The 113,655-nt window shown below is 69.1% G+C and carries 93 protein-coding genes (2 of these 93 cut by a window edge); 54 read left to right on the forward strand and 39 right to left on the reverse strand.

Annotated elements, in window-relative coordinates:
* The 3 genes from AC07PA_RS05850 to AC07PA_RS05860 form a co-directional block, all read left to right on the forward strand.
* A protein-coding gene (locus tag AC07PA_RS05850) for a cupin domain-containing protein (protein WP_007859215.1) crosses the window boundary here: on the forward strand, positions 1-1,042 show its 3' portion. The gene continues 98 nt to the left of window position 1, outside the view; only the last 1,042 of its 1,140 coding nucleotides appear in the window; the start codon falls outside the window, past its left edge; it ends in the stop codon at positions 1,040-1,042.
* Between the two features lie 2 nt (positions 1,043-1,044).
* A complete protein-coding gene (locus AC07PA_RS05855) occupies positions 1,045-1,572 on the forward strand; it encodes a hypothetical protein (RefSeq protein WP_007859213.1) in 528 nt (175 codons plus the stop codon).
* Positions 1,573-1,787: 215 nt separating this feature from the next.
* Positions 1,788-2,030: a hypothetical protein gene (locus AC07PA_RS05860; RefSeq protein ID WP_081497403.1), complete on the forward strand. Its 243-nt coding sequence runs from the start codon at positions 1,788-1,790 to the stop codon at positions 2,028-2,030.
* A 116-nt stretch (positions 2,031-2,146) separates the two neighbouring features.
* Here AC07PA_RS05860 and AC07PA_RS05865 read toward each other — a convergent pair whose 3' ends face one another.
* From AC07PA_RS05865 to AC07PA_RS05890, 6 genes are all read right to left on the reverse strand, one after another.
* Positions 2,147-2,983 (reverse strand): MBL fold metallo-hydrolase, encoded by an 837-nt coding sequence (locus AC07PA_RS05865; protein WP_007859211.1) that lies wholly within the window; start codon positions 2,981-2,983, stop codon positions 2,147-2,149.
* Positions 2,984-3,063: 80 nt separating this feature from the next.
* On the reverse strand, positions 3,064-4,158 hold the full coding sequence (gene bamC / locus AC07PA_RS05870; protein WP_494609279.1) for an NlpB/DapX family lipoprotein: 1,095 nt from the start codon (positions 4,156-4,158) through the stop codon (positions 3,064-3,066).
* Positions 4,159-4,199: 41 nt separating this feature from the next.
* On the reverse strand, positions 4,200-5,096 hold the full coding sequence (gene dapA, locus AC07PA_RS05875; RefSeq protein ID WP_007859208.1) for a 4-hydroxy-tetrahydrodipicolinate synthase: 897 nt from the start codon (positions 5,094-5,096) through the stop codon (positions 4,200-4,202).
* Positions 5,097-5,128: 32 nt separating this feature from the next.
* A complete protein-coding gene (locus AC07PA_RS05880; RefSeq protein WP_494609280.1) occupies positions 5,129-5,683 on the reverse strand; it encodes a class I SAM-dependent methyltransferase in 555 nt (184 codons plus the stop codon).
* 12 nt (positions 5,684-5,695) lie between these two features.
* Positions 5,696-5,863, reverse strand: coding sequence for a hypothetical protein (locus AC07PA_RS05885; RefSeq protein WP_494609281.1), 168 nt, complete (start codon positions 5,861-5,863; stop codon positions 5,696-5,698).
* Positions 5,864-5,894: 31 nt separating this feature from the next.
* Positions 5,895-7,112: an MFS transporter gene (locus tag AC07PA_RS05890; protein WP_145696951.1), complete on the reverse strand. Its 1,218-nt coding sequence runs from the start codon at positions 7,110-7,112 to the stop codon at positions 5,895-5,897.
* Positions 7,113-7,229: 117 nt separating this feature from the next.
* Between AC07PA_RS05890 and AC07PA_RS05895 the strand changes: the two genes are divergently transcribed.
* From AC07PA_RS05895 to AC07PA_RS05910, 4 genes are all read left to right on the forward strand, one after another.
* Entirely contained in the window at positions 7,230-9,212 is a 1,983-nt protein-coding gene (locus AC07PA_RS05895; protein WP_007859200.1) for a DNA topoisomerase IV subunit B, read from the forward strand.
* Positions 9,190-10,032 (forward strand): lytic transglycosylase domain-containing protein, encoded by an 843-nt coding sequence (locus AC07PA_RS05900; protein ID WP_035205845.1) that lies wholly within the window; start codon positions 9,190-9,192, stop codon positions 10,030-10,032. The genes AC07PA_RS05895 and AC07PA_RS05900 overlap by 23 nt, the downstream gene beginning before the upstream one ends.
* A complete protein-coding gene (parC, locus tag AC07PA_RS05905; RefSeq protein WP_494609282.1) occupies positions 10,029-12,383 on the forward strand; it encodes a DNA topoisomerase IV subunit A in 2,355 nt (784 codons plus the stop codon). Before AC07PA_RS05900 ends, parC begins: the two co-directional genes overlap by 4 nt.
* Positions 12,384-12,614: 231 nt before the next feature.
* Positions 12,615-14,366, forward strand: coding sequence for a methyl-accepting chemotaxis protein (locus tag AC07PA_RS05910; RefSeq protein ID WP_494609283.1), 1,752 nt, complete (start codon positions 12,615-12,617; stop codon positions 14,364-14,366).
* A 49-nt stretch (positions 14,367-14,415) separates the two neighbouring features.
* On the opposite strand, the gene AC07PA_RS05915 is transcribed toward AC07PA_RS05910, so the two are convergent.
* On the reverse strand, positions 14,416-14,874 hold the full coding sequence (locus AC07PA_RS05915; protein WP_007851731.1) for a RidA family protein: 459 nt from the start codon (positions 14,872-14,874) through the stop codon (positions 14,416-14,418).
* 153 nt (positions 14,875-15,027) lie between these two features.
* Between AC07PA_RS05915 and AC07PA_RS05920 the strand changes: the two genes are divergently transcribed.
* From AC07PA_RS05920 to AC07PA_RS05930, 3 genes are all read left to right on the forward strand, one after another.
* Positions 15,028-17,604: a DNA internalization-related competence protein ComEC/Rec2 gene (locus tag AC07PA_RS05920; RefSeq protein WP_494609284.1), complete on the forward strand. Its 2,577-nt coding sequence runs from the start codon at positions 15,028-15,030 to the stop codon at positions 17,602-17,604.
* Between the two features lie 93 nt (positions 17,605-17,697).
* Positions 17,698-19,155, forward strand: coding sequence for a circularly permuted type 2 ATP-grasp protein (locus AC07PA_RS05925; RefSeq protein WP_007854621.1), 1,458 nt, complete (start codon positions 17,698-17,700; stop codon positions 19,153-19,155).
* Positions 19,155-20,114, forward strand: a complete 960-nt coding sequence (locus AC07PA_RS05930) for an alpha-E domain-containing protein (protein WP_007854623.1) — start codon at positions 19,155-19,157, stop codon at positions 20,112-20,114. Before AC07PA_RS05925 ends, AC07PA_RS05930 begins: the two co-directional genes overlap by 1 nt.
* Positions 20,115-20,136: 22 nt before the next feature.
* Here the strand turns inward: AC07PA_RS05930 and AC07PA_RS05935 are convergent, their stop codons facing one another.
* Entirely contained in the window at positions 20,137-21,069 is a 933-nt protein-coding gene (locus tag AC07PA_RS05935) for a LysR family transcriptional regulator (RefSeq protein ID WP_494609285.1), read from the reverse strand.
* A gap of 82 nt (positions 21,070-21,151) precedes the next feature.
* Between AC07PA_RS05935 and AC07PA_RS05940 the strand changes: the two genes are divergently transcribed.
* A complete protein-coding gene (locus AC07PA_RS05940) occupies positions 21,152-22,075 on the forward strand; it encodes a carbon-nitrogen hydrolase family protein (protein ID WP_494609286.1) in 924 nt (307 codons plus the stop codon).
* Here the strand turns inward: AC07PA_RS05940 and AC07PA_RS05945 are convergent.
* Positions 22,072-23,403, reverse strand: coding sequence for an aminotransferase-like domain-containing protein (locus AC07PA_RS05945; RefSeq protein ID WP_494609287.1), 1,332 nt, complete (start codon positions 23,401-23,403; stop codon positions 22,072-22,074). The genes AC07PA_RS05940 and AC07PA_RS05945 overlap by 4 nt on opposite strands.
* Positions 23,404-23,490: 87 nt before the next feature.
* Between AC07PA_RS05945 and AC07PA_RS05950 the strand changes: the two genes are divergently transcribed.
* Complete coding sequence (locus tag AC07PA_RS05950) at positions 23,491-24,108, forward strand: DJ-1/PfpI family protein (RefSeq protein WP_494609288.1); 618 nt, start codon at positions 23,491-23,493, stop codon at positions 24,106-24,108.
* Between the two features lie 10 nt (positions 24,109-24,118).
* Here AC07PA_RS05950 and AC07PA_RS05955 read toward each other — a convergent pair whose 3' ends face one another.
* Positions 24,119-24,421, reverse strand: coding sequence for a VF530 family protein (locus tag AC07PA_RS05955; protein ID WP_007854629.1), 303 nt, complete (start codon positions 24,419-24,421; stop codon positions 24,119-24,121).
* 46 nt (positions 24,422-24,467) lie between these two features.
* The gene (locus AC07PA_RS05960) at positions 24,468-25,385 is read right to left on the reverse strand and encodes a LysR family transcriptional regulator (RefSeq protein WP_494609289.1); all 918 of its coding nucleotides are present in this window, start codon (positions 25,383-25,385) and stop codon (positions 24,468-24,470) included.
* A gap of 166 nt (positions 25,386-25,551) precedes the next feature.
* Between AC07PA_RS05960 and AC07PA_RS05965 the strand changes: the two genes are divergently transcribed.
* The 6 genes from AC07PA_RS05965 (at position 25,552) to AC07PA_RS05990 (ending at position 35,326) form a co-directional block, all read left to right on the forward strand.
* Positions 25,552-26,433 (forward strand): alpha/beta hydrolase, encoded by an 882-nt coding sequence (locus tag AC07PA_RS05965; protein ID WP_007854632.1) that lies wholly within the window; start codon positions 25,552-25,554, stop codon positions 26,431-26,433.
* 440 nt (positions 26,434-26,873) lie between these two features.
* A complete protein-coding gene (locus tag AC07PA_RS05970; RefSeq protein ID WP_007854633.1) occupies positions 26,874-28,118 on the forward strand; it encodes an efflux RND transporter periplasmic adaptor subunit in 1,245 nt (414 codons plus the stop codon).
* A gap of 32 nt (positions 28,119-28,150) precedes the next feature.
* A complete protein-coding gene (locus tag AC07PA_RS05975) occupies positions 28,151-31,384 on the forward strand; it encodes an efflux RND transporter permease subunit (protein WP_494609290.1) in 3,234 nt (1,077 codons plus the stop codon).
* A 19-nt stretch (positions 31,385-31,403) separates the two neighbouring features.
* Positions 31,404-32,888, forward strand: a complete 1,485-nt coding sequence (locus tag AC07PA_RS05980; protein ID WP_007854637.1) for an efflux transporter outer membrane subunit — start codon at positions 31,404-31,406, stop codon at positions 32,886-32,888.
* Positions 32,889-33,043: 155 nt separating this feature from the next.
* Positions 33,044-34,480: an NAD-dependent succinate-semialdehyde dehydrogenase gene (locus tag AC07PA_RS05985; RefSeq protein ID WP_145696963.1), complete on the forward strand. Its 1,437-nt coding sequence runs from the start codon at positions 33,044-33,046 to the stop codon at positions 34,478-34,480.
* A 75-nt stretch (positions 34,481-34,555) separates the two neighbouring features.
* Positions 34,556-35,326, forward strand: coding sequence for a hypothetical protein (locus tag AC07PA_RS05990; RefSeq protein ID WP_494609291.1), 771 nt, complete (start codon positions 34,556-34,558; stop codon positions 35,324-35,326).
* Here the strand turns inward: AC07PA_RS05990 and AC07PA_RS05995 are convergent.
* Both AC07PA_RS05995 and AC07PA_RS06000 read right to left on the reverse strand, forming a co-directional pair.
* A complete protein-coding gene (locus AC07PA_RS05995) occupies positions 35,231-36,022 on the reverse strand; it encodes a LytR/AlgR family response regulator transcription factor (protein ID WP_494609292.1) in 792 nt (263 codons plus the stop codon). The two genes, AC07PA_RS05990 and AC07PA_RS05995, sit on opposite strands and share 96 nt — an antisense overlap.
* Entirely contained in the window at positions 36,022-37,146 is a 1,125-nt protein-coding gene (locus AC07PA_RS06000; protein WP_494609293.1) for a sensor histidine kinase, read from the reverse strand. Before AC07PA_RS06000 ends, AC07PA_RS05995 begins: the two co-directional genes overlap by 1 nt.
* A 154-nt stretch (positions 37,147-37,300) precedes the next feature.
* Here AC07PA_RS06000 and AC07PA_RS06005 point away from each other — a divergent pair, with 154 nt between their 5' ends.
* The 3 genes from AC07PA_RS06005 (at position 37,301) to AC07PA_RS06015 (ending at position 39,332) form a co-directional block, all read left to right on the forward strand.
* Positions 37,301-38,041 carry a LuxR family transcriptional regulator gene (locus tag AC07PA_RS06005; RefSeq protein WP_494609294.1) on the forward strand — a complete coding sequence of 247 codons (741 nt, stop codon included), beginning with the start codon at positions 37,301-37,303 and terminating at the stop codon, positions 38,039-38,041.
* Positions 38,042-38,139: 98 nt separating this feature from the next.
* Positions 38,140-38,661 carry a MarR family winged helix-turn-helix transcriptional regulator gene (locus AC07PA_RS06010; protein ID WP_007854649.1) on the forward strand — a complete coding sequence of 174 codons (522 nt, stop codon included), beginning with the start codon at positions 38,140-38,142 and terminating at the stop codon, positions 38,659-38,661.
* Entirely contained in the window at positions 38,658-39,332 is a 675-nt protein-coding gene (locus AC07PA_RS06015; protein WP_007854659.1) for a GNAT family N-acetyltransferase, read from the forward strand. Before AC07PA_RS06010 ends, AC07PA_RS06015 begins: the two co-directional genes overlap by 4 nt.
* A 28-nt stretch (positions 39,333-39,360) precedes the next feature.
* Here the strand turns inward: AC07PA_RS06015 and AC07PA_RS06020 are convergent, their stop codons facing one another.
* The 14 genes from AC07PA_RS06020 to AC07PA_RS06085 all read right to left on the reverse strand — a co-directional run bounded on the left by AC07PA_RS06020 (position 39,361) and on the right by AC07PA_RS06085 (position 59,795).
* Positions 39,361-41,649 (reverse strand): sensor domain-containing diguanylate cyclase, encoded by a 2,289-nt coding sequence (locus AC07PA_RS06020; RefSeq protein ID WP_494609295.1) that lies wholly within the window; start codon positions 41,647-41,649, stop codon positions 39,361-39,363.
* A 281-nt stretch (positions 41,650-41,930) separates the two neighbouring features.
* Positions 41,931-42,644 carry a TonB-dependent receptor gene (locus tag AC07PA_RS06025; protein ID WP_494609296.1) on the reverse strand — a complete coding sequence of 238 codons (714 nt, stop codon included), beginning with the start codon at positions 42,642-42,644 and terminating at the stop codon, positions 41,931-41,933.
* 62 nt (positions 42,645-42,706) lie between these two features.
* Positions 42,707-44,839: a TonB-dependent receptor gene (locus tag AC07PA_RS06030; RefSeq protein WP_494609298.1), complete on the reverse strand. Its 2,133-nt coding sequence runs from the start codon at positions 44,837-44,839 to the stop codon at positions 42,707-42,709.
* A gap of 181 nt (positions 44,840-45,020) precedes the next feature.
* Positions 45,021-47,231, reverse strand: coding sequence for a TonB-dependent receptor (locus AC07PA_RS06035; protein ID WP_494609299.1), 2,211 nt, complete (start codon positions 47,229-47,231; stop codon positions 45,021-45,023).
* 33 nt (positions 47,232-47,264) lie between these two features.
* Positions 47,265-47,507, reverse strand: a complete 243-nt coding sequence (locus AC07PA_RS06040) for a hypothetical protein (protein WP_494609300.1) — start codon at positions 47,505-47,507, stop codon at positions 47,265-47,267.
* On the reverse strand, positions 47,504-48,688 hold the full coding sequence (locus AC07PA_RS06045; RefSeq protein ID WP_494609301.1) for a PepSY-associated TM helix domain-containing protein: 1,185 nt from the start codon (positions 48,686-48,688) through the stop codon (positions 47,504-47,506). The genes AC07PA_RS06040 and AC07PA_RS06045 overlap by 4 nt, the downstream gene beginning before the upstream one ends.
* Positions 48,689-48,905: 217 nt before the next feature.
* Entirely contained in the window at positions 48,906-51,035 is a 2,130-nt protein-coding gene (locus AC07PA_RS06050; RefSeq protein ID WP_494609302.1) for a TonB-dependent siderophore receptor, read from the reverse strand.
* A gap of 38 nt (positions 51,036-51,073) precedes the next feature.
* Positions 51,074-53,185, reverse strand: coding sequence for a TonB-dependent siderophore receptor (locus AC07PA_RS06055; protein WP_494609303.1), 2,112 nt, complete (start codon positions 53,183-53,185; stop codon positions 51,074-51,076).
* A gap of 46 nt (positions 53,186-53,231) precedes the next feature.
* On the reverse strand, positions 53,232-53,564 hold the full coding sequence (locus tag AC07PA_RS06060; RefSeq protein WP_494609304.1) for a DUF3325 domain-containing protein: 333 nt from the start codon (positions 53,562-53,564) through the stop codon (positions 53,232-53,234).
* Between the two features lie 12 nt (positions 53,565-53,576).
* On the reverse strand, positions 53,577-55,280 hold the full coding sequence (locus AC07PA_RS06065) for a PepSY-associated TM helix domain-containing protein (protein WP_494609305.1): 1,704 nt from the start codon (positions 55,278-55,280) through the stop codon (positions 53,577-53,579).
* Positions 55,277-55,585 (reverse strand): DUF3649 domain-containing protein, encoded by a 309-nt coding sequence (locus AC07PA_RS06070; RefSeq protein WP_494609306.1) that lies wholly within the window; start codon positions 55,583-55,585, stop codon positions 55,277-55,279. Before AC07PA_RS06070 ends, AC07PA_RS06065 begins: the two co-directional genes overlap by 4 nt.
* A 19-nt stretch (positions 55,586-55,604) precedes the next feature.
* Positions 55,605-57,833, reverse strand: a complete 2,229-nt coding sequence (locus AC07PA_RS06075) for a TonB-dependent siderophore receptor (protein ID WP_494609307.1) — start codon at positions 57,831-57,833, stop codon at positions 55,605-55,607.
* 484 nt (positions 57,834-58,317) lie between these two features.
* Positions 58,318-58,794, reverse strand: coding sequence for a bacterioferritin (gene bfr / locus AC07PA_RS06080; protein WP_494609308.1), 477 nt, complete (start codon positions 58,792-58,794; stop codon positions 58,318-58,320).
* Positions 58,795-58,985: 191 nt separating this feature from the next.
* Positions 58,986-59,795, reverse strand: a complete 810-nt coding sequence (locus AC07PA_RS06085) for an FTR1 family protein (protein ID WP_494609309.1) — start codon at positions 59,793-59,795, stop codon at positions 58,986-58,988.
* A gap of 350 nt (positions 59,796-60,145) precedes the next feature.
* On the opposite strand from AC07PA_RS06085, the gene ahpC reads away from it, so the two are divergent.
* Together ahpC and ahpF are read left to right on the forward strand one after the other, a co-directional pair.
* Positions 60,146-60,721 (forward strand): alkyl hydroperoxide reductase subunit C, encoded by a 576-nt coding sequence (gene ahpC / locus AC07PA_RS06090; RefSeq protein WP_007854684.1) that lies wholly within the window; start codon positions 60,146-60,148, stop codon positions 60,719-60,721.
* A gap of 181 nt (positions 60,722-60,902) precedes the next feature.
* Positions 60,903-62,510, forward strand: coding sequence for an alkyl hydroperoxide reductase subunit F (gene ahpF / locus AC07PA_RS06095; protein ID WP_494609310.1), 1,608 nt, complete (start codon positions 60,903-60,905; stop codon positions 62,508-62,510).
* A 53-nt stretch (positions 62,511-62,563) separates the two neighbouring features.
* Here the strand turns inward: ahpF and AC07PA_RS06100 are convergent, their stop codons facing one another.
* Together AC07PA_RS06100 and AC07PA_RS06105 are read right to left on the reverse strand one after the other, a co-directional pair.
* Complete coding sequence (locus tag AC07PA_RS06100; protein ID WP_494609311.1) at positions 62,564-63,964, reverse strand: alpha/beta hydrolase-fold protein; 1,401 nt, start codon at positions 63,962-63,964, stop codon at positions 62,564-62,566.
* A complete protein-coding gene (locus tag AC07PA_RS06105; protein WP_494609312.1) occupies positions 63,951-65,975 on the reverse strand; it encodes a TonB-dependent receptor domain-containing protein in 2,025 nt (674 codons plus the stop codon). The genes AC07PA_RS06100 and AC07PA_RS06105 overlap by 14 nt, the downstream gene beginning before the upstream one ends.
* An 83-nt stretch (positions 65,976-66,058) precedes the next feature.
* On the opposite strand from AC07PA_RS06105, the gene AC07PA_RS06110 reads away from it, so the two are divergent.
* The 14 genes from AC07PA_RS06110 (at position 66,059) to AC07PA_RS06175 (ending at position 81,578) form a co-directional block, all read left to right on the forward strand.
* Complete coding sequence (locus AC07PA_RS06110; RefSeq protein WP_494609313.1) at positions 66,059-67,081, forward strand: helix-turn-helix domain-containing protein; 1,023 nt, start codon at positions 66,059-66,061, stop codon at positions 67,079-67,081.
* A gap of 154 nt (positions 67,082-67,235) precedes the next feature.
* Positions 67,236-69,476: a TonB-dependent hemoglobin/transferrin/lactoferrin family receptor gene (locus AC07PA_RS06115; RefSeq protein ID WP_494609314.1), complete on the forward strand. Its 2,241-nt coding sequence runs from the start codon at positions 67,236-67,238 to the stop codon at positions 69,474-69,476.
* A gap of 40 nt (positions 69,477-69,516) precedes the next feature.
* Positions 69,517-69,864: a hypothetical protein gene (locus AC07PA_RS06120; RefSeq protein ID WP_494609315.1), complete on the forward strand. Its 348-nt coding sequence runs from the start codon at positions 69,517-69,519 to the stop codon at positions 69,862-69,864.
* On the forward strand, positions 69,861-70,991 hold the full coding sequence (locus AC07PA_RS06125) for a hemin-degrading factor (RefSeq protein WP_494609316.1): 1,131 nt from the start codon (positions 69,861-69,863) through the stop codon (positions 70,989-70,991). Before AC07PA_RS06120 ends, AC07PA_RS06125 begins: the two co-directional genes overlap by 4 nt.
* Positions 70,981-71,856, forward strand: coding sequence for a heme/hemin ABC transporter substrate-binding protein (locus AC07PA_RS06130; protein WP_494609317.1), 876 nt, complete (start codon positions 70,981-70,983; stop codon positions 71,854-71,856). The genes AC07PA_RS06125 and AC07PA_RS06130 overlap by 11 nt, the downstream gene beginning before the upstream one ends.
* Complete coding sequence (locus AC07PA_RS06135) at positions 71,853-72,938, forward strand: FecCD family ABC transporter permease (protein ID WP_494609318.1); 1,086 nt, start codon at positions 71,853-71,855, stop codon at positions 72,936-72,938. The genes AC07PA_RS06130 and AC07PA_RS06135 overlap by 4 nt, the downstream gene beginning before the upstream one ends.
* A complete protein-coding gene (locus tag AC07PA_RS06140) occupies positions 72,935-73,747 on the forward strand; it encodes a heme ABC transporter ATP-binding protein (RefSeq protein ID WP_494609319.1) in 813 nt (270 codons plus the stop codon). The genes AC07PA_RS06135 and AC07PA_RS06140 overlap by 4 nt, the downstream gene beginning before the upstream one ends.
* 112 nt (positions 73,748-73,859) lie before the next feature.
* The gene (locus tag AC07PA_RS06145; RefSeq protein WP_494609320.1) at positions 73,860-74,240 is read left to right on the forward strand and encodes a hypothetical protein; all 381 of its coding nucleotides are present in this window, start codon (positions 73,860-73,862) and stop codon (positions 74,238-74,240) included.
* Between the two features lie 182 nt (positions 74,241-74,422).
* Positions 74,423-75,658, forward strand: a complete 1,236-nt coding sequence (locus AC07PA_RS06150; RefSeq protein WP_494609321.1) for a TolC family protein — start codon at positions 74,423-74,425, stop codon at positions 75,656-75,658.
* A 37-nt stretch (positions 75,659-75,695) separates the two neighbouring features.
* A complete protein-coding gene (locus AC07PA_RS06155) occupies positions 75,696-76,238 on the forward strand; it encodes a hypothetical protein (protein ID WP_494609322.1) in 543 nt (180 codons plus the stop codon).
* The gene (locus AC07PA_RS06160) at positions 76,235-77,356 is read left to right on the forward strand and encodes an efflux RND transporter periplasmic adaptor subunit (protein ID WP_494609323.1); all 1,122 of its coding nucleotides are present in this window, start codon (positions 76,235-76,237) and stop codon (positions 77,354-77,356) included. The genes AC07PA_RS06155 and AC07PA_RS06160 overlap by 4 nt, the downstream gene beginning before the upstream one ends.
* Positions 77,357-77,366: 10 nt before the next feature.
* Positions 77,367-80,486, forward strand: a complete 3,120-nt coding sequence (locus AC07PA_RS06165) for an efflux RND transporter permease subunit (protein ID WP_494609325.1) — start codon at positions 77,367-77,369, stop codon at positions 80,484-80,486.
* A 41-nt stretch (positions 80,487-80,527) separates the two neighbouring features.
* Entirely contained in the window at positions 80,528-80,917 is a 390-nt protein-coding gene (locus AC07PA_RS06170; protein ID WP_494609326.1) for a hypothetical protein, read from the forward strand.
* Between the two features lie 100 nt (positions 80,918-81,017).
* Positions 81,018-81,578, forward strand: a complete 561-nt coding sequence (locus AC07PA_RS06175) for a DUF4303 domain-containing protein (protein ID WP_145696996.1) — start codon at positions 81,018-81,020, stop codon at positions 81,576-81,578.
* Positions 81,579-81,586: 8 nt separating this feature from the next.
* On the opposite strand, the gene ppsR is transcribed toward AC07PA_RS06175, so the two are convergent.
* Positions 81,587-82,408 (reverse strand): posphoenolpyruvate synthetase regulatory kinase/phosphorylase PpsR, encoded by an 822-nt coding sequence (gene ppsR / locus AC07PA_RS06180; protein ID WP_007854708.1) that lies wholly within the window; start codon positions 82,406-82,408, stop codon positions 81,587-81,589.
* A gap of 247 nt (positions 82,409-82,655) precedes the next feature.
* On the opposite strand from ppsR, the gene ppsA reads away from it, so the two are divergent.
* From ppsA to AC07PA_RS06200, 4 genes are all read left to right on the forward strand, one after another.
* A complete protein-coding gene (ppsA, locus tag AC07PA_RS06185; RefSeq protein ID WP_494609327.1) occupies positions 82,656-85,049 on the forward strand; it encodes a phosphoenolpyruvate synthase in 2,394 nt (797 codons plus the stop codon).
* Positions 85,050-85,093: 44 nt separating this feature from the next.
* Entirely contained in the window at positions 85,094-85,453 is a 360-nt protein-coding gene (locus AC07PA_RS06190; protein WP_494609328.1) for a DUF4212 domain-containing protein, read from the forward strand.
* Between the two features lie 61 nt (positions 85,454-85,514).
* Positions 85,515-87,599 carry a VC_2705 family sodium/solute symporter gene (locus AC07PA_RS06195; RefSeq protein ID WP_494609329.1) on the forward strand — a complete coding sequence of 695 codons (2,085 nt, stop codon included), beginning with the start codon at positions 85,515-85,517 and terminating at the stop codon, positions 87,597-87,599.
* Positions 87,600-87,783: 184 nt separating this feature from the next.
* On the forward strand, positions 87,784-88,326 hold the full coding sequence (locus AC07PA_RS06200) for a hypothetical protein (protein ID WP_108016337.1): 543 nt from the start codon (positions 87,784-87,786) through the stop codon (positions 88,324-88,326).
* A 72-nt stretch (positions 88,327-88,398) separates the two neighbouring features.
* Here the strand turns inward: AC07PA_RS06200 and AC07PA_RS06205 are convergent, their stop codons facing one another.
* Entirely contained in the window at positions 88,399-88,758 is a 360-nt protein-coding gene (locus tag AC07PA_RS06205) for an FKBP-type peptidyl-prolyl cis-trans isomerase (protein ID WP_007857699.1), read from the reverse strand.
* An 84-nt stretch (positions 88,759-88,842) separates the two neighbouring features.
* Positions 88,843-89,157, reverse strand: a complete 315-nt coding sequence (locus AC07PA_RS06210; RefSeq protein WP_007857697.1) for a winged helix-turn-helix transcriptional regulator — start codon at positions 89,155-89,157, stop codon at positions 88,843-88,845.
* A gap of 242 nt (positions 89,158-89,399) precedes the next feature.
* On the opposite strand from AC07PA_RS06210, the gene AC07PA_RS06215 reads away from it, so the two are divergent.
* Positions 89,400-90,266, forward strand: coding sequence for a class I SAM-dependent methyltransferase (locus AC07PA_RS06215; RefSeq protein ID WP_007857696.1), 867 nt, complete (start codon positions 89,400-89,402; stop codon positions 90,264-90,266).
* Here AC07PA_RS06215 and AC07PA_RS06220 read toward each other — a convergent pair.
* Positions 90,263-91,159, reverse strand: coding sequence for a LysR family transcriptional regulator (locus AC07PA_RS06220; protein ID WP_007857695.1), 897 nt, complete (start codon positions 91,157-91,159; stop codon positions 90,263-90,265). The genes AC07PA_RS06215 and AC07PA_RS06220 overlap by 4 nt on opposite strands.
* A gap of 93 nt (positions 91,160-91,252) precedes the next feature.
* On the opposite strand from AC07PA_RS06220, the gene AC07PA_RS06225 reads away from it, so the two are divergent.
* The 3 genes from AC07PA_RS06225 (at position 91,253) to AC07PA_RS06235 (ending at position 94,537) form a co-directional block, all read left to right on the forward strand.
* Positions 91,253-92,218 carry a hydroxymethylglutaryl-CoA lyase gene (locus tag AC07PA_RS06225; RefSeq protein WP_494609330.1) on the forward strand — a complete coding sequence of 322 codons (966 nt, stop codon included), beginning with the start codon at positions 91,253-91,255 and terminating at the stop codon, positions 92,216-92,218.
* 20 nt (positions 92,219-92,238) lie between these two features.
* Entirely contained in the window at positions 92,239-93,474 is a 1,236-nt protein-coding gene (locus AC07PA_RS06230) for a CaiB/BaiF CoA transferase family protein (protein WP_494609331.1), read from the forward strand.
* Between the two features lie 82 nt (positions 93,475-93,556).
* Positions 93,557-94,537 (forward strand): tripartite tricarboxylate transporter substrate binding protein, encoded by a 981-nt coding sequence (locus AC07PA_RS06235; RefSeq protein ID WP_145697004.1) that lies wholly within the window; start codon positions 93,557-93,559, stop codon positions 94,535-94,537.
* A 28-nt stretch (positions 94,538-94,565) separates the two neighbouring features.
* Here the strand turns inward: AC07PA_RS06235 and AC07PA_RS06240 are convergent, their stop codons facing one another.
* The 3 genes from AC07PA_RS06240 to AC07PA_RS06250 all read right to left on the reverse strand — a co-directional run bounded on the left by AC07PA_RS06240 (position 94,566) and on the right by AC07PA_RS06250 (position 98,683).
* The gene (locus AC07PA_RS06240) at positions 94,566-97,061 is read right to left on the reverse strand and encodes a TonB-dependent siderophore receptor (RefSeq protein WP_494609332.1); all 2,496 of its coding nucleotides are present in this window, start codon (positions 97,059-97,061) and stop codon (positions 94,566-94,568) included.
* 111 nt (positions 97,062-97,172) lie between these two features.
* Entirely contained in the window at positions 97,173-98,186 is a 1,014-nt protein-coding gene (locus AC07PA_RS06245; RefSeq protein ID WP_494609333.1) for a FecR domain-containing protein, read from the reverse strand.
* A complete protein-coding gene (locus tag AC07PA_RS06250) occupies positions 98,183-98,683 on the reverse strand; it encodes a sigma-70 family RNA polymerase sigma factor (protein WP_494609334.1) in 501 nt (166 codons plus the stop codon). Before AC07PA_RS06250 ends, AC07PA_RS06245 begins: the two co-directional genes overlap by 4 nt.
* A 246-nt stretch (positions 98,684-98,929) precedes the next feature.
* Here AC07PA_RS06250 and AC07PA_RS06255 point away from each other — a divergent pair, with 246 nt between their 5' ends.
* The 6 genes from AC07PA_RS06255 to AC07PA_RS06280 all read left to right on the forward strand — a co-directional run bounded on the left by AC07PA_RS06255 (position 98,930) and on the right by AC07PA_RS06280 (position 105,851).
* On the forward strand, positions 98,930-99,562 hold the full coding sequence (locus tag AC07PA_RS06255) for a PepSY-associated TM helix domain-containing protein (protein ID WP_007857687.1): 633 nt from the start codon (positions 98,930-98,932) through the stop codon (positions 99,560-99,562).
* A gap of 17 nt (positions 99,563-99,579) precedes the next feature.
* On the forward strand, positions 99,580-100,110 hold the full coding sequence (locus AC07PA_RS06260) for a DUF2271 domain-containing protein (protein WP_494609335.1): 531 nt from the start codon (positions 99,580-99,582) through the stop codon (positions 100,108-100,110).
* A 31-nt stretch (positions 100,111-100,141) separates the two neighbouring features.
* Entirely contained in the window at positions 100,142-100,942 is an 801-nt protein-coding gene (locus tag AC07PA_RS06265) for a DUF4198 domain-containing protein (RefSeq protein ID WP_494609337.1), read from the forward strand.
* A 27-nt stretch (positions 100,943-100,969) separates the two neighbouring features.
* Positions 100,970-102,058 carry an FAD:protein FMN transferase gene (locus tag AC07PA_RS06270; RefSeq protein WP_494609338.1) on the forward strand — a complete coding sequence of 363 codons (1,089 nt, stop codon included), beginning with the start codon at positions 100,970-100,972 and terminating at the stop codon, positions 102,056-102,058.
* A complete protein-coding gene (locus AC07PA_RS06275; protein WP_494609339.1) occupies positions 102,055-103,449 on the forward strand; it encodes a sulfite reductase subunit alpha in 1,395 nt (464 codons plus the stop codon). Before AC07PA_RS06270 ends, AC07PA_RS06275 begins: the two co-directional genes overlap by 4 nt.
* 233 nt (positions 103,450-103,682) lie before the next feature.
* On the forward strand, positions 103,683-105,851 hold the full coding sequence (locus AC07PA_RS06280) for a TonB-dependent receptor domain-containing protein (protein WP_494609340.1): 2,169 nt from the start codon (positions 103,683-103,685) through the stop codon (positions 105,849-105,851).
* Positions 105,852-106,667: 816 nt separating this feature from the next.
* Here the strand turns inward: AC07PA_RS06280 and AC07PA_RS06285 are convergent.
* The 3 genes from AC07PA_RS06285 to AC07PA_RS06295 are packed head-to-tail and all read right to left on the reverse strand — an operon-like array spanning position 106,668 to position 110,031.
* Positions 106,668-108,455 (reverse strand): bifunctional metallophosphatase/5'-nucleotidase, encoded by a 1,788-nt coding sequence (locus AC07PA_RS06285; protein ID WP_494610139.1) that lies wholly within the window; start codon positions 108,453-108,455, stop codon positions 106,668-106,670.
* Positions 108,452-109,549: a chorismate synthase gene (aroC, locus tag AC07PA_RS06290; RefSeq protein ID WP_494610140.1), complete on the reverse strand. Its 1,098-nt coding sequence runs from the start codon at positions 109,547-109,549 to the stop codon at positions 108,452-108,454. The genes AC07PA_RS06285 and aroC overlap by 4 nt, the downstream gene beginning before the upstream one ends.
* 32 nt (positions 109,550-109,581) lie before the next feature.
* Positions 109,582-110,031 carry a CBS domain-containing protein gene (locus AC07PA_RS06295; protein WP_007858637.1) on the reverse strand — a complete coding sequence of 150 codons (450 nt, stop codon included), beginning with the start codon at positions 110,029-110,031 and terminating at the stop codon, positions 109,582-109,584.
* A 112-nt stretch (positions 110,032-110,143) separates the two neighbouring features.
* Here AC07PA_RS06295 and AC07PA_RS06300 point away from each other — a divergent pair, with 112 nt between their 5' ends.
* From AC07PA_RS06300 to AC07PA_RS06310, 3 genes are all read left to right on the forward strand, one after another.
* Positions 110,144-111,451, forward strand: a complete 1,308-nt coding sequence (locus AC07PA_RS06300; protein ID WP_007858635.1) for an O-acetylhomoserine aminocarboxypropyltransferase — start codon at positions 110,144-110,146, stop codon at positions 111,449-111,451.
* Between the two features lie 32 nt (positions 111,452-111,483).
* The gene (locus AC07PA_RS06305; protein ID WP_494610141.1) at positions 111,484-112,956 is read left to right on the forward strand and encodes a DUF4303 domain-containing protein; all 1,473 of its coding nucleotides are present in this window, start codon (positions 111,484-111,486) and stop codon (positions 112,954-112,956) included.
* A gap of 65 nt (positions 112,957-113,021) precedes the next feature.
* Positions 113,022-113,655, forward strand: partial view of an alpha/beta fold hydrolase gene (locus AC07PA_RS06310; RefSeq protein WP_494610142.1) — the 5' portion only. 179 nt of this gene lie beyond the right edge of the window; only the first 634 of its 813 coding nucleotides appear in the window; it begins with the start codon at positions 113,022-113,024; its stop codon lies off the right edge, out of view.

Below are 113,655 nucleotides of genomic sequence, written 5' to 3' on the forward strand. Positions count from 1 at the left end.
GATACCGGGCTTCGAGGCGCCGGTGCAGCGTGCCGCGCTGTTCGACCTGGCCGGGCAGGAGGGGGTGGAGTCGCGCCTGGTGCAGCAGCTGCGGGGCGCCTGGAAGCTGCGCCAGGGGCCGTTCACGCGCCGCGCGCTGCCCTCGCTCAAGCAGCCCGACTGGACGCTGCTGGTGCAGGGCGTGGACCTGCACGATGGCGGCGTGCACGCGCTGATGCAGCAGTTCCGCTTCGTGCCCGAGGCGCGCCTGGACGACCTCATGATCAGCTACGCCAGTGACGGCGGCGGCGTGGGCCCGCACTTCGACAGCTACGACGTGTTCCTGCTGCAGGCCCAGGGCCGGCGGCGCTGGCGCATCGGCCGCCAGAAGGACCTCGCACTCAAGGAGGGCATCCCCCTCAAGGTGCTGGCCGAGTTCGAGCCCGAAGAGGAGTTCGTGCTCGAGCCGGGCGACATGCTCTACCTGCCGCCGCGCTATGCGCACGATGGCGTGGCCGAGGGCGAGTGTATGACCTACTCCATCGGTTTTCGCGCGCCGGCGCGGGCCGAGCTCGCCAACGAGCTGCTCGTGCGCCTGACCGATGAGGGGGAGGAAGGCGACGTCCCGGTGCTTTACCGCGACCCCCGCCAGGAGGCCGTGGAGCAGCCCGCGGCCATCCCGGCCAGCCTGCAGGACTTTGCGCGCGAGGCGCTGGCGAAGGCCCTGGCCGAGCCTCTGGCGCTGGAGCGCGCGCTGGGCGAGTACCTGACCGAGCCCAAGCCCAATGTCTGGTTCGACCCCGACGAATCCGGCGCCATGATCGAGGGCGTGGTGCTGGACCGCCGCACCCGCATGATGTATGACGCGCAGCATGTGTTCATCAACGGCGAAAGCTACCGTGCCGCCGGCCGCGACGCCACGCTGATGCGGCGCCTGGCCGACCAGCGGCGCCTGTCCGAGCGGGAGCTGGCGCGCGCCAGCGACGATGCGCTGGAACTGATATCGTCCTGGTGCGATGCAGGATGGGCCCATTCCGATACCGAGGAACCGCAGGAGGATTGACCGTGACGCAGGATTCGAGCACCCCACCGTCTGTCGTTTTGCCAAGCGAGCTGCCTTCGGGCCGGTTTGCCAGCCGCGAGACCTTCATTCAACTGGTGCGCGATGCGCTGGCCACGGCGGCGCGCGAGGGCTGGGGAGAAATCGTGGTCAGCGACGCGAATTTCCACGACTGGCCGCTGGGCGAGCGTGCGGTGGCCGAATCGCTGCAGGCCTGGGCGAAGACGGGCCGGCGCTTCACCATGCTGGCCGGCTCCTACGACGACGTGATCCGCCGCCACGCGCGCTTTGTGCGCTGGCGTGGCACCTGGGACCACATCATCACCTGCCGGCGCGCCGGATCGGCCGATCCGCTCGACATTCCCAGTGTGTTATGGTCGCCGCAATGGGTGATGCACCGGCTGGACCCCGAGCGCTGCGTGGGCGTCACGGGCACGGAGCCCGATCGCCGTGTGCTGGTGCGTGAAACGCTCAACGACTGGCTGCACGGAAAAAGTGCACCGGGCTTCCCGGCCTCCACCCTCGGCCTGTAGGACAAGCGCCCGACTTGGTGTTTCCAGGCCTTGCACCATGTGAAGGCATGGTAAACCTTGCATCGGTGTTAGTCAGTATTGACTAAATGCCAATATAATCGGCGGCTGCGCCGAAATGGTGCTACTCAAGTGCACTGTGCCAATGCGCAAGGGCTTTTCAGGAGCCGGGCGCCGTGGCTTTTCAAGATTCTGTCTGTCCAACTAGGAAAAATCCAATGAAGAACTCTCTCGTTCTGGCCGCCCTGATCGCTGCTGCTGCCCTCGCTGCTTGCGGCAAGAAGGAAGAACCCGCTCCTGCACCAGCACCCGCACCCGTGGTTGCCCCTGCTCCAGCCGCTTCCGAGCCAGCTCCAGCACCTGCCGCTTCCGACGCAGCTCCTGCCGCTTCGGACGCAGCCGCTGCTGCGAACGCTGCCGCCACGGCCGCTACCGCTGCTGCCAGCGCTGCTTCGAACTAAGCACGCCTGAACCCTGGCCGCGCCCCGGCGCCGGCCTGTGGTTCGGAAGCCCGCCCTCGACAGAGTGCGGGTTTTTTTTCGCCCGCCCGCAGGGCACTCGGCCAGGCGGACAGTGCTCAGAAGAGCGATGTGGGCAGGGGTGGTGGCGACAGGGGGCCGCTGGGAGCGGGCTGCTCGCCCACCGTCAGCCAGCCCGTCCCGTGGGCCTGGTCGGCCACGGCGATCAGCTCTGGCGCCCATTGCAGCGCGCCCGCCAGTGCCTGGCGGGCCAGCTCGGGCGTGTTGTTGCGTGCGCTCAGGTGGGCCGCCACCACCCATTTGAGGCCATCGTGCCGCACCGCCTGCACGATGGCGGCCGTGGCCTGGTTGGCCAGGTGGCCGTAGGCGCCCCCCACGCGGCGCTTGAGGAAGGCCGGGTAGGCCGAGGCGGCCAGCAGGTCCGGGCAGTGGTTGGCCTCGATGAACAGGGCGTGGCAGCCCGCCACCTGTTGCAGCACATGGGGCGTGGCATGGCCCAGGTCGGTGAGCAGGGCCAGGTCGTGGGCGCCGTCGGTGCAGCGCAGCTGCAGGGGTTCGCGCGCATCGTGCGGCACCGTGAACGGCCGAAACGACAGGGGGCCGAGCTCGATCCCCTGCATGTCCTGCGCCACCTGCAGCAAGCCATCGAAATCCGGCGCACCGATGGCCATGTGCGTGCCCTGGCTCATCCACACCGGGATGCGGTGGCGCAGGGCCAGCAGGTGCGCGCAGCCGATGTGGTCCGAGTGCTCATGGGTGATGAACAGGCCGTCGATCTGCGCGATCTGCAGGCCGGCTGCCGCCAGGCGGGTCTCGAGCTGGCGCGGGCCGATGCCGCAGTCGACCAGCAGGCGGCGCGTGTGCAGGCCGTCGCTGGCCTCCACCACCGTCGCATTGCCGGCGCTGCCGCTGGCGAGGTTCTTCAAACGCAGCATGGTCTCAAATGCATTGCGCCTGGGCCCCACCCCGTGGGGTGGCGTCCAGGCGCAACAAGGGGGTCAGGTCTCGGTGGGGCTTACTTGAGCTCGTCCGCGATCACGCGCACGATGCGCTCGGCGTTGGCCGAGGATTCGGGCGAGCCGCCTTCGTTGAGCACCGACACGGTGGTCGACTCACCCTGGCTGCGCACCACGATGCGGTACTTGAGCGGCGGCACGGCGGCCGGCGAGCGGCTGAACAGCTTGCCGAAGAAGCCGGCATCCTTCTTGTCGGCATTGGGGGCCACGTAGCGCACGAAGTACACACCGTCATTGCGGTTGCGGTCTTCCACGGTGAAGCCGGTGCGGTCCAGCGCCACGCCGACACGGCGCCAGGCGCGGTCGAAGCCTTCGTTGATCTGCACCACGGGCACGTTGTTCAACGTGGTCACGTTCGCCGATTGGGCCACCGGCGCGGCGGCGGCCACGACGGCCTTGGACTGCTCCTGGCTCACGCCCAGCCTGACCATCAGGCGGCGCAGGAATTCGGTCTCCAGCTCGGGGTCGGCCGCGCGGGGCTGCCAGACGGTCTGGTCCTTGGTGGTGTTGCTGTAGACCTCGACCATGCCGCGGTGCGTGATGTAGACCTCGGTGCCGCCGGCGGCATTGCGCTCCAGGCGGGTACGGAAGCGGTCACGCTCGCCGGTGGAATACAGCGAGTCGATCACCTTGCCCAGCGTGGAGCGGATCAGGTCCTGCGGCAGCTTGGCGCGGTTCTCGGCCCAGTCGGTTTCCATGATGCCCAGGTTGGCCTGGTCCAGGTCCAGCGTGAAGCCGTTCTCCAGCCAGAAGTCGCGCACGGGCTCCCACAGCTTGTCGGCGGGGCGGTCGATCACCAGCCAGCGCTTGTTGCCTTCGCGCTGGATGCGCACGTCGCCCAGTTGCGCAGCGGCCGCATTGGCCGTGCCCGAGGGTTGGGCGGCCTGGCTGGCCTGCAGGGCCGCGGCCGACACGGCACCGCCGGGCACGTTGTAGCGGGAGTCGCGCGAGAGCTGCGTGAGGTCCGGAGGCACCTCCAGCGTGGAGCCCTTGGCAGCGCTCTTGTAGTCGATCTTGTCGCCTTCGAGGGCGGAGCAGGCGGACAGTGCCAGGGCAAGGGCCAGCAGGCCCGCTCGGGTAGTAACAGCGTTCACGCGAAATTCCTTGGAGTGTCAGGGTTCGGGCGCAGCCCGGGTTAGATCAGGCTGGCGGAGCGCAGGGCCGCCTCGACCACGGCTTCATTGGCCGGGCTCAGCGGGGTCATGGGCAGGCGCAGTGTGCCACCGCACAGGCCCATGCGGGCCACGGCCCACTTCACGGGAATGGGGTTGGCTTCGACGAAGAGCTGCTTGTGCACGGGCATCAGCTGGAACTGGATTTCCATGGCGCGCTGGACATTGCCCGAGGTAGCGGCCACGCACAGCTCATGCATCAGGCGCGGGGCCACGTTGGCGGTCACGCTCACGTTGCCATGGCCGCCGCACAGCATCAGGGCCACGGCGGTCGGATCGTCACCCGAGTAGATGCCGAAGCCCTTGGGGGCTTCGCGGATCAGCCACTGCGCGCGTTCGATGTTGCCCGTGGCTTCCTTGATGCCGATGATGCCAGGCACCTGGGCCAGGCGCAGCACGGTGTCGTGCTGCATGTCGGCCACGGAGCGGCCGGGCACGTTGTACAGGATGGTGGGCAGGTCGCCCACGGCCTCGGCGATGGCCTTGAAATGCTGGTACTGGCCCTCTTGCGTGGGCTTGTTGTAGTAAGGCACGACCTGCAGCTGCGTGTCGGCGCCGACCTTCTTGGCGAAGCGGGCCAGCTCGATGGCCTCGGCCGTGGAGTTGGCGCCGCAGCCGGCCATGATGGGCACGCGCTTGGCCGCCTGCTCCACCGACACGCGGATGATCTCGCAGTGTTCCTCGACGTTCACCGTGGGGGATTCGCCCGTGGTGCCCACGACGCCGATGCAGTCGGTGCCTTCGGCGATGTGCCAGTCGATCAGTTTGCGCAGCGCTGGATAGTCGACGCTACCGTCCTCATGCAAGGGGGTGACGAGGGCGACGATGCTGCCAGTGAGTGGCACTAAGGAAGATGTCATGTCCGCAGTGGTGAACGGGATAAAAGAGCATTCTAACTAGCCGGACCGGCCAGCAGATGTCTTGAGGGTGCCCCGGCGTGCGCAAGTTCCCGGATGGCCGTGATGCGCTGCACGAAACGCGCAGGTTCTTCGAGGAAGCCGTCCTCGTAGGCCACGGTGCGCAGCCCGCTGCAGGCCGCCAGCAATTCGCCCGGTTGCAGCAGGAATTCGGGCCGCGCTGGGCGGCCCACCGTTTCGTTACCGTGTGCAAAGGTTTCGTAGACCAGTACGCCGCCCGGCGCCAGGCTGGCCAGCAAGGTGGGAAACAGCGGCCGCCAGAGGTAGTTGGTGACCACCACGGCGCCGAACTGTCGCCCGGCAAAGGGCCAGGGGCCGTTTTCGATGTCGGCGCAGACCATTTCGCCGAGCGGGGCTCCTGCGGCCACCGCCTCGGGGGATCGGTCCACCCCCACCACCGCATGGCCCAGGCGGTGCAGCCAGCGCAGGTGGCGGCCGGCGCCGCAGGCCACGTCGAGCACGGTGCTCTGGGGCGCGATCAGGGCCGACCAGCGGCGTACCCAGTCCGAGGGGGTGTCAGATCCGTGCATGCGCGCTATCTATCAGAAGCAGTTCCACACCTGGTCGGCCAGCATCACCATGAATTCGGGCACGGTGTACAGGCCGAACACCGCCAGGCAGGCCAGGACGGCCGCCCCCCAGGCCAGCACCCGCCACACCAGCGGCAGGGCCGGGGGGCGGGCGGGTGGGTGGTCGGGCGCGGGGTGCATGGTCAGGCCTGGAAAAAGGGGTTGCCAGCGATCATGCCGGCACGGGCGCCGCACGCTGGATAGGGCTTTCCTTGACGGGGAGGTTCACCAGCGCGGCGAAGATACCCAGCGCGATGGAGATGTACCAGACGATGTCGTAGCTGCCCGTGGCATCGTACAGGTAGCCGCCCAGCCACACCCCCAGGAAGCTGCCGATCTGGTGGCTGAAGAACACGAAGCCGCCCAGCATGGACAGATGCTGCACGCCGAAGATCTGGGCAATCGTGGCATTCGTCGGCGGGATGGTGGACAGCCACAGCGTGCCCATCACGGCCGAGAAGACATAGACCGAGGCCGGCGACAGTGGCACCACCAGGAAGATGGCGATGGCCACGGCCCGCGCAAAGTAGATGAAGGCCAGGATGAAGCGTTTTTGCAGGCGCTGGCCCAGGGTGCCGGCAATGTAGGTGCCGAACACGTTGAACAGGCCGATCAGCGCCAGCGCATAGCTCGCCACCTGGGGCGACAGGCCATGGTCCTTGAGGTAGCTGGGCATGTGCACGCCGATGAACACCACCTGGAAACCGCAGACGAAGTAGCCGGCCATCAGCAGCGTGAAGCTGGGGTAGCGGAAGGCCTCGAACAGCGCCTGGGCAATGGTCTGGTCGCGCTTGACCGGGGCCGTGCCCTTGAAGCCCGGCTCGCGCAGGCCGAAGGCCAGGGGCACGATGAGCAGCACCGCCAGCGACAGGGTCAGCAGCGCCTGCTGCCAGCCGAAGCTGGCGATCAGCCAGCCCTCCATGGGCACCATGAGGAACTGGCCGAAGGAGCCGGCCGCCGCGGCCACGCCCATGGCCCAGGAGCGCTTTTCGGGCGCGATCTGGCGGCCCAGCACGCCGTAGATCACCGCATAGGTGGTGCCCGCCTGGGCGGCGCCGATCAGCACGCCCGTGGTCAGCGCGAACAGCAGCGGCGTGGGCGACAGGGCCATGCCCGCCAGGCCCGCGGCGTAGAGGGCGGCGCCGGCCAGCAGCACGCGGAAGGCGCCGAAGCGGTCGGCCGCCATGCCGGCAAAGATGCCGATCAGGCCCCAGGAGAGGTTCTGGATGGCGATGGCCAGGGCAAAGGACTGGCGCGTCCAGCCCATTTCCTGGGTGATGGGCAGCAGCCACAGGCCAAAGCCGTGGCGGATGCCCATGGACAGGGTCACGATGGCCGCGCCGCACGCGAGCACCTGGAACATGGACAGTTTCGGAGGATGCATAGACATGCGCAGAATGTAGCCAGATTGGCCGCAATCTGCCCGCACACCACCAAACAGTACAGTTGGGGGTGATGTGGCTGTATTTTTATACAGTCTTTGCTGCGTCGCACTACAATCCGCCGCATGTCTGCCAAACCGTCTCCCGTCTCCGCCAGCGAATATTCCGAAGGCTCGATCCGCGTGCTCAAGGGCCTGGAGCCCGTCAAGCAGCGCCCGGGCATGTACACCCGCACCGACAACCCCCTGCACATCATCCAGGAGGTGCTGGACAACGCCGCCGACGAGGCGCTCGCCGGCCATGGCAAGAAGATCAAGGTCACGCTGCACACCGACGGCTCGGTCAGCATCGAGGACGACGGGCGCGGCATCCCCTTCGGCATGCACCCCGAGGAGAACGCCCCGGTGATCGAGCTGGTGTTCACCCGCCTGCACGCGGGCGGCAAGTTCGACAAGGGCAAGGGCGGTGCCTACAGCTTCTCGGGCGGCCTGCACGGCGTGGGCGTGAGTGTGACCAACGCCCTGGCCACCCGCCTGGAAGTGAGCAGCCACCGCGAGGGCAAGGTCGCCCGGCTGGTGTTCTCGGCCGGCGACGTGGTCGAGCCCCTGGTGACCCGCGCGCTGGAAGCGGGCGAGCGCAAGCAGGGCACGACCGTGCGCGCCTGGCCCGATGCCAAGTATTTCGAGTCGAGCGCGCTGCCCATGGGCGAGCTGACCCACCTGCTGCGCAGCAAGGCCGTGCTCATGCCCGGCGTGTCGGTGACCCTGGTCAACGAGAAGACGCGCGACACCCAGACCTGGCAGTACAAAGGCGGACTGCGCGACTACCTGATGCAGACGCTCAGCGGCGACCCGGTGATCCCGCTCTTCGAGGGCGAAGGCTTTGCCGACCGCAACAACGAGAGTTTTGCCGAGGGCGAGGGCGCCTCGTGGTGCGTGGCCTTCACCGAAGACGGCCAGCCCATGCGCGAGAGCTACGTCAACCTGATCCCCACCAGCGCTGGCGGCACGCACGAAAGCGGTCTGCGCGACGGCCTGTTCAACGCCGTCAAGAGCTTCATCGAGCTGCACAGCCTGCTGCCCAAAGGCGTCAAGCTGCTGCCCGAGGACGTGTTCGCGCGTGCCAGCTACGTGCTCTCGGCCAAGGTGCTGGACCCGCAGTTCCAGGGCCAGATCAAGGAGCGGCTGAACTCGCGCGACGCGGTGCGCCTGGTCTCGGGCTTCGTGCGCCCGGCGCTCGAACTCTGGCTCAACCAGCATGTGGACTACGGCAAGAAGCTGGCCGAGCTGGCCATCAAGGCCGCGCAGACGCGCCAGAAGGCCGGCCAGAAGGTCGAAAAGCGCAAGGGCTCGGGCGTGGCCGTGCTGCCCGGCAAGCTCACCGACTGCGAAAGCAAGGACATTGCCCACAACGAAGTCTTCCTGGTCGAGGGCGACTCGGCCGGCGGCAGTGCCAAGATGGGCCGTGACAAGGAAAGCCAAGCCATCCTGCCGCTGCGCGGCAAGGTGCTCAACACCTGGGAGGTGGAGCGCGACCGCCTGTTCGCCAACAACGAGATCCACGACATCTCGGTGGCCATAGGCGTGGACCCGCACGGCCCCAATGACACGCCCGACCTGTCGGGCCTGCGCTATGGCAAGGTCTGCATCCTTTCGGACGCCGACGTGGACGGCTCGCACATCCAGGTGCTGCTGCTCACGCTGTTCTTCCGCCACTTCCCCAAGCTCATCGAAACCGGCCATATCTACGTGGCACGCCCCCCGCTGTTCCGCGTGGACGTGCCGGCCCGCGGCAAGAAGCCGGCCGCCAAGATGTATGCGCTGGACGACGGCGAGCTCACCGCCATCCTCGACAAATGCGCCAAGGACGGCGTGGCGCGCGAAAAGTGCCAGATCAGCCGCTTCAAGGGCCTGGGCGAGATGAACGCCGAGCAGCTGTGGGAAACCACGCTCAACCCCGACACCCGCCGCCTGCTGCCCGTGCAGCTGGGCGACATGGACTTTGCCCAGACCGAGGACCTGATCACCAAGCTCATGGGCAAGGGCGAGGCGGCCTCGCGGCGCGAGCTGATGGAACTGCACGGTGATGCGGTCGAGATCGACATCTGAGCGGCTGCGACTGCTGTGCGCGGGCCTGCTGCTGGGCCTGGTGCAGACGGCCGCCCATGCCGACCTCTGGGCCTATGTCGACCCGCGCGGCGTGACGCACTTCGCGCCCGAGCAGGTGGATGCCAACTACCAGCTGTTCTTCAAGGGCAACGAGTTCGACTCCACGCGCGATGCGCCCGCTGGCGCGGCCACCCTGCCCCATGCCCTGCCGCCCGCCGGGGCCCGGCTGCTGGCGTTCTTCGACATCGCGCCCGACTACAAGCGCGTCAAGCACCACCTGCGCGCGGCTGCGGCCAAGCACGAGGTGGACTACGAGCTGCTGCAGGCGCTGATCGCCACGGAGTCGGGCTTCGATGCCGATGCCGTGTCGCCCAAGGGCGCCGTGGGGCTGATGCAGGTGATGCCGGCCACGGCCGCCCGCTTCGGCGTGAGCGCCGACGCCAGGCGCTCGGTGGAGAAGAAGCTCACCGACCCGGCCGTGAATGTGCCCACCGGCACCCGCTACCTGCGCCACCTGCTCGACCTGTTTCCCGAGCGCCTGGACCTGGCGCTGGCCGCCTACAACGCGGGCGAGGGTGCGGTGCAGCGTGCGGGCAACCAGATCCCGGCCTACAAGGAAACGCAGAACTACGTGCGCACGGTGATGGGGCTGTACACGCAGCTCAAGCCCCCGGCTCCGGTGAAGGCGCAGCGCGCCGTCTCCGGCCGGGTGCGCATGGAACTGCAGGGCGGCGCCCTGAACCGGGGGAACCTTCCGCCCAACCGCGTGGCGCAGACGCCCGCAATGACCGAACCTCCTGAATCCAGCAAGAACGAATGAGCGACCAACCCACTCTCGATTTCCCGGCCTCCGACGACGGCGGCGACTCCCTGGGCCTGGCCGGCTACGCCCAGCGCGCCTACCTGGAGTACGCGCTCTCGGTCGTCAAGGGCCGGGCCCTGCCCGACGTGTGCGATGGCTTGAAGCCTGTGCAGCGGCGCATCCTGTACTCCATGGACCGCATGGGCCTGGGCTACAGCGGCCCCACGCGCAACACGGCGGCCAAGCCGGTCAAGAGCGCCCGCGTGGTGGGCGACGTGCTGGGCCGCTTCCACCCGCACGGCGACCAGTCGGCCTACGACGCGCTGGTGCGCATGGCGCAGGACTTTGCCCAGCGCTACCCGCTGATCGACGGCCAGGGCAACTTCGGCAGCCGCGATGGCGATGGCGCGGCGGCCATGCGCTACACCGAGGCGCGCCTGTCGCGCATCACCAGCCTGCTGCTCGACGAGATCGACGAAGGCACGGTCGATTTCATGCCCAACTACGACGGCTCTACCTCCGAGCCGCGCCAGTTGCCCGCGCGGCTGCCCTTTGCGCTGCTCAACGGTGCCAGCGGCATCGCCGTGGGCCTGGCCACCGAGATCCCGAGCCACAACCTGCGCGAGATCGCCGATGCCTGCGTGGCGCTGATCAAGACGCCTGCACTCTCGCAGGAAGACCTGCTGGCCCTGGTGCCCGGCCCCGACTACCCCGGTGGCGGGCAGATCATCAGCGCTGCGTCCGACATCGCCGACGCCTACCGCACCGGCCGCGGCAGCCTCAAGGTGCGCGCGCGCTGGAAGATCGAGGAACTCGCGCGCGGCCAGTGGCAGCTGGTGGTCAACGAGCTGCCGCCGGGCGTGAGCTCGCAGAAGGTGCTCGAGGAGATCGAGGAGATCACCAACCCCAAGGTCAAGGCCGGCAAGAAGGCGCTGAGCCAGGACCAGACCCAGCTCAAGGCCAGCATGCTGGCCGTGCTGGACGTGGTGCGTGACGAGTCGAGCAAGGATGCGCCGGTGCGCCTGGTGTTCGAGCCCAAGACCGGCAAGACCCCGCAGCAGGAGCTGATCACCGCACTGCTGGCGCACACCAGCCTGGAAACCTCGGCACCGATCAACCTGACCATGGTCGGCCTGGACGGCCGGCCGGTGCAGAAGTCGCTGCGGCTGATGCTGGAGGAGTGGATCTCCTTCCGCCAGACCACCATCACCCGCCGCTCGCAGCACCGCCTGGGCAAGGTGCTGGACCGGATCCACATCCTCGAAGGGCGGCAGCTCGTGCTGCTCAACATCGATGAAGTGATCGCCATCATCCGCCAGTCCGACGATCCCAAGGCCGCGCTGATCGCCCGCTTTGCATTGAGCGACCGCCAGGCCGAGGACATCCTGGAACTTCGCCTGCGCCAGCTGGCCCGGCTCGAAGCCATCAAGATCGAGCAGGATCTCAAGGACCTGCGCGACAGCCAGAGCAAGCTCGAAGACATCCTGAACAACCCCGGCTCGCTGCGCCGCCTGATGGTCAAGGAGATCGAGGCCGATGCCAAGACCTTCGCCGACCCGCGCCGCACGCTGATCCAGGCCGAGAAGAAGGCCGTGGCCGAAGTCAAGGTGGTGGACGAGCCCGTGACCGTGGTGGTCTCGCAAAAGGGCTGGGTGCGTGCGCGCACCGGCCACGGCCACGAGGCGGCAAGTTTTGCCTTCAAGGCCGGCGACGGCCTTTACCGCACCTTCGAGTGCCGTACGGTCGACACCCTGCTGGCCTTCGGCAGCAATGGGCGGGTGTACTCGGTGCCGGTGTCGGTGCTGCCCGGCGCGCGCGGCGATGGCCAGCCCGTGACCACGTTGATCGAGCTTGAATCGGGCACGCAGCTCCTGCACTACTTCGCGGGGCCGGCCAGTGCCAGCCTGCTGATGTCCAACTCGGGCGGCTACGGTTTCCTGGCCTCGGTGGAGAACATGGTCTCGCGCCAGAAGGGCGGCAAGGCCTTCCTCACGCTGGGAGAGGGCGAGACCGTCTGCCCGCCCTCGCATGCCGCGGGCAGCACCGGCGGCCAGCCGCTGGCGCCGGCCACGCACGTGGCCTGTGCCTCGGCGGGTGGGCGCATCCTGACCTTCGAGATCACCGAGCTCAAGACCATGGCCAATGGCGGCCGCGGCCTGATGCTGATCGACCTGGAGCCCAAGGACACGCTGGCCGGTGCCGCGGCCTACACGCGCAGCATCCGCATCGAGGGCATTGGCCGCGGTGGCAAGGAGCGTGAGGAAACCCTCGAGATCCGCTCGCTCAACAATGCCCGCGCCGCCCGGGGACGCAAGGGCAAGGCGGCCGACCTGGGCTTCAAGCCCTCGGCCGTGACGCGCATCGAGTAGGGCACAAGCTGTCGCCAGCAAGCCACCCACCCGGGTGGCTTTTCTTTTGGTGCGCCGCAACAGTCCACGGGTTGCTACGGATTGGACGAAAGGCGGGAACGGGCGCACTATATGTAAAAAAGTGTCTGCCGTGGTGCGGGCGTGGTCTGGCCGGTTTGTGCGACGATGCAGCAAGCCCACCTGGCGGTGGCCGGCAGACCTTGAAACCATCGACAACGACAGGAGACCATGATGTTCCAACGCATCCGGATTGCCCAGAAACTGTGGCTCGCCGTCATTTTCATCGTCGTCATGCTGGCCGGCGTGGTGGGCTTTTCGGCCTACCGCTCGGCCAAGGTGCAGGCCGAGGCGGACGTGGTTGCCCGCGAGATGCAGACCCGCGTGAACACCGCCATCCGCTGGGCGGGGCTGACCGAGACCAATGCCGCCCGCACCCAGGCGCTCATCGTGAGCAGCGATGCGGCGGTGGAGGCCGAGTTCAAGGACGTGATTGCCGCCACCTCGGCGCAGATCACCGAGGTGCAGAAGTCGCTGGAGGCGATGGCCCTGTCCGATGCGGACAAGGCGCAGATGGCCAAGATCGCCGACGCCCGCAAGACCATGATCGACCTGCGCGGCAAGGCGCGCCAGCTCAAGACCGATGGCAAGGCCGAGGAAGCGGTCACCCTGGTCAAGCAGACCTACAACCCGGCCGTCGCGGCCTACCTCACGGCGCTGCGCGATTTTGTCGACCTGCAGCAGAAGACCGCGCAGACCCGCCTGGCCGAGATGTCCGAGTCGCGCATGCTCACCGTGAAGATTGCGGCCGTGGCCGTGGCGGCGCTGCTGGCCGCCATCATTGCCGGCGCCTACTACCTGATCGGCAGCATCCAGCGCCCGCTGGCCCAGGCCAATGACCTGGCGGCCAAGATCGCGGCCGGCGATTTGAGCGAGCAGGGCGCGGTGACACGCGGCGACGAGTTCGGCGACCTGCTGCGCTCGCAGTATGCAATGAGCGACTCGCTCGGGCGCATGGTGCACCAGGTGCGCCAGAGCACCGACAGCATCGCCATCGCCAGCGCCGAGATCGCCACCGGCAACCATGACCTGTCGGCGCGCACCGAGCAGACGTCGAGCAACCTGCAGGAGACGGCGGCCGCCATGGAGCAGTTCACCAGCACCATCGCCCAGAGCGCGACCAGTGCGCGCCAGGCCAGCACCCTGGCCGCCAGCGCCACGGGCGTGGCCGAGCGCGGTGGCGCGGTGGTCACCCAGGTGGTCTCCACCATGGAGGACATCAACCACAGCAGCAAGAAGATCTCGGACATCATCGGCACCATCGACGGCATCGCCTTCCAGACCAACATCCTGGCGCTCAATGCAGCGGTGGAGGCCGCGCGTGCCGGCGAGCAGGGCCGGGGCTTTGCCGTGGTGGCCAGCGAGGTGCGCAGCCTGGCGCAGCGCAGCGCCGAGGCCGCCAAGGAGATCAAGGCGCTGATCAGTGCCTCGGTGGAAAAGGTGGAGACCGGCAGCCGCCTGGTGGCCGATGCGGGCAGCACCATGACCGACATCGTGCGTTCGGTGCAGAGCGTGACCGACATGATCGGCGAGATCACCTCGGCATCGTCCGAGCAGAGCCTGGGCATCAACCAGGTCAACCAGGCCGTGGGCAACCTCGATCAGATGACGCAGCAGAACGCCGCGTTGGTGGAAGAGAGCGCCGCCGCCGCCCAGAGCCTGCGTGAGCAGGCCGAGCACCTGGCGCAGGTGGTTTCGGTGTTCAAGGTCAACGGGGCCGCCTATGGCGGCGTGGCGCCGCCGATGCGCGCGGCGCACACACCGGCGCCACCGGCCCGGCCGGCTGCCAGCACCAAACCCACCGCACCGCGCATCACCCAGGCAGCCGGCAAGCCGGCCGCAAAAGCCGCTGCGCCCGCCAAGGCCGCGCCCGCACGCTCACCAGCCCTGGCCCAGGGGGCGGAGGAGGACTGGGAGTCGTTCTGACCAGGCTGCCTTTCCCGGGTTTCCCGGGTGGGCCTGGCCGGCAGATGCTTCAGGCCAGTTCTGCGATGAGCTCGATTTCCACGCAGGCACCCATGGGGATCTGCGCCACGCCGAAGGCACTGCGCGCATGCACGCCCTTGTCGCCGAACACCTGGCCGAACAGCTCGCTGGCGCCATTGGTCACCAGGTGCTGCTCGGTGAAGTCGCCGGTCGAGTTCACGAGGCTCATGACCTTCACGATGCGCTTGATGCGGTTCAGGTCGCCGCCGGTGGCCGCATGCAGCGTGCCCAGCAGGTCCACGGCCACGGCGCGCGCGGCGCTCTTGCCTTCTTCGGTGCTGATGTTGTGGCCGAACTGGGCCGCCCAGGGCTTGCCGTCCTTGCGCGCGATGTGGCCGGAGAGGAACACCAGGTTGCCGGTCTGCACGTAGGGCACGTAGGCAGCCGCAGGCACCGACACCGGTGGCAGGGTGATGTTCAGTTCGGAAAGCTTGTCGTAAACGCTCATGGTCGTCGTCCTTGGTTGGAGGTGGTGGATCGGGCCCGCGGCAGCCGGTGGCGATGTTCACCGGGCCAGGCCAGGGCAGCACGGGAGTGTTACATACCCAGGCGCCCGGGTGGTCGGCGAAGGCCTGTTGCGCCCGCGGTTTAGCATGCGCGCATGCCCGAACCCCTTGCTGCCGTGCTAGCCCGCCCCACCGGCGTCCCGGTGGCGGCTGCGCGCAGTGGCGCGCCGGTTCTGTGGCGCCTGCCCTCGCTGCTGGCGGGCAGCCTGGTGGGGGCGGCGCTGCAGTTGCAGCAGCCGGTGCTCTGGCACTGGCAGGGCTATGCACTGGTGCTGGCCTGTGCGGTGACGGGGTGGGGCCTGTCGGGCCGGCTGGCGCGGTCGGGCGGCAACGCGAGCCGCTGGCTGTGCCGGTTGCTCGTGGCCTGTGCCGGCGCCGGGCTGCTGTTTGCCACCACCGGCCTGCGTGCCACGGTCTACCTGCAGGGCGCGCTGGACCCGGCGCTGGAGGGGCAGAACATCCGCGTCATCGGCACCATCGCTGCCATGCCGCAGGTCAACGAGGCGGGCGTGCGCCTGCGCCTGGATGTGGAATCGGCCTGGCTGCCGGGCGAGGCTGCGGGGGCCGCGCGCCAGCCCGTGCAGTTGCCCGAACGCATGGACGTCTCCTGGTACGGCGGCTTCTTCTTCGGCGCCACCAGCGCGACCACCACCGTGCGGCCCCTGGAGCCGCAGCGCCGGCCACCGGCGCTGCATGCGGGCGAGCGTTGGGAAATGACCATCCGCCCGCGCGCACCGCATGGCCTGAGCAACCCGCATGGCTTCGACTACGAGCTCTGGACCTGGGAGCAGGGCGTGCAGGCCACGGGCACGGTGCGCACGGGCCCCAAGGACCTGGCACCGGTGCGCCTGGCCAGCACCTGGCAGTACCCGGTGGAGCAGGCACGGCAGTCGGTGCGCGATGCCATCCTGGCGCGCCTGGCGCCGGGCCTGGACCCCGACGACCCGGGCCGCGCGCGCATGGCCGGCGTGGTGGCGGCGCTGGTCACGGGCGACCAGCGGGCCATCGACCGGGCCGACTGGGACGTGTTCCGCGCGACCGGCGTCGCGCATTTGATGAGCATCTCGGGCCTGCACATCACTTTGTTCGCCTGGCTCGCCGCGCTGGCGGTGGGCGCGTTGTGGCGCCGCTCGCCGCGCCTGTGCCTGGCCGTGCCGGCGCCCACGGCGGCGCTGGTGGCAGGGGTGCTGCTGGCGGCGGCCTATGCGCTCTTCAGCGGCTGGGGCGTGCCTGCGCAGCGCACGGTGACCATGCTGGCCACGGTGGCCCTGCTGCAGCTCTCGGGCCGCCGCTGGCCCTGGCCGCAGGTGTGGCTGCTGGCCTGCGCGGCCGTGGTCTGGGTGGACCCCTGGGCATTGCACCAGGCGGGCTTCTGGCTCAGCTTCGTGGCGGTGGCGGTGCTGTTTGCCACCGACACCCGGGCCGTGGGCGGCGCGCCGCCCCGGGGCCGGGCGCGTGTGCTGGCGCTGCTGCGCGAGCAGTGGGTGGTCACGCTGGCGCTCACGCCGCTGTCCCTGCTGCTGTTCGGCCAGGTGTCGCTGGTGGGCTTTGTGGCCAACCTGTTGGCGATCCCCTGGGTCACACTCGTCGTCACACCGCTGGCGCTGGGCGGGGTGCTCTGCATACCCCTGTGGAACCTGGCGCTGTGGAGCCTGCAGCCGCTGGCGGCCCTGCTGCAGTGGCTGGCCACGTGGCCCATGGCTGTGCTGTACCTGCCCGTGGCGCCGCTGTGGGCCGGAGCGGCGGCCCTGGCCGGCGGCCTGCTGCTGGCCATGCGCCTGCCGTGGCGGCTGCGCCTGCTGGCCCTGCCGCTGGTGCTGCCGGTGCTGTGGTGGCAGCCGGGCCGGCCGGCGCCGGGCCAGTTCGAGCTGCTGGCTGCCGACATCGGCCAGGGCAATGCGGTGCTGGTGCGCACGGCCAGCCACACCCTGCTGTACGACGCCGGGCCGCGCTTCAGCCTGGAAAGCGATGCCGGCCACCGCGTGCTGGTGCCGCTGCTGCGCGCCCTGGGCGAGCGCGTGGACGTGCTCATGCTCAGCCACCGCGATGCCGACCACACCGGGGGCGCGGCGGCCGTGCTGGCCCAGCAGCCCGGCGCCCGGCTCACCGGCTCCATCGAGGCCGGGCATGAGTTGCAGGCCCTGCGCCCGGCCACGCCCTGTCTGGCCGGGCAGCGCTGGGCGTGGGACGGCGTGGCCTTCGAGGTGCTGCACCCTGCGCCCGGTGCCGGGGCGGTGGTGCGTGCCAACCACGCCAGCTGCGTGCTGCGCATCGTGGCGGCGGGCACAAGGGCGGGGGATGGGCCCCCGGTGGCGCTGCTGGCCGGCGACATCGAGACCGCGCAGGAGCAGGCCCTGGTGGCCGGTGCTGCCCCGCTCAAGGCCGATGTGCTGCTGGTACCGCACCACGGCAGCAAGACCTCGTCCACCGGTGGCTTCCTGGATGCCGTGGCGCCGCGCACCGCTTTGGTGCAGGCCGGCTACCGCAACCGCTTCGGCCATCCGGCGCCCGATGTGCTGGCGCGCTACCAGGCGCGCGGCATCACCGTGGTGGAGTCGGCGCGCTGCGGGGCCGCCACCTGGTCATCGGCCCGGCCCGAGGGCGTGGCCTGCCAGCGCGAATCCGGCCAGCGGTATTGGCAGCACAGCATGGTGCCAGCTTTGTCGCGCTGAGCCCAGCGGGGGGTGCGATGGCACAGTGCCTTGGTAGGCCGATCCGGAAAACTGGGCGCACAACTTGCTATCCTGCAAGCAGGAGGCCAGTTCATGCAGAAATTTGATGAGATGTACGCCATGCTGCCTTTCGATGGCAGCGACGTGCGAGAACACTACAAGCGCTACGCGCAATGGCTGTCCAGGCAGCCGGTGGACGTGATGCAGGCCCGCCGGGCCGAGGCGGAGATGATCTTCCGCCGCGTGGGGATCACCTTTGCCGTCTACGGCGCCAAGGACGAGGACGGCGCCGGCAACGAACGCCTCATCCCCTTCGACCTGATCCCCCGCATCATCCCCTCGCACGAGTGGGCCAGCATGCAGCAGGGGCTGGTGCAGCGGGTCACGGCGCTCAACCGTTTCATCCATGACGTCTACCACGGGCAGGACATCATCCGCGCCGGCATCGTGCCGGCCGATCTGGTGCTCAACAACGCCCAGTACCGCCCCGAGATGGCCGGTGTGCAGGTACCGCAGAACATCTACGCGCACATTGCCGGCATCGACATCGTGCGCGCCCCCAACGCCCAGGGCGAGGGCGAGTACTACGTGCTCGAGGACAACCTGCGCGTGCCCAGCGGCGTGAGCTACATGCTGGAAAACCGCAAGATGATGATGCGGCTGTTCCCCGACCTGTTCAGCATGCACAAGGTGGCGCCAGTGGCCCACTACCCCGACATGCTGCTCGAGACCCTGCGCGCCAGCGCCCCTGCCACGGCCGACGAGCCCACGGTGGTGGTGCTCACGCCGGGCATGCACAACAGCGCCTACTTCGAACACGCTTTCCTGGCCCAGCAGATGGGCGTGGAGCTGGTCGAAGGCCAGGACCTGGTGGTCAAGGACCGCTTCGTCTACATGCGCACCACGCGCGGCCTGCAGCGCGTGGACGTGATCTACCGCCGCGTGGACGACGACTTCCTCGATCCGCAGGTGTTCCGCCGCACCTCCACGCTGGGCTGCGCCGGCCTGATGGAGGCCTACCGCGCGGGCAATGTGGGCATCTGCAACGCCGTGGGCACGGGCGTGGCCGACGACAAGTCGGTCTACCCCTACGTGCCCGAGATGATCCGCTTCTACCTGGGCCAGGAGCCCATCCTGAAGAACGTGCCCACCTGGATGTGCCGCAAGCAGGACGACCTGCAGTACGTGCTGGACCACCTGCACGAGCTGGTCGTCAAGGAAGTGCACGGCGCGGGCGGCTACGGCATGCTCATTGGCCCGGCTGCCACCAAGGCCGAGATCGAGGACTTCCGCCGCGCGCTGCTGGCCAACCCGGCCGGCTACATCGGCCAGCCCACGCTCAGCCTGTCGAGCTGCCCGACCTATGTGGAGAGCGGCATCGCGCCGCGCCACATCGACCTGCGCCCCTTCGTGCTCAGCGGGCGCGAGGTGCAGATGGTCGCCGGCGGCCTGACCCGCGTGGCCCTGCAGGAGGGTTCGCTGGTCGTCAATTCATCACAGGGCGGGGGCACCAAGGACACCTGGGTGCTCGGAGAAGGAGGGACCCCATAATGCTCAGCCGCACCGCCGACCACCTGTTCTGGATGTCCAGGTACACCGAACGCGCCGAGAACACCGCGCGCATGCTCAATGTGAGCTACGAGACTTCGCTGCTGCCCCAGTCCGCTGCCGTGGCGCAGGAGGGCTGGGAAGGCCTCTTGTCCATCAGCGAGCTGATCCCCGCCTACACCGCCAAGCATGGCGAAGTGACGCCCGAGCGCGTGCTGCACTTCATGGTGCGCGATGGCGAGAACCCCTCGTCCATCGTCTCCTGCCTGCGCGCTGCGCGCGAGAACGCGCGCGCCGTGCGCGGCGCGCTGACCACCGAGATCTGGGAAACCCAGAACCAGACCTGGCTGGAACTGCAGCGCCTGCTCAAGGGCGACGCCTACGAGCGCGACCCGGGCCAGTTCTTCGAATGGGTCAAGTACCGCTCGCACCTGTCGCGCGGCGTCACGTTGGGCACCATGCTGCAGGACGAGGCCTTCCACTTCCTGCGCATGGGCACCTTCCTGGAGCGCTCGGACAACACGGCGCGCCTGCTGGACGTGAAGTTCCACGCGGTCAAGAAGGATTTCTTCGGTCGCGCCAGCGAGCGCAACCAGGAGAACGACTTCTACCACTGGAGCGCCATCCTGCGCAGCGTCTCGGCCTTCGAGGTCTACCGCAAGGTCTACCGCGACGTGATCACCCCGGGCCGCGTGGCGGACCTCTTGATCCTGCGCCGCGACATGCCGCGCTCGCTGCATGCCAGCATGCGCGAGGTGGTGGACAACCTGGCCGTGCTGGCCAACGACCACTCGTCCGAGACCCAGCGCCGCGCCGGCCGCCTGCTGGCCGACCTGCAGTACGGCCGCATCGACGAGATCCTGTCGACCGGGCTGCACGCCTTCCTCACGCAGTTCCTGGACCGTGTGAACGACCTGGGTGGCGGCATCAGCCGCAACTTCCTCGTCGCGACCGGGGACTGACGCAGCCCTGCCCCGGGCGGCTTCAGGCGCCCGGGTCCAGGGGCAGCCCGCCCCAGTGGGCCGCCACCACCGACTGCACCTGCGCCACCGCCGAGTCGCGCAGCGCATCGGTGCGCCAGCCCAGCTCCACCGCATAGCGCGGCATGACCACGGGGCAGGGCAGCACCGTGAGCCCGCACAGGCGTGCCATGGCGTGCGCGGCATGGATCGGTACGGTGGCCACGGCCTGCGTGCCCTTGAGCAGGTAGGGCAGGGCGGCGAAGTGCGTGGTCGATGCCACCACGCGCCGCTTGTGGCCCAGGGCGGCCAGCACCTCATCCACCACGCCGATGAAGCCGCCCGATGAAATCAGCACGTGGTCGCGCGCCACGTAATCCTCCACCGTGAGGCGCAGCGCCGCCTTGCGCCGGCTGGGCGGTGCATCGACCACACAGGCATAGCCGCCTTCGCCCAGCGAACGGTGGCTGAGCCAGCGCGTGGCCAGGCCGCCGGCGGTGATGGCCAGGTCGATCTCGCGCGCCATCAGCATCTCGGCCACGATCTGGCTGTGCGCCTGCCGGAAGGCCAGGCGCAGGCCCGGCGCATGCTGCGCCAGCAACTGCACCAGCCACGGGCCCATGGCGATCTCGAAATCGTCCGACAGGCCCAGCACCACCGAGCGGCCCTGGTAGCGCGCGGCCGGCGAGGTGCCCAGGGCCAGGCTCTCGCGGCATTTGTTGAGCGCCTCGCCGATCACCGGCCGCAGCTCCTGCGCACGCAGCGTGGGTGCCAGGCCGCGCCCGGTGCGCGTGAACAGCGGGTCGCCATAGACCTTGCGCAGCCGCCCCAGGGCCGCACTCACGGCGGACTGGGTGAGCGACAGGCGCAGCGCGGCGCGCGTGGCGCCACCTTCCTCGTACAGCGCCTCGAACACGCGCAGCCCGTTGAGGTCGAACCCGATATCAATCTCGTTCATATCAATCAGCAATGGAGAGGCATTGATTCATCTTAGGGCTTTGGCAACACTGCGCTTGTCTTCCATCCCCAGGAACCCTGCCATGACCCTTTCCACCGTCGCCGCCCTGCAAATCGGCTCCTCCCCCGAGGGCACTGCCCAGACCCTGGCCAACGTGCTCGCGTTCGAGGGCGAGATCAAGGCCTCGGGCGCACGCCTCGTCGTCATGCCCGAGGCGCTGCTGGGCGGCTATCCCAAGGGCGAGATCTTTGGCACCCGCCTGGGCTACCGCCTGCCCGAGGGCCGCGAGACCTATGCGCGCTACCACGCGAGCGCCATCGACGTGCCCGGGCCCGAGACCGAGGCCCTGGCTGGCCTGGCCCAGCGCACCGGCGCCATGCTGGTGCTCGGCGTGATCGAGCGCGCGGGCAGCACGCTGTACTGCACGGCGCTGTACTTCGACCCCGACAAGGGCCTGGTGGCCAGGCACCGCAAGCTCATGCCCACGGGCACCGAGCGCCTGATCTGGGGCCAGGGCGATGGCTCCACCCTGCCGGTGATCGAGTCGGCCGTCGGCCGCGTGGGCGGCGTGATCTGCTGGGAGAACCACATGCCCCTGCTGCGCACCGCCATGTACGCCCAGGGCGTGCAGGTCTGGTGCGCGCCCACGGTGGACGAGCGCGACATCTGGCAATGCTCCATGCGCCACATCGCGCACGAGGGGCGCTGCTTTGTCATCAGCGCCTGCCAGGTGCAGCCCTCGCCGCGCGCGCTGGGCATCGACGCGCCCGGTTGGGACGCCGACCGCCCCTTGATCCGCGGCAACAGCGTCATCGTGGGGCCGCTGGGCGATGTGCTCGCCGGTCCGCTGCAGAACACCACCGGCCTGCTCACCTCGCAGATCGACGTGGCGGAACTGGTGCGCGCCCGCTACGACTTCGACGTGGTGGGCCACTATGCGCGGCCCGACATCTTCAGCTTGCAGGTGGACCGGAGAGCGCGCCAGAGCGTCGTTTTCAACGACTAGGACGAGTCCTGCTCCACGGCCTGCCGCACCAGTGCGAGGGCCTGGGGCAGGTCGTCCAGCGCTACCGAGCCCAGCGCCACGCGCAGCGCCTGGGGCACATGGGTGGTGGTGGCAAAGGCCTCTGCGGTGGAGACGGTCACGCCGCGCTGCAGCAGCGTGGCCGCAATGCGGTCGGCACGCTGGTCGTCACCGAGCGGCAGCCAGACGAAGTACGAGTGTGGGTGGCGCACAAGGGGAAGTCCGCCCAGCGCCTGGGTGACCAGGGCCTGGCGCCGGGCCGTATCGGCGCGTTTCTCGGCCTCCAGCCGCGCCACGGTGCCGTCCTCGATCCAGGCGCAGGCCATGGCCGTGAGCACGCCGGCCGTGTTCCACGAGGTGGCGCGGATGGCGCGCTCCAGCGCCGGGATCAGTGCCGGCGCGGCCGCGACAAAACCGAAGCGCAGGCCGGTGGCCACGTTCTTGGACAGGCTGGAGACGTAGACCGTGCGCTCCGGCGCGAGTGCGGCGATGGGCACCAGGGCGTCGCCGGCCAGGTAGGCATAGGGCGCGTCCTCGATCACCAGCAGGTCGTGCTGGCGCGCAATCATCGCCAGGCGCCCGCGTGCGCGTGCCGGCATCACACAGCCCAGCGGGTTGTGCAAGGTGGGCATGGTGTAGATGGCGCGCACGGGCCGCGCATGGCACAGGCGCTGCAGCGCGTCGAGGTCCGTTCCCTCCGGCCCCACGGGCACGGGCGCCAGGTCCAGCCGCAGGCGCTCGGCCAGCACGCGAAAGCCGGGGTAGGTGAGGGCGTCCACGGCCACGATGTCGCCGGGGTTGAGCAGGCCCAGCGCAGCGATGGCCATGCCGTGCTGGGCGCCGTTGACGATGAGGACTTGCTCGCCGCCGACCTTGAGCAGCCGCGATTGCAGGTGCCGCGCCACGATGGCGCGCTCGTGCAGGCGCCCGCCGTAGGGCTGGTAGTGCAGCAGCGATTCCAGGTCGCCCGAGGCCGCGAGCTGGCGCAGGGCCTCGCGCAGCTGTTCGGTCTGGCCGGGCACGCTGGGGTTGTTGAACGACAGGTCGATGGCACTGGCCTGCGGCGCGGTGAGGTCGGCCCCCGTCCGCGGGTACGACGGGTCGCGCACGAAGGTGCCGCGCCCGGTCTCGCCGACCACCAGGCCGATGGCCTCCAGTTCGGCATACACGCGGCTGGCCGTGCCCAGCGCCAGACCGTACTTCGCCGCCAGCGCGCGGTGCGTGGGCAGGCGGGCGGCAGGCCGCAGCCGGCCGGTGCGGATGTCGGCCGCCAACGCATCGACGACCTGCTTGTACCGGACCAGGCCCATCGCAATCCCAGTGTATCTATGACAATTCTTTGATTGTACTAAGTGGCCTGCCTACGATGGCGCATCTTCATCCCTTGCGAGCACACCATGCGCATTGCCCTGCTGGCCTTCGACGGCTTCAATGAACTCGACTCCCTGATCGCCCTGGGCATCCTCAACCGGGTCAAGCGCCCGGGCTGGGAGGTGGCCCTGGTCTGCCCCACGGCGCGTGTGCGCTCCATGAACGGCATCGTGGTCGAGCCGCACCAGGCGTCGCTGGCCTGGGCGCGCGACGCCGATGCGGTGCTGGTGGGCAGCGGCATCCAGACCCGCGAGGTGGTGGAAGACGCAGCGCTGATGGCGCAGATGCAGTTCGACCCCGTGCGCCAACTGCTGGGCGCCCAGTGCTCGGGTGCGCTGGTGCTGGCCAGGCTGGGCCTGCTCGAAAACGTGCCGGCCTGCACGGACCTGACCACCAAGCCCTGGGTGCAGGCGGCGGGCGTCACCGTGCTGGACCAGCCGCTCTTTGCCCACGGCAATGTGGCGACGGCAGGGGGCTGCCTCGCATCGTCGTACTTGGCGGGATGGGTGATTGCCCGCCTGGCGGGCGTGGAGGAGGCTGCTACCGCCCTGCATTACTTCGCCCCGGTGGGAGAGAAGGACGACTACGTGGCCCGCGCCATGGGCCATATCGAACGCTACCTGCCGGCGGCAGAGCCGGTCTGAGGCTGAGCGCTTACTCCTGCGCGTTGCGCCGCTGGTCGCGCAGCATGAACAGGTACAGGCTCTCGACCTTCTCACGCGCCCAGGGCGTCTTGCGCAGGAACTTGAGGCTCGAGCCCACGCTCGGGTCGCTCTGGAAGCAGCGCACCGGGATGCGCTCGGCCAGGCCAGCCCAGCCGAAGTAATCGGCCAGGCCCACCACCATGGCCTCCAGCGTCACGCCGTGCAGCGGGTTGCGCGGCTGGGCGGGTTTGGCGGGCGTGGCTTCTGGCGGGGTCCCGGGTTCGGGCGTCGGGGTGTCGGGGGCGTCGCTCATGTCCCAAGCATACCTTGGGGGATGGCGCGAAGCGGCTTGCGGGGGGTCAGGTCGTGCGTTGCAGGTGCGAGTTGCGCTGCACCAATTCGGCCGTCCAGTCCACGAAGGCGCGCACCTTGGCGCTCAGGTGGCGGTTGGGCGGGTAGACCACGTAGATCGGCAGCAGGGGCTGTGTCCATTCGGGCAGCAGGCGCACCAGGGCGCCGGTCTCCAGGTGGCGCGTGGCCTGGAAGCTCGTGACCTGCCCGATGCCCAGGCCCGAGACGGTCGCCGTTACATAGGCGTTGCTCTCGTTCACGCTGACCTGGTAGGGGCCGGTGATGTCCACCGACTCATCGCCCTTGCGGAACTCCAGCGGGTAGTGGCGCCCAGTCTGGGGCGAGAAGTAGACGACGATGGCGTGCTTTTCCTCGATCTCCAGCGGATGTACGGGCGTGCCGTGCTTGGCCAGGTAGTCGGGCGAAGCCACGGTGATGAATTCGAGGTTGCCGATGCGCCGCGCCACCAGCGATTGGTCGGTCAACTCGCCGCCGCGGATCACGCAGTCCACGTTGTCGCTGATCAGGTCCACCATGCGGTCGCTCACGCCCAGGTCCACCTGGATGTCGGGGTAGCGCGCATGGAACTCGGCCAGGTTGGGCAGGATGAGCAATTGCGCCATCGAGGTGCCCACGTCCACGCGCAGGCGCCCGCGCGGGTTCGAGCGGGCGTTGGTCATGCTCGCCTCGATGTCGTCCAGGTCGGTCAGCAGGCGGATGGTGCGCTCGTAGTAGGCGGCGCCATCGGCGGTCACGGTGACGCGGCGCGTGGTGCGGTTGAGCAGCTTCACGCGCAGGCGCTCCTCCAGCGCCTGCACATGCTTGGTGACCGTGGCCTTGGGCAGCGAAAGCGAATCCGCCGCCCTTGTGAACGTGCCGGCCTCCACCACCCGCACGAATATGCGCATGGCCTGTATCTGGTCCATGGGCTCTCCTTGTACTTGCACCCACCAGTGGGTGCAGCGGAATTCTCACATGCGGTTTGCATTTGATTGTTGAGCTTTTGGAAACAGTGCAGTGGTGTTTGGCCTGTTTATCGGGCAGGCGGCAGGTACTACATTTCATCCATCGTCAATCCAATGGGTCCATGCCATGCAGCCCGACCGTCCGTCGCCACCTTCGCCGTCCCCCCGTGCCGGAGCCTCTTCCAAGGCTTCGGGCAGCGCAGCGGGCGCTCCCCAGCGCACCGACGCCACCATTGAGGTGGCCAAGGGCGAAGAGGTGGCGGTGCGCGTCTATGGCCGCAAGCAGCCCGGCAAGCCCTCGCCGCTGGTGGTGCATTTCCACGGCGGCGCGTTCACCACGGGTGACCTCGATACCGGCTGCACCGTGGCCGACCTGCTCGAGAGGGCCGGCGCCGTGGTGGTGTCGGTGGCCTATCCGCTGACCCCGTTTCCCCAGCCCGTGAACACCGGCTATGGCGTGCTGCAGTGGGCGTTTCGCAACCGCGTCAAGCTCGGTGGCCAGGGTGCGCAGATCTACCTGGCCGGCGAAGAGGCCGGCGGCAACCTGGCGGCCGCCGTCTCGGTGATGGCGCGCGACCAGTCGCACCCGCCGCTGGCCGGCCAGATCCTGCTGTCGCCCATGCTCGACCCCTGCGTGGGCACGGCCTCGGTGCGCGAAGCCACGGGCGACGCCACCGGCTGCAAATGGACCGAGGGCTGGCGCAACTTCCTGCGCTGCCCGCGCGATGCCGAACACCCCTACGCTGTGCCTGCCACCGCGCACCGCCTGGCAGGACTGCCCTCCACCCTGGTGATGGTGGGCGACACCGACCCCATGCACGACGAGGCGCTGGCCTATGCCGCGCGCCTCGAATCCGCCGGCCTGCTGGTACGGCGCCATGTGTTTCCCAAAGCCGGAGAGATGCCCGAAGCCCTGGAGGCTGAGCAGCGTGAATGCCCCTGCGCCGAAGGCGCGCTGGTGCAGATCCGGCAGTTTTTCGAGGACACCCGATGTCCGGCCCCCACCTGAAACCCCAGGGTTTGTAGGATGTGGTTGACCTCAACTTAAGTTGAGGTTCGATACTCCCGCCACCCCACTTACCGAGCCAGGCGCTCACCCCGTAATTTCCGGCCATTGGCGCCGGAGGGGGAATGCTTTGCCCATGACTGGCCAGGAGCTGGTGCAAGTGCCGACACAGATCGGTACGGACCGGCTGTTGCCCGCGCTTTTTGACGATCTGTTTTGCCCATATCAACGACACGGAGGAATTGCCCATGAACACCATCGACCTGCAGGCTGCTGCACCCGGGAGCACTGCCACTGCCGACACAAAAGCCGCCGCACTGCGCAGCCGGTGTTGACCTTGCCACCGTGTCAGTGCCCAGACTTCGTCCGTCTCCAATCCACCCGATCTTGAAAACCGCAGCGGGGCGTGTTCCGCGAGAACTGCCCCGCCACAGAAAGTGACCATGAACTTCCATCTTCCTTTCCCCAAGCGCCCCCTGGGCCTCGCCACCCTGGCCACGGCCGCCGCTGCCGTCGCCGCATCCGCCGTGCTGGTGTTCCAGTCGCCCTCGGCCCAGGCCACCGCCGGTGCGGCGCAGCCCCAGGCCGTACCCGTCTCCGTGTCTGCCGTGCTGCAACAGGACATCAGCCTGTGGGACGAGTTCTCGGGCCGGCTCGAAGCTGTGCAGCGCGTGGACATCCGCCCGCGCGTGGCGGGTGCCGTGCAGGCCGTGCACTTCCGTGAAGGCTCGCTGGTCAAGCAGGGCGACCTGCTGATCACGGTGGACCCAGCCCCCTACGCCGCCGAGGTGGACCGCGCCGAGGCACAGGTCGCCGCAGCGCAGGCCCGCGTCTCCTACACCCGCAGCGAGCTGGAGCGCGCCACGCGCCTGCTGCAGGAAAGCGCCATCGCCCAGCGCGAGCACGACGAGCGCCAGAACGCCCAGCGCGAGGCCGACGCCAACCTGCGTGCCGCCCAGGCCGCGCTGCAGGCCGCGCGCCTGAACCTCGGCTACACCCAGGTGCGGGCCCCCGTGGCCGGCCGTGTGGGCCGCATCGAAGTCACCGTGGGCAACCTGGTGGCCTCGGGCGCCGGTGCGCCGGTGCTGACCACGCTGGTCTCGGTGAGCCCGATCTACGCGAGCTTCGATACCGACGAGCAGATCGTCGTCAAGGCGCTGCAGGACCTGAAGTCCGGCAGCAGCGCCCGCACCCTGATCGAGCGCATCCCCGTGCAGATGGGCACCGGCACCTCGGGCGGCACGCCGCACGCAGGCAAGCTGCAGCTTATCGACAACCAGGTCGATGCCAGGAGCGGCACGGTGCGCGTGCGCGCCGTGTTCGACAACGCCGATGGCGACCTCATTCCCGGCCAGTTCGCGCGCATCCGCATGGGCCAGGCACGCAGCTCGCAGGCCATCCTGATCAACGAGCGCGCCGTGGGCACGGACCAGAACAAGAAGTTCGTGCTGGTGGTGGGAGAGGGCAACAAGGCCGAGTACCGCGAGGTCACGCTGGGTGCGCCCATCGAAGGTCTGCGCGTGGTCACCTCGGGCCTGAAGGCCGGCGAGACCATCATCGTCAACGGCCTGCAGCGCGTGCGCCCTGGCGCCGTCGTCGCCCCGCAGTCCGTCCCCATGACCGCCAAGGCCGAAATCCCTTCCGCCGACCGCAAGGAAGCCCGCGCCGCCAAGTCGCCTGCCGCATAAGGGCACCGCGCGCCTGCTGAAAGACCATCGCCATGAATCTATCCCGCTTCTTCATCGACCGACCCATCTTCGCCGGGGTGCTGTCGGTGCTCATCTTCCTCGGAGGGCTGATCGCGCTGCGCAGCCTGCCGATCTCCGAGTACCCCGAGGTGGCCCCGCCCTCGGTGGTGGTGCGCGCCCAGTACCCGGGCGCCAACCCCAAGGTCATCGCCGAAACCGTGGCCACGCCGCTGGAGGAATCCATCAACGGCGTGGAAGGCATGCTCTACATGGGCAGCCAGGCCACGACCGACGGCGTGATGACGCTGACCGTGACCTTTGCCCTGGGCACCGATCCCGACAAGGCCCAGCAGCTGGTGCAGAACCGCGTCTCGCAGGCCGAGCCACGCCTGCCCGAGGAAGTGCGCCGCCTGGGCGTCACCACGGTCAAGAGCGCGCCCGACCTGACCATGGTCGTGCACATGGTCTCGCCCAACGGCCGCTATGACATCGACTACCTGCGCAACTACGCCGTGCTCAACGTCAAGGACCGCCTGGCGCGCATCCAGGGCGTGGGCCAGGTGCAGATCTTCGGCGGTGGCGACTACTCCATGCGCGTCTGGCTCGACCCGCAGAAGGTCGCGCAGCGCGGCCTCTCGGCCAGCGACGTGGTGGCTGCCATCCGCGGCCAGAACGTGCAGGCCGCCGCCGGCGTGGTCGGTGCTTCTCCCGGCCTGCCTGGCGTGGACCTGCAGCTGTCCATCAACGCCCAGGGCCGACTGCAGACCGAGGACGACTTCGGCGACATCATCGTCAAGACCGGTGCCGACGGCGCGGTAACGCGCCTGCGCGACATCGCCCGCCTGGAGCTGGGCGCGGCCGACTACTCGCTGCGCTCGCTGCTCAACAACGACCCGGCCGTGGGCATGGGCGTGTTCCAGGCCCCGGGCTCGAATGCCCTGGACATCTCGGCCAACGTGCGCAAGACCATGGACGAGCTGCAGAAGAACATGCCCGAAGGCGTGGAATTCCGCATCGCCTACGACCCGACGCAGTTCGTGCGGGCCTCCATCAAGTCGGTGATCCAGACCCTGCTCGAGGCCATCGCGCTGGTGGTGGTCGTGGTGATCCTGTTCCTGCAGACCTGGCGCGCCTCCATCATCCCGCTGCTGGCCGTGCCGGTGTCGGTGGTGGGCACCTTCGCCGTGCTGCACCTGCTGGGCTTTTCGATCAACGCCCTGAGCCTGTTCGGCCTGGTGCTGGCCATCGGCATCGTGGTGGACGACGCCATCGTGGTGGTGGAGAACGTGGAGCGCAACATCGAGGCCGGCCTGACCCCGCGCGAGGCCACCTACCGCGCCATGCGCGAAGTCTCCGGCCCCATCATCGCGATCGCGCTGGTGCTGGTGGCGGTGTTCGTGCCGCTGGCCTTCATCAGCGGCCTCACGGGCCAGTTCTACCGCCAGTTCGCGGTCACCATCGCGATCTCCACGGTGATCTCGGCGATCAACTCGCTGACCCTGTCGCCGGCGCTCAGCGCGCTGCTGCTCAAGGGCCACCATGAGCCCAAGGACGCGCTCACGCGCGGTATGGACAAGGTGCTCGGTGGTGTGTTCCGCGGCTTCAACCGCGTGTTCCACCGCGGCTCCGAGGCCTACAGCGGCGGCGTCAAGCGCGTCATCGGCCGCAAGGCGCTGATGCTGGTGGTCTACCTGGCGCTGGTGGGGGTGACCTTCGGCCTGTTCAAGGTCATTCCCGGTGGCTTCGTGCCCGCGCAGGACAAGCAGTACCTGATCGGCTTTGCGCAGCTGCCCGATGGCGCCACGCTGGACCGTACCGAGGACGTGATCCGCCGCATGGGCGACATCATGAAGAAGAACCCCAACGTGGAAGACGCCATCGCCTTCCCCGGCCTGTCGATCAACGGCTTCACCAACAGCTCGAACTCCGGCATCGTCTTCGCCACGCTCAAGCCCTTTGCCGAGCGCACGCGTGCCGACCAGAGCGGCGGCGCCGTGGCGGGCCAGCTGAACCAGTCGTTCGGTGCCATCCAGGAAGCCTTCATCGCCATGTTCCCGCCGCCACCGGTGGCGGGCCTCGGCACCACGGGCGGCTTCAAGCTGCAGATCGAAGACCGTGCATCGCTGGGCTACGAGGCCATGGACTCGGCCGTGAAGGCCTTCATGGCCAAGGCCTACCAGACGCCCGAGCTGGCCGGCCTGTTCACCAGCTGGCAAGTCAACGTGCCGCAGCTGTACGCGAACATCGACCGCACCAAGGCGCGCCAGCTCGGCGTGCCCGTGACGGACATCTTCGAGACGCTGCAGATCTACCTGGGCAGCCTGTACGCTAACGACTTCAACCAGTTCGGCCGTACCTACAGCGTGCGCGTGCAGGCCGATGCGGCCTTCCGTGCCCGCAGCGACGACGTGGGCCTGCTCAAGGTGCGCTCCACCACGGGCGAGATGGTGCCGCTGTCGGCGCTGATGAAGCTCGAGCCGAGCTTCGGCCCCGAGCGTGCCATGCGCTACAACGGCTTCCTCGCGGCCGACGTGAACGGCCAGCCCGGTCCCGGCTTCTCGTCGGGCCAGGCCCAGGACGCCATCGAGCGCATCGCCGCCGAAACGCTGCCCAAAGGCATCGGCTTCGAGTGGACCGAGCTGACCTACCAGGAGATCCTGGCCGGCAATTCCGCCGTGCTGGTGTTCCCCATCGCCATCCTGCTGGTGTTCCTGGTGCTGGCCGCGCAGTACGAAAGCCTGACACTGCCGATCGCCATCATCCTGATCGTGCCCATGGGCCTGCTGGCCGCCATGGCGGGCGTGTGGCTCAGCAAGGGGGACAACAACGTGTTCACGCAGATCGGGCTCATCGTGCTGGTGGGGCTATCGGCCAAGAACGCGATCCTGATCGTGGAGTTCGCCCGTGAGCTGGAGTTTGCCGGGCGCACGCCCGTGCAGGCCGCCATCGAGGCCAGCCGCCTGCGGCTGCGCCCCATCCTGATGACCTCGCTGGCCTTCGTGATGGGCGTGCTGCCCCTGGTGCTGTCCACCGGTGCCGGTGCCGAAATGCGCAGCGCCATGGGCGTGGCGGTGTTCGCCGGGATGATCGGGGTGACGGCCTTCGGCCTGTTCCTCACGCCCGTGTTCTACGTGGTGCTGCGCCGACTGGCGGGCAACCGCCCCCTGGCCAACCACGGCAGCCATACGGCTCCGCTGACCGATGCCACCGGCCCCGGCGCCGTGGCCCACCCGATACTGGCTGCACCGCGCGGCCATGACGAATGAGTGCAAGGGAGTCTTTGCCATGAATGCCAACACGATTTTTTCCGATCCTTCCCTGACCGTGCGGCGTGCGGCGCGCCTGGCGCCGCTGGTCGCCGCCCTGGTGCTGGCCGGCTGCATGGGCACGCCTGTCGCGCAGCAGCCCGAGCATGCCGGCGTGGCCGTGCCCGCCAGCTTCAGCGTGGCCGATGGCGCACCTGCCTGGACCACCGCCGCCCCCGCCGAGGCGCAGCCGCGCGGCGAATGGTGGCTGGGCTTCCAGGACCCGGTGCTCAGCGCCCTGGTGGAGCGTGCCGCCAGCGGCAACACCACGGTGCAGGAGGCGGCCGCCCGCCTGGCCGAGGCGCGCTCGCTGCTGCGTTCGGCCGATGCCGCACGCGCCCCGCAGGTGGGTGCCTCGGCCGGTGCCACACGCCAGGCCGGCGCCGGCACCACGGGCAGCACGCAGGCGTCGACGCTGACCTCGGTGGGGCTCAACGTCTCGTACGAGCTTGACCTGTTCGGCCGCCTGTCCAAGGCCAGTGACGCCGCGCGCCTGGATGCCCAGGCCCGCGATGCGCTGCTGCAGAGCACGCGTTTGCTGGTGCAGGCCGACGTGGCGCAGACCTACCTGCAGCTGCGCTCGGTGCAGGCCGAGCAGCTGCTGGTGCGCGAAAGCCTGGGCGCCTACCGCGACACGCTGCGCCTGACGCAGCGCCGCTTCCAGGCCGGCGATGTGGCCGAGCTGGACGTGGCGCGCGTGCAGACCGAGGTCGCGGCCACCGAATCCGAGGCCCTGGCCCTGGAGCGCCAGCAGGCGCTGCTGTCCAATGCCCTGGCCGTGCTCGTGGGCGACGTGGCCACGGGCTTTGCCGTGGCCCCGGCCGCCAGCGATGCGGCCCTGCCCGTGATCCCGGCCGGCGTGCCCGGCACGGTGCTGGCGCGCCGGCCCGACGTGTCGGCGGCGCAGGCTTCGGTGCTGGCGGCGCAGGCGCGCGTGGGCGTGGCCGAGGCGGCCTGGTTCCCGGCCATCACCCTCACGGGCAATGCCGGCCAGGCCTCGCCCGAGCTCGGTGACCTGTTCAAGTGGTCGGCCCGCTCCTGGGGCATTGGCGCGCTGCTGTCGCTGCCGATCTTCGACGGCGGCCAGCGCAAGGCCCAGGAAGAGGGCGCCCGCGCCCGGCTGGAAGCCGCCATGGCCGCCCACCGCGGCCAGGTGCTCACCGCCTTCCGCGAGGTGGAGGACCAGCTGAGCGCGTTGCGCCTGCTCGCCGGCCAGGCCGAGGCCCAGGGCCGTGCCGTGCAGTCGGCCGTGCGCGCCACGCAGCTGTCGGATTCGCGCTACCGCAACGGCCTGGTGAGCCAGCTCGAACTGCTGGACGCACGCCGCAGCGAGCTGCGCAACCGGCGCCAGGCGCTGCAGGTGCGCACCGCGCAGTACACGGCCACCGTGGGTCTGATCCGCGCGTTGGGCGGCGGCTGGGGCGATGGCAAGGGCGCCACCCTGGCGCAGGCACCCGCCCGCTGAGGGGCTGCTGTCCCTGTGGATCTTGACAGGGGCTTTCCGGGGTGCCCGCCCCGGCCTGCAGCAAGGGGCCTATAGTGCCGGGTGTCGCCGCTCGGCCAATGCGTTGGTTGCGTGGCCGCCCCCTTCACACCCCCTTGCTAATCAGGAGCATCCGCATGAGTTATCCCGATACCCGCCTCTTCATCGCCGGCCAGTGGCAGGACGCCGCCGACGGCAAGACCATCGCCGTGCACAACCCCGCCACCGGCAAGGAAATCGGCCGCGTGGCCCATGCCGGCAAGGCCGACCTGGACCGTGCGCTCGAAGCTGCGCAGAAGGGTTTCGAGGCCTGGCGCGACATCCCCGCGGCCGACCGCGCCAAGACCATGCGCCGCGCTGCCGCGCTGATGCGCGAGCGTGTGGACGCGATTGCCGCCATCATGGTGCAGGAGCAGGGCAAGCCCCTGGCCGAAGCCAAGGTGGAGACCATGGCCTCGGCCGACATCATCGAATGGTTCGCCGACGAATCGCTGCGCGTCTACGGCCGCATCGTGCCTTCGCGCAACCTCAAGGCCCAGCAGCTGGTCATCAAGGACCCCGTGGGCCCCGTGGCCGCGTTCACGCCCTGGAACTTCCCGATCAACCAGGTGGTGCGCAAGCTCGCGGCCGCACTGTCGGCCGGCTGCTCCATCCTCGTCAAGGCGCCTGAAGAGACCCCGGCCAGCCCGGCCGAGCTGATCCGCGCCTTCGCCGATGCCGGCGTGCCCGCCGGCACCGTGGGCCTGGTCTATGGCGATCCGGCCGAGATCTCCAACTACCTGATCCCGCACCCTATCATCCGCAAGGTCACCTTCACCGGCTCCACGCCGGTGGGCAAGCAGCTCGCGGCCCTGGCCGGCAAGCACATGAAGCGCGTGACCATGGAACTGGGCGGCCATGCCCCGGTGATCGTCGCTGAGGATGCCGACGTGGCGCTGGCCATCAAGGCCGCCGGTGGCGCCAAGTTCCGCAATGCGGGCCAGGTCTGCATCTCGCCCACGCGCTTCCTGGTGCACGAGAGCATCCGCGCCGAATTCGTGGCCGCGCTCACCAGCCACGCCCAGGGCCTGAAGGTCGGCGACGGCCTGGTCCAGGGCACGCAGATGGGCCCGCTGGCCAACCCGCGCCGCATCACCGCCATGGCCGACCTGCTGGCCGACGCCGTGCAGCAGGGCGCGCAACTGGCCGCCGGTGGCGAGCGCATCGGCAGCGAAGGCAACTTCTTCCAGCCCACCGTGCTCAACGACGTGCCGCTGTCGGCCCGCATCTTCAACGAAGAGCCCTTCGGCCCCGTGGCCGCCGTGCGCGGCTTCGAGAAGATCGAGGACGCCATCGCCGAGGCCAACCGCCTGCCCTTCGGCCTGGCCGGCTATGCCTTCACGCGCTCGCTCAAGAACGCCCACCTGCTGTCGCAGCGCCTGGAAGTCGGCATGCTGTGGATCAACCAGGCGGCCGCCCCTGCGGCCGAGCTGCCGTTCGGTGGTTTGAAGGATTCGGGCTATGGCTCCGAGGGCGGCTCCGAAGCTGTCGAGGCGCACCTGAACACGCGCCTGGTCTCGATCATGAACGTCTGATGGCGGTGTGATCCTTGCCTGCAGGCCCCTGGATGCCAGAGGCCTGCTCTGTTTCACCTGTTCAGGAGCTAGGACATGCCGACACCTGCACCTGTGCTGCACCCCAGCGCCGCGGCCTTGGTGCGCGGCGAGGGGGACATGCTGCAAGACCGGGCCTATTTCCGCCGGCTTGGCGTCCCCTACGACGTCCAGGGCCTCCTGGGCGTGCTGCGCAACCACAAGCCCAGGTCGGCCATGCCGCTGGCCTGCCACAGCCTGGCGGACCTTCATGCCACGGAGGCCCTGCCGGTTCTCAAGGAACTGGCCGACTTTTCGATGCAGGACGTCAAGGCCACCTCGGTCCTGGCCGTGGCCCGGCTCTGTGGGGCCGAGGCGACGGACTGGCTCACCGAATGCCTGGTGCGCAAGGGAACGCTCAAGAGCTATGTGCTCTGGGCCCTGGCGGCCGTAGCCGACCCGCGGGCCTACCCGGCCGTGAAGGCCTGGTCCGACCCCCTGATCCGAAAGCTTGAGCGCAAGCCCGAGAAGCCTGCGCTCTCCAACCTGGTGTTTGCCATCGCTTACCTCGAACAGGTGGCGCAGATCCATCCCGAGGCCGTCGGCTTGCTGGCACGCTTTGAAGCCGTGGCGCGCACGCTCCCCCCGGGCGATCTGTCGGAATTTCGCAGCTTTACGCGCATGTTTGCGTGGAGTGCGGCCACCACGGACCCTGTACCCGACTGGCTGGCGCAGGTGGTGGCGGCCCTCCCCTCAGAGTGCCGGCTGCATCAGCCGAGCCCGGACATCGGCCGCGTAGGTCCGTCCGACCTTGGCGGTCTTGCCCCCCGGGAACACGACGCTCAGTGAGGAGTACCGGCCGACCGACACATGGGAGATCGCGCCCAGGCGGACCAGCGTGCTGCGGTGGATGCGCATGAATTCCCCGCCAGGCAGGCTGCGCTCCAGGTCGGACAGGCTCTCGCCGTGCAGGTAATCCCTGCCGTCCACGTGGATGCGCGCGTAGTCGCGCTCCGCCTGGATGTGGGTGATGCTGCTGCACGGAATGCGCAGGTAGTTGTGGCCCGACCTCACCCACAGGTCGCTGGTGCCGGCATGGCGGTGCGCGGCGGCGGCGGCTGCGCTGCGCAGGCTGGCAATGACTTCCTCCAGCTCCGCGATCCGGTCCTGGCGGCCTTGCGACAGCACGGCCTGGCGCGCACGCTCCAGGGCCAGGTGCAGGCGCCCCGGATCGATGGGCTTGGTCACGTAGTCGATGGCATGGGCGTCGAATGCGCGGCGGGCCTGGTCGTCGAAGGCGGTCACGAACACGACGGCGGGTGCCGGGGCGGGCAGGTGGGGTACCAGGTCGAAGCCGCTGCCGCCGGGCATCTGGATGTCCAGCAGGACAATGCGCGCGTCGAACTCCGCCAGCCTGGCGAGGGCCTGCTGCACGGTGGCCGCTTCCGCGACCGCGCCGACCCAGTCCAGGCGCTGCAGGTGCCGGATGAGCCGGCGCCGTGCCAGCGGCTCGTCGTCCACGACCAGCACGTCGATGGGGTCCATCATGCGGTCCTCCAGGGCAGTTCGATCTCGGCGCGAAACTGCCCCCCATGGGTGCGGGCGCTGAACCGGCCGCTTTCGCCAAAGCGCATGCGCAGGCGGTCCGCGACATTGCGCAGGCCGATGCCGAAGCCGACCACGGTGTCCGCCGACGGGCGCCCGCCGGCCGGCAGATCGTTCTCGACCACCAGCCGCAGAACGTCCTGCTGGCGCAGCGCGCGGATGGTGATCTGCGTGTGCGCCGCGGACTGGCCCACGCCATGCTTGACGGCATTCTCGATCAGCGGCTGCAGGATCAGGCTGGGCACGAGCGCGCGCCGCACCTCCTCGGGGGCCTCCACGGCAAAGCCCATGCGGTCGGAGAAGCGCTCCTGCTCGATCGCGAGATAGTCCTCCTGCAGCACCAGCTCATCCGCCAGGCTGACGTCCTGCAGGGGGTCGATGGTCAGCGTGGTGCGCAGGAACATCGACAGCGACAGCAGCATGCGGCCGGCACGCGCGGTGGCGCCTTCCTCGACCAGGCCGGCGATGGAGTTGAGGGTGTTGAACAGGAAATGGGGGTTGGCCTGGTAGCGCAGGGCGCGCATCTGGGCGTGCAGGGCCTCCTCGCGCGCGGCGGCCAGGCTGCGTTCGCGATCCCGCACCTCGAAGGCATAGACCATGGACACATACAGGCAGGACCAGCCGAAGAACATCGCCATGCTTGAGACCATGGTGTAGCCGAAGTTGCGCCAGCTGAAGTCGGGCACCTCGGGCGCCACGTAAAAGCGGTAGACCTGGAAATCAAACAGGCTGTACAGCGGCGCGCAGGCCATGGACAGCGCAAACGCCATGGCCGCCTTGAACAGGATGCCGCGGCGGCGCAGCCGGAACAGCAGTGCCGACATGCCGATGGTGAGCAGGGCGCCGAAGCTGTTGAGCACCAGCTTGCCCGAGAGCGATTCGAGCGGGTCGACGCCAGCGATCCCCCACAGGATGCTGTCGCTGAGCAGCACGGCACTCCAGAACACCGCGGCCAGCTGCAATGTGGTGCGGCGCAGGCCGGACCAGGCGCTGGCGGCGGCATCGCCGGGCAGGTCGGTGGTGTCGTTCGTCGACGGTGGGGGTCCGTTCGTCGAAATGTGCATTGCTTCGTCGGCTGGAGAAGTCGTTGGAGTTTGCGGTGGTGGGAGTCTCGCCAAGAATTCTCCCGGGTCCTCTCCATTCCGGGAATGGGGGCCTTCCAGACCCTGGTTCCCGTCGGATGGATTCTGGCCCATCCCCATTCCACCCTTCACCGCAATGGATCTGACGCTACGGCCCTTTCGCGAATCGCTCGAGCAACTACTGCACAGCGCCGACCTGCCCAGCCTGCATGCACAGGTGCAGCAACTGGCGCAGGCGCTCGGCTTCGAGCATTTCATCTATGCGCTGCGGGTGCCGGAGCACTTTGCGCAGTCGAGCGTTTTGCTGGTGGATGGCTACCCACCAGGCTGGACCCGCCACTACATGGCCCACAACTACCATGCGCACGATCCCATCATCCGCTATTGCAGCCGCAACATCCTGCCGGTGCTGTGGCACGAGGTGCCCGGTGATGGCCCCGGCCCGCAGGCCCGGCGCGTGATGGGCGAGGCAGCCGAGCACGGGCTGTGCACCGGCCTGAGCGTGCCGCTGCACACGCCCCACGGGGAGCTCGGTATCTTGAGCGGCACGGTCTCGCGCACGGGCCGCACCGCCCAGGCCGACATGGCACAGGTCCAGGCGCATGCGCACCTGCTGGCCAGCTATGTGCACGAGGCCATGCGCCGCCTGGCGCCCATGCCGCTGCAGCCCCCGGCGCTGAGTCCGCGCGAGCAGCAGGTGCTGCGCTGGGCCGCCGACGGCAAGACCTCGTGGGAGATCTCGTGCCTGTTGCACATCTCCGAACGCACGGCCAATTTCCACCTCAACGCCATCGCGCAGAAGCTGGGGGTGTTCAGCCGCCAGCATGCGATTGCGCGGGCCCTGCTGCTCGGCCTCATCCAGCCGCGTCCGTTCTGATCGCGTCCCTGCAGGCATGCGCTGCCCCCGCGGGGGATGGCCGGCTTCTTGACAGGCGCCGATAAAATAAATAGCATGATATATATCAAAGGAGAATCATGGTCCAGGACACGGTCAAGGAGCTCGGGTTCCTCACCCTCGGCACACGCTTTCGGCGCATCGGTGAGTCGCTGCAGGCGCAGACCCAGGCGCTCATGGCGCGGCATGGCATCGACCTGCCCGCGGCCCACTTTCCGTTGCTCGCGGCGCTCGACCGGCACGGCCCGCTGGGCGTCGGGGAGCTGGGCACGGCGGTCGGCGTGAGCCAGCCGGTGGTCACGCGCTCCCTGCACGGGCTGGAGGCAAGCGGTCTCGTGGAGTCGCGCACGCTGCAGGAGGATCGGCGCATCCGCAAGGTGCAGCTCAGCGAGGCCGGGCAGGCGCTGGTCGAGCGTGCCCGGCGCGAGGTCTGGCCGGTGATCGAGGCCTCGGTGGCCCAGATCTGCGCGCCGCTCGAAGGCCCGCTGCTGGAGCAGCTGTCCGCGCTCGAAGCGGGCCTGGAACACACCTCGCTGCTGCAGCGCGCAGCCGTCTCCATCGCGGCACAGCCCGCGCGATCCAAAGGAAAGGCATCCCGATGAACAGCTCCCTCGACCGCCCCGTGTGGGCTTCGCTCCTCCATGCACCGCAGCTTGCCGAAGGCGGGGACCTCGCCAGGCGCTACCGGCGCGACGTGAACCTGTTCGCCTGCGCACGGGACGACGATGGCGCCAGCCTTGCCGCGCTGGCCAGCCTGGTGGGGGCGGGAGAATCCGTTTACCTGGCGCAGGTTGCCCCGGTCCAGGTACCGCCGGGCCTGCAACTCGTGCGCAGTGCCCAGGGGGTGCAGATGCTGGCCATGCAGCCCGTCGCGCCTGTGCCAGGCGAAGAGGCCGTGGTGGTGCTTGGCGATGCCGATGCGCCCGAGATGCTGGCGCTGGCGCAACTGACCGAGCCCGGTCCCTTCCTGCCGCGCACGCACACCATGGGCCGCTTTGTCGGCGTGCGTATTGGGGGTCGCCTGGCCGCGATGGCCGGCGAGCGCATGCGCTTTGCCGGCGCCACCGAGGTCAGCGGGGTCTGCACCCATCCCGACTTCAGGGGGCGCGGCCTCGCGCGCCGGCTGTCGTCCGTGGTGGCGCATGCCATCCAGCAGCGTGGCGACCAGGCCTTCCTGCATGCCTGGGTCAGCAACCACGCGGCCATTGCGCTCTATGAAAGCCTGGGCTTTGAGACCCGCACGCAGGTGCAGGTGGCCGTGCTGGCGCGCTAGGCTGCCTGTCCGGCGGGCTTGCCGATGCTCACCGCGTGCGCAGTGACTCGGCCATGACAAAGCGCCGTTTGCCGGCCTCCTTGGCGCGGTACATGGCGCTGTCGGCCTGCTGCAGCAGGGCCTCGCAGCTGGCCAGGCCGGTGGCGGCATGCGGGCCGTAGCTGGCGCCGCCGATGCTGGCGGAGATCTGCAGCACCAGGCCTTCGATCAGGAACGGGGATGCCAGGCTTTCCACCAGCTTCGCGGCCACCTTGGCCGTGCCCCGCAGGCCCGGCTGGACCAGGGCCACGGCGAATTCGTCGCCCCCCAGCCGCGCGACCAGGTCGCCGCCGCGCACCCCTTGCAGCAGGCGCTGCGCGGCCTGCTGCAGCAGCGCGTCGCCCACCGCGTGGCCATGGGCGTCGTTGATGCCCTTGAAGCCATCGAGATCGACGAACAGGATGGAGACGTTGCCCCCGTTGCGGTGGGCCTGCGCCAGCTGCTGCTGCACGATCTGCCGGAACAGCGAGCGGTTGGCCAGGCCGGTCAGCATGTCGTGGTGGGCCTCGTGTTTTGCCGTGTCCAGCAGGTGCGCCGCCTGCTTCAGTGCGTGGCCGACCTTGTCGGCCTCGGTCAGGCCCAGGGGCGGCACCACGATGGGGGCGCCCGAGCCCAGGGCCAGCGCCGGTCCGGTCAGGGCCTGCACGGCGCTGGCGATGGAGCCGCCGATGCGCCAGGCCAGGAGCAGGCTGGCGGTCAGCAGCAGCACCAGTCCCGCGAGCAGCCAGGCGACCGTGCGCAGCAGCGGGGTGCTCAGGCTGCTGCTCGGAATGCCGATGGAGACCGCCCAGCCCGTGGCCGGTGAGCGGCTGAAGGCCGAGAGCACGGGGATGCCTTCCAGGGTCACGGCATCCACCGAGTCTTCGTCCACCTGGGCCAGCCGCTGCAGTATCAGCGGGGCGCCCTTGGCACCGACAAAGCGCCGCATCTCGTGGCTGCGCGCGACGATGCTGCCCTCGGTGTCGTAGATGGAGACGATCCAGTCCCGGGCCAGGTGCTGGTTGTTCAGCAACTGGGTCAGCCGTTCGGGCCACAGGCTGGCCCTGAGCCGCAGGTCAGCAGTGGGGACCTTGCCAGTGCCCCCCGGCGCCACGGGCACCGCGATCGTGACGGCGGTTTCCTTCTCGAAACGGGCCTGCAGGAAGGCCGCTTGCGAGAAGGAGGGGGTGGGGCGGGGGTGGGGGGAGGGTGTGGTGGCAGCGTGGGTGCCCGGTGGCAGGCGGGTGTCCATCAGCACGCTGCCATGGCCGTCCTCCAGCACCAGGGCCGCCACGTGCAGGTGGCCCAGCGCGTCCTCGGCCTGCAGCTGGAAGGCGGGCAGGTTGCCGGCCAGCAGCAGGCGGGACGTCGACAGCACCCTGAGCCCCGATTCGACACCGGCGAGGTCCTTGTCCACGGTGGCGATGATGGCGCGCGCCGTGACCACGAGGGCCCTGGCCTGTTGCTCGCGCAGCCGCTGGTAGTCGTAAACCATCACCACCACGGCCATCAGGGACACGGGCAGGCTGGCCGCCACCACCAGGAACACCAGGCGCGAACGGATGGTCGGCGGCATGGCGCCATAGACCGAGATCAGCAAGCTTGTGACCAGGAACAGCGCCACCAGCCCGCTGATGGTGAAGCCCAGCCAGCTGCCACCGATCCCGGTCGGACCGGCACCGCAGATGCTGCCGGGGGCAAAGCTGGCGGCCGCCATGCCGGTGTAGTGCATGCCGGCAATGGCGATGCCCATGACCAGGGCGCTGGCCGTCTTCTTGCGAAAGCCCGTGAGCACGGTTTCGTGGCGCAGGCGAAAGCAGATCAGCAGCGCGGCGGTCGCAGCGCCGATGGCAAAGAGAACCGAGAGGGCGAACAGCCAGGGGTCGTAGGTGATGCGGGGACGCATCTGCAGCGCTTCCATGCCCAGATAGTGCATGGCCGCGATCCCCAGGCCCATGAGCGCACCCGCCCCCAGCAGGCGCTGCCAGCCCAGCTGCGGCTGGCTGACCGTGTGCAGGGCCAGCGCCGAGGACAGCACGGCGACCAGCCAGGACGCCAGCGTGGTGCCGGCACCGTAGGCCAGTGGCACCGGCAGCGAAAAGGCCAGCATGCCGACGAAATGCATGGACCAGATGCCGGTCCCCATGGCCAGGGCGCCGCAGCCCAGCCACAGCAGTGCGCGGCGCGCGTGGCCGATGGCCGCGGCCACCCGCGAGGCCATGTCCAGGGCGACGAACGATGCCACCACCGCCGTCGCGACCGACAGCAGCACCAGCACCAGGTCGTAGCTACCCTGCATGGGGGCCCGGGCTCGGGCCCCTGCGCGGGGCTGCAGGCATGCACAGACTCATCGACACCTCCCGTGGGAAACGCAGGGATATCCTCATCGGACAACCATGCTAGCGGTTCCCTGCGGCGCCTGAAAGCTTTGCTTTGCACGCCACCCGGTGGCTGGATCCCGCCATGGGCAGGCTGGCCGCCAGGCCTTTGCAGCGGGGTAAAAAAAGCCCGCTCCGATGGGAATCGGTGCGGGCTTGGGCACCCCATGCGCGAGGCCTGGGGCGCCAGTGCGGGATGCTCTCAGTGCTTTTCGGGTGCGGGTGGCAGCGGTGGCGAGACGGCGCCTTCGGCCTGCACGAAGCTCAGCGTGGTCACGTAGCTGGCTTCGCCGTACTTTTCGCCCTGGGCTTCGCCAGGCGTCTTGTCGGTGTGGTGCACTTCGGCCACGTACTGGCCCTTCCAGGGGGTCAGGAACTCCACGGTGCCGTCATCGGCGGACTGGGCTTCGCGGCTCCAGCCGGCGGGCGAGACCAGTTGCACCTTGGCCTTGGGCAGCGGCTTGCCGTTGAACACGACCTTGAGCTGGCCGGGCTTGCCGGTGGGCACCAGGTCCAGCGCCTGGCCGGGCGCCACGGGCTGGGCGAGGCTCGCGACCCAGCGGGCCGAGGGCTGCCAGTACATGGCGGGCAGGTTGCGCTTGCTGCGGTCGATCAACGGATAGGTGGCGGCGGCGAACAGCGTGTCGGCGTTGCCGGTCACAGTGTAGGCGAATGCGTCCTTGGTGAGCTTGCCTTCGACCTTCTGGCTGGTGGTGCCGGCGCGCTGCTCGAGCACGGGCACGCCCTTGAACTTGTCCAGGGAGCCGGGCGAGGTCTCGCGCAGGTTGTCGTTGAACTCGCCGAAGTGCAGGCGGGCCTGGCCGCCGGCGTTTTCGAGCCAGACCTGGTGGGCCTGGGCGGCGGTGGCGGCGGCCACCAGGGCAAGGGCGGCGGCGGTGCGAAGTGCGAAGGTCATGTGAAAGGCCTTTGGGAGTGAGAAAGAGAGTAAATGAGAACGATGGTGATTATCGTTGCACTTTACAAGTCCACTTGCGCGGACAGGGAGACCGTGCGCGGGCGGCCCAGGTAGGTGCCGTTGAGCCAGTACTGCCGGTCGGTGAGGTTGGCCATCGACAGTCGCCAGACCACGGGCTTGCCCGAGACCTTGGCGGCATAGCGCAGCCCGGCATCGAGCAGCGTGTAGGCGGGCAGTTGCTGGGTGTTGAGGGCATCGCGCTGCTGCTTGCCGGTGTAGAGCACACCGCCCGTGAGCGCCAGGCCGGGCACGGCGGCGATGTCCTGTTCGGCATAGAGCTTGGCCTGGACCTCGGCGACGTTGGCTGGCGTCTTGCCCTGCAGCGCCGGGTTGGAGGTCTGCCGGGTCACCTGGGCGTCCAGCAGGGTGACGCCGCCCCACAGCGTGAGCCCGGGCAAGGCGCGGCCGCTGGCGGTGAATTCGACGCCCTTGTGCACCTGGCGGCCATCCTGCACGTACACCGGCGCGGCGGGGTTGGTGGTGGTGTCGGTGTACTGCAGGCCCTTGTCGATCTGGAACAGCGCTCCGGTCAGCAGCATGTGGCCGAGTTCGGCCTTGACCCCCAGCTCGGCCTGCCTGGACAGCAGGGGCGGCAGGATGGCGCCCGCATTGACCACGGCGCGTCCACCCGCAGTCAGCGGCGCCGTGCCGCCCTTCTCCAGGCTCTCCATGTAGTTGGCATACAGCGTGATGTGCTCCAGCGGCTTGAACAGCACCGCCACCGAGGGCGTGGTACGGCTGTCGCCGTAGCGGGCCGTGGTGGCACCCGCGGCGTTGTAGCTGGTGTCCGTGATGCTCGCGTGCGTGAGGCCGACCAGGGCCGACCACTGCGCGTTGAACTCCACATGGTCGCCCAGCACCCAGTTGCCGTAACGCGAGCGCTGGGCGATGTACTTGGCGCCCGTGATGCTGAAGGGCGGTGCGGTGAGCGCCGTGGGGGCGGCGATGTCCATGGGGGCGGAGGTCAGCGTGGCCCAGCCGCCTGCCGAGCTCAGGAACGGGGTGCGCTCGTCGTGGTCGCCGTACCAGCCCGCGGTGAGCTTGTGGCGCAGGCTGCCGGTCTGCAGCTTGCCGTCCACCAGCGCGAAGCCGCCCAGCGCCTGGACGTCGGGATAGTCCCAGGCGCTGGCCTGGACGCGGTAGCGGCCCGGGGCCCCGGCAACGAAGAGGTTGTTGGCCGCGATGAGGTCGATGTCGCTCTTGCGCTGCGTGAGGCCGGTGCGCACGGTCAGCGCCTCGTTGGCGCGCCAGGTCACGCGCGCGCCCCACTGGGTCTGCGTGGTATCGGTGCGCGTGAAGGGCTGGCCATAGGCGCGGTGCAGCTCGGGCGCTGCGGGAAACGCGGCCCCCGGGTCCACGTCCCAGAAGGGCTCGGTGCCCTGCATGTGGTAGGTGCTGCGCGAGGCATCGAACTGGAGCTGCAGGCGGTCGCTGAGGTTCCAGTCCAGCGCAGCGCTGACCAGTCCGCGCCGCAGGGACTGGCCGTCGAGCTGCAGGTCGCCGTCCTGCGCCACCGCGTTGAGGCGGTAGGCCAGGCGGCCGTCGGCGTCCAGCGCACCGCCGAAGTCGCCGTGCACCCGCAGGTTGCTGCCTTCGGTGATGCCGGCGGTCACGCGCGCCAGCGGCTGGTAGACGGGGCGCTTGAGCACGTAGTTGATGGTGCCGCCCACGTTGCCGCTGCCATAGAGAAAGCCCGACAGGCCGGTGAGCACCTCGATGCGTTCCTTGTCCTCCAGGTCCGTGTTCACATAGGTGGTAGTGCTGGGCACTCCGTCGATGCGCTTGGTGGAGCCGACGCTGAAGCCGCGCATGGCGACGCTGGTGAAGAAGCGCGACTGTGGCCCCTGCAACTGCACCACGGGGTTGTAGCGGAAGGCATCGTCGGGCTTGCTGGCCTGCAGGTTCTGCAGCAGCTCGCTGGTGGTCACGTGGACCGAGAACGGCGTGTCCAGCAGGGGCAGATCGGCCAGGGGGCCGAGCTGGCGCACCTGGGCGGGGCGGTAGCCCTGCGCAGCAGCGCCATCGCGTTCGCTGGCGGCTTCCTGGATCTTGACTTCGGGCAGGGCCTGCTGGGCCTGGGCCGTGGTGGCCAGGCCGAGCAGCGCGGCCATCATGGGTGTCAGTGTGCGTGGCATGGCAGTGTCATCTCTTGGAAAGAGGCAGGCGGGCCCTTGGTGGCCGCATGCCGTGGATCACAAAGAATTGGCTGCCTTTGCAGGACACGCTGGTCCGCGCCGGTGGCTGGAGAAATTCGCACGGACCACCGGGCAGCCTGCGCAGCAGTCCGCAGGTCGCCCGGTGGCCGCAAGGCCGGGGTCAGAAGTCGACGCTGGCGCTCAACGTAAAGGCACGCGGGGCACCCACCACCAGGTAGCCCGAGCCTGGGTAGCCGCCCACCGAGGCCCAGTAGTTCTTGTTGGTCGCGTTGTCGATGCGCGCGCGCAGCGTGACCAGCTTGCCGCCCATCTCGGTCAGGTAGCGGGCACCCAGGTCGAGGCGGTTCCAGCCGGCCACGCGCAAGGTGTTGGTGGCGTTGGCGTAGCTCGATCCGGTGTGCACCAGGCGGCCATCGAGGGCCAGGCCGCGCACGCCGGGTACGTCCCATTCCAGCCCCAGGTTGGCCTGCAGCTTGGGCACGCCGATCACGCGCTGGCCTTCGGTGAGGGCCGAGCCGGTGCGCTGCTGCTTGGCATCGAGCCAGGTGGCACCGCCGAGCACGCGCAGGCCGGCAACGGCCTCGCCTTGCACGGCCAGTTCCAGGCCCTGGTGGCGGTCCTTGCCATTGGAGCCGAAGATGCCGGCGGCATCGACCACGGAGCGTGGCTTGTCGGTGGAGAACAGCGCCAGGCTGCCGCCCACGCGGCCGCCATCGTATTTCACGCCGATTTCCTTTTGCTTGGAGACATAGGGGGCCAGCATGGTGCCCCGGTTGGCCGCGGTAGAGGGGGCTGTTTCGCCCTGGCTCAGGCCCTCGGCATAGTTGGCGTAGACCGACAGGCTCTTGTCCAGCTTGTACAGGGCACCGAGCAGCGGGCTGGTGCGGCTCTGGTCGTAGCGGTCGGTCTGCGCGCCGGTGCCATAGGCGAAGTTGGCGATGTCGAACTTCTGGTGGCGCAGGCCCAGGGTGATGAGCAGGCGGTTGTCCAGCACCGACAGCGTGTCGCCCAGGGCCACGCTGCTCAGCTTGATGCGGCCCGTGGTCAGCGGGTTGCCCATCACGCCGCCGCGCAGGGCATTGGCGCTGTAGCCCGGCAGGGCCGTGAAGACCGGGTTGTAGAGGTTGGTGGCCTGGGTGTTGCCGAAGTCCATGACATAGGCGTTCTTCTTGTCCAGGCTGAACGTGGACGCGGCGAGCACCCACTCGTGGCCGATGCTGCCGGTCTGCAGCTTGCCGCGCAGGCCCAGCTCGCCGGTGTTCACATTGTCCTTGCGGTTGTTGTCGAAGCGGTAGGTCGTGCCTGCGCCCGTGGCCGCATTGGCCACCGAGAGGTTGGCCAGCGAGTTCGACTCCGTGCCGCTGCGCGCACCGGCGGCAGCCCAGGCGGTGATGTTGGAATTGATGTCCCACTCGCCGCGCAGCGTGCCGAAGGTGTCGCGCTCGTTGGAGAAGGCCCAGGGCTGGGCGAAATTGGAGCTGCCGTCGGGTGCCGTGGGCACGGCGGTCGCCGTGGCGCCCAGCGTGACATTGGTGCGCGTGCGGTTGAGCTTGTGGTCCTGCCAGCCGATGTCGCCCGACAGGCGCACGTCGCGGCTGCGCCAGTCCAGGCCCACGGCGGCCAGGCCGAGCTTGGCCTTCTCGTCGTCGACGGCGGTACCGCCGTTGTGCGAGGCCACGTTGACGCGGATGCCGGTATTGCCATCGGGGCCGAAGCGGCGTGCGATGTCGGCCGCCACGTCGCTGTGGCCGCCGCTGCCCACGCCCACGCTGACCCGGTTCAGCGGCTCATTGGGGGCGCGCTTGGGCAGCAGGTTGATGGCGCCGCCCAGGCCGCCGCCACCGGGGTTAGCACCGTTGAGGAAGGACGAGGCGCCGCGCAGCACTTCCACGCGCTCGAACAGCTCGGTGGCGATGTACTGGCGTGGCAGCAGGCCGTACAGGCCGTTGTAGGCCGTGTCGTCCGAGCCCAGGATGAAGCCGCGGATGAAGTACGACTCCTGGAAGTTGCCGAAGCCGCGTGCCACGCGCACGGTCGGGTCGTTCTGCAGCACGTCGCCCACGCTGCGGGCGTGGCGGTCCTGGATCAGTTCGTTGGTGTAGCTGATGGTGGAGAACGGCGTTTCCATCGCATCGCGCGTACCCAGGATGCCCACGCGGCCGCCGCGCGCCACCTGGCCGCCCGCGTAGGCGGGCGACAGGCCTTGCGCCGAAGCATCGGCGCTGGCGTTCACGGTGACGGTGGAGAGCGTCTTGTCGTTGCCGGCAGCGGTCTGCGCGATGGCGGCCGGCAGGGCAAACGCGCACAGCAGGGCGGCGGCCAGGGCCGCGGGCGTGTGTGCCAACAGGGGAGGGCGATGGGTAGGGTGCATGGTGGTCAGGAGAAGTGGACGGTGAGGTCGATGTCAGAAAGGGGTGGCAGGGTCATCGCTGGGGTTCGAATCTGCAGGGGCCGCAGCCGCAACCGGAGTGGGCCGCCAGGCGAACCAGGCCATCACGGCCACGGGCAGGCCCAGCCCGATCCAGGACCACCAGTCGCCCCAGCTGTCGGAGATGAGGGCGGTGGCCAGGCCGCTGGCCGTGAGCAGCCCGAGCACGATGGGCCAGCCCCAGAGGGTGCGAAACGGCGTGGGTGCGTTCCTGGTCATGCGGCGCGCTCCGGGTGGGCGGCCAGGGAGGCCGTGGCGCTGGCGGGCAGGCCGGTGGGGGCTGCAGGGGCGGCAGCCGAGGCCGGCGCCCGGCGGCGCAGCCACAGGTACAGGCCGCTGCCCAGCACGATGATGGTGGCGATGTCCAGCAGCGCCCAGATGATCTTCATCGGCATGCCGCCGTAGTCGCCGAAGTGCAGCGGCTGCGAGACCAGCAGCGCCGTGAGGTACCAGGGCAGTTGCGGCGCGGCCGTGATCTGGCCACTGTGGGCGTCGACCAGGATGGGCTGCAGCAGGCGCGAGGTGAGCGGCTCGGCGCCGCGCACGAAGACGGTGTTGTGGTGCGGGCTCGAGAACGAGGTGCCCGGGAAGGCAATGAACGACAGCTTGGTGCCCGGCGCGTGCGCGCGCGCCACGTCCACCGCCTGCTGCAGCGAGCCGCGCTCCGCCATCGGGATCACGGGCTTGCCCTTGTAGGGCGCGAGCAGGGTGGACAGCTGGTCGTACTGCCAGTACTTGACCATCAGGTCGGCCCAGGTGTTGATCATGCCCGTGGCGCCGACCACGAGCGCCCAGACCAGGGTCACGATGCCCAGCAGGTTGTGCAGGTCCAGCCACTTCACGCGCGTGGAGCGGTCGCGCCGCACGTCGCCGAAGCGCAGCTTGCGCATGAAGGGCGCATACAGCACCACGCCGGTGACGATGGCCACCAGCAGCAGCAGGCCCATGAAGCCCAGGAACAGCTTTCCCGGCAGGCCCGCGAACAGGTCGACGTGCAGGCGGAACATCAGGTTCATGAAGCCCTGGTTGGTGGGGATGTCGGACAGCACCTGGGCCGTGCGCGCATCCACCGCCACGGACTTGAAGTCCTCGGTCGGGTCGGGCGTGTGCGTGAGCGTGACGAACCAGACCTTGTCATCGTCCTCGGCCTGCGAGACGAACTGCACCATGCGCTCGGGGTGCACCGCCTTGGCGGCGGCGATCACCGTGTCCAGGCTGGCGCGCGGCGTGCCCTCGGGCATGGCGGGCGCCTCGACCTCGGTGCCCAGCAGGTGGCCGATCTCGTGGTGGAAGATCAGCGGCAGGCCGGTGAGGCACAGCAGCAGCATGAAGACCGTGCAGATGAGGCTGGACCACTTGTGGGTCCAGGACCAGCGGCGGATGGCGGTGGGTGACAGCATGGTGCGGGGCTTCGCGGGCTGGACAAGCTTGGAAAACGTGGACACAGGGCGATGGAAGAAGCCCCCGCGGCGGCGCGCCGGGGGGGCTTGGTGTGCCGATTTTACGATGCAAGTAAGAATGATTTGCTTTTGCGTTATTTTTGTGTTGTTGTTTTGATGTCAAAAGGGCCCGGGGCACCTGGGGTGCACCGGGCCCTTCCCAGGGACGGCTGGGCGTTCAGTAGCGCGCCTTGAGCGCCAGCGTGATGCGGCGCGGCTCGCCGTAGAAGTTCTGGCGCGCGATGCCCGAGACCTTCTCGTAGTAGGTCTTGTCGAACAGGTTGTCCACCGAGAGGTTCAGTGCCAGCTGGTCGTTGATCTGGTAGCCCACCTGCGCACTGGCCAGCACGTAGTCACCCGAGGTGATGCGCAGCGTGCCGCTCTGGGCAAAGAAGTCGCTGCGGTAGGACAGGCCACCGCCAATGCTGAAACCGCGCAGCGCGGGCGAGGTGAAGGCATAGCGTGTGAAGACGTTCACGCTGTGGCGCGGCGTGACCGGGCTGAACACCTGGCCCTGCTGGGCCACGGGAGCGCGCAGGTAGAGCGTGTCGTTGTAGGCATAGCCGGCCAGCACGTCCCAGCCGGGCTGCACCTGGCCGCTGACCTCGGCCTCGAAGCCTTGGGAGCGCACCTTGCCGCCGGCAAAGAAGGCGCCGGCCAACCGGGAGTCGGCGATGGCCCGGTCCTCGTCGATGATGCGGAAGATGGCTGCATGCGCCTGCAGGCGCTTGTCCAGGAACTCGCCCTTCAGGCCCACCTCCACCTGCTTGCCGGTGCGGGGATCGAGCAATTGCTTGTTGATATCGAGCTGGCTTTGCACGACAAAGGTCTCGGAGTAGCCGGCATAGGCCGTGTACTGCGGGTGGAAGTCGTAGAGCACCGCCACCGAGGGCACGAACTGGCGGCCTGGGTCGACCGTGCTCGTGGCGGCACCGGTGGCGGTGCTGCGCGTCACCGAATCGGCCCAGCTCAGGCGCCCGCCGGCCAGGACCTTGACGGAGTTGGCGACGCTGATCTGCGCCTGGCCGTACAGCGCGTTCTCGGTGCGCGTGGTGATGGCCGAGTAGCCGGGCAGCACGAGCGCCGGGTAGGGTGCGCCGTAGTTGGGTGTGAGCAGGTTGGCCTGGACGGGCGTGCCGTAGACGAAGTTGTTGTCGTAGCTCTTGTTTTCACTGCGGCTGGCGCCCACCAGCAGGCGGTGCGTGCGGCCGGCCACGTCCACCGGCAGGCTGGCGAACAGGTCGTAGTTGCGCGTCTTCACATGGGTCAGGCCGTCGACCATCTCCATGGTGAAGTTGCCATTGGGGTTGAGCGCGCTGTTGGCGCGGGCGGCACTGTAGAAGGCCGTGCGGTCCACATCGCGGGCCGACAGGCGTACCGTGCCGCCACCGGCCAGGCGGTGCTCCAGCTCGGCAAAGAGGTCGGTGGTCTCCAGGTCCTGGCGGTTGGAGGCCAGGCCCGAGAAGGAGCTGCGCGGCAGGCTGGCCAGGCGGCCGTCGGCGTAGGTTGGCAGGCCCTGGTCGATGGAGGAGCGTACGCGCTGCTGCGCACCGCCGATGGACAGGGTGGTGGACGGGGCGATGTCCCACTCCAGCGTGCCGTAGCCCAGGCGCTTGTTGTTGAACAGGGTGGCGACATGGCTGTCGCGGTCCTCCGCCACGGCCACGGCGCGGGCGCGCACCGTGCCGCTGGCGTTGAGCGCCCCGCCCACGTCCACCGTGCCGCGGCGCAGGCCGAAGGAGCCCACGGCCGCATCGGCGTTGAGCATCAGCTTGCCCGGCGCACGCTTGCGCACCAGGTTCACCGTGCCGCCCGGCTCGCTGCCGCCCTGCAGCAGGCCGGCCGGGCCGCGCAGCACTTCGATGCGGTCGTACATGGCCGTGTCCAGCGTGCTGTAGTTGCCCTGGGGAATGGGCACGCCATCGAGCTGCAGGGCCCCCAGGTCGAAGCCACGCGACTGGAAGGTGTTGTAGTTGCCCGCGCCGTCAAGGCGGGTCACGGTGATGCCGGTGCTGAACTTGATGGCGTCCTCCACCTTGGTGACGTTGCGGTCGTCGAGCTGCTGGCGCGTGATGACGCTGATGGACTGCGGGATCTCGCGCGGTGCCTGGTCCATCTTGCCCAGGTTGAGCTGGCGGGCCGTGTACTGGCCAGAGCCTTCGGTGGTGTCGCTGGAATTCGTCACCTTCACCTCGGGCAGGGCGGCGTCCTGTGCGTGGGCGGCACCCGCTGCAAGGCAGCTGCAGGCGGCCAGCAGGGCCAGCGTGGTCAGGGGAAAGCGCGGAACGGGGGAGATCGTGGAGTGCATGGTGTGAACGAGGGGAGAGAGGGAATGGGGGCGCTGCCTTACCAGGTGTAGCGGGCCGACAGCGTCACGTTGCGCTCGTCGCCGTAGAAGCAGGCGAAGCTGCACGAGGCCAGGTAGGTCTTGTCGGTGAGGTTCTTGATGTTGAGCGCGAAGCGCCACTTGTCGACCTGGTAGCGCAGGGCGGCGTCGAACACGGTGTAGGAGGGAACGGGCAGGCGGTTGAGCTCGGTGGTGCCCACGTGGCGCACGCCGGCGCCCACGCTCACGCCGGTGAACCACGGCAGGCGGTAGTCGGCCCACAGCGACGCGGTGTGGCGTGGCACCGAGGTCGGGCGCGTGCCCACATTGCCCTGGTTGCTCTGGGTGATCACGGCATCGGTGGTGCCCAGGGCGGCGATCAGATCCAGCCGGCGGTCGATGGTGGCCCGGCCTTCGATCTCGAAGCCGCGTGAGCGGATCTCGCCGGTCTGCACCGAAAAGCCCGCGTGCTCCAGGTCGGTGGTGGCCACGTTCTGCTGCGTGAGCTGGTAGGCCGCTACGGTGACCGAGGCATTCATGCCCGGCGGCTCGTATTTCACGCCGACTTCGTGCTGCGTGCCCGTGGTGGGCTTGAAGGGGCGCAGGAAGAAGTCCGTGCCGCCCACGGGCTGGAAGGAGCGCGTGTAGCTGTAGTAGGGCGCAATGCCGCCATCGGCCAGGTACATGAGTGCCGCGCGCGGCGTGAAGGCGTGGGACTTGCTCTCGGACGGCGTGCTCACCCCGGCGACCGTGACGCTGCGGCCCTTGCTGCGCGCATCGTCGTAGCGGCCGCCCAGCAGGGCGATGAAGCGGTCGTCGAGCTTGATGTGGTCCTGCACGTACAGGCCGAGCTGCTTGCGGTCGGAGATGGACAGCGCCGCGCCGCCCAGCGTGAAGGGCACGCCGTACACGGGGGCGTACATGTCGAGCGCGCCGATGGTGCCGCTGCGCTGGGCGCGCGTGAAGTCGTTCTCGCTGTAGTCCAGGCCGACGATCATGGTGTGGTGCAGCCGGCCCGTGCGCAGCTTGCCCAGGAGCTGGTTGTCCAAGCTCACGCCCTTGTCGGTGTCGAAGCGCGTGGTGGCCGAGCGCGACACAAGGCGCTGCGCGGGCTGTACCACGGTGCCGATGGCGCCCCAGGCGTTGTCGGCCTCGTAGTCGAAGACCAGCACGTTCTGGCGGAACTGCCAGTCGTCGTTGAAGCGGTGTTCCAGCAGATAGCCCAGGGTGCTGCCCGTGGTGTCGAACTTGTCCAGGCCCGGGTCGCCCACGAAGAGCGTGCGCGAGATCGGGCCATTGGGGTTGGGCAGCCAGGTGCCGGCCGTGGGCTTGCCGTAGTCGTAGATGCTGCTGCCCTTGCTGTAGGTGGCCAGCAGGGTGAGCTGGGTCTTGTCGGTCAGGCGCCAGTCGATGGCGCCGTTGATGAGCGTGCGGTCGTCGGGGATCTGGCGCACCATGGCCTGGGCGTCGCGCGCCAGGGCAGTGAGGCGGTAGCCCACGCGGCCATCCTCGGTGAGCGGGCCGCCCAGGTCCACGGCGATCTGCTTGCGGCTCCAGCTGCCGGCCTGCACCTCGACCTCGCGCAGCGGCTCGGCCGTGGGGCGCTTGCTCACCATGTTGATGATGCCGCCCGGCGCCGCCTGGCCGTAGAGGATGGAGGCCGGGCCCTTGAGCAGCTCCACGCGCTCGTAGGCATAGGGCTCCATGGTGCCGCTCAGCGAGTTGATGGGGAACTTGCTGCCGTTGACGTACAGCGGTGCCGACCCCGTGATGTTGAAGCCGCGCACCGTGAAGCCCGTGGCCGTGCGCCGCTGCACACCACCGCTTTGCGAGGAGATGCCGGCCGAGTAGCCGAAGGCCTGGTCCAGCGAGTCGGCGGCCTGTGCATCCATCTGCTCGCGCGTGACCACGGTGATGGACTGCGGCGTCTCGATCAGCGCCGTGTCGGTCTTGGTGCCGGTGGCGCTGCGCCGCGCCACGATGCCGTTGACCGGGCCTGCGGCGCTCTCGCCCTCGGTGGTCACCTTGACCTCGGGCAGGGACGTGGTGGCCTGGGCCAGTGCCTGGCCGTGGAGCATGGCCAGCAGCGCGGCGGCCAGGGGGGTGAGGGCGGGGGCGAACAGGGGGTGCATCAGGGGGGGCTCGGTGGAAATGAACGGTTGGAATGCGGCGGCACGCTCACCAGCCTGCGGCCCATGCGGCCAGGCCCGCGGCCAGCGCCACCCCCGCCAGGCGGGGTGCGTGGCGTGGCTGCCAGGTCATCACGCCCGTGACGGCCACGGCGGCGACCGACAGGGCGATGGTCCAGGCCGTCACCCCGAGCGACGCGGGTGCGCCCCCATGGGGCCGCGCGGCCAGCCACAACGACAGGGCCAGCAGCAGCCAGCCCGCGCGGCGCAGCTGCGCCAGGCGGGGGGCGGTGGCCTCGCGGCCCAGGGCGTCTTCGTGGTGGCGGTCCATGCCCAGGGCAATGGCGGACCAGGCGGCAAAGCAGAAGAAAAAGGCGGACATGGGGCAGCGCTTTCAGGACTGGGCGGCTGGCTGGGCATCGGGTGCCGCCATCGCCGAGGCAGCTGCGGACTTGCGCGGTGCCTTGCCCGGCAGCGGCCGGCCCGGGCGCAGGCGCCAGGCCAGCCAGCCCAGCAGCACGCCGGTGGCCAGGAAGGTAAGGTCCAGCCCGGCCCAGAGCCAGTCGCCCGCCGGCAGGCTGATGCCCAGGTGGGTGGCGGTGGTCAGTGCATTGAGCACCGGCAGCGATGCCCAGGCCGCACCGGCCAGCGCCAGCACCAGCGACCAGCCGCGGCGGTTGGGGAACAGCACGCCCCAGAGCAGCGCCACGCCCCAGGCGCCGAAGAAGTACGAGAGTTCGGCGTCGGGCCGCTCCGGAGCGTCGAGCGGAATCAGCCGGTTGGACGCCATGTACACCGCGCAGGCCAGCGGCAGCCCGGCGAGCGAGGCGATGTTCAGGCTGGCCACCAGGCGCTGGCCAAAGGGCAGGCGCACTTTTTCATCGGCGGCCGCGCCCTTGCGCTGGCCCTGCGCGGCACGCTTGACGGACCACAGCACCATGCCGGTGGCGATCATCAGGCTGCCCAGGAGGCCAAAGCCCACCAGCACCCAGCGCATGCCCGGCCCGGCGAAGCGGCCCAGGTGCAGGCCGTAGAGCACGCCATAGGTCACGGCGGCTGGCGAGGTGGCGTCGGTCTGCTCCAGCACCTTGCCGGTGGTGCCATCGAACAGCATGCGCTCGGGCCGGTACTGCAGGCGGTCGCCCTCGTGGCGCGTGACTTCGACCACGGGCGTGCCCTGTGCATCACGCCGCGCCTGGATGCCGCCGATGCGCCCGCCGTTCCATTGGGTGCGCGCCGTCTCCAGGATGGGGCCGAGCGCCAGCGCGGGCAGGGGCTCGACCTTGTCGCCGGGGTTGCGGCGCACGCGGCGCTCGGGCTTCTCGCCCTGCAGGTCGGCGAAGTAGGTCTGCGAGTCCACGCCCTTGGGGCCCTGGTAGGCCACGGCGATGCCCGAGGGCATGTACAGCGTGTGGAAGATCATCAGTCCGCTGAAGGTGATCATCAGGTAGAACGGCAGCACCAGCACGCCGGTCACGTTGTGCGCGTCGAGCCACGCGCGCTGCCCGCCCTTGGACGGGCGGAAGGTGAAGAAGTCCTTGAAGATGCGCCGGTGCGTGACCACGCCCGTGAGCAGGGCGATGAACATCAGCATGGTGGCCACGCCCACCACCCAGCGGCCCTCGAGGGCCCAGCGGCCCTTTTGCGCGGTGCGCAGCTCGAAGTGGAAGCGGTAGAAGAACTCGCCGCCCATGGTCTTGCGCGCGTCCACGGTCTCGCCGGTCTGCGGGTTCATGAGCATGGTCTCGAAGCGGCCGTTGCCCGTGTCGCGCCACAGCAGCGTGATGGCGTTCTGGCGCTCGTCGGGCATGCGCATGATCCACTGCGTCACGTCGGGCTGCTTCTTGTTCATGGCCGCGATGGCGCGCTCGGCCACGTCGCGCGTGGGCGGGGGCATGCCATGCAGCTCGGGCCTCATCCACAGGTTGATCTCGGTCTTGAAGAAGGCCAGCGTGCCCGTGAGGAAGATCGCGAACAGCAGCCAGCCCAGGATGAGGCCGGCCCAGGTGTGCAGCCAGGACATGGCCTGGCGAAAGCCTTCGCGCGCCTGTTCGCGCGCTGTTCGCGGTGCGGGGGAGGCAGGGGTGGTATCGGTCATTGCAGTATCTCCAGCCAGCGCGGCGCCATGGCGCCGGCGCCCAGCAGCAGCGCGGGCAGCAGGGTGCCGCCCCAGGCGCCCCAGGCCGTGCGCGCGTAGAAAGCCCAGCCTGCGGCGCCCGCGTAGACCAGCCAGGCCAGCATGGTGGCGGTGAGCACCGCTTCGACGCGCGGCATGGCCAGGGCCAGGGCGAGGGACAGCGAGGCCGTGAAGGCGGCGGCCAGCGCATAGCCGCCGGCGGTGGCGGCCAGGGCGCGCGAGGTGATGGCCAGGCGGTAGCGCCAGGCGGGGCGGGTCGCTTTCATGGTCCGGGGCTCCCCGTGATCAGAACGTGCCGCGCAGCGTGAACGAGGCGGTGCGCGGGTCGGCCCAGTGCACGCCGTTGTAGAAGCCCGTACGGTTGTAGTAGTGCTTGTTGAGCAGGTTGTTGACGTTCACGCTCGCGGTGAGGTGGTCGTTGATGCGGTAGCTGGCCATCAGGCTGCCGATGACCACGGATTCCTGGTCGATGCGCGAAAGTACGGTGCCGGCGGCGGCACCTGTGGTGGTGAGCGTGCCGTTGGGCCGCTGAGCGGTGTTCCAGAAGTGGCTTTGCCAGTTGATGCCCCCGCCCACGGTCCACCGCTGGCCATCGCCGAACTTGTAGGTGGTGAACAATCGCAGCAGGTTGCGCGGGATCACCGTGTTGGTGGGCAGGCCCAGGGCCGTGCGCGAGCGGGTGTGGCTGTAGCCGGCCGACAGGTTCCACTGGCGCGTGATCTGGCCCGAGGCCTCGAATTCCACACCATCGACCTTGTTGCCCTTGCCTGTGGCACGGTAGGCCTGCACACCACCGGGCAGCGAGTTGGGCGCCACCGAGTCGTCGATCTCGGCCACGTTGTCCTTGGTGCTCTTGAAGATGGCGGCCGAGACGTTCATGCGCTTGTCGAACAGCTCGCCCTTGATGCCGGCCTCGATGCTCTTGCCCACCACGGGGTCGAGGATGGCATTGCCCTTGTCGCGGTAGTTCTGCGGCTGGAAGATGTCGGTGTAGGCACCGTAGGCAGTCCACTCCGGCGTGAGGTCGTACAGCACGCCGGCATAGGGGGTGTAGATGCCATCGTTGCGGTAGCCCGAGGTGGAGGTGAGCGCACCGGTGGCGGCATAGTTGTTGGTGCGCGTCTCGTACTCGCCGTAGCGCACACCCAGAATGACCTTGAGCGCATCGGTGATGTGCAGGCGCGTCGCTGCATAGGCCGCCTTCTGCTCGATCACGCCGATGCTGGTCGGAACGGCCTCGATGGTGGTCGGGAAGATCGGCACATTGCCGGTCCAGGTGCGCCAGTCGGGGATCTGGCTGTAGCTGGCCGGCATGCTGCCCAGCGTCACGCGCAGGCTGTCCGTGGTGCGCTTGTTCTGGCCCCAGCCGAAGACGAGGTCGTGCCTGCGGCCGAAGGCGTCGAACTTGCCTTCCATATTGAGGTCGACCACGTTCATGGTCTCGTCGGAAGGGAAGCGGCCATAGGCCACGCTGATGCCGCTGCCGTCGGGCTTGGGGTTGTTGCCGTAGCCGAAGTACAGGTGCCCGTCCTGCACGCGTGCGCTGTGCGTGAGCGCGGCGCGCAGGCGCCAGTCGGCATTGAAGCGGTGGTCCAGCGTGGCCGTGGTCTTCTTCTCGACGATGTTCCACGAGGCCCAGGGGGTGGACAGGTTCAGGTCGTAGGGCAGGTTGGCCACGGAACCGTCGGCATTCCAGTACAGCACGGTGCCCCAGGTGGCGCCGCGCGGGTCGGACTTCTGGCGCTCGTAGCCCAGGGACACGGTGGTGTCGGGGCCCACATCGGCCTCGACGATGCCGTAGAGAGCGTCGAGCTTCTGTTCGTAGAAGGGTCGGAACGAGTCGGACTGCTGCTGCGCGGCGACGAAGCGCCCGCGGATCTTGCCGTCGAAGGCCAGCGGCCCGGCGAGGTCGATCTCGCCACGGCGCAGGCCATAGGTGCCCAGGCGCACGGCAGCGCTGCCCTGGAACTGCGTTGTCGGGCGCTTGCGCACCTGGTTGATGGTGGCCGATGGGTCGCCGGCACCCACGGTCAGGCCAGCGGCGCCGCGCAGCACCTCGATGCGGTCGTAGACCACGTTGTCGCCATTGGTCTTGAGCGAGCCGCCGAAGGTGTTCAGCATGCCATCGACCTGGAAGTTGGTGATGTTGTAGCCGCGCGCGCTGTAGCCGATGCGCTCGCTGTCGGTATAGCTCACGTAGACGCCGGTGGTCGCCTGCATGGTTTCCGACAGGGTCTGCAGTCCCTGCTCCTCCATGCGTTCGCGCGTGATGACGGACAGGGACTGCGGCGTCTCGCGTGGCGTGAGCCCCAGCTTGGTGGAGCTGGAGAGGGGCGCGCGGGTGGTGTAGGAGCCGGTGCCTTCGGTGGTGGCGTCGTGGCCGTCGGTGACCGTGACTTCCTTGAGCACGGTGGGGGCGGGTGCCGGTGCGGTCTGGGCGTGGGCCATGCCCGCGCAGGCCACGAGCACGGCGGCGGCAAGAGGCGTCAGGTGGGTGGGGCGGCGGCGGTGCATGTCGGTAACTCCCTGGTCGTCGTTGCAGACCGTTGCTGCGGGCGGGATCGCACCTGTCCACAGCAACGGCAATGGGGGCGGCGCGGCGCGGTGGCGGGGGCGCGCAGCCAACGGATGGAAAGCCGCGCGCAGGCGCGGCACGGGGTGCACATGGGCACCCCGAAAGTCAGGTTGGCTGGCAGGAAAGGGCAGACGTGCGGACCCTGGCGATGGCAGGGGCACGGTCGGAGGACTGCTGGCTGGAGCCCCCGATTTTACTTTTAATTGAGAACGTTTCTCATTATTGTTGTTCAAATGTGTGCGTTTGCAACAACAGTGCGGGCTTGCCACGGGGCGGCGGGGCGCCGCCGGAAATGAAAAACGGGCCCGAAGGCCCGTTGGAAAAGTGTGGGGTGGTTGTCGTTATGGCGCTGCTGGTCAGTCTTGTTCTTCTGGTCGAGCCTGCTCTTCTTGTCTTCGTGGGGCGACTCGTGAATGGGGGACTTCAGTCCTCTTCGCTCATCTGCGACTGCAGGTAGTTCTGCAGGCCGATCTTGGCGATCAGCTCGATCTGGGTTTCCAGGAAGTCGATGTGCTCTTCGGTGTCGTCGAGGATCTTTTGCAGGATGTCGCGCGAGACGTAGTCGCGCACCGTCTCGCAGTGGGCGATGCCTTCCTTGATGGTGGCCTGGGCGCCTTTTTCGGAGCCCAGGTCGCAGCTGAGGATCTCGGGCACGTCTTCGCCGACCTGCAGCTTGGCCAGGTCCTGCAGGTTGGGCAGGCCGTCGAGCATGAAGATGCGGTCCATGAGCACGTCAGCGTGCTTCATCTCGCCGATGGACTCCTCGTACTCCTTCTTGGCCAGCTTGTCGAAGCCCCAGTGCTTGAGCATGCGGTAGTGCAGGAAGTACTGGTTGATGGCCGTGAGTTCGTTCTTGAGCTGGGCCTGCAGATGGCCGATGACCTGTGCGTCGCCTTGCATGGGGAGACTCCTTGTTATGTTGTTTCGCTCCCGATTGTCGTGAGGCCGCTATGCGGGCGCAAGGCAAGACCCCTTTGTGGCGCATTGGCTGCGTGTGATGCTGAGTTGTGTTCGTGTTTGGTGCCCGCAAGCGGCACGGCCCGCTGCGTTGGCACGCAGCGGGCCGTGATCCCGGAAGGCGGGGGACGGGGTTATTGCGCCCGTGCGTTCTGCGTGGAGGGCGCGGCGGTGGTGGTTGCGCCTGCGGCCTGCTGGCGGTCGCGCCAATGCGCCGCGCCCAGCCACACGGTGGGCACCAGCACCAGGGCCAGCGAGATCATCTGTGCAATCGTGCCTTCGGCCAGGTCCTCGGTGTTGGCATGCCACCAGGCATTGTCGATGCCGGGGATGAGGTTGCCTTCGGTGAACTCGTGCAGCGCATAGACCACGAGCTGCACGGCGAACACGGCCATGAACCACGAGGTCACGCGAAAGAAGCGGCCCAGGTTCACCGCGCGGCCATAGCGCGTCCAGGCCCAGGCGATGGCGGCCGCCAGGGCCAGGCCGGCAAAGCCGCCCCAGACCATGTAGCCCAGCTCGGCGCTGCCGGCCAGCGAGGCCAGCATGGTGGCGGTTTCCACCCCTTCGCGGCCCACCATGAACAGGGCGAACAGGAACACGGCCAGCCAGGCCTGTGGGCCTTCGAGCACGCTGGCGCGATCAATGCGGGCCGCGATCTCCTGCCCCATGCCCTTGCCGGCGCTGCGCATGTGCACCACGCACCAGGCCACGGCGGCGGCGGCCACCAGGGCCATCACGCCTTCGGCCACGGGGGAGAGGGCGCCCACGCGCGACAGCAGCCAGCCCAGGCCCAGCGACAGCAGCAGGGCCACCACCACGCCCGCGCGCAGCGGCGTCAGGAGGTGCAGGCGCCCGGTCTTGCGCAGGTACAAGGTGGCGATGGCCACGACCAGAAGGGCTTCGAGCCCTTCGCGGAAACAGATGAGCAGGGTCTGGAACATGGAGGCAGGTCTTTGCTATGGATGGTGAGCCGGTCCGCCCAAGGGCGAAACCTGGCTCTTGTGACCGGTTCGGAGGGAATTGGCAGCAGCGGCCAAGGCGGTGCCGCGGGGCACTGGCAGCGCCTGCGGCCCGCGGATTATGCGCTTAACGAGAATCAATCTTATTTGGAGTGTTTGACATGGCACAAGGGCCGCGCTTGTGGCCGCCTTGCGGCCAGGTCCGCGGCGGTGCATTGTCTTGATATAGTCATAGGCAATTGATTCAATCAAATCAATTAATTGGATTGATGGCCTTACTGGGCCTAAACTTCATTCCGTAGTCAGTTCAACCCACCCTTAAGGAAACAGCAATGTCCCTGATCAACACGCAAGTTCAACCCTTCAAGACCACCGCTTTCGTCAACCGCAATGGCAAGGGCGAGTTCATCGACCTGACCGAAGCCGATCTCAAGGGCAAGTGGTCCGTGCTGATCTTCATGCCTGCAGCGTTCACCTTCAACTGCCCCACCGAAATCGAAGACGCTGCCGACAACTACCCCGAGTTCCAGAAGGCCGGTACCGAGGTCTACATCGTCACGACCGACACGCACTTCTCGCACAAGGTCTGGCACGAAACCTCGCCCGCCGTGGGCAAGGCCAAGTTCCCCTTGGTCGGCGACCCAACGCACCAGCTGACCAACGCCTTCGGCGTGCACATCCCTGAAGAAGGCCTGGCACTGCGCGGTACCTTCGTGATCAACCCCGACGGCATCATCAAGACCGCCGAAGTGCATTCCAACGAAATCGCCCGCGACGTCAAGGAAACCGTGCGCAAGCTCAAGGCTGCCCAGTACACCGCCGCCCACCCCGGCGAAGTCTGCCCCGCCAAGTGGAACGACGGCGCCAAGACCCTGGCTCCTTCGCTGGACCTGGTCGGCAAGATCTGATCGGCTGATTGCATCGGCACGGCGGCCTTCGGGCAGCCCCCAGCCGGACAGCGTCGTGGCGCGCGTGCGCCATGCCGTCCGGCTTTTTTTCGCCCATTTTTTACGCTCTGTTGCGGACCCGGGCTTGCCACAAGCGGCCTTGGCCCCCACCCTACAAGCCAGAACTCGAAAGGACACCACCATGCTCGACGACCAACTCAAGACCCAGCTTGCCGCCTACCTGGAGCGCGTGACGCAGCCGTTCGAACTGGTGGCCTCCCTGGACGACAGCCAGACCTCCCGCGAGATGCTGGAACTGCTGACCACCATCCAGTCCCTGCGCAGCGACAAGATCAGCCTGCGCACCGATGGCCAGGACGCACGCAGGCCCTCGTTCAGCCTGCAGCGCGTGGGCAGCACGAATTCGCTGCGCTTTGCCGGCCTGCCCCTGGGCCATGAGTTCACCTCGCTGGTGCTGGCCCTTTTGTGGACCGGCGGCCACCCGCCCAAGGTCGAGCCTGAGGTGATCGAGCAGATCGCAGCGCTCGACGGCGACTTCGAGTTCGACGTCTACATGAGCCTGACCTGCCACAACTGCCCGGACGTGGTGCAGGCGCTGTCGCTCATGTCCATCGTCAACCCCAAGATCAAGACCACCGTGGTCGAAGGCGGCGCTTTCCAGAAGGAAGTGGCCGACCGCGAGATCATGGCCGTGCCCATGGTGTTCATGAACGGCCAGGTCTTCGCCTCGGGCCGCATGTCGGTCGAGGAGATCATCGCCAAGCTCGATACCGGCGCCGCCGCACGTGACGCGGCCAAGCTGTCGGCCAAGGCACCGTATGACGTGCTCATCGTCGGCGGCGGCCCTGCCGGCGCCGCGGCCGCCGTGTATGCGGCCCGCAAGGGCATCCGCACCGGTGTGGCGGCCGAGCGCTTCGGTGGCCAGGTCAACGACACGCTGGCGATCGAGAACTACATCTCGGTGCTCGAGACCGACGGCCCCAAGTTCGCCGCCGCGCTCGAAGCCCACACCCGCGCCTACGACGTGGACATCATGAACCTGCAGCGTGCCGACAAGCTGATCCCGGCTTCGGAACCCGGCGGCCTGATCGGCGTGCAACTGGCCAACGGCGCCACCTTGCAATCCAAGACGGTGATCCTGTCCACCGGCGCGCGCTGGCGCAACGTCAACGTGCCCGGCGAAGCCGAGTACAAGAACAAGGGCGTGGCCTACTGCCCGCACTGCGACGGCCCGCTGTTCAAGGGCAAGCGCACGGCGGTGATCGGCGGCGGCAACTCGGGTGTCGAGGCCGCGATCGACCTGGCCGGCCTGGTGGCCCATGTCACGCTGGTCGAGTTCGCCGACCAGCTCAAGGCCGACGCTGTGCTGGTCAACAAGCTCAAGAGCCTGCCCAACGTGAGCATCCACACCAACGCGCAGACCACCGAGATCACCGGTGCCGACGGCAAGGTCAACGGCCTCAAGTACAAGGACCGCGCGACGGGCGAGGAGCACCTGGTGGCGCTCGAAGGCGTGTTCGTGCAGATCGGCCTGGTGCCCAACACCGAATGGCTCAAGGGCACGGTGGAGCTGTCCAAGTTCGGCGAGGTCATCGTCGACTCGCATGGCCGCACCAACCTGCCCGGCGTGTTCGCTGCCGGCGACTGCACCACGGTGCCGTTCAAGCAGATCGTGATCGCCGCAGGCGATGGTTCCAAGGCTGCCCTCAGCGCCTTCGACCACCTGATCCGCATGCCGGTGCTGGCCAAGGCCACGGCCGAAGCCGTGCCGGAAGCCGTGGCGGCATGAACCTGCACGCCCAGCGGTGAAAGCAAGGGAGCCTTCGGGCTCCCTTGGTGTTTTCAGGGGGCTGCCATGCGCTCGCCCAGTAGGTGCACCAGGCCCTGTGCCAGCTCGCCGCGCCAGGCGTAGTAGTCGTGCCCGCCCGCGAACTCCTGGTAGTGCACCGGGTAGCCCTTGGCCTGCAGCACGGTGCGCAGGTGGCGGCTGGTATCGAGGATGCCGCCGCCATCGCCGGTGAGCGTGATTTCCATGAGCCCGGCCGTGATGAAGAAGCGCAGCGGCAGGCGTGCGCTGGCGGCGAACTCGCGCGTGAGCCATTCGCCCTCGCCGAAGCGTTCGAAGTCGGGCGCGCGCGGCACATTGCGCGGCCCCCACCAGAACGAACCCGACAGCGCGAGCACATTGCCGAACACGCCCGGGTGGCGGTAGCCCGCAAACGCCGCGGCCAGGCCGCCGTAGCTGGAGCCGGCCACGACCACGTCGCGCGCGCCGTGCGATATGCCGGGCTGGCGCGCGCGCAGCCAGGGCATGAGCTCGTGCGCGAGGAAGTCGGCGAACCCCGGGTTGGCCGGCAGCTCGGTGCCGCGCAGGGCCGGAGCCGGGTGGCCCACGAACACCGCGGCCAGCGGCGGGATGCGGCGCTGGGCGATCAGTGCGTCGAGCAGGGCGGGCACATCGGCGCGGTCCAGGTAGGCATCGCGGTCGAACAGCACCAGCAAGGGCAGCGGCTGGCCCGTGGCGGGGGTGGCCGGCAGGTACAGGCTCACATCGCGCTCGTTGGCCAGGCGGGTGCTGGCCAGGCGCAGGTGCTCCAGTGTGCCGCGTGGGGCGCTTGCGCCATCGCGCCAGGGCTCTGCCAGGGCACCTGGCAGGCGCAGCACCGAGCGCGGGGCCGTGGGCTCGGCGCTGGCGGGCGTGCGGCTGGGCTGCAGGGGCCAGCGCGCCGCCTGGTTGAGCGGGTCGGGCCGTGCCACGGCGTCCTCAGCCCTTGCGCGCGCCATGCGGTCCGCGCCGGGTGGCACCTCGGCATCGGGCACCAACTGGTAGGAGGCGCGCAGGCCCCGGGGCACGCGCAGGCTCAGGTGCCACACATCGCTCTGCCCGAGCTGCGTGAGTGCAAACTCGTTCTCCGAGCGCATGGCCCAGGAGACCTTGACCGTGCGCGTGGCCGGCGTGCCGCGCCACAGGAAGGTCAGCAGCGCCTCGTCGGCGTGGGCGCCGGGCTCGACCAGCGGACCACCGTGGGCGGCTGCCTCGCGCCAGAAGGCCTCGGTGCCTTCGCCTGCGGCCAGGGCCGCGTGCAGGCGCACGAGGCGCGGGCTTTCGAGGGCTGCCGCCCGTGGTTCGGCAACCGCGGGCGTTGCGGACTGGGCGGGTGCCAGCCCGGGCGCGCAGGCCAGCAGGGCGGCCAGCAGCAGGGCGGTGGTGCGGGCGACGGGGCGCCGGTCAGAACTTCGCATGCAGGGCCAGGTAGTAGCGGCGGCCGTCTTCGTTGAAGTCGGCCGAGGTCGTGCGGTCGAAGGTCTTGTTGGTCAGGTTCAGGATGCCGCCGCGCAGCGTGAGTGCGTCGGTGATGCGCCAGCCCGCGGTGAGGTCGGCGATGGCGTAGCCGGCCTTCTCCACCTTGTTCTGGCCATTGGAGGGTACGCTGATGTACTGGGCGCTGTGGTAGCGCAGGCTGCCGCTCACGGTGAGCTGGGTGGTGGCGCGCCAGTCGGCACCCAGGTTGACGACGTGGCGCGGCCGGTAGGTCAGCGGCAGGGCGATGGCGCCGCTGGTGTTCTTGGCGTCGGTGTAGGTGTAGTTGGCGCGCAGGTTCCAGGCGGCCGAGGGGCGGGCCGCCCAGCTCGCTTCCAGCCCGCGCGAGCGCACGCTGGCGATGTTCTGGTAGCGGAAGATCGGGCGGCCATCGGGCAGGTAGCCGACGAAGTTGTCGTAGCTCGGCGCCAGCGCGCGGTCGGCCGTGCGGTTGGTGATGTCGATCATGTTCTTCAGGTCGGTGTTGAAGAACGTGAGGCCGCCGCTGTGGATGCCTTGGGCGAACTGCAGACCCAGCTCCTGGCTGGTGCCGGTCTCGGGCTTTATGGCGTTGCTGCCCACGATGTAGCAGCCCACCGTGGCGCTGCCGCAGGACACCGATCCCCAGTTGGGGCTGCCCTGCAGCAGCGTGGGCGCGCGGAAGGCGCGCGACACGCCGCCCTTGACGGTGAGGGCATCGCTCAGGTGGTAGACCGCGTAGGCGCGCGGGCTGTTGTGGCCGCCGAAGTTCTCGTGGTGGTCGAAGCGGTTGCCCAGGGTGATGGCGAGCTTGTCGCTGATGCGGATCTCGTCCTCCACGAACAGCGCCCACTGGCCGATGGAGGTCTCGGGGCTGGCATTGAAGCCCGCCGTGCCCGGCAGGCCGCGCAGGTTGGCCGGGTCGTTGAGCTTTTCATGGCGCATGTCGAAGCCTGCCGTGACGAACTGGTTGCCCCAGGCCACGGGCAGGTTGAGCTTGCCGTTCAGGTTGCTGGTGCTGGCCTTGTTGGGGTTGACCTGGCCCGTGACCATGCCGGTGAGGTTGCGGATCTCGTCGGCGGCATAGGTCAGCTCGGTGTTGCCGAAGCCCCATTGGCCCCTGTGGCGCAGCGCCACCGCATCGCGCTCCATCAGAAAGCCCGCGTGGTCGCGCCGGCTGGTGTCCACGTCGGCGGTGATGCTCTGGCGGGTATCGGGCGTGAGGGCCAGCTGCGCGCCGAACAGGCGGTTGCGGATGTGCTGCAGCCCGGTCTGGCGTGTGCCCGCGGCCGGCAGGGAGTTGATCGCGCCGTCGGCATCGCGCTGGTCGTAGGCGCCCGTGAGCTTCAGGCCCAGCAGGTCGGTGGCGATGGGGCCGGCCAGCGAGAAGCCCGCCAGGCGGCTGTCGCCAGCCTGCTTGTCCTGCTGCAGCACGGTCTCCACACGGGCCGAGCCGCGCCACTGCTTGCCCACCGGGCGCGTGATGATGTTGACCACGCCGCCGATGGCGTCCGAGCCATAGAGCGAGGACATGGGCCCGCGCACGATCTCGATGCGCTCGATCTCGTCGGTGGCCACCCAGCCCGTGTCGTAGTCGTTGCCGCGGAACATGGCCGAGGTGGCGTTCACGCGCTTGCCGTCGATCAGCATCAGCGTGTAGGCCGAGCCCAGGCCGCGCAGCTGCACGCCGGGCACCAAGTTGCCGCTGCGGCTGAGCGTCACGCCTTCCACCGTGCCCAGCAGCTCGGCCAGTTCCTGCACGGGGCGGCGCTCGATCTCCTCGCGCGTGATGACGGAGATGCTGGCCGGTGCCTCGCGCAGCTCCTGCTCATTGCCCGACGCGGTGACCACGACGGTGGACAGGGCCGGGGTGGCGGGTGCGTCGGCGGCCGCCTGCGCATGGACCCCGGCAGCGGCGAGGGCGGCGCACAGCGCGGTCAGTGCCAGGGGAAGGGTGTTGGTACGGAAATGCATGCAGTCCTCGGATCTGTTGTATGTTCTAAATGAGAATGAAACCCGTTTATCATTTCACGCTTCCGCCCCCGTGGGCCTCCGCCATGTTTGACATTCCCCCAGAAAGCTTTGCGCTGTGCCCAGAAATGCCCGTCCTCGGGCTGCCCGAGCTCACGCGCAACCTGCATCTGCTGGGCGGCGACTACCAGGTCAGCGGCATGCAGGCGGCACCGCGCGAGGTGCTGCGCGGCAGCATGGAGACCCTGGAGCTGCGCCCCGGCCTGGTGCTCTACCGCACCGAGCTGCAGGACCTGTGCACGCTGCGCACCTCCAACCTGCTGTACCCCGGACTCAAGCTGTGCATGCTGGTGCAGGGCAGTTCCGAGCTGTCGTACGGGCGGCGCAGCTTCGTGCTCGGCCCGGGGGTCGGGCGCACCGCCGCTGCCCTGGTGGCACTGGCCGAACCCGACCGCTTCACGCGCCATTGGCAGAGCGGCCGTGCCGAGCGCAAGGTCTCGCTCACGCTGATGCCCGAGTGGCTGGAGGCCAATGGCGTGGCCAATGGCGCCGTGCGCGCCTTCTGCCGCCAGCACCTGGCCGTGGCGCCCTGGCGGCCTTCGGCGCGTGCCATGGCTCTGGCAGACCAGATCGGCCGCCCACCCGACATGGATCCCGGCCTGCGCCGCCTCTGGCTGGAAAGCCGCTGCCTGGACATCGTGGTCGAGGCGCTGGACGTGATCGCGCGCCAGCCGGGCGCGACGGTAGGGGAGGTGAAGGCCCTGGAGCTGCGCGATGCGCTCGATGCGCGCAGCCACCGCCGGCTGCGCGAGCTGCGCGACTTCCTGGACAGCGGCGGCGCCGACGCCATGCCCCTGGCCGCCATCGCGCGCCATGCGGGCATGAGCGCATCGCACCTGCAGCGCCACTTCCCCAAGGTGGGCGGCAGCTCGGTGGTGGACTACCTGCGCCAGCTCCGCCTGCTGCGCGCGCGCCAGGCGCTGGAGCGTGGTGAGGCCGACGTGGCCGGCGCCGCGGCGCTGGCCGGCTACGCCAGCGCGGCCAACTTCGCGACGGCATTTCGCCGCTGTTTCGGCATCACGCCACGGCAGGCGCGCCAGCGTTTGTGAAGACACAGTTGGAGACAGGTCAATGTGTATTGATAATTATTCTCATATAATTTCTCGATAGCCAGCCACTGCCAGCCCCGCATACCAGGGGTTTCCGGCGTCCGAAGCCAGCTCTGTTTCCACATCCGTCTCAGAGAAAAAAGGGTTTCCTGCCGTGGCGCAACCAGTCAACCAATCCCCCCGTTTCGAACTCCGTCCGCTGGCCTTGCTGGCCGCCTTGGCGTGCGCCTCCTTCACCGGCGCCCAGGCGCAGACCGCGGGCGCACCCGTGCAGATCGTGGCCGCGGGCCCGGCGCTCAAGGAGGTGGTGATCAGCGGTTCGCGCAGCGAGCAGAACCCCGACGACCTGCCGATGAGCATCGACGTGATCAACGCGCGTGCGCTCGAAGAGGGCCAGGTGCGCGACATCCGCGATGCGGTGCGCGAGCTGCCCAACGTGTCCGTCACGCGCTCGCCGGCGCGCTTCTCGCTGGCCAGCGGCTCCACCGGCCGTGAACAGAATGCGGGCTTCAACATCCGCGGCCTGGACGGCAACCGCGTGCTGATGATGGTGGATGGCATCCGCCTGCCGCGCAGCTACGTCTTCAGCGCCAACGCCTTCGGCCGCGACTACCTGGACATGGGCCTGCTGCAGCGCATCGAGGTGGTGCGCGGTGCCACTTCGGCGCTGTACGGCTCGGACGGCATGGCCGGCCTGGTGAACTTCATCACCGTGGACCCCGAAAACTTCCTCAAGGACGGCAAGACGCTGGGCGGCCAGGTGAGCGCCGGCTACGATGGCGACGACCACGGCAAGCGCCTGGGCGCCACGGTGGCCGGCCGCGTCAACGACACGGTGCAGTGGCTGGTCAGCGGCAGCGTGAACCGCGCGCGCGAACTCGACAACATGGGCACCAACGATGCGGCCAACGCCGACCGCACCCTGCCCAACCCGCAGAAGGACCAGGGCGGCGCGCTGCTGGCCAAGGTGGTGCTCACCCCCGGCGGCGGCCAGCGCCACGCCTTCACGGTGGAGCATGTGGACAAGACCTCCGACTACGAGCTGCTCACCGCGCGCTCCAAGCCGCCGCTGGCGGCCACGTCCACGCTGTCCTCCCATTCGTCCACCGACATGCAGCGCAGCCGCGCCACCTGGGAGGGCAGCTGGCGTCTGAACGCAGGCTTTGCCGACGACGTGAAGGCCACGCTGAGCTTCCAGGACGCGCACTCGCGCGAGTACGCCTTCGAGGACCGCAGCACCGCCGCCGACCGCGTGCGCGACGTGACGTACGACGAGCGCAGCTGGCAGGCCAATGTGCAGGGCAGCAAGGTGCTGCGCACGGGCGGCAACTGGGTGCAGAAGATCACCTACGGCATCGACCATTCGTCCGCCAAGGTCACCAACCTGCAGGACGGCGTGACGCCGCCCGTGGGCGAGACCTTCCCGCTCAAGCGCTTCCCCGACACCACCGAAACCAGCACCGCGCTGTATGTGCAGGACGAGATCGTGAACGGCCCCTGGAGCGTGACGCCCGGCGTGCGCTTCGACACCTTCCGCATCAAGGCCGACCAGAGCGGTTTCGGCGCGCAGGCGGTCTCGCTCTCGGGCAATGCCACCTCGCCCAAGCTGGGCCTGCTGTACCGCGCCACCGACGCCTGGAGCGTGTTCGGCAACTACGCGGCGGGCTTCCGTGCGCCCAACGCCGGCCAGGTCAACGCCTTCTTCGAGAACCCGGTCAGCAACTACAAGACGGTGCCCAACGGCAACCTCAAGCCCGAGAAGAGCCAGAACTTCGAGATCGGCGTGCGCGGCCGCATGGATGCGCTGTCCATCGAAGCCGCTGCCTTCACCGGCCGCTACAAGGACTTCATCGAGGACCTGCGCCAGGTGGGCGGCACCGGTGCGCCGGGCAACCCGCTGGTGTTCCAGTCGGTCAACATCGGCCGCGTCAAGCTCAATGGCTTCGAGGTCAAGGGCGATGTGCGCTGGGGCAGCTTCGCAGGCGGTCAGCTGAGCACGCCGTTCGCCTACGGCCAGACGCGCGGGCGCGACACCGCCACCGGCAAGCCCGTCAACACCGTGGACCCCTCGCGCCTGACGGCTGGCCTGCGCTACGACACCAGCGCTTTCATGGTGCGCCTGGACATGACGCACGCCGCCGCCAAGAAGGCCGAGGACGTGACCCTGGCCACGGGCAGCACGCAGTACCTCACGCCCTCGTACACGGTGCTGGACCTGTCGGGCCAGTGGCGCATCCGCAAGGACCTGCGCCTGAACGCCGGCATCTACAACCTGACCGACAAGAAGCACTGGCGCTGGGCCGACGTGCGCGGCCTGGCCGCCAACGCCAACTTCATCGACGCCTATAGCCAGCCCGGCCGCGCCGTGCGCGTGTCGCTGGTGGCGGACTTCTGATCGACCGTTCGAACCCATCCATCACGCAAGGAGACAGACCATGAGCCATGCATCCGACAGCCCCGCCTCCAGCGGCCATTGCGACGAGGAGTACAGCCTGCCCTGCGCCGAGGCGCTGCTGGCCGGCACCCTGGCGCTGATGACGGGCTATGTGCAGGCCTGCTGCGACAGCCACCGCGATGCGATGGGCCGCAAGATCACCGCCAACCTGCAGATGCTGGCCGACGCCGAAGGCTTCACGCCGCATTTCCGCACCGTGGTCTGGAGCCTGCAGGGCCGCTGGGCCCAGCAGAGCGCCGGGCAGGCGGCCGATGCCGCGAATGCGGCCCTTTCCGCGGCAGAGCAGCGCCGCGCGCTGTGGATCCCCGCCCCCGAAACCGTCCAATGAGCATGACCTCTTCCCACCAACCCGACCCCAACGGCGTGCGCCTGCAGACGGCCCCCGCCATCCGCGAGCAGTTCGCCGCCATGCGTGCCACCGGCAAGCGCGCCAAGGATGCCGCCGAGGCCCTGGGCCTGTCCGAAGGCGCGGCCATCGCCGCCCATGCGGGCGAGCACGAACACCCGCTCAAGGCCGTGCCGCTGCAGGGCTCGTGGCTGCAGCTGCTGCAGTCGCTCGAAGCCTGCGGCCCGCTGATGGCGCTGACGCGCAACGAGGGCGTGGTGCACGAGAAGACCGGTGTCTACATGAACATCTCGGCCACGGGGCCGGTGGGCATCGCCTTGAGCGAGGACATCGACCTGCGCCTGTTCTTCGCACAGTGGCATGCGGGCTTCGCGGTGACCGAGGCCGCCGCCGACCCGGCACGCCCGCCCCAGCGCAGCCTGCAGTTCTACAACGCCCACGGGCGTGCGGTGCACAAGGTCTTCGTGCGCGAGGCCACCGACCTGGCCGCGCTCGATGCCGTGGTGCAGCGCTTTGCGCAGCCGAGCGCGGGCTATGTGTTCGGCGCCGCGCCGCCGGCCGAGGTGCCGCGGCCCGATGCCGAGATCGACGCCGCCGGCCTGCGCGCAGGCTGGGCCGCGATGCAGGACACGCACGAGTTCTTCGGCCTGACCAAAAAGTTCGGCGTGGAGCGCCAGCAGGGCTTTCGCCTGGTGGAAGGGCAGTTCGCCTGGCGCCTGGCGAAGGAATCCGTCACCGCCGTGCTGCAGCAGGCAGCGGCGGGCGGCCTGCCCATCATGGTCTTCGTGGGCAGCGGCGGCTGCATCCAGATCCACACCGGCCCCGTGGCCAACATCAAGCCGCTGGACACGCCCGGCGGTGCGCAGTGGATCAATGTGCTCGACCCCGGCTTCAACCTGCACCTGCGCACCGACATGGTGGCCAGCGTGTGGCTGGTGGAAAAGCCCACCGCCGACGGCGTGGTGACCTCGGTCGAGGCCTTCGACCATGCGGGCGAACTGATGGCCATGTTCTTTGGCGCGCGCAAGCCAGGCAAGCCCGAGCTGCAGGGCTGGCGCGACCTGGCAGCCGGCTTGCCACGACTGCAGGAGCTGGCCCATGCTGCGTGATACCGGGTTGATCGAGCGCCGCCACCTGCTGCGCGGTGCTGCGGCATTGCCCTTGTCCCTTGCCTTGGGCCAGGCCCATGCCGCAGGGGCTGCGCGCATCGTCTCGCTGGGCGGCGCGCTGACCGAAGTGGTCTACCTGCTGGGCGCGCAGGCGCAATTGGTAGGCACCGACACGACGAGTCTGTTCCCCGAGGCTGCGCTCAAGACCGCCAAGGTCGGCTACATGCGCCAGCTCTCGGCCGAGGGGCTGCTGTCCCTCAAACCCGATGCCGTGGTGGGCACCACCGAGGCCGGCCCGCCCGTGGTGCTGGACCAGGTGCGCAGCGCCGGCGTGCGCGTGGAACTGGTCAAGGCCGACCACACCTGGGACGAGGTGCAGCGCAAGGTGGCCACCGTGGGCCGTGTGGCGGGCCGCGAGCGCGAGGCCGCCGCCCTGCAGGCCGATCTCGATGCCCAGTGGGCGGCGGTGCAAAAGAGCGTGGCCGCGGCTGCGCGGCGCCCGCGCGCGATCTTCATCCTCTCGCACAGCGGCAGCCCCATGGTGGCGGGCACCGGCACCGCGGCCGACGCGCTGATCCGCTTTGCCGGCGGCACCAACGCCATCACCCAGTTCGCGGGCTACCGGCCGCTCACGGCCGAGGCCATGGCCAGTGCCGCACCCGATGTACTGCTCAACAGCACCCAGGGCATCGAGGCGCTGGGCGGCGAGGCGGCCTTCTGGCAGCGGCCGGAGCTTGCGCTCACGCCCGCCTTTCGCCGCAAGGCCCTGGTGACCATGGAGGCCAGCCAACTGCTGGGCTTCGGGCCGCGCCTGCCTGGCACCGTGCGGGAGATCCAGGCGCGCCTGCAGGCGATCACCGCGTGAGCGGGCTGGCAGCCGCCGTGCAGCCGGTCCCGCGGCGCGCTCCAGGGCGCCTGTCGCAGCGCACCGCGCTGGCGCTGGGCCTGGCGCTGGTGGCGCTGGCCTTTGTGTGGGCCAGCACCCAGGGGGCCTACGCCATCGCACCGGCCCAGCTGTGGCAGGTGCTGCTGCAGGCCGTGGGCGCTGCAGCGGTGCCCGAGCAGGCGCCCGAGTACCTGGTGTTTGTCAACATCCGGCTGCCGCGCCTCTTGATGGGCGTGGCCGCCGGGGCTGGCCTGGGCCTGGCCGGCGCGCTGATGCAGGGGCTGTTCCGCAACCCGCTGGCCGACCCCGGCCTGATCGGCGTGAGCAGCGGCGCTGCGCTGGCCGCGGCGCTCACCATCGTGCTGGGCAGCCACTTCCTTCCCGACATGCCGCGTACCCTGGGCAGCTGGTCGCTGGTGATCACGGCCTTTGGCGGTGGACTGGTGGTCACGGCGCTGATCTACGGGTTGGCGCAGGCCGATGGCGGCACGCGCATGGGGCTCATGCTGCTGGCGGGCGTGGCCGTCAATGCGCTGGCGCTGGCGGGCCTGGGCTACCTCAACTTCATCTCTACCGACGAGCAGCTGCGCAACATCCAGATGTGGCTGCTGGGCAGCCTGGGCGGGGCGCGCTGGAGCGCCGTGGCCCTGGTGGGCAGCGTGGTCGCGGTGGCCTGCGGCCTGGGCCTGGTGCTGGCGCGCCCGCTCAATGCGATTGCCCTGGGCGAGGCACAGGCTGCGCTTTTGGGCGTGCCGGTGGAGCGCACCAAGCGCCTGGCCGTGCTGGTCACCGCACTGGCCGTGGGCGCGGTGACCGCGGCCACGGGCATCATCGGCTTCATCGGCCTGGTGGCACCGCACTGGGTGCGCCTGGTGGCCGGGCCCGACCACCGCGTGGTGCTGCCCTGCTCGGCCCTGCTGGGCGCCACGCTGGTGCTGGTGGCCGACGTGGTGGCGCGTACCATCGTCAAGCCGGCGGAGCTGCCGCTGGGCGTGCTCACCGCCTTCATCGGCGTGCCCTTGTTCCTGGCCATGCTGCGCCAGTTCCGGAGCAAGGTATGAGCGCCAATCCGCTTTGCGCCGGTGATCCACTGGTGTGCGATCAGTTGGGGGTGGGCCTGCCGGGCCGGCCATTGCTGGCCACCGTGCATGCCCGTCTGGCCCCGGGGCGTTTCACCGCGATCCTCGGCCCCAATGGTGCGGGCAAGTCCACGCTGCTGTCCATGCTCTCGGGCCAGCGCGCGCCGCGCTCGGGTGCGGTGAGCCTCGGGGGCCGGGCGCTCTCGGCCATTGCCGCGCTGGAGCTGGCGCGCCTGCGCGCCGTGCTGCCGCAGGAGACGGCGGTGGCCTTCGATTTCACGGTGCAGGAGGTGGTGGAGATGGGGCGCTTTCCCCACCGCCAGTCGCCCAGCCGGCACGAGGCACGCATTGCCCACGAGGCCATGGAGGCCACGGGCGTGGCCCACCTGGCGGGACGGGGCGTCAACACCTTGTCGGGCGGCGAGCGCGCACGCGCCCACCTGGCCCGGGCACTGGCCCAGATCTGGGAGCCCCGGCCCGACGGCGCCACGCGCTGGCTGCTGCTCGATGAACCCACTGCCGCGCTCGACCTGGCGCACCAGCACCAGGCCATGGCCCTGGTGCGCCGCTGGGCGGTGGAGCAGGGCATCGGCGTGGTGGCCGTGCTGCACGATCTGAACCTGGCGCTGCGCTATGCGCACGACGTGGTGCTCATGGGCGCGGGGCGCTGCGACGTGGGGCCCACAGGCGAGACGCTGGACGCCGCCGCCATTGCGCGTGTGTGGGGCGTGCAGTGCTCCGAGGTGCGCGCCAGCGATGGCACGCCGCAGTTCCTGGTGGCGGCCGGATGAAGCGCAGATGACGATTCGGTCATCTGCCGGCGCCTTGCCCTTGGGCGCATGGGGATATGCGCAGTGGCGCATGCTGCGCCGCGCCATCTTGTCACTAGAATGCGCGCACACCATGCGCCGCCTGCTCCTTGTCTTTTTGCTGCTGTTCATGCCGCTCCAGTCCATCTGGGCCGCGGCATCGCCGTACTGCGGGCACGAGGCAGCGCCGCAGGCATCGCACTTCGGCCACCACGTGCACGAGCACCAGGCCGATGGCGCGCATGCAGCGCCTTCCCTGGCGAGCGAAACACCGGACCACAAGGGCCTCGCCACCTCCGGCACGGCGGACATGGACTGCCATGCCTGCCACGGCGTGGGCAGCGGCATGGCCTTGAGCGCCAGCGCCCAGGCCATCGTGGTCTCGGTGGGCCGTCCAGCGCCCCAGATGGCACCGGCCTGGGTGCACCCCCCGCTTTCCCGCCCCGAACGCCCCAACTGGTCCGTCCTCGCCTGAGCGGCGAGGCGGGCTGCGGGTAGCCCCTTCCTGACGATTCCACGCTGCCCTGGTGGGCAGCCGCGGTGCGCGCGTGCGTGCCGGGTGTCGTGCCTTGCCGATTTCAACCCCGTGGCCCCCGGCCACTGCAGAGGAATCGGATGCAACGAACGAGAAGAACGAATCACACCCCACAGTTGCGCATGGCGGCCGTGGTCGCCCTGGCGTGGGCACTGGCCGGCAGTGCCGCACTGGCCCAGTCGCCACCGGCACCGCCACCGCCACCGCTCACGCTCACGCTCAAGGCCTTGTTCGACAGGGCCTGGGAGCGCCAGCCCGAGGCGCAGTCGGCCGCGCTGCGGCGCGAGTCGGCGCAGGCCGCGCGCAGCGGCGCGGCGTCCTGGACGGCCGAACCTGCGGCGCTGGAGCTGTCCACCAAGACCGACCGGCCCGGCAGCAACCAGGGCAGCCGCGAGGTCGAGCTGGGCGTGGCCCTGCCGCTGTGGCTGCCTGGCGAGCGCGCACGCAAGGCCGCGCTGGGCGATGCCGAGATCAAGGCCGTGGAGAGCCGCCGCCTGGCCGCCCAGCTGCAGCTGGCCGCCAGCGTGCGCGAGGCCTGGTGGGCGCTGCAGCGTGCGCAGGCCGAGCTGGGCCTGGCGCAGGACCGGCTGCAGAGCGCGCAGCAGCTCGCAGCCGACGTGGCGCGTCGTTTCAATGCCGGCGACATGGCGCGTGCCGACCAGACCCAGGCCGAGGGTGCCGTGGCCCAGGCCGAAGCCGCCGTGGCCGAAGCCAGGGGGGCACGCGACGTCGCGCAGGCGGCCCTGGCGGCCTGGGGCGGCAAGGAGGTGCTGGCCGACGCTGCAGAGCCCGAGGCGGAAGCCTTGCCCGCGGCCGGCCTGCCCGCCGACCACCCGGCCGTCGCCGACTGGCAGGACCAGGCCGAGGTGGCGCGCCGCGCCGCCGACCTGGCCGCCGTACATACCCGCGCCAACCCCGAGCTGACCGTGGCTGCCACGCGCGGGCGCGAGCAATCGGGCGAGCGCTACCTGCAAAGCTTCACCGTCGGCGTGCGCGTGCCCCTGGGCGGCGGCGACCGTGCGCGCGCCAAGGAGGCCGCCGCACGCGCCGACGCACTCGGCGCCGAAGTGCGCGCCCGCGTCGAGCAGGACCGGCTGGCTGCCGACGTGGCCGCTGCCACGGCGCGTGTGAAGGCCACCCAGGCCCAGCGCGAGGCCATGGCCCGCCATGCGGCACTGGCGCGTGACACGCGCGGTTTCATCGACAAGGCCTTCCGCCTGGGCGAGGCCGACTGGCCCACGCGCCTGCGCGTGGAACTCGAAGCCGTGCAGGCCGAGCGGCAGCTCGCGCGTGCCCGCATCGATGCTTCCGCCGCCGTCTCCACCTTGCGCCAGGCCCTGGGCCTGTTGCCGCAGTGAGCGCCCCGCCTCCCCCGAACCCATTTTTGTGACCACCATGCAATTCCCTTCTTTCTTTACCGCCCTGGGCCTGGCCCTGGTGCTGGGGTTCACGCCCCTGTGGGCCCATGCCCATGGCGACGATGGCGCAGCACCCGCCGCTGCGGCCGGCACGTCCCTGCCACGCTTTGCCGCCACCTCCGACCTGTTCGAGCTGGTTGGCGTGCTCGATGGCAAGCAGCTCGCGCTCTACCTCGACCATGCGGGCGACAACAGCCCCGTGAAGGAGGCGCAGCTGGAGCTGGACATTGCCGGCACCCGCGTGCCCGTGACCCGCGTGGCGGACGGCGAGTTCCAGGCCGCGCTGGCGGCACCGCTGGCCGAGGGCATGAGCCCCGTCACCGCCACCGTGGTGGCCGGCTCCGAGACCGACCTGCTGGCCGGCGAGATCGACGTGCATGCCGACGCACATGCCGCTGCCGAGCCCACAGGCCGGCGCAAGGCTTGGGTGGCGGGCGTTGTCGCTGCCGTGCTGGCGGCCTTGGCCGCCGTGTGGGGCCTGCGCCGTGGCCGCACCGCCCGCGTGGGAGGTGCAGCATGAAGCATTGCATTGCAACGCGCACCCTGGCGGCCTTGCTGCTGGCCGCCGGCCTGTACGCCCCGCTGGGCGCTGGGGCCGGCGAAGGCCATGACCATGGCGATGCCCCTGCGGCCGCCGACGGCAATGGCCCCAAGCGCCAGCCCGATGGCAGCGTGTTTCTGCCCAAGCCCGCGCAGCGCCAGCTCGGCGTGCGCACCCTGGTGGCGGCCGAAGGCCGCCATGCCAAGGCCTTCGAGCTGGCCGGCACGGTGGTCATGGACCCGAATGCCGGTGGCAAGGTGCAGGCCGCGCTGGCCGGCCGGCTGGAGGCCGGGCCCAAGGGCCTGCCCGGTGTGGGCCAGGCGGTGCGCAAGGGCGAGGTGCTGGCCTATGTGGTGCCCACGGCGGGCGCCATCGAGCGCTCCAACCAACTGGCCCAGCAGGCCGAGCTGCGCGCGGCGCGCGACCTGGCGGCACGGCGCGTGGCGCGCCTGAAAGAGCTGGCCGACACCGTGCCGCGCAAGGAGATCGAGGCGGCCGAGAGCGAGCTGCACAGCTTCACCCAGCGCCTGGGCGCGGTGGGTGCCGGCCTGTCCACGCGCGATGCGCTGGTGGCACCGGTCTCGGGCGTGATCGCCTCGGCCAATGCCGTGGCGGGCCAGGTGGTGGATGCGCGCGAGCTGCTGTTCGAGGTGGTGGACCCGGCGCGCCTGCGCGTGGAGGCCCTGGCCTACGACACGGCCCAGGCCCACAGCGTGGCCGGCGCCGCGCTGGCCGTGGGCGGGCAGCGCGTGCCGCTGCGCTTCCTCGGGGCGGCGCGCAGCCTGCGCGAGCAGGCATTGCCGCTGCAGTTTGCCGGTAACTCGGCCGTGCTCGGCACTTTGGCCCTGGGCCAGCCCGTGCGCGTGTTCGTGCAGTCCACCGAGCAGGCCGCTGGCGTGCAGGTGCCCGTGGCTTCGCTGCTGCGCAACCCCGCGAACCAGACCATCGTCTGGGTCAAGGAGTCGCCCGAGCGCTTCGTGCCGCGCGTGGTCACCTTCGTGGCGCTCGACGGCAGCTCGGTGGCCGTGACCTCGGGCCTCAAGGCCGGGGACCGCGTGGCCACGCAGGGCGCCACGCTGATCAACCAGGTCCGCTGAGGGAGCCGCAATGTTCAAGTGGCTCCTCGAAAACAGCCTGGCCAACCGGCTGCTGGTGCTTATCGCGGCCGGCGTGCTCATGGCTTATGGCGCCTTCACGCTCTCGCGCACGCCGGTGGACGTGTTCCCCGACCTCAACAAGCCCACGGTCACGCTGATGACCGAGGCCGGCGGCATGGCCGCCGAGGAGGTGGAGCAGCTCATCACCTTCCCGCTGGAGACGACCATGAACGGCCTGCCCGGCGTGGAGAGCGTGCGCTCCACCTCCAGCGCGGGCCTGTCCTTCATCTACGTCACATTCGACTGGAGCACGGACATCTTCCGCGCGCGGCAGATGGTGTCCGAGCGCCTGTCGTCCATGGAGGAGGGGCTGCCCGTGGGCGTCACGCCGCGCATGGGGCCCATCAGCTCCATCATGGGCGAGATCATGCAGGTGGCGATCCCCATCGACGTGCAGCGCACCACGCCCATGGCCGTGCGCGAGTATGCCGACTGGGTGCTGCGCCCGCGCCTGCTGGCGATTGCCGGCGTGGCGCAGGTGATCCCCATCGGCGGTGAGGTGCGCCAGTTCCAGGTGCAGCCGCAGACGGCGCGCATGGCCGAGCTGGGCATCACGCACGACCAGCTCACAGGCGCGCTCAAGGGATTCTCGGCCAATACCTCGGGGGGCTTCCTGGAGCTCAACGGGCGCGAGTACCTGATCCGCCACCTGGGCCGCACCTCGCGCCTGGAAGACCTGCAGAACCTGGCCCTCACCGCGAAGAGCGGCCAGCCGGTGCTGCTGCGCCAGGTGGCCGAGGTGACCTTCGCCGCAGCCCTCAAGCGCGGCGACGCGGGCTTCGAGGGCAAGCCCGCCGTGATCCTCGGTATCCAGAAGCAGCCCACGGCCGACACCATCGCGCTCACGCGCAGCATCGAGGCGGCACTGGGCGAACTGAAGAAGTCGCTGCCCGCGGGCATGGAAACGCCGCGCGTCACCTTCCGCCAGGCGAGCTTCATCGAGGCCTCGGTCACCACCCTGCAGGGCAAGCTCATGGGCGCCTCGGTGTTCGTGGCGGTGATTTTGTTCGTGTTCCTCGGGACGCTCAGGCCCACGGTGATCGCGCTCACGGCCATTCCGGTGTCGATCTTCATCACGGCGCTGGTGTTCAAGTACTTCGGCCTGTCGATCAACACCATGACGCTGGGGGGGCTGGCCATCGCCATCGGAGGCCTGGTGGACGACGCGGTGGTGGACGTGGAGAACGTGCTGCGCCGCCTGAAGATGGACCGCGCCCGGCACCCCCAGCACCGGCTGCACCCGCTGGAGGTGGTCAAGCTCGCATCGATGGAAGTGCGCTCGGGCATCCTCTACGCCACGGCTATCATCGTGCTCGTGTTCCTGCCGCTGTTCGCGCTGCCGGGCATCGAGGGACGGCTGTTCGTGCCCCTGGGCATCGCCTTCATCGTCTCCACGATCGCGTCGCTGCTGGTGTCGGTCACGGTCACGCCGGTGCTGGCGTTCTACCTGCTGCCGCGCATGAAGAACCTGGACCATGGCGACACGCGCGTGGTGGCCTGGCTCAAGGCGCGCTACCGCGGCGGGCTCACCCGGGTGCTGGCGCGCCCGCGTGCCGCCATGGCGGTGAGCGCCGTGGCGGTGGTGCTGTCGGTGGCGGCGGTGCCGTTCTTTCCGACCACCTTTTTGCCGCCCTTCAACGAGGGCACGCTGCTCATCGGCATGCGCCTGAACCCGGGCGTGACGCTGGCCGAGTCGACCGCCCTGGCCAGCCAGGCCGAGGTGCTGGTGCGCCAGGTGCCCGAGGTCACGCACGTGGGCCGGCGCAGTGGCCGGGCCGAACTCGACGAACATGCCGAGGGCGTGCACGTGAGCGAGCTCGACGTGGGCCTGCTGCCTGCGGCCGAGCTGAAACGCAGCATGGCCGAGGTGCAGGCCGACATCCGCAGCCGCCTGGCGCAGATGCCGGCGGCCATCGCCATCGGCCAGCCGATCTCGCACCGCATCGACCACATGCTCTCGGGGGTGCGTTCGCAGATCGCGATCAAGCTTTTCGGCGAGGACCTCGATACCCTGCGCGGCCAGGCCGATGCGCTGCGCGCGCGCCTGGCCAGCATCGACGGCCTAGCCGACCTGGAGGTGGAAAAGCAGGTGCTTGCACCGCAGATCACCGTGCGCGTGGACCACGCCGCGGCCGCCCAGTACGGCGTGCCCGCAGCGCAGGTGCTGGCCACGCTGCAGGGCCTGGTGGAGGGCGAGAAGCTCACGCAGATCGTGGAGGGCAGCCGCCGCTTTGCGCTGGTGGTGCGCCTGCCGGAGAGTGCGCGCTCGCTTGAAGGCCTGGCGCAGATCATGATCGAGACGCCGCGCGGGCGCGTGCCGCTGTCGCGCCTGGCCAGCATCGAGGACGGCGACGGCCCCAACCAGATCAGCCGCGACGATGGCAAGCGCCGCATCGTGCTCTCGGCCAATGCGCAGGGCAGGGCGCTGTCCGACGTGGTGGCCGACATCCGCAAGGTGGTGGGCGAGACGCGCCTGCCCGACGGCTACTTCATCACCCTGGGCGGCCAGTTCCAGGCACAGGAGGAGGCCAGCCGCCTGGTGGGCATGCTGGCCGTGGTCTCGCTGGTGCTGATGTTCGTGGTGCTGTACACGCGCTACCGCTCGGCCACGCTGTCGGCGCTGATCATGGCCAACATCCCGCTGGCGCTGGTGGGCGCGGTACTGGGGCTGTGGATCTCGGGGCAGCCGCTGTCGGTGGCTGCGCTGATCGGCTTCATCACGCTGGCCGGCATCTCGGTGCGCAACGGCATCCTGAAGGTCAGCCACTACCTGAACCTGATGCGCGTGGAGGGCGAGAACTTCGACACCGCGATGATCGTGCGCGGCTCGCTGGAGCGGCTCTCCCCCGTGCTCATGACCGCCCTGGTCACAGCCTTCGCGCTGGCGCCGCTGCTGCTGGAGGCCGAGCGCCCCGGCACCGAGATATTGCACCCGGTGGCGGTGGTGATCTTCTCGGGCCTGATCAGCTCGACCCTGCTCGACACCTTCCTCACCCCGGCCCTGTTCTGGCTGTTCGGCCGCCGCGATGCCGAGCGCCTGCTCGACGACCGGAGCGCCGAGGCGTTCTGACCTTTTTTCTCTCCGTTCCCCCAACCCTTGAAAGGACCTCCATGACAAGCAAGCATCTCCTGGCCGCGCTGGCGCTGGCCGTTTCGGGCGCCGCCTTCGCGGCCGGCGACCACAGCCATGGCGACGACCACAAGCCGCAGCATGGCGGCATCGTGGCCGGCACCCACGACATGGACTACGAGCTGGTGGCGCGGCCTGACGTGATCACCCTGCACCTGCGCGACCATGGCAAGCCAGCCAGTTCGCAGGGCGTGGGCGCCAAGCTCACGCTGCTCAACGGCACCGAAAAGTCCGAGGCCGTGTTGGTGCCGGCCGGCGAGGGCCGGCTCGAAGCCAAGGGCACGTTCAAGGTGGCGGCCGGCACCAAGGTGGTGGCGTTGGTGACCTTGCCGGGCAAGAAGCCCGCGAACCTGCGTTTTGCGCTGAAGTAAGCAGACACCCACGCCAGCCGGTGCGCAATCCGTCACGGAAGTGGCGCCCGGCGCATCGGCATGCACTGCGTGCGGCGCATGCCTGGCCTACCATGCCGGCATGCCTGCTTCCACCGACTTTGATTTCGCCGCGCTGGCCGAGGGCATCGCCCAGGCCAGCCGTGCCGCCCTGGCCGATATCTCCGGGCGCTGTGGCCCCGGCGATCCGGTGTGCGCCTTCACCCTGTACACCGATGACGGCGCCATGACCGTCTGCCCGGCCCTGATCACCGAATCGCAGGTGCGCGAGCTCACCGAGCGCCACCCGGACGATGCCGGCTACTACCGCTACAGTTCCTCGGAATGGCCCCTGGAGGGCGAGGGCGCCAACGGCGCCTTCAATGACCTGTGCACGCTGGTGCGTGAGCATGTGCTGGCGCTGCCGGACGAGGGTGGCGATGCCGCCTTCACCGCCTTTCGCGCGCAACTGCTCGAAACCATGGTCCAGGTGCTGGAACGCCTGCGCCGCGAAGACCCGGCGTTCGCCCGCGAATCGCTGATGCTGCAGGTGGCCGTGTCGGATGGCGACGAGCCTGCCGAGGTTCTGAACCAGTGGGTGGCCCGTCTGAACCCGCCCGCCGTGGCGACCCGGTTCAAGGCCTGGACGGATACCTGGGGTTAGCCGTCAGATCAGTATTCCAGGCGTTCCGGCCGGATCTCCTGCAGGATCGTCGTGGCGATCTCCTCGATCGACTTGGTGGTGGTGGACAGCCAGCGGATGCCCGCGCGGCGCATCATGGCCTCGGCATCGGCCACCTCGTTGCGGCAGTTGACCAGGTCGGCGTACTTGGAGTTGGGGCGCCGCTCGTTGCGGATCTCGGATAGGCGCTCGGGCTGGATGGTCAGGCCGAAGATCTTCTTGCGGTGCGGCTCCAGCGCGGGCGGCAGCTGGCGGCGCTCGAAATCCTCGGGGATCAGCGGGTAGTTGGCGGCTTTCATGCCGTACTGCATGGCCAGGTAGAGGCTGGTGGGGGTCTTGCCGCTGCGGCTCACGCCCACCAGGATCACGTCGGCACCGGCCAGGTCGCGGTTGCTCTGGCCGTCGTCGTGCGCCAGGCTGAAGTTGATGGCCTCGATGCGGTCGGTGTATTCCTTGCTGCGGCTCACGTCCGAGAAGCGGCCCACGCGGTGGTGGGACTTGATGCCCAGCTCCTCTTCCAGCGGGTGCACGAAGGTGCCGAACATGTCCAGGAGCATGCCCTTGCAGCCTTCCTGGATGACGCGCAGCACCTCCATGTTGACCAGCGTGGTGAAGACGATGGGCTTCTTGCCCTCGATCTCGGCCGTGTGGTTGATCTGGCGCACCGTCTGGTGCGCCTTGTCCACGCTGTCGATGAAGGGCAGGCGCACATGGCGCGGTTTCATCTCGAACTGGGCCAGGATGGCGTTGCCGAAGGTTTCCGCGGTGATGCCGGTGCCGTCCGAGACGAAGAATACGGTGCGCGTGTGCATGGTGCAGGGTCGTTGGTGAGGAAGTCGTGGTGCCGGGACTACAGGCATCGTAAGCAGGTTCCTGCATGTTCCGGGCGCGGCAGGCCTACAATTGTGTCAATTATCCAAATTTCTCAACCATGCACGCCGTCGGCACACAACCACAACGACAAAGCCTGATGAGCCTGTGCATGGCCGCTCGCCCCACGGTGCCCCTTGGTAGGGGCGGGCGCGCAGACGACCCGGTTTCAACTTCTGGAGCTTTCCCATGTCTGCACTTTTCAGCCCGACCGCCCTGGTCGTACCGTTTGAAAACCTGAGAATGACCGATGTCGAGTCGGTGGGCGGTAAAAACGCCTCCCTCGGCGAAATGATCTCCCAATTGCCCGAGGGCGTGCGCGTCCCGACCGGCTTTGCCACCACGGCACACGCCTTCCGCGAATTCCTGGCCCACGACGGCCTGGCCGACAAGATCAGCGCCAAGCTCGCCAGCCTGGACACCGAGGACGTGCGCGCCCTGGCCCGCGTGGGTGCAGAAATCCGTGCCCTGGTCGAGGCCCAGCCCTTCCCGGCCGACCTGCAAAAAGCCATCGGCGAAGCCTTCGCCACCCTGTCCGCAGGCAACCCGCAGGCCAGCTTTGCCGTGCGCTCGTCCGCCACGGCCGAGGATTTGCCCGACGCCTCGTTCGCCGGCCAGCAGGAGACCTTCCTGAACGTGGTCGGCATCGACGACGTGCTGCACAAGATGAAGGAGGTCTTCGCCTCCCTGTACAACGACCGTGCCATCTCCTACCGCGTGCACAAGGGCTTCGCGCACGACGTGGTGGCCCTGTCGGCCGGCGTGCAGCGCATGGTGCGCTCGGACCTGGGCGCTGCGGGCGTGATGTTCACCATCGACACCGAGTCGGGCTTCGAAGAGGTGGTTTTCATCACCAGCAGCTACGGCCTGGGCGAGACCGTGGTGCAGGGCGCCGTGAACCCGGACGAGTTCTACGTGCACAAGCCCACCCTCAAGGCCGGCAAGAAGGCCGTGATCCGCCGCAACCTGGGCAGCAAGCTGGTGCAGATGGTGTTCTCCACCGCCGAGGAAAAGGCCGCGTCGGGCAAGCTGGTCAAGACCACCGACGTGCCCACCGAGCAGCGCAACCGCTACTCGCTGAGCGACGCCGACGTGCAGCAGCTGGCGCATTACGCGCTGGTGATCGAGCAGCACTATGGCCGCCCGATGGACATCGAATGGGGCAAGGACGGCACCGACGGCCTGCTCTACATCCTGCAGGCCCGCCCCGAGACGGTGAAGAGCCAGTCCAAGGGCCAGGCCGAGATGCGCTACAAGCTCAAGGGCCAGGGCACCGTGCTGGCCGAAGGCCGCGCCATCGGCCAGAAGATCGGCACCGGCCCCGTGCGCCTGGTGCACAACATCTCCGAGATGGACAAGGTCCAGCCCGGCGACGTGCTGGTGACCGACATGACCGACCCCAACTGGGAGCCGGTGATGAAGCGCGCCAGCGCCATCGTCACCAACCGCGGCGGGCGCACCTGCCACGCCGCCATCATCGCGCGCGAGCTGGGCATCCCGGCCGTGGTGGGCTGCGGTGACGCGACCGAGCTGCTCAAGGACGGCACCCTGGTCACCGTGAGCTGCTCCGAAGGCGACACCGGCCGCATCTACGACGGCCTGCTGGAAACCGAGATCACCGAGGTGCAGCGCGGCGAGATGCCGAGCATCAAGACCAAGGTCATGATGAACGTGGGCAACCCCCAGCTGGCCTTCGACTTCTGCCAGCTGCCCAATGAGGGCGTGGGCCTGGCGCGGCTCGAGTTCATCATCAACAACAACATCGGCGTGCACCCCAAGGCCATCCTGGACTACCCGCAGATCGATGCCGACCTGAAGAAGGCCGTGGAGTCGGTGGCCCGCGGCCATGCGAGCCCGCGCGCCTTCTACGTGGACAAGGTCGCCGAAGGCGTGGCCACCATCGCTGCGGCGTTCTACCCCAAGCCGGTGATCGTGCGCCTGTCGGACTTCAAGAGCAATGAGTACCGCAAGCTCATCGGCGGCAGCCGCTACGAGCCCGAGGAAGAGAACCCGATGCTGGGCTTCCGCGGTGCAGCGCGCTACCTGAGCGCCGACTTCGGCGAGGCCTTCGCCATGGAGTGCGAAGCCTTGAAGCGCGTGCGCAACGAGATGGGCCTGACCAATGTGCAGGTGATGGTGCCCTTCGTGCGCACCCTGGGCCAGGCCGAACGCGTGACGCAACTGCTGGCCCAGCACGGCCTGCAGCGCGGCAAGGACGACCTCAAGGTCATCATGATGTGCGAGGTGCCGAGCAACGCCATCCTGGCCGAGCGCTTCCTGGAGTTTTTCGACGGCTTCTCCATCGGCTCCAACGACCTGACCCAGCTCACCCTGGGCCTGGACCGCGACTCGGGCCTGGAACTGCTGGCGCACGACTTCGACGAGCGCGACCCTGCCGTGCTGGCGCTGATTCACCAGGCCATCAAGGCCTGCCTGGCCCAGGGCAAGTACATCGGTATCTGCGGCCAGGGCCCCAGCGACCACCCTGACTTCGCGCAGTGGCTGGCTGCCGAGGGCATCTCCTCCATCTCGCTGAACCCCGACAGCGTGATGGCCACCTGGCAGCAGCTGGCCGCAGGCTGAGGCCTTGCGCGCACGGGCATCTCAGCGCCATCCTGGCTGACCCGATGCCCGTGCTGCCCCGCTCCCCCACCAAGCCTGTCGAGCCCGAGCTCGCAGGCCCTTTTCCGCCCGACCTGCACGACGTGAGCCACCTGTGGCTCAAGGCCGGGTTGTTGCTGATCTGGGTGCTGGTGTCCTTCGTGGCCACCTACTTTGCGCGCGACCTGCAGTTCCTGGTGGCTGGCGGCTGGCCGCTGGGCTACTGGATCGAGGCCCAGGGCGCGGTGCTGGTGTTCATTGCCATCGTGGTGGCCTACGCCTGGGCCATGAACCGCTTCGAGCGCCAGGACGAGGAGCGCCGCCTGCTGGAGCAGGCCGCGGCCGCCCGGGCTGCCGAGGACGGCCAACCACTGGACGCGGCCTGACGCCATGCGCAGGCAAGAAGGCGGCTCTGCGGGCGCATCCCCCTCCGGCGCCGGGCCGGGGATGGGAACCAGTGCCGTCGAGAGGGCCTATTCCTGGCGCCTGCACCGCATCCTGGCGCTGTACATCGCCGGGGTGTTCGGCTTTCTGGCCCTGATGATCTGGGCCGAGCACCAGGGGCTGTCGCGCCACTGGATCGGGCCGATCTTCCTGTTCCTCACCGTCATGGTGTACGCCGGCATCGGCGTCTATGGCCGCACCTCGGACCCCGAGGAGTACTACGTGGCCGGGCGGCGCATCCCGCCCATGTACAACGGCATGGCGGCCGCAGCCGACTGGATGAGCGCGGCCTCGTTCATCAGCCTCTCGGGCGCGCTGTACCTGCAGGGCTTTGCGGGCACGCCCGGCCAGCCCGGCGGCCTGGCCTACCTGCTGGGCTGGACGGGCGGCTTTTGCCTGGTGGCGATGCTGATCGCACCGCACCTGCGCGCCATGGGCCTGTACACCGTGCCCGATTTCTTCCACGTGCGCTTTGGCGGCCGCTGGCCGCGCGTGATTGCGGCGTTGGCCGCGGTGCTGTGCTCGTTCACGTACGTGGTGGCGCAGATCTACGGCGTGGGGCTGATCGCCTCGCGCCTGACCGGCGTGCAGTTCGAGATCGGCATCATGCTCGGCCTGGGCGGGGTGCTGCTGTGCTCGTTCCTGGGCGGCATGCGCGCCATCACCTGGACGCAGGTGGCGCAGTACGTGGTGCTGCTGCTGGCCTTTCTGATCCCCGTGTCCTGGCTGGCCTACAAGCAACTGGGCAGCCCGCTGGCGCCCCTGGTGTATGGCACGCAGATCACCAAGATCGCCGACCTGGAGGCGCAACTGCTCGACTCGCCCGCCGAGCAGCAGGTGGTGCAGGTCTACCGCCTGCGCGCGCAGGAGTTCGAGGAGCGCCTGAAGGACGTGGAGGCGGCCCTGGAGCGCGAACGCGAGAAGGGCCGCGAACGCATCCGCACGCTGCGTGCGCAGAACGCCGACGTGGGCCTGATCGTGCTGGCCAGCCGCGACCTGGCGGCGCTGCCGCGCGACCCGGCCGCCGCGCGCGAGCGCTGGACGCGCGAGATGCACGAGAACAACGAGCGCGCACGCCCCCTGGGCGGCCTGCCGCAGCACAGCCAGGCCTTTGCCGGCGACCCCGACGGCACGCCCGAGGAGCAGCGCGAGTTCGACCTGAGCCGGCGCAACTTCATGGCGCTGATGTTCTGCCTGATGGTGGGCACGGCCGGGCTGCCGCATCTGCTCACGCGCTACTACACCTCGCCCACGGTGTCGGGGGCGCGGGCCTCGGTGGGCTGGTCGCTGTTCTTCATTGCCCTCCTGTACCTGAGTGCGCCCGCGCTCGCGGTGCTGGTGAAGTTCGAGGTCATGCACAACCTGGTGGGCAGCAGCTTCGAGGCGCTGCCCAACTGGATGGCGCAGTGGGCGCGGGTGGATGCCTCGCTGCTGTCGATCGAGGACGTCAATGGCGACGGCATCGTGCAGTTCGGCGAGATCCGCCTGGGGGCCGACCTCATCATGCTGGCCACGCCCGAGCTCGGTGGTCTGCCCTATGTGGTCTCGGGCCTGGTGGCGGCGGGCGGGCTGGCGGCAGCGCTGTCCACGGCGGACGGGCTGCTGCTCACCATCAGCAACGCGCTGGTGCGCGACCTGTATTTCCAGGGCTCGGACCGCGAGGCCTCGCCCGAGCAGCGCGTGATCCTGACCAAGTTCGCGCTGCTGGCGGTGGCGCTGTCGGCGGCCTTCGTGGCGGCGCTCAAGCCGGCCGAGATCCTGCCCATGGTCTCGGCCTCGTTCTCGCTCGCGGCATCGGCCTTCGTGCCGGTCATGGTGCTCGGGATCTTCTGGCGCGGCACCACGCGCCAGGGGGCCGTGGCGGGCATGCTCTCGGGCCTCGGGGTGGCGGTGTACTACATGCTCTCGCACGTGGTGGCCTTGAAGGCGCTGCTGCCGGCCTGGCTGCTGGCCGACGGGCTGTGGTTCGGCATCCAGCCGATCTCGGCCGGGGTGTTCGGGGTGCCGATGGGCTTGCTGGTGGCGCTGGTGGTCAGCCGCGTCACGCGGCCCGCGCCGCAGCTGCCGCGCGTCCGGTCGGAGATGTAACAGGGCCTCCCGGCTGCGCCCGAGGCGGTGCAAATCGGTACCGCCTGAAGGGACATGGAAAAACCCGACTTCTCAAGCGGCCCCAAACGTGACACCCTGTAACCCATGCTGCACGGCGAGCCTGGTGAGTGCCCGGCAGCCGCATGCAGCCCACAGTGGGCCATTTCAATAACGGGGGGGATACATGGTTCTGGTCAAGACGCAGGCGGGGCAGGAAGCGCTCAAGGACCGCCATGGTGGGTTGACCTCGCGGCAGCGTTCTGCCTTCATCATGTTCGATGGCAAGCGCTCCACGGGCGAGGTGCTGGCGGCCACGGCGGCCATGGGCATCACGCAGGACGATGTCCAGGCCATGATTGCCCAGGGCCTGCTGGAGCCGCTGTCGAGCAGCGGCGCCGGGGCCGCGGTGGCTGCTGCAGCCGCCGCCAAGGGGAGCGGGCAGGCCGTGGCAGCCGCGGCTGCCGCCGCTGCGTCCAGCACCTCGTTCGAGGCCACGGTGGCGATGGAGGCCATCCAGGGCAGTGGGCGCTCCGAGCAGCAGCGCTACAAGGACGCCTATCCCATCGCGACGGAGCTCACGGCCGGCCTCGGCCTTCGGGGCTTTCGCCTGAACCTGGCGGTGGAGGGGGTGGGCAGCTTTTCGGACCTGGCCGCACTGGCCCCCAAGATCCGCGAGGCTGTGGGCGATGCCAAGTTCGCGCGGCTGGACAAGGCCCTGTTTGACTGACGTCCATTTCGCCCGGCCATGAAAAAAGCGGCCCGTGGGCCGCTTTGTCGTTGTTGCCAGGGGGCGCTGAAATCAGCGGCCGACCTTGAGCAGTTCCACGTCGAACTTGAGCGTGGCGTTCGGCGGGATCACGCCGCCGGCGCCGCGGGCACCGTAGCCCAGGGCTGCGGGGATGATCAGCGTGCGCTGGCCGCCGATCTTCATGCCCTGCACGCCTTCGTCCCAGCCCTTGATGACCATGCCGGCACCCAGCGAGAACTCGAAGGGGTCGTTGCGGTCGCGGCTGGAGTCGAACTTGGCGCCTTGTTCGCCGTTGTTGTAGAGCCAGCCGGTGTAGTGCACCGATACGTTCTGGCCCTTGGTGGCTTCTGCGCCGTCGCCCACGGTGGTGTCTTCGTACTGCAGGCCGGATGCGGTGGTGGTGAGCGCCATGAAAATCCTTGTTGGCTTGTGGAGGGAGAGCAGGGGGCCGTTGCGGCGCAATCGGTCACTGCCGGTTGAAAGGTGCGCCCGATTTTACGCGGCAGGCTTCTTGACCCGGCTGGCCACCCAGCGCGTGGCAAAGGCCTGCACGTCGCTCAGGCGCTTGAGCAGGTCGGTGCCCGAGGGGGTGACGGTGTAGCCGTCGCTGCCGTGGTCGACCAGGCCGGCCTCGCGCAGCTCCTTGATGCGGGTGTTGAGCGTGTTGGGGGTGATGCCGCCCACGCTGTCCTGCAGCAGGCGGAAGGTCTGGGGGTGTCCGTCACGCAGGGCCCAGAGCACACGCAGCGCATAGCGGCATTCCAGCCGCTCGAACAGCTGGTTGATGGCGAAATTTTCCTTGGAGCTCATGCAAGCTTCTCCTCGCGCGGTGTGTATGGAAAACAGTGGCGGCCCGCCGGACACTGCCCGCAAGACGCTGCGAATATAGCTTGGAAACGATTTTGCTACAAGTTTAATAGCTCTGAATGCAGCACTGATATACGCAAACCCCATTAACCAGGGGCCTTTTTTGCGAAGTGTTGCGGCACTGCCACGGCGGGGCGGAACGGGTAGCATTCCGGCCGTCGGGCATGTCGCCTAGCGAGGAATCCATGGAATACAAGCACCTGCACGAGGCCAACCGGTTGTCCTGGAACGCAGCCACCCGTGCCCACAACCGCCACAAGGGCGACCAGGCCGCGTTTTTCCGGGCCGGCGGCTCGCCGCTGTTCCCCGAGGAGATCGCGCTGCTGGGCGATCTGCACGGCCAGGCCGTGCTGCACCTGCAGTGCAATGCGGGGCAGGACAGCCTGGGCCTCGCCCGCCTGGGCGCGCGGGTGACCGGCGTGGACATCTCGGACGAGGCGATTGCCTTTGCACGGGCGCTGTCCGAGGCCAGCGGCATCGCCGCCGGGTTCGTGCGCTCGGATGTGTACGACTACTTCGACGGGCTGGCGGCTGCGCAAGGGCCGGGCGGGGCTTTCGACACCGTGTTCAGCTCCTACGGCACCATCTGCTGGCTGTCGGACCTGGCGCGCTGGGCGCGCGGCATTGCCGGGGCGCTGCGCCCGGGCGGGCGCTTCGTCTTTGTGGAATTCCACCCCGCGGCCCTGGTGTTCGACCCGCAATGGCGGCCCCGCTACGACTACTTCAACGACGCGCCGGTGCCCGAGGCCGGCGTGGGCGACTATGTGGGCGAGACCCAGCAGGCGCGCGAAGGGGAGGGGTCGGGAGCGCCCGAGGCCTTCTCCAACCCCCACCCCAGCCACGAGTTCGCCTGGGGCATCGGCCGCGTGGTGGCGGCGTTGCTGGGCGCGGGCCTGCGGATCGAGGCACTGGAGGAATACCCGTACATGAACGGCTGGTGCGCCTTCGAGGACATGCAGGACCTGGGCGGGCGGCGCTGGGGCATGCCGCCGGGCATGGCGCGCATGCCGCTGATGTACTCCCTGGTCGCGCGCCGGCCGGCAAGCCCCTAAGCACGTGCCGCCAGGTGGTCCACCAGCAGGCGGGCGGCCGGGGTGAGGGCGTCCGGCCCGCGCCAGCACAGGGCAAAGCGCCGGTCGGCCCAGGGATCGGACAGGTCGACGATGCGCACCGGCGCGGTTTCGGCGAAGGGCGCTGCCACCTCGCGCGGCACCACGCTGATAGCCAGGTTGGCGCGCACCACGCGCAGCGCGGCGTCGAAGTTGGAGACCTGTACCCGGTGCGCCAGGGCCTTGCCCTCCACGGCGGCGGCGCGGGTCAGCAGCAGCTGCACGGCGCTCAGCGCCGGCATGCTCACGAATTCGTGCCCCAGCACGTCGGCGAAGCGCACGCTCGCCTGCTGCGCCACCGGGTGGCTGGCATGGGCCACGATGGCCAGGTGGTCATGCCGGTAGCTGCAGGTGGCCAGGCCCGTGAGGTCGGCCGCGTCCCAGCAGATGCCGATGGAGGCGCTGCCCTCGCGGATGCCGCGCACCACGTCGGGGCTCACGCGCTCCTCCATGCTGATCTGGATGTCGCGGTGCGCCGGGTCCTGCAGAAAGGCGGCCACGTCTTCGGCCAGCGACTCGGCCATCACCGAGGCCGTGGCCAGCACGCGCACATGGCCCTTGATGCCGGTCGCAAAGGCGGCCATGTCGCGCTCGATCCGGCCCACGCTGGCGAGCATGGCGCGCGCATGCTCGAGCAGGGTCTCGCCCGCCGGTGTGGGTGCCATGCCGTGGCGCTTGCGTACCAAGAGCGGCGTGCCCACCGTGTCTTCGAGTTGCGCCAGCCGCTTGCTCACGGCCGAGCCGACGATGGACTCCTGCTCGGCCGCACGCGCAATGTTGCGGTGCTCGCAGACGGCCACGAAGAGTTTGAGCGTTTGCAGGTCGAGCGGTCGCATGCGGTCAGGGTTCAGATATTCCGATCAGGAATTTTAGGTGTTCCTAAATTGAGTTCATGTGGCGTCATGGAATTTTTAAAATTCACCCACCCCATGACCACCGCGAGAAACACCGTGAACCCCCAGCCCACCACCGCCATCCTCCGCGAGGTCGGCCTGCGCGATGGCCTGCAGAGCATTGCCACCATCGTCTCCACCGCGCACAAGATCGAATGGCTGGACGCCGCCTATGCGGCCGGCCAGCGCGAGATCGAGGTCGGCTCCTTCGTGCCTGCACGCCTCTTGCCCCAGCTGGCCGATACGGCCGAGGTGCTGGCGCATGCGCTCACGCTGCCGGACCTCACGGCCTCGGTGCTGGTGCCCAACCTCCGGGGGGCCGAGCGTGCCATCGGGTGCGGTGCCCACCTGATGGTGGTGCCGCTGTCGGCCAGCCACGCGCACAGCCTGGCCAACCTGCGCAAGACGCCCGACGAGGTGGTGGCCGAGGTGGCACGCATCCGTGCCGCACGCGATGCCGCGGGCAGCAGCACCCTGATCGAAGGCGGCGTGGGCACGGCCTTTGGCTGCACCCTGCAGGGCGAGGTGGCCGAGAGCGAGGTGCTGCGCCTCCTGCAGGCCCTGCTCGACGCCGGTGCCGACCGCGTGAGCCTGGCCGACACCGTGGGCTATGCCGATCCGGCGGGCGTGCAGCGCCTGTTCGAGAAGGCCCGGGCCCTGGTGGGCGAACGCCTGGCCTGCGCGCACTTCCACGACACGCGCGGCATGGGCCTGGCCAATGCGTACGCGGCCTGGCAGACGGGCATCACCCGCTTCGATGCCTGCCTGGCCGGCATCGGCGGCTGCCCGCACGCGCCGGGTGCCAGCGGCAACGTCACCACCGAAGACCTGGCCTTCATGCTCGAACGCATGGGTGTGGCCACCGGTCTCGACGTGGCCGCGCTGCTCGCCCTGCGCCAGCGGGTGGCGGGCTGGCTCGCCGGCGAGACCTTGCACGGCACGCTGTGGCAGGCCGGGTTGCCCCACAGTCACTTGCCGCAGGTGGCACCCGCACTGGCCTGAACCGTTTATCGTCCTGCCCCATGAATGCTTTCCTGAACCACACTGCCGCCTCCCCGTCTTCATCCGCCCCTGCCGCATTGCCCCTGGCCGGCCTGCGCGTGGTGGAGTTCACCCACATGGTCATGGGCCCCACCTGTGGCATGGTGCTGGCCGACCTGGGGGCCGAGGTCATCAAGGTCGAGCCGGTGGATGGGGACCGCACGCGCCACCTGCTGGGCGCCGGTGCCGGCTTCTTCCCGATGTTCAACCGCAACAAGAAGAGCATTGCGCTGGACCTGCGCAAGCCCGAGGGGCTGGAGGTGGCGATCCGCCTGGCCTCGTCGGCCGACGTGGTGGCGCAGAACTTCAAGCCCGGCGTGATGGCCAAGTACGGGCTCGACTACACCGCCCTGTCGCGCCTGAACGAGCGCCTGGTGTATGTGAACCACGCGGGCTTCCTGCCCGGACCGTACGAGCACCGCACGGCCCTCGACGAGGTGGTGCAGATGATGGGTGGCCTGGCCTACATGACCGGGCGCCCGGGCGATCCGCTGCGCGCGGGCACCAGCGTCAACGACATCATGGGCGGCATGTTCGGCGCCATCGGCGCCATGGCGGCACTGATGCAGCGCGCGGCCACGGGGCGCGGCCAGGAGGTCGATTCGGCGTTGTTCGAGAACAATGTCTTCCTGGTCGGCCAGCACATGATGCAGTACGCCGTCACGGGCCAACCCGCCGCACCCATGCCCGACCGCATTTCCTCGTGGGCCGTGTACGACGTGTTCAGCGTGAAGGACGGCGGGCAGATATTCCTGGCCGCCGTGAGCGATGCGCAGTGGACCACCTTCTGCGACGCCATGGGCTATGCCGACCTCAAGACCGACGCCGGCCTGGCCAGCAACAACGACCGCGTGCGCGCCCGCGCCACGCTGCTGCCCGAGCTGCGCCAGCGCCTGGCGCTGCACACGGCCGAGGAGCTGTCGGCCATCTTCGAGCGCCACGGCCTGCCGTTCGCGCCCATCATGCGGCCCGAGCAGCTGTTCGACGACCCGCACCTGAACGCGACTGGCGGCCTGGCCGACATCACGCTGCCCGACGGCGAGCGTGCCGGCAGCACGGCGCGCGTGACCCTCTTGCCGCTGCGCCTGGATGGCCAGCGCCTGCCCGTACGCGCCGACCCACCTCGGCTGGGCCAGCACACGGCCGAACTGCTCGCCGGCCTGGGCTACACGCCGGCCCAGGTGCAGGCTCTTCAGGAAGCCGCCGCCGTGGCTTGATTTTTTCCCGCTCCCGCTCGGGCCTGAACGCGGCGGCAGTCTGCGTGTCCCGGGTGGTCCTCACATTTCTGGAGACAAGACCATGCCATCGACACCCACGCACTCCCGCCGCCGCGCCCTGGCCTGGGGCGCTGCAACCCTCGCGGTCCCCGGCCTCGCGCTGGCCCAGTTGGGCGATAAGCCCCTGCGCATCATCCTGCCGCTGTCGGCCGGCTCGGGCGCGGACGGTGCCATCCGGGCCATCAGCACCAGCCTGGCCAAGGCACTGGGGCAGCCGGTGGTGATCGAGAACCTGCCCGGTGCTGGCGGCATCACCGGCACCACGCAGCTGGTGCGCGCGCCCAAGGACGGTTCGGTGATCGGCGTGGTGTCCAACAACCATGTGGTCAACCCCAGCGTCTACAAGAACATCCCCTTCGACTCCATCGAGGACATCACGCCCCTCACCATCATCGGCGCCACGCCCTTCGTGCTGGTGGCGCACCCGGCAGTGCCGGCGAAGAACGTGAAGGAGCTGATCGCGCTGGCCAAGGCCAAGCCGGGAGTCCTCAACTACGGCTCGTCGGGCAATGGCACCATCCTGCACCTGGGTGCAGCCATGTTTGTGGAACAGGCGCAGCTCGATATCAAGCACATCCCGTACAAGGGCATGGGCCCGCTGATGAACGACATCCTGGGGGGGCAGGTGCAGCTCGGCGTGGTGGCGGTGGCACCGGCGGCCGCGCACATCAAGGCCGGCACGCTGCGTGCCCTGGGCGTGAGCACGGCCACGCGCGTGCCCTCGCTGCCCGATGTGCCCACCATCGCCGAGCAAGGTCTGCCGCGCTACGAACTCGACGGCTGGATCGCCGCCGTGGCGCCGGCCGGCATCCCCAAGGCCGAGGTGGCACGCCTGGTCACCGGCTTCAGGAATGCCCTGGCCATGCCCGAGGCGCGCGATGCGCTGATCGCCCAGGGCTACGAGATCAGGCTCAGCACGCCCGAGGTCTCCGCCGCCTTCATGCGCAGCGAGCTGGCGCGCATGGCCCAGGTGGTGAAGAACGCGCACGTGACCATGGACTGATCGGCGCCCGCCACCGTGCGCTGCTGCCTCAGAACGTGTAGCGCATATTGAGGTTGAAGCTGCGCGGCGCGCCCCAGGTGTAGTGCAGGCTGCCGAAGTTGGTGACGCCCGAGAGATACTTCTTGTCGAACAGGTTGTTGATGTTGGCGCCCACGCTCAGGTGGCGGTTCACCTGGTAGCGGGCCATCAGGTCCACCAGCCAGTAGGACTTCTGCGACAGCGCCGCGGCGTCGTTGCGGGTGGACGTCTCGCTTTGCCAGCGCGTGGCCGCGCCCACCGTCAGGCCCTGCAGCGCGCTGCCTCCCAGGCGGTAGGTGGTGCCCAGCTTGAACTGGTGCCTGGGGTGCTGGCTGGCACTGGTCAGGCTGCTGCTTTGCGTCACGTAGCTGCCCTGGGCTTGCCAGCCCTTGGCGATCTCGCCGGAAAGCTCGACCTCCCACCCGCGCCGCGTGGCTCCTGTCACGGCGCGGTAGGCCATGTCGCCCGATGGGGTGAGGTTGCCGGTTTCCTCTGCGGTGTTGTCGGTCTTCATCCAGAAGTGGCTGATGCTGGCGTTCAGGCGCTTGTCGAAGAACTCGCCCTTGGCGCCGACTTCGTAGGTCACGCCTTTCTCGGGCGGCAGGGCGCGGCCCTGCTCGTCCTGGCCGCTCTGCGCCTCGAAGATGTTGGTGGTGCTGCCGTACAGCGAGACATTCGGTTGCACGTCGAACACCAGGCCCGCATAGGGCGTGACCACGCCGTGTTCCTTGAGGTCGTAGTTCCACCAGAAGGGCGTGGTGTCGCGCTGCGCATAGTCGGTCACGCGCACGCCGGTGATCAGCTTGAGCGGGTCGGCCAGGTGAAAGCGCCCTGCCGCATAGGCGTAGTGCTGCTTGCGCGAGAACAGGTTGGCGCCATAGGTGTAGCGGCTCCAGTCGGGCGTGGGAATCTGCGCGCCGCCATCGGCGTAGGCCAGGCCCAGGCTGGTGAGCGGCACGCGCACGCTGTTGCTGGTCTGCATTTCGCCGCGGTAGCGCGCCGTGCCCGCACCCATCAGCAGCTCATGCTTGCGGCCGAAGAGCTCGATGGGGCCCTTCACATCCAGGTTCACCGTCCAGTTGCGGTTGTCGATGTCCTGGTAGGGCGCGGTGGCGATGCTTTTGCGGTCGTACAGGTAGCCCAGCAGCATGTCGTCCATCTGCACGCTCTGGTGCGAGAACTGCAGCTTGGCCGACCAGTCGGAGGCAAAGCGGTGCTCCACGCTGCCGAAGACATTGAGCGATTCCTGCTCGTAGCCGGCCCAGGGCGCGCCGGGGTTGAAGGAGCGCGGCAACCAGGCCACGGCCTCGCCCGTGCTGGTGGTGCGCTGGATGGGCTGGGTGCTGCCCATGCCGCGCAGCTCGCGCCGGCGCAAGGTGAAGCCGCCGTTGACGGTGGTCTGGGGCGCGATGTCCGCCTCCAGCGCGCCGAACAGCATCTGGCTGTTGCTCTTCTCATGATCGCGGAACGAATCGGCGTCCGATGCCGAGGCCACGATGCGCCCGCGCAGGCTGCCGCTGGCGTTGAGCGGGCCACTCACGTCGACGTCGCTGCGCAGGGTGTTCCAGCTGCCGGCGCTGGCGCCCACGTGTGCCTGGAACTCGGCCGTGGGCCGCTTGCGCACCATGTTGACGGTGGCGCCCGCGCTGCCATACCCATTGACCAGGCCCGAGGAGCCCTTGAGCACCTCGATGCGGTCGATCTCGGCCATGTCGTCCAGCGCGAACATGGTGCTGGTGAAGTAGTACCAGCCGCTGGTGAGCTGGCGCACGCCATCGGTCTGCAGGTTGACGCTGGAGCCGCGCGCCTGGAAGTCGGTGGCGTTGCCCTGGCGGTAGGTGCTGATGCCGGGCGTCTGCTCCATCACGTCGGTCAGCGTTTCCAGCTGGAAGTCGTCCATGCGCTGGCGCGTCATCACGCTGACGGACTGCGGTGTTTCGCGCAGCGACAGTGCCAGGCCCGTGGCGGTGCCGCTGGGCCCGCGCGCGGTGTAGCTGCCCGTGCCCTCGGTGGTGGCATCGCTGCGCGGTGCCTCGGCCGTCACGCGCACTTCGGACAGGGTGACGCTGCCGGCGGGTGCTGCCGCACCGGCGGCACTGGATGAGGGGATGGGGGCTCGGCGCAGGGTATAGGTGCCGTTGTCGGCCACCACAGCCTGCAGGCCGGTACCCACCAGCAGGGCGGCCAGCGCCTGGGCCGGTGTGTGGCTGCCCTGCAGGCCCGGGCTGCTGCGGCCCAGCACCAGGTCCGGCGTGTAGGCCAGCAGCACCCCCGAGGCCTTGGCAAAGGCCGTGAGCGCGGGCTCCAGCGGGCCGGCGGGGATGCCGTAGCTGGTGCTGCGGTTGGCCTGCGCGGCCTGCTGCTGCGCCTGCGCAGGGGCGGGCAGGGCCACGCTGGCGAGCAGTGCGCTGGCCAGCGTGGCCGCCAGCACGGCCGTGGGGCGCAGGGTGAAGAGGGTCGGGCAGGCGGTCGGGCGGGCAGCGGGGTGCCGGGGTGCGGTGGGCATGGTGGTCGGATGGAAGGTGAGAGGAAAGAAATGCGCTATTCCCTCCCTTGTCACGCGAGCGCGTGAAAGGTACAGACCCGGTGCAAAAAAAAGCAGCGTCCGATGCCGGGCTCAACCCCGGCCGTGCGGCGGGGCGCCTATGCGCACCCAGTAGCGCACGGGGATGCGCACTTCCACGGGCAGCACCTGGGCCAGTGACTGCAGGATGCGGTCCGTGTCTGCCAGCGGGAACACGCCCGACAGGCGCAGGTGTGCCACCTCGGGCGCCACGCTGACCATGCCGCCGCGGTAGCGCTGCAATTCGGCCGCGAAGTCCGCCAGCCGCATGTCGGAGGCCACCAGTACACCTTCGGGCCAGGCGGGTTCCACCGGGCCCGCGGTGGGTGCGGTGGCGGCACGGGGGGTGAGCCGCGCCGACTGGCCGGCATCGACGCGCACGGTGGCGTCCGGCCTGTCCAGGGGGCTCAGCTCCACTGCGCCTTCATACACGGCGACCTCGCTGGCCCCACCGTCGTGCCGCACGGTGAAGCGGGTCCCCAGCGCGCGGATGTGCCCAGCGGGCGTGTCCACCACGAACGGGCGGGGCGGTTGGGCGGCACCGTCGTGCGCTGTGGTGACGAGTACCTCGCCCTCGCGCAGGTGCAGGCGGCGCAGGCCCGCGGTGTAGCGCACGTCCAGCGCACTGCCGGTGTTGAGCACGATGCGCGTGCCGTCCGGCAGGGTGGTGCTGCGCTGCTCGCCCCGGGCCGTGCGCAGGTCGGCCCCCCAGCCGCGCCAGGGCAGCTGTTCGTAGCCCAGCCAGGCGGCAATACCCCCGGCGGCCAGGCCGCCGATGCCGCGCAGCGCATGGCGCCGGCGCGGCGATGCGGGGCCGGCCAGCGTGCTCACAGCGGTGGCGGCCGTCACCATGCCGGCCGTGCTGCGTCCGCGCAGGCGCGTGTCGGTGGCCTCGATCTGCTGCCAGGCCTGCTCGTGCTGCGGGTGGGCGGCGCGCCAGCGTTGCCAGTCGGCCCGGCTCTCGGCCGTGGCCGTGCCGGACCACAGGTGCACCAGCCATTGCACCGCGGCATCCACGACGGGGGCGGGCAGGGCTGTGCCGGTGTGCGGCGGCGGGGGGGCGCTCATGTGCCCGCCCCTGGAAAGTAGCAGTGCCGTATGGCGCGCGCCATGTAATGCTTGACCGAGCTGAGCGAAACGCCCATGCGCTCGGCAATCTCGGCATAGGGCATGCCGTCGAGCTGCGCCCAGAGGAAGGCGGTGCGCACCTTGGGCGGCAGGCCGTCGAGGATGGCGTCGATCTCCTGCAGCGTCTCGAGCACGATGGCGCGGTCCTCGGGCGAGGGCGCCAGGGGCTGGGGCATGTGGGCCAGCGTTTCGAGGTAGGCGCGCTCGATCTCGCGGTGGCGCAGGTGGTTGGCCACCACGCGCTTGGCCACGGTGGTCAGGAAGGCGCGCGGCTCGCGGATGTCGGCCAGCACGGTGCGCGACTCGATCACGCGCAGGTAGGTGTCCTGGGCGAAGTCGGCCGCATCGCCCGCATGGCCCAGGCGCCGCTGCAGCCAGCTGCGCAGCCAGCCGTGGTGCTGTACGTAGAGTTCGGTCAGCGCGTGCGGGAAGGACATGGGGATAGAGCGGCGGTGTCCGCCGCGTGGCGACCGGAAATGAAAAGCATAGGAATGATAACTATTCTTGTTTTGTTTCATTCCAAGACGGCCCGTGAGGTCAGCTGGAGTCCAGCCAATCCCTTGACTTCTCAAGGTAAAGATTGTGCAAATGCAAATGGTTGTCATTCTCTGAAACTAGAATGTCGGCTTCGCATCTGGCGCACCCGTCTTCCTGCAAGGCAATCCGCGCGTACCCCTCCAGGAATGAACAAACCACAGGACAACCGGCGCCGGTCATACTGGCTCAAGACGCTGCACGAATGGCATTGGGTCAGCTCGGCCATGTGCCTCATCGGCATGCTGCTGTTCGCGGTGACCGGTTTCACGCTCAACCATGCCGGGCAGATCGAGGCCAAGCCCAGGGTGGTGAGCCAGCAGGCCACGCTGCCCGATGCGCTGCTCACCACGCTCAAGGCCGCACCGCCACCGCCCAAGGACCGTGGGCCGCTGCCTGCCGCGCTGCAGGATTGGGCGCGCACACAGTGGTCGGTGGACGCGGCGGGGCGCGAGGCCGAATGGTCGGCCGATGAGATCTATGTCTCGCTGCCGCGCCCCGGCGGCGATGCCTGGCTGCGCGTGAACCTGGCCGACGGCGAGGCCGAGTATGAGCGCACCGACCGCGGCTGGATCTCCTACCTCAACGACCTGCACAAGGGCCGCAACACGGGCGCTGCCTGGAGCTGGTTCATCGACATCTTCGCCGCCGCCTGCCTGGTGTTCACCGTCACCGGCCTGTTCATCCTCAAGATGCACGCGGGCAACCGCCCCTTCACCTGGCCCATGGTGGGCATGGGGCTGGTGATACCGGTGGTGCTGGCGCTCCTGTTTATCCACTGAACCGAAAGAAACGAAAAATGCCTGTGACGAAGCATTTGCACCTGCGCTACAGCATGGCGCTGGGCGCCTGCCTGGGGGCCCCGGCCTTCGCGGCCGGACTGGGCGTGGGCGTGGAGATCCCGCGCCTGGACGTGGCCGAGTACCACCGCCCTTACGTGGCGATGTGGGTCGAGCGTGCCGACAACTCGGTGGCCTCCACCCTGGCCGTCTGGTACGACGTGAAGATGAAGAACGACGAGGGCGCCAAGTGGCTCAAGGACCTGCGCCAATGGTGGCGCCGCACTGGTCGTGACCTGGCCGTGCCCATCGACGGCGTGACCAGCCCCACGCGCCCCGTGGGCAAGCACCAGGTGGCCTTCAACGAAGGCACCAAGCAACTGGCCACGCTGCCCGCCGGCAGCTACAAGCTGGTGGTCGAGGCCTCGCGCGAGGTCGGCGGCCGCGAACTGGTGACGATCCCCTTCACCTGGCCCGCCGCCAAGGCCCAGCAGCTGAGCGCCAAGGGCAGCAGCGAGCTCGGCGAGGTCACCCTCGACCTCAAGCCCTGACAGCATCACCCCCCATACCCGGAGACCTTCCATGCAATTCAAGACCCGTATCGCCACCTGCTTCGCCCTGCTGTGCGGTGCCTTCTCGGCCCAGGCCCACAATGTCTGGCTCCTGCCATCGACCACGGTGCTCTCCAAGGCCGAGTGGGTCACGGTGGATGCCGCCGTGTCCAACGACCTGTTCTTCTTCAACCATGTGCCGCTGGGCCTGGACAACCTCGTGGTGGTGGCACCCGATGGCTCCTCGATCAAGCCCGAGAACGCGCACCGCGGCAAGCTGCGCAGCGTGTTCGACCTGAACCTCACGCTGCCCGGTACCTACCACCTGGCCGTGGTCAACAGCGGCCTGAACGCCACCTACAAGGACAAGGCCGGCCAGAACAAGCGCTGGCGTGGCACGGCCGAGAAGTTCGCGGCCGAAGTGCCTGCCGACGCGCAGGACCTCAAGGTGACGCAGTCCGCCGGCCGCATCGAGACCTTCATCACGGTCGGCAAGCCCAGCGCCATCAAGCCCACGGGCCAGGGCCTGGAGCTGGTACCCGTGACGCACCCCAACGACCTGGTGAAGGGCGAGAAGGCCACCTTCGCCTTCCACGTCGACGGCAAGCCTGCGGCCAACCTTGAAGTGGTGCTGGTGGCGGGTGCCACGCGCTACCGCGACGAGGTCGGGGAGATCAAGGCCACCACCGATGCCAAGGGCGAGTTCAGCGTGACCTGGCCTGCCGCCGGCATGTACTGGGTGGACGCGGACGCCAAGGACGACAAGACCTCGTTGCCCCAGGCCAAGGAACGCCGCCTGTCGTACGTGGGCACGCTCGAAGTCCTGCCCTGACCAGTCGACGGTGAGGTTGCTGCGCGCATGACCATCAAGGTGCACTACGGCCCCGGGTTCGGGCGCGCAGCCGCAGGCGCTGCGCCCCTTGCCGCCCGGGTGTCGTTCGGCGGTGCCGGCCATGCCGCGCCGCATGCACCCGTGCGTGCGGCCGATTCCACGGCCTTGCAGATCCTGGCCGGCGAGGCCATGGGCACCACCTGGTCGGTGCGCCTGTGCAACCCGCAGTTCGCGCCGCTGGCGCCCGTGCGCGCTGCCATCGAGGATGCACTGGCGCTGGTCGTGCGGCAGATGAGCAATTGGGAGCCGGAGTCGGAGGTCTCGCGCTTCAACCGCGCGCCGGCGGGCAGTTGGCGCACGCTGTCGCGCGAGTTTTGCGCGGTGCTGCAGGCCGCGCGGCACTGGGCGCTGGCCAGCGGCGGTGCGTTCGACGTGGGCGTGGGGGCGTTGGTGGACCGCTGGGGCTTTGGCCCGCGGCCCGATCCGCATGCCGACCACAGCGCACCGGCGGCGATGCCTCTGGCGCCGGAGTTGTCGGCCCTGCGCCCGCCTGGCGCTGGCCTGGTGCTGCGCGATGATTCCATGCAGGCGCTGCAGCCTGGCGACCTGCAGTTGGACTTGTCGGGCATTGCCAAGGGCTATTCGGTGGACCTGGTGGTGCAGGCGCTGCAGGCGCAGGGCTGGACCGATTTCCTGGTGGAGGTGGGCGGCGAGCTGCGCGCCAGCGGTAAGCGCCCCGGCAGCCAGCCCTGGCGCGTGGCCGTGGCAGGCGAGGCCGCAGGCCCGGCCCGGGCATTGCCGCTGAAGGACATGGCGATCGCCACCTCGGGCGACCACTGGCATGCCTTCGAGCATGGCGGGCGGCGCTACTCGCACACCATCGATCCGCGCACGGGTGAGCCGGTGGCCCATGCGCTGGCCAGCGTGACGGTGCTGCACCCCGAGTGCATGCACGCCGATGCCCTGGCCACGGTGCTCACGGTGCTGGGGCCGGTCGAAGGCCTGGCCTTTGCCACAGGGCAGGGCGTGGCCGCGCTGCTGTGCGAGCGCGCGGACCAGGGGGGCCGGTGGACTGTGACCCCGGCCTGGCGCGAGCGCTTTCCCGAATTTCAATGAACTTTTCTGATCCCACTGTGCGGCTGGCCGCTGCCGCCGCCCTGGTGCTGCTGTATGCCGCCATGTGTGCCGCCATCTGGCTGCGCGAGCGGCGCAGGCACCGCGCCCAGGCCGCGCAGGCCCAGGCCCTGGCATCGGCGCGCGAAGGCATGCAACCGCTGCTGGTGGTCTATGCCAGCCAGACCGGCCAGGCCGAGGAGCTGGCGCGCGAGACCGCGCGCCTCTTGCACACGGCCGGCGAGCCGGTGCACCTGTGCACGCTGGACCAGCTCGATGCGGGCCTGCTGGCGCGCAGCCGGCGTGCGCTGTTCCTGGCCAGCACCTACGGCGAGGGCGATGCCCCCGACAATGCCGCCGCGTTCCAGCAGGCCAGCATGGGCTCGGAGGAGGGCGCCGCAGCCGATCTGTCGCAGCTGCAGTACGGCCTGCTGGCCCTGGGCGACCGCCAGTACACGCACTTCTGCGGCTTTGGCCGCCAGCTCGATGCCTGGCTGCGCGCACGCGGCGCGGTGCCGCTCTTCGAGTGCGTGGAGATGGACAACGGCGATCCCGCTGCCCTCACGGCCTGGCAGCACCACCTGGCCCAGGTCTCCAGCCTGAGCGAGCTGCCCGCCTGGGAGGCCCCGGCCTTTGTCCCATGGACGCTGGCCGCGCGCAGCCACCTCAACCCCGGCAGCGCCGGGGCACCGGTGCACCTGGTCGAACTGGCGCCACCGGCCGGCGAGGCCGCCGCCTGGGAGTCGGGCGACCTGGTGCAGGTCTGCGTACCGGGCGACATGGTGCACCCGCGCGAGTACTCGATCGCCTCGCTCGCCAGCGATGGCCGCGTGCACCTGGTGGTGCGCCAGGCCCTGCGCGACGATGGCACGCCGGGCCTGGCATCGCACTGGTTGACGCATGGCGCGCCCGTGGGCGAGGCCGTGCAGATGCGCCTGCGCGCGCACCGCAATTTCCGGCTGGAGGACAACGCGGCGCGCCCGCTGATCCTGGTGGGCAACGGCACGGGCATTGCAGGCCTGCGCAGCCACCTGCGGGCCCGTGCGCAGGCGGGTGCCGGTCCCAACTGGCTGCTGTTCGGCGAGCGCAATGCGGCGCACGATTTCCTGTTTCGCGACGAACTGCTCGCCTGGCAGGCCAATGGGGTGCTCACGCGGCTGGACCTGGCCTTTTCGCGTGACGACCCGGCCCACAAGGTCTATGTGCAGGACCTGCTGCAGGCGCAGGCCGCCACCGTGCGTGCCTGGGTCGAGGAGCAGGGCGCCGCCATCTACGTCTGCGGCAGCCTGCAGGGCATGGCCCAGGGCGTGGACATGGCACTCGCCGGCCTGCTCGGGCCCGTGCCCATGGCCGAGCTGGTGCGCAGTGGGCGCTACCGGCGCGATGTGTACTGAGGGCGTGCCCCTCATCGCATGCGTGCGTATACACGCGCCGCAGCACATGCCTGCGAATCCATCGAACGCGAATGGTAATGACAACGATTTTTGTTATTGATTGATACAGTCAACACCGCAGACAGTGCTTGCCGCTGTCGACCGTCGTTGAGCCGCAGAACAAAACATTTCAGAGCGCGTGGCACGGACCCTTTCCGTTGATTTCCATCGTTGTTCCCTGGAGTGTTGTTCTCATGCCCATCCGCATGCCTGCCGGCGCCGCGTGCCCGCTGCGTCTTTCTTCCCTTTCCCTGCTGGTCGCCGCCGTTTGCGCGGGGGGCACTGCCATGGCCCAGGAGCCTGCCACGGCCCAGTTGCGCGAGGTGGTCGTCTCTGCCTCCGGCTTCGAGCAGGACATCAAGGAGGCGCCGGCCTCCATCACCGTGATCACGCGCAAGCAGCTGGAGCAGAGCCGCTTCAACAGCATCGCGCAGGCGCTGGAGGACGTGGAGGGCGTGGACATCGGCACGGCCACCGACAAGTCGGGCGGGCTGAACATCAGCATCCGCGGCATGCCCAGCGACTACACGCTGATCCTGATCGACGGGCGCCGCCAGAACGCGGCCGGCAACGTCACCCCCAACGATTTCGGCGGCACGCAGACCAGCTTCATGCCGCCCCTGTCGGCCATCGAGCGCATCGAGGTCATCCGAGGCCCCATGTCCACGCTGTACGGCTCGGACGCCATGGGCGGCGTGGTCAACATCATCACTCGCAAGGTCGGCAAGACCTGGGCCGGCTCGGTCACGGCGGACTACGCGCTGCAGGAGGAGTCTGACTTCGGCGACACCCGCTCGGGCAAGTTCTACCTGAGCGGCCCGATCAAGGAAGACATGCTCGGCCTGTCCCTGCGCGGCAGCAGCTTCCGCCGCGGTGCATCGGACATCCGCTATGGGACGCAGGCCGGTAGCGAGGTGGTGCCCATCATGGGGGCCAACCCGGTCAAGTCCGAGGTCAACACCCTGGGCGCTCGCCTGGCGCTCACGCCCAACCAATACCACGACCTCACGCTCGACCTGGACACCGGCCGCCAGACCTACGACAACTCGCGTGGCCAGCTGGGCACGCTGGGTGTGCAGGGCGGCTATGCCCCCGAGCAGAAGTACCACCGCGACCAGCTCACACTGGCCCACACCGGCCGTTACGGTTTCGGCACATGGGACACGAGCTACATGGTCAACCGCACCGAGACCATCGGCCGCACTATCCCGCCCGGCACCCCCGGTGCGGTGCAGGGCACGGCGCGCGCGCTGGAGGTACAGAGCAAGGTGCTGGACACCAAGCTCATGCTGCCCTGGGGCAGCAACCACCTGACCACCGTGGGCGGCCAGTGGTGGGACGCCGAGATGAAGGACGGCGTGGCCCCGGGCACGTTCGCCTTCACACAGAAGGCCGTGTTCGCCGAGGACGAATGGAGCCTGACCAAGAGCTTCAAGCTGACCCTGGGCGCGCGCTACGACAAGCACAGCATCTTCGGCGGCAAGGTCAGCCCGCGCGTCTACGGTGTGTGGAACGCAGCCCCGCAGTGGACCGTGAAGGGTGGCGTGAGCAATGGCTACAAGACCCCGCGCGTGGAGCAGCTGGCGCCGGGCATCAACGGCTTTGGCGGCCAGGGCACGATTCCCCTGGTGGGCAGCCCGGGCCTGAAACCCGAGACCAGCCGCAGCACCGAGCTGGGCGTGTATTTCGACAGCCCCGGTGGCTTTGCGGCCAGCGCCATGCTGTTCAACAACGACTTCAAGGACAAGATCACCAGCGGCCCGGGCCTGCTCAACTGCAGCTACAGCGTGGCGCCGAATCGCCCCGGCTGCGTGAGCTTCGGCAACTGGCCACGCGTGGACGCCTTCGGCCAGTCCATCAATGTGGACGAGGCCGTGACGCGCGGGCTCGAACTGAGCACCCGCATTCCGATCGCCGAGGCCTGGTCGGCCACGGCCAACTACACGTACACCCAAAGCGAGCAAAAGAGCGGGCCCAACGTGGGCAAGCCGCTCATGGACACGCCCGAGCATGCGCTCAACGCGCGGCTGAACTGGGAGCCTTCGCAGCAGTGGAATGTGTGGCTGCGTGCGGAGTACCGCAGCGAGCGTTTCCGCGATCCGGGGACCACGGCGGATACGCGGGCTGCGAAGGCTGCGTTGGGGGACTTCAAGGCGTACACGCAGTTCCATGTGGGGGGCAGCTACCAGGTCACGCCGCAGTTCACGGTCAACGCGGCGGTCTACAACCTGTTCAACAAGGATTTTGTGGAGTACACGCCGTATACGGTGCCGGGGTCGCCTGCGGTGGTGAACTATCGGAATCTTTATACGAACAGCCAGGATGGGCGGCGTCTTTGGCTTTCGGCTACTTACGAGTTCTGATATTTTGTTGTGTGGGTGTCGCTTCGCTTTGATGCGGCTTGTCTTGGCTGAGGGCGGAGGCCGGGATGTGCGCCCGGCGGCGCACCTACTGTTCTTTTGCTTCGCCAAAAGAAAGTAGGCAAAGAAAAGGCGACCCCCAGTCTGCGTCCCCCATCGCCCGGTGGGCGATGGGGGCAACCTGCGATGCTTGGAACTGGGGTGGTGTCGATGAACTCGCTGCGTTCCCCCTGCGGGTGAACTCCGCTCAGACAGCATCGGCAAGCTAGAGGACGAAGCGTGTGTGTCCTTCGGCACACACGCCCACCCCAACTCCTGCGCTTCTCGGCGCAGTCAGCAGGGGTGGGGAGCGGGGTCAGGGACGGCTGCTGCTGCGCAGCTGCGCCTGGGGTCGGTTCGCGCTGCGCGCTGCCGACGGGGCGGTGCAAGCGCCCTGGCGAGCCGAGCGCAGCGAAGGACCACCGGCCGAGCGAAGCAATGGCCCGAGGGGAGCCCGTTCCCACCCCCTTCTGACCGTGCCGAGAAGCGCAGGGCCTGGGGTGAGCGCGTGCCGAAGGACACGCGCATCGTTGTCTGGCTTGCCGCAGCTGTTTGAGCGGAGTTCGAAGAACGCAGCGAGTTCTGCGGCACACCCCAGGACCGAGCATCGCAGGCTGCCCCACTTGCCGCCAGGCGAGTGGGGACACGGGCAGCGGGGTCGCCTTTTCTTTGCCTTCTTTCTTTTGGCGACGCAAAAGAAAGAAGGTGCGCCGCCGGGCGCACATCCCGGCCTCCGAGCTCAGCAGGGGCACGCGGTCAGAACAGACCCCAACTGGAAACTCAAGGCAAATCCACCCGAACAATCCGATCCGTAGCCGGCGGCACCACAGCCCCGCCAGCCGCAGTGAAGTAAGCCTCCAACGCATCCAGATCCTGCCCCGCCCCCAACCCATCCACGCCTTGCGTGAAGACAGTGAAGTTATCCCCGCCCGTAGCCAGGAAGCTGCTCACCACCACCCGGTAGACCGCATCGGCGCGCAACGGCTGGCCGTTGAGCAATACGCCGCTCACCCGCTGCCCCGCAGGCAACCGCAGGTCATAGCGGTAGGTGAACCCCTTGGAGACCGACAGCACCCGCGGGCTCTGCGCGGTGTTGGTGCCGCTGGCGAACTGCTGCTCCAGGATGGCCTTCACCTGCGCGCCCGTGAAGGACTGCACCATCAGGCTGTTGCCGAACGGCTGGGCCGTGAACATCTGGCCGTAGCGCACCTGGCCATCGGGCCCGGGCACCAGCACGCCGCGCACGCCGCCGGGGTTCATGAAGGAGATCTGGGCGGCAAGGCCCGGGCCCTGGGCGGCGAGCAATTGCGCGTCGGCGATCAGGTTGCCCATGGAGGTTTCGAGCGAAGGTGCGGGCTCGCGCGAGACCGGGCCCGTGAGGCGGCCCGCGGGGCGCTGGGCCTGAGGCTCGGCAGCGGCGCGGTAGCGCTCCACGATGGCGTGCACGCCCTCATCGCGCGCGAAGACGGGGAAGCGCTGGTCCACCGCGAAGGTGGTGGGGCCGCTGGTGAAGCCCTCGCCCTGCACGATGACCTGGCGCGCGCTCTTGCGCACCACGCGGCGGGTGGCGGTGTCCACGCGCAGGCTGATGTCGGTGACGTGCGTGCCGTACTGGCCTGCGCTGGTCAGCAGCAGCGGGTGCGCGGGGTTCACGGTGCCGTAGTCGCACAGGTAGGAGCGGTGCGTGTGGCCCGAGACCACCACGTCCACCGCCGGGTCAAGCCGCTCCAGGATGGGCACGATGTCGCCGCTCAGGCCCTTGCAACTGGTCTCGCCCAGGGCGGCCTCGGTTTCGCCGCCCTCGTGCACCATGACCACGATCACGTCGGCGCCCTGGGCGCGCAGGCCGGGGATGAGGGCGTTGACCGTGTCGGCCTCGTCCGCAAAGCGCAGGCCGGCCACGCCGGCGGGCGCCACCATGGCGGGTGTGCCGCGCAGGGTCAGGCCGATGAAGCCTACGCTGACCGTCACGCCGCCTTCGGTGAAGCGCTTGATGCCGGTGGGCGGCAGCAGCGGGCGGCCGTCGTCGTGCGCGGTGTTGGCCGCCAGCAGGCCGAAGTTGGTGCCGGGAAAGCCGGGGTTGAGCTGGCAGGGCTCGCGCACGGTGTGCTTCTCGCAGCCGCCGTTCTTCAGGCGCAGCAGCTCGCGCCAGCCCTTGTCGAACTCGTGGTTGCCCACGGCATTGAAGTCGATGCCCATGCGGTTGACCGCCTCGATGGTCGGCTCGTCGAGGAACAAGGCCGACACCAGGGGGGACGCGCCCACCATGTCGCCGGCCGCCACCACCGCATGGTGCCTGTGGAGGGTCTTCAGGTGCGCGATGGCGCTGGCCATGTAGGCCGCGCCGCCCGCGGGCACGCGCGCCGGGCCGCTGCCATCGGGCGCAGCCACCTGCAGCGCCATGCGCGGCGGCTCCAGGTTGCCGTGCAGGTCGTTGAAGGCGATGAGGCCGATGTCGATATGCGTGGGCGCGGGCGTCGACGCGCAGCCTGCCAGCAGTGCTGCTGCCGCCAGGGCCAGCGCCGTGGCGCATGCCCGGGCGCCACGGGTGCGGGCGGCGGAGCTCAAAGGAACGACGCCTGGATCGGGGCCACCTCGCGCACCACGTCCGCGCACTGGGCGCGGTTGCGCAGGGCGTGCTCGATCACCACCAGCGCCAGCAGCGCCTCGGCAATCGGTGCGGCGCGGATGCCCACGCAGGGGTCGTGGCGGCCCTTGGTGATCACCTCGGTGGGCTGACCGTGGATGTCGATGGACTCGCGCGGGCTGATGATGGAGCTGGTCGGCTTGATCGCGATCGAGATCTCCAGGTCCTGCCCGGTGCTGATGCCGCCGAGCACGCCGCCAGCGTGGTTGGTGCGAAAGCCCTGGGGCGTCATCGAGTCGCCGTGCATGGTGCCGCGGTGGGCCACGCTCTCGAAGCCGGCACCAATCTCCACGCCCTTGACGGCGTTCAGGCCCATCATGGCGTGGGCGATGTCGGCGTCGAGCTTGTCGTACAGCGGCTCGCCCAGGCCCACGGGCACGCCGCTGGCCGAGATGCGGATGCGCGCGCCGCAGGAGTCGCCGGCCTTGCGCAGCGCGTCCATGTAGTCCTCGTACTGCTGCACGTCGGCCACGGGGGCGAAGAAGGGGTTTGCGCGCACATGGTCCCAGCTCTCGAAGGGGATGGGCAGCTCGCCCAGCTGCGTCATGCAGGCGCGGAACTGCGTGCCGTACTGCTGGGCCAGCCACTTCTTGGCCACGGCGCCAGCGGCCACGGTGGGCGCCGTCAGGCGTGCCGACGAGCGGCCGCCGCCGCGCGGGTCGCGAATGCCGTACTTGTGCCAGTAGGTGTAGTCGGCATGGCCCGGGCGAAAGCTCTCGGAGATGTTGCTGTAGTCCTTGCTGCGCTGGTCGGTGTTGCGGATTAAGAGCGCGATGGGGGTGCCGGTGGTCCTGCCTTCGTACACGCCTGAGAGGATCTCCACCGCATCGGGTTCGTTGCGCTGGGTCACGTGGCGGCTGGTGCCGGGGCGGCGGCGGTCCAGGTCGGCCTGGATGTCCGCCTCGGCGAGCGGCATGCCCGGCGGGCAGCCGTCGATCACGCAGCCAATGGCCGGGCCGTGGGATTCACCAAAATTGGTGACAGCGAATAGGGTACCGATGGTGTTGCCGCTCATGGGACCGATTATCCCAGAGTGGCGGAACCTGTTCAGCCGCCCGACTCTTCCTCGGGCCAGTCGCGGATATAGGCCTTGAGCATCTTGTTCTCGAAGTTCTGGCTGTCCACCACGGCCTTGGCCACGTCGTAGAAGCTGATCACGCCCATGAGCATGCGCTTGTCCATCACCGGCATGTAGCGCGCGTGGCGGTCCAGCATCATGCGGCGTACCTCGTCCATCTCGGTTTCGAGGGTGCAGGTCAGCGGGTGGTCGTCCATGGCCGAGCGCACCTGCAACGTGCCCACGCTGCCGCCGTTCTTGACGATGGCCTGGATCACCTCGCGGAAGGTGAGCATGCCCACCAGGTCACCGAGCTCCATCACCACCAGCGAGCCGATGTCGCGGTCGGCCATGATGTCCACGGCGTTGGCCAGCGGCTCGTCGGGGGTGACTGTGTAGAGGGTGTTGCCTTTAACGCGAAGGATATCGCTGACTTTCATGATCGGTCTCCAATGGGGCGAGCGGGGCGGCCACGGACGGGGTGGCGCAGCTTGTTTCCGATCAAATATAGCCCACAATGCCTGCCAGCACCGACAACATGGGAGACATTGGATGCCCGGTTACTCCGACCCCGGCTTTGACACGCTTGCGCTGCACGCCGGAGCCACCCCCGATCCGGCCACCGGCGCACGCGCCGTGCCGATCCACCTGACCACCTCGTTCGTCTTCGAATCGAGCGACCACGCCGCCTCGCTGTTCAACCTGGAGCGGCCCGGCCATGTCTACAGCCGCATCAGCAACCCCACCAACGCAGTGCTGGAGCAGCGTGTATCCGCCCTGGAAGGCGGCGTGGGCGCCATCGCCACCGCCAGCGGCCAGGCCGCGCTGCACCTGGCCATCTGCACGCTGATGGGCGCGGGCAGCCACATCGTGGCCAGCACGGCGCTGTACGGTGGCTCGCAGAACCTGCTGCACTACACGCTGTCGCGCTTCGGCATAGCCACCACCTTCGTCAAGCCCGGCGACATCGACGGCTGGCGCGCCGCCGTGCGGCCCAACACCAAGCTGTTCTTCGGCGAGACCGTGGGCAACCCGGGCCTGGATGTGCTGGACATCCCCACCATCAGTGCCATCGCGCACGAGGCGGGTGTGCCGCTGCTGGTCGATTCCACCCTGACCTCGCCCTGGCTCATGAAACCGCTGGAGCTGGGGGCCGACCTGGTCTACCACTCGGCCACCAAGTTCCTCTCGGGCCACGGCACGGTGGTGGGCGGCATCGTCGTCGATGGCGGCAGCTTCGACTGGGATGGCCCGCGCGCAGCAGGCAGGTTCGCCGAGCTCACGGCGCCCTACGAGGGTTTTCACAACATGGTGTTCAGCGAGGAAAGCTCGGTCGGCGCCTTCTTGCTGCGCGCGCGGCGCGAAGGCCTGCGCGACTTTGGCGCCTGCATGAGCCCGCACACGGCCTGGCTCATCCTTCAGGGCATCGAGACGCTGCCGCTGCGCATGGAGCGGCACATGCGCAACACCGCGCGCGTGGTCGAGTTCCTGGCCAGCCAACCCTTCGTCTCGCGCGTGGGCCACCCCATGCTCGACACCCACCCCAGCCACGCGCTGGCGCAAAAACTGCTGCCGCGCGGCGCGGGCTCGGTGTTCAGCTTCGACCTCAAGGGCAACCGCGAGCAGGGCAAGAAGTTCATCGAGGCGCTCAAGGTCTTCAGCCACCTGGCCAACGTGGGCGACTGCCGCAGCCTGGTGATCCACCCGGCCAGCACCACGCACTTCCGCATGAGCGACGAGGCGCTGGTCAACGCCGGCATCACGCAGGGCACCATCCGCCTGTCCATCGGGCTCGAAGATGCCGACGACCTGATCGACGACCTCAAGCGCGCCCTCAAGGCCGCGGAGAAGGCGGCCTGAGCCCGGCGATGGGAGCGCAGGCGGCACCCGCCATGGACTGGCAGGCCTTCGAGCAGACGCTGCTCGACGATGCGCTGGCGCAGGTGTTGCCCGCGCTGCAGGCGCACCCGCTGCGCGGCGATGTCTATGCCGTGGCGCTCGCGGGCATCTACCGCGAGCACGATGGCCCCATCCACCTGCCCACGGTGGCGATGAACAGCGAGGCCGCACTGGCCGGGGCCGGGGACGAGGCATCGGAAGGCGAGGGAACGCTCTACGACCTGCGCTGGAACCCGGCGGACTGGTGCTGGCCCGACATGGCGTCGGGCAGCGCCGCCATGGCCGCCGCCGAAGCCGCACTCGCGACCGAGGCCCAAGGGGGCGACGTGGCGCAGTGGGAGGCTGCGGACCGCCGCTGCATCGACGCCCTGGTGCGCGTGTGCCAGCGCCTGCGCGATGCCTTGCACGCATCGGCCGTGGCCGACCGGCTCACACCCGGCTTTGCCGTGCTGCTGCACGAGGACAGCGACGAGGGCGTTGCCATGGCCTTGCGCTGCCTGGGCGACGAAGCCTTTGCACGCCTGCTGCCAGGCCATGCCGCAGACCTGGCCGAAGAGGCGCGCGTGGCGGCCCTGCCCGAGGCAGAGCGCCTGCGCTACCACCTGGCCTGCCTGGCGCACCAGCCCGCGCCCGAACTGGGCCTGACGCGCGAGCAGGCCCAGCGCCATGGCGAAGCGGCGCAGCGCGCGCTGCGCGCTTTTGGCTCCGCTGCCATCCCGGCACTGCTGCAATTGCTGGTGCGAACCGAGACGCAGTGCGAGGCCGCGCGTCTGCTGGGCGAGATCGGCGCGGCCACGCCCGAGGTGGTGGCTGCCTTGCGGGCCCAGGTGCTCCGGGCCGTGCCGCGCAGCAGCCTGCGCCATCTGGCACAGGCCGGGCGCAACATCTGCGCCGGTGCGCTGGCCCACCTGGGCGACAGCGCCTGGCTGCTGCAGCAGGCCCAGGCGGGCACGCTCGGCGACGAGTGCGTGGCGCAGGGCCTGTCATCGCCCTATGGCGCGTTCCGCAACCGTGCGCTGGACCCGCTGCCGCTCGACTACCGCCCGGTCGAATCCCTGCCCGCCGTGCGGCCTGCGCTGCTGCCGCTGGTGGAGCAATGGCTGCGCCCCGGCAAGGGCACCTGCACCTTGCGCCTGCACGAGGTGGACGAGGCCCTGCGCGGCCTGCAGTCGCCGCTCACCGCGGTGCGCCAGCATGCGGCCATGGTGCTGGGTGAACGGGCCCTGGGCGCCGAGGCCGGTGCGCGCACCGTGCCCGCGCTGGCCCATGCCGTGGTGCACGACAGCGACGAGACCGTGCGCTACCTGGCCGTGCTGGCGCTGGACGACTGGCGTGGCGCGGCCGCCGCACAGCGACCGCTGGCCGAGGCCACGGCCCGAGGGGACGGCAGCACCAAGGTGCGTGACGCAGCGCAGCGCTGGCTCCAGGTGCTGGACGACCTGACCGCCGGTGTGCCGCCACGCTGAGGGCGACCATCGCGCTGGCACGACAAGAACGACGAAACAAAGACAGACAAAGAGGAACCATCCGTATGCAGATCCAAGTCAACGGCCACACCACCTACTGCTACACCGGCGGCAAGGCGTTCAACCCCGCACTGCCCACCGTGGTCATGGTCCACGGCGTGCTCAACGACCACAGCGTGTGGGCGCTGCAAAGCCGCTACCTTGCCAACCATGGCTGGAACGTGCTGGCGGTGGACCTGCCGGGCCACTGCCGCAGCGCGGGCGAAGCCCCGGCCAGCGTCGAGGCGGGGGCGGACTTCGTCGCTGCGCTGCTCGATGCCGCGGGCGTGCAGCGCGCGGCGCTGGTGGGCCACAGCTTCGGTTCGCTGATCGCGCTGGAGGCCGCGGCCCGCCTGGGTGAGCGCGTGAGCCACCTGGTGCTGGTGGGCACGGCCTACCCGATGAAGGTCTCGCCCGCACTGATCGACGCGGCGCTCAACGAGCCCGAGAAGGCGCTGCGCATGGTCAACGTGTTCTCGCGCAGCACGCTGGCGCCGCCTTCGGGCGCGGGCTTCTGGGTCTACAACGCGGGCATGGCGCTGGGCCGCAAGGTGCTGCGCAGCAACAGCGCCGTGAATGTGTTCCACCGCGGCTTCGTGGCCTGCGACAGCTATGCCAACGGCGAGCAGGCGATTGCCGCCGTGCAGTGCCCCGTGCTGT

The organism is Acidovorax sp. GW821-FHT09B03, from assembly GCF_059418305.1.

Bases quoted from the DNA above. Each gene is read 5' to 3' on its own strand.
- AC07PA_RS06070 (WP_494609306.1), bottom strand. From the start codon at position 55,585: ATGAAAGCGACCCGCCCCGCCTGGCGCTACCGCCTGGCCATCACCTCG.
- AC07PA_RS06305 (WP_494610141.1), top strand. From the start codon at position 111,484: ATGGACTGGCAGGCCTTCGAGCAGACGCTGCTCGACGATGCGCTGGCG.
- AC07PA_RS06065 (WP_494609305.1), bottom strand. From the start codon at position 55,280: ATGACCGATACCACCCCTGCCTCCCCCGCACCGCGAACAGCGCGCGAA.
- bfr (WP_494609308.1), bottom strand. From the start codon at position 58,794: ATGCAAGGCGACGCACAGGTCATCGGCCATCTGCAGGCCCAGCTCAAG.
- AC07PA_RS06280 (WP_494609340.1), top strand. From the start codon at position 103,683: ATGCCCATCCGCATGCCTGCCGGCGCCGCGTGCCCGCTGCGTCTTTCT.
- AC07PA_RS05900 (WP_035205845.1), top strand. From the start codon at position 9,190: ATGCGGTCGAGATCGACATCTGAGCGGCTGCGACTGCTGTGCGCGGGC.
- AC07PA_RS05930 (WP_007854623.1), top strand. From the start codon at position 19,155: ATGCTCAGCCGCACCGCCGACCACCTGTTCTGGATGTCCAGGTACACC.
- AC07PA_RS06120 (WP_494609315.1), top strand. From the start codon at position 69,517: ATGAGCCATGCATCCGACAGCCCCGCCTCCAGCGGCCATTGCGACGAG.
- AC07PA_RS06220 (WP_007857695.1), bottom strand. From the start codon at position 91,159: ATGCGACCGCTCGACCTGCAAACGCTCAAACTCTTCGTGGCCGTCTGC.
- AC07PA_RS05950 (WP_494609288.1), top strand. From the start codon at position 23,491: ATGCGCATTGCCCTGCTGGCCTTCGACGGCTTCAATGAACTCGACTCC.
- AC07PA_RS05860 (WP_081497403.1), top strand. From the start codon at position 1,788: ATGAAGAACTCTCTCGTTCTGGCCGCCCTGATCGCTGCTGCTGCCCTC.
- AC07PA_RS06165 (WP_494609325.1), top strand. From the start codon at position 77,367: ATGTTCAAGTGGCTCCTCGAAAACAGCCTGGCCAACCGGCTGCTGGTG.
- AC07PA_RS06125 (WP_494609316.1), top strand. From the start codon at position 69,861: ATGAGCATGACCTCTTCCCACCAACCCGACCCCAACGGCGTGCGCCTG.
- AC07PA_RS06215 (WP_007857696.1), top strand. From the start codon at position 89,400: ATGGAATACAAGCACCTGCACGAGGCCAACCGGTTGTCCTGGAACGCA.
- AC07PA_RS06275 (WP_494609339.1), top strand. From the start codon at position 102,055: ATGAACTTTTCTGATCCCACTGTGCGGCTGGCCGCTGCCGCCGCCCTG.
- AC07PA_RS06100 (WP_494609311.1), bottom strand. From the start codon at position 63,964: ATGCGAAGTTCTGACCGGCGCCCCGTCGCCCGCACCACCGCCCTGCTG.
- AC07PA_RS05970 (WP_007854633.1), top strand. From the start codon at position 26,874: ATGAACTTCCATCTTCCTTTCCCCAAGCGCCCCCTGGGCCTCGCCACC.
- AC07PA_RS06040 (WP_494609300.1), bottom strand. From the start codon at position 47,507: ATGACCAGGAACGCACCCACGCCGTTTCGCACCCTCTGGGGCTGGCCC.
- AC07PA_RS06005 (WP_494609294.1), top strand. From the start codon at position 37,301: ATGGATCTGACGCTACGGCCCTTTCGCGAATCGCTCGAGCAACTACTG.
- AC07PA_RS05980 (WP_007854637.1), top strand. From the start codon at position 31,404: ATGAATGCCAACACGATTTTTTCCGATCCTTCCCTGACCGTGCGGCGT.
- AC07PA_RS05945 (WP_494609287.1), bottom strand. From the start codon at position 23,403: ATGGGCCTGGTCCGGTACAAGCAGGTCGTCGATGCGTTGGCGGCCGAC.
- AC07PA_RS06260 (WP_494609335.1), top strand. From the start codon at position 99,580: ATGCCTGTGACGAAGCATTTGCACCTGCGCTACAGCATGGCGCTGGGC.
- AC07PA_RS05880 (WP_494609280.1), bottom strand. From the start codon at position 5,683: ATGCACGGATCTGACACCCCCTCGGACTGGGTACGCCGCTGGTCGGCC.
- AC07PA_RS05940 (WP_494609286.1), top strand. From the start codon at position 21,152: ATGACCCTTTCCACCGTCGCCGCCCTGCAAATCGGCTCCTCCCCCGAG.
- AC07PA_RS06295 (WP_007858637.1), bottom strand. From the start codon at position 110,031: ATGAAAGTCAGCGATATCCTTCGCGTTAAAGGCAACACCCTCTACACA.
- AC07PA_RS06190 (WP_494609328.1), top strand. From the start codon at position 85,094: ATGCCCGTGCTGCCCCGCTCCCCCACCAAGCCTGTCGAGCCCGAGCTC.
- AC07PA_RS06270 (WP_494609338.1), top strand. From the start codon at position 100,970: ATGACCATCAAGGTGCACTACGGCCCCGGGTTCGGGCGCGCAGCCGCA.
- AC07PA_RS06055 (WP_494609303.1), bottom strand. From the start codon at position 53,185: ATGCACCCCCTGTTCGCCCCCGCCCTCACCCCCCTGGCCGCCGCGCTG.
- AC07PA_RS06105 (WP_494609312.1), bottom strand. From the start codon at position 65,975: ATGCATTTCCGTACCAACACCCTTCCCCTGGCACTGACCGCGCTGTGC.
- AC07PA_RS06265 (WP_494609337.1), top strand. From the start codon at position 100,142: ATGCAATTCAAGACCCGTATCGCCACCTGCTTCGCCCTGCTGTGCGGT.
- AC07PA_RS06210 (WP_007857697.1), bottom strand. From the start codon at position 89,157: ATGAGCTCCAAGGAAAATTTCGCCATCAACCAGCTGTTCGAGCGGCTG.
- AC07PA_RS05885 (WP_494609281.1), bottom strand. From the start codon at position 5,863: ATGCACCCCGCGCCCGACCACCCACCCGCCCGCCCCCCGGCCCTGCCG.
- AC07PA_RS06160 (WP_494609323.1), top strand. From the start codon at position 76,235: ATGAAGCATTGCATTGCAACGCGCACCCTGGCGGCCTTGCTGCTGGCC.
- AC07PA_RS06245 (WP_494609333.1), bottom strand. From the start codon at position 98,186: ATGAGCGCCCCCCCGCCGCCGCACACCGGCACAGCCCTGCCCGCCCCC.
- AC07PA_RS05955 (WP_007854629.1), bottom strand. From the start codon at position 24,421: ATGAGCGACGCCCCCGACACCCCGACGCCCGAACCCGGGACCCCGCCA.
- ahpC (WP_007854684.1), top strand. From the start codon at position 60,146: ATGTCCCTGATCAACACGCAAGTTCAACCCTTCAAGACCACCGCTTTC.
- AC07PA_RS06030 (WP_494609298.1), bottom strand. From the start codon at position 44,839: ATGCCACGCACACTGACACCCATGATGGCCGCGCTGCTCGGCCTGGCC.
- ppsR (WP_007854708.1), bottom strand. From the start codon at position 82,408: ATGCACACGCGCACCGTATTCTTCGTCTCGGACGGCACCGGCATCACC.
- AC07PA_RS06085 (WP_494609309.1), bottom strand. From the start codon at position 59,795: ATGTTCCAGACCCTGCTCATCTGTTTCCGCGAAGGGCTCGAAGCCCTT.
- AC07PA_RS05865 (WP_007859211.1), bottom strand. From the start codon at position 2,983: ATGCTGCGTTTGAAGAACCTCGCCAGCGGCAGCGCCGGCAATGCGACG.
- AC07PA_RS05920 (WP_494609284.1), top strand. From the start codon at position 15,028: ATGCCCGAACCCCTTGCTGCCGTGCTAGCCCGCCCCACCGGCGTCCCG.
- AC07PA_RS06225 (WP_494609330.1), top strand. From the start codon at position 91,253: ATGACCACCGCGAGAAACACCGTGAACCCCCAGCCCACCACCGCCATC.
- AC07PA_RS05995 (WP_494609292.1), bottom strand. From the start codon at position 36,022: ATGGACCCCATCGACGTGCTGGTCGTGGACGACGAGCCGCTGGCACGG.
- ppsA (WP_494609327.1), top strand. From the start codon at position 82,656: ATGTCTGCACTTTTCAGCCCGACCGCCCTGGTCGTACCGTTTGAAAAC.
- AC07PA_RS06255 (WP_007857687.1), top strand. From the start codon at position 98,930: ATGAACAAACCACAGGACAACCGGCGCCGGTCATACTGGCTCAAGACG.
- AC07PA_RS06170 (WP_494609326.1), top strand. From the start codon at position 80,528: ATGACAAGCAAGCATCTCCTGGCCGCGCTGGCGCTGGCCGTTTCGGGC.
- AC07PA_RS05965 (WP_007854632.1), top strand. From the start codon at position 25,552: ATGCAGCCCGACCGTCCGTCGCCACCTTCGCCGTCCCCCCGTGCCGGA.
- AC07PA_RS05890 (WP_145696951.1), bottom strand. From the start codon at position 7,112: ATGTCTATGCATCCTCCGAAACTGTCCATGTTCCAGGTGCTCGCGTGC.
- AC07PA_RS05975 (WP_494609290.1), top strand. From the start codon at position 28,151: ATGAATCTATCCCGCTTCTTCATCGACCGACCCATCTTCGCCGGGGTG.
- AC07PA_RS05960 (WP_494609289.1), bottom strand. From the start codon at position 25,385: ATGGACCAGATACAGGCCATGCGCATATTCGTGCGGGTGGTGGAGGCC.
- AC07PA_RS06020 (WP_494609295.1), bottom strand. From the start codon at position 41,649: ATGCAGGGTAGCTACGACCTGGTGCTGGTGCTGCTGTCGGTCGCGACG.
- AC07PA_RS05990 (WP_494609291.1), top strand. From the start codon at position 34,556: ATGCCGACACCTGCACCTGTGCTGCACCCCAGCGCCGCGGCCTTGGTG.
- AC07PA_RS06240 (WP_494609332.1), bottom strand. From the start codon at position 97,061: ATGCCCACCGCACCCCGGCACCCCGCTGCCCGCCCGACCGCCTGCCCG.
- AC07PA_RS05915 (WP_007851731.1), bottom strand. From the start codon at position 14,874: ATGAGCGTTTACGACAAGCTTTCCGAACTGAACATCACCCTGCCACCG.
- AC07PA_RS06130 (WP_494609317.1), top strand. From the start codon at position 70,981: ATGCTGCGTGATACCGGGTTGATCGAGCGCCGCCACCTGCTGCGCGGT.
- AC07PA_RS06250 (WP_494609334.1), bottom strand. From the start codon at position 98,683: ATGTCCTTCCCGCACGCGCTGACCGAACTCTACGTACAGCACCACGGC.
- AC07PA_RS06155 (WP_494609322.1), top strand. From the start codon at position 75,696: ATGCAATTCCCTTCTTTCTTTACCGCCCTGGGCCTGGCCCTGGTGCTG.
- AC07PA_RS05985 (WP_145696963.1), top strand. From the start codon at position 33,044: ATGAGTTATCCCGATACCCGCCTCTTCATCGCCGGCCAGTGGCAGGAC.
- parC (WP_494609282.1), top strand. From the start codon at position 10,029: ATGAGCGACCAACCCACTCTCGATTTCCCGGCCTCCGACGACGGCGGC.
- AC07PA_RS05935 (WP_494609285.1), bottom strand. From the start codon at position 21,069: ATGAACGAGATTGATATCGGGTTCGACCTCAACGGGCTGCGCGTGTTC.
- AC07PA_RS06150 (WP_494609321.1), top strand. From the start codon at position 74,423: ATGGCGGCCGTGGTCGCCCTGGCGTGGGCACTGGCCGGCAGTGCCGCA.
- AC07PA_RS06035 (WP_494609299.1), bottom strand. From the start codon at position 47,231: ATGCACCCTACCCATCGCCCTCCCCTGTTGGCACACACGCCCGCGGCC.
- AC07PA_RS06175 (WP_145696996.1), top strand. From the start codon at position 81,018: ATGCCTGCTTCCACCGACTTTGATTTCGCCGCGCTGGCCGAGGGCATC.
- AC07PA_RS06235 (WP_145697004.1), top strand. From the start codon at position 93,557: ATGCCATCGACACCCACGCACTCCCGCCGCCGCGCCCTGGCCTGGGGC.
- AC07PA_RS06045 (WP_494609301.1), bottom strand. From the start codon at position 48,688: ATGCTGTCACCCACCGCCATCCGCCGCTGGTCCTGGACCCACAAGTGG.
- ahpF (WP_494609310.1), top strand. From the start codon at position 60,903: ATGCTCGACGACCAACTCAAGACCCAGCTTGCCGCCTACCTGGAGCGC.
- AC07PA_RS06050 (WP_494609302.1), bottom strand. From the start codon at position 51,035: ATGCACTCCACGATCTCCCCCGTTCCGCGCTTTCCCCTGACCACGCTG.
- AC07PA_RS06110 (WP_494609313.1), top strand. From the start codon at position 66,059: ATGTTTGACATTCCCCCAGAAAGCTTTGCGCTGTGCCCAGAAATGCCC.
- AC07PA_RS05910 (WP_494609283.1), top strand. From the start codon at position 12,615: ATGTTCCAACGCATCCGGATTGCCCAGAAACTGTGGCTCGCCGTCATT.
- AC07PA_RS06060 (WP_494609304.1), bottom strand. From the start codon at position 53,564: ATGTCCGCCTTTTTCTTCTGCTTTGCCGCCTGGTCCGCCATTGCCCTG.
- aroC (WP_494610140.1), bottom strand. From the start codon at position 109,549: ATGAGCGGCAACACCATCGGTACCCTATTCGCTGTCACCAATTTTGGT.
- AC07PA_RS06200 (WP_108016337.1), top strand. From the start codon at position 87,784: ATGGTTCTGGTCAAGACGCAGGCGGGGCAGGAAGCGCTCAAGGACCGC.
- AC07PA_RS06015 (WP_007854659.1), top strand. From the start codon at position 38,658: ATGAACAGCTCCCTCGACCGCCCCGTGTGGGCTTCGCTCCTCCATGCA.
- AC07PA_RS06195 (WP_494609329.1), top strand. From the start codon at position 85,515: ATGGGAACCAGTGCCGTCGAGAGGGCCTATTCCTGGCGCCTGCACCGC.
- AC07PA_RS06300 (WP_007858635.1), top strand. From the start codon at position 110,144: ATGCCCGGTTACTCCGACCCCGGCTTTGACACGCTTGCGCTGCACGCC.
- AC07PA_RS06140 (WP_494609319.1), top strand. From the start codon at position 72,935: ATGAGCGCCAATCCGCTTTGCGCCGGTGATCCACTGGTGTGCGATCAG.
- AC07PA_RS06000 (WP_494609293.1), bottom strand. From the start codon at position 37,146: ATGCACATTTCGACGAACGGACCCCCACCGTCGACGAACGACACCACC.
- AC07PA_RS06230 (WP_494609331.1), top strand. From the start codon at position 92,239: ATGAATGCTTTCCTGAACCACACTGCCGCCTCCCCGTCTTCATCCGCC.
- AC07PA_RS05895 (WP_007859200.1), top strand. From the start codon at position 7,230: ATGTCTGCCAAACCGTCTCCCGTCTCCGCCAGCGAATATTCCGAAGGC.
- AC07PA_RS06075 (WP_494609307.1), bottom strand. From the start codon at position 57,833: ATGCACCGCCGCCGCCCCACCCACCTGACGCCTCTTGCCGCCGCCGTG.
- AC07PA_RS06010 (WP_007854649.1), top strand. From the start codon at position 38,140: ATGGTCCAGGACACGGTCAAGGAGCTCGGGTTCCTCACCCTCGGCACA.
- dapA (WP_007859208.1), bottom strand. From the start codon at position 5,096: ATGACATCTTCCTTAGTGCCACTCACTGGCAGCATCGTCGCCCTCGTC.
- AC07PA_RS06145 (WP_494609320.1), top strand. From the start codon at position 73,860: ATGCGCCGCCTGCTCCTTGTCTTTTTGCTGCTGTTCATGCCGCTCCAG.
- AC07PA_RS05925 (WP_007854621.1), top strand. From the start codon at position 17,698: ATGCAGAAATTTGATGAGATGTACGCCATGCTGCCTTTCGATGGCAGC.
- AC07PA_RS06205 (WP_007857699.1), bottom strand. From the start codon at position 88,758: ATGGCGCTCACCACCACCGCATCCGGCCTGCAGTACGAAGACACCACC.
- AC07PA_RS06025 (WP_494609296.1), bottom strand. From the start codon at position 42,644: ATGACCTTCGCACTTCGCACCGCCGCCGCCCTTGCCCTGGTGGCCGCC.